92 protein-coding genes, 2 tRNA genes, 1 other RNA gene and 2 pseudogenes are annotated in these 106,201 nt (G+C 66.5%); 36 read left to right on the forward strand and 61 right to left on the reverse strand.

Annotation, left to right across the window (positions count from 1 at the left end; genetic code table 11):
* Nucleotides 1–73 precede the first annotated feature (73 nt).
* The gene (gene mptB / locus AB4Y80_RS04360; RefSeq protein WP_442212121.1) at nt 74–1,609 is read right to left on the reverse strand and encodes a polyprenol phosphomannose-dependent alpha 1,6 mannosyltransferase MptB; all 1,536 of its coding nucleotides are present in this window, start codon (nt 1,607–1,609) and stop codon (nt 74–76) included.
* Between the two features lie 136 nt (nt 1,610–1,745).
* Between mptB and orn the strand changes: the two genes are divergently transcribed.
* From orn to AB4Y80_RS04385, 5 genes are all read left to right on the forward strand, one after another.
* Complete coding sequence (gene orn, locus AB4Y80_RS04365) at nt 1,746–2,348, forward strand: oligoribonuclease (RefSeq protein WP_442212122.1); 603 nt, start codon at nt 1,746–1,748, stop codon at nt 2,346–2,348.
* A gap of 161 nt (nt 2,349–2,509) precedes the next feature.
* Nucleotides 2,510–2,585 (forward strand) — tRNA-His (locus tag AB4Y80_RS04370).
* A gap of 88 nt (nt 2,586–2,673) precedes the next feature.
* Entirely contained in the window at nt 2,674–3,246 is a 573-nt protein-coding gene (def, locus tag AB4Y80_RS04375; protein ID WP_442212124.1) for a peptide deformylase, read from the forward strand.
* 39 nt (nt 3,247–3,285) lie between these two features.
* Complete coding sequence (locus tag AB4Y80_RS04380; protein WP_442212125.1) at nt 3,286–4,146, forward strand: acyltransferase domain-containing protein; 861 nt, start codon at nt 3,286–3,288, stop codon at nt 4,144–4,146.
* A gap of 96 nt (nt 4,147–4,242) precedes the next feature.
* Nucleotides 4,243–5,850, forward strand: coding sequence for a peptide chain release factor 3 (locus AB4Y80_RS04385; protein WP_442212126.1), 1,608 nt, complete (start codon nt 4,243–4,245; stop codon nt 5,848–5,850).
* Here the strand turns inward: AB4Y80_RS04385 and AB4Y80_RS04390 are convergent.
* The 5 genes from AB4Y80_RS04390 to AB4Y80_RS04410 form a co-directional block, all read right to left on the reverse strand.
* Complete coding sequence (locus tag AB4Y80_RS04390) at nt 5,847–6,035, reverse strand: hypothetical protein (RefSeq protein ID WP_442212127.1); 189 nt, start codon at nt 6,033–6,035, stop codon at nt 5,847–5,849. The two genes, AB4Y80_RS04385 and AB4Y80_RS04390, sit on opposite strands and share 4 nt — an antisense overlap.
* Nucleotides 6,036–6,106: 71 nt before the next feature.
* Nucleotides 6,107–6,952 (reverse strand): HNH endonuclease family protein, encoded by an 846-nt coding sequence (locus tag AB4Y80_RS04395; RefSeq protein WP_442212128.1) that lies wholly within the window; start codon nt 6,950–6,952, stop codon nt 6,107–6,109.
* Nucleotides 6,953–7,104: 152 nt separating this feature from the next.
* The gene (locus AB4Y80_RS04400; protein WP_442212129.1) at nt 7,105–7,677 is read right to left on the reverse strand and encodes a GNAT family N-acetyltransferase; all 573 of its coding nucleotides are present in this window, start codon (nt 7,675–7,677) and stop codon (nt 7,105–7,107) included.
* Nucleotides 7,678–7,736: 59 nt separating this feature from the next.
* Nucleotides 7,737–8,107, reverse strand: an RNA gene (gene rnpB / locus AB4Y80_RS04405) — RNase P RNA component class A.
* 14 nt (nt 8,108–8,121) lie between these two features.
* Nucleotides 8,122–9,633: a glyceraldehyde-3-phosphate dehydrogenase gene (locus AB4Y80_RS04410; protein ID WP_442212130.1), complete on the reverse strand. Its 1,512-nt coding sequence runs from the start codon at nt 9,631–9,633 to the stop codon at nt 8,122–8,124.
* Between the two features lie 174 nt (nt 9,634–9,807).
* On the opposite strand from AB4Y80_RS04410, the gene AB4Y80_RS04415 reads away from it, so the two are divergent.
* Nucleotides 9,808–10,572: a YaaA family protein gene (locus AB4Y80_RS04415; protein ID WP_442212131.1), complete on the forward strand. Its 765-nt coding sequence runs from the start codon at nt 9,808–9,810 to the stop codon at nt 10,570–10,572.
* Between the two features lie 57 nt (nt 10,573–10,629).
* Here the strand turns inward: AB4Y80_RS04415 and AB4Y80_RS04420 are convergent, their stop codons facing one another.
* Entirely contained in the window at nt 10,630–11,367 is a 738-nt protein-coding gene (locus AB4Y80_RS04420; protein WP_442212133.1) for a zinc ribbon domain-containing protein, read from the reverse strand.
* 48 nt (nt 11,368–11,415) lie between these two features.
* On the reverse strand, nt 11,416–12,258 hold the full coding sequence (locus tag AB4Y80_RS04425; protein ID WP_442212208.1) for a Nif3-like dinuclear metal center hexameric protein: 843 nt from the start codon (nt 12,256–12,258) through the stop codon (nt 11,416–11,418).
* A gap of 277 nt (nt 12,259–12,535) precedes the next feature.
* Here AB4Y80_RS04425 and msrA point away from each other — a divergent pair, with 277 nt between their 5' ends.
* The 3 genes from msrA to epsC all read left to right on the forward strand — a co-directional run bounded on the left by msrA (nt 12,536) and on the right by epsC (nt 14,769).
* The gene (msrA, locus tag AB4Y80_RS04430) at nt 12,536–13,060 is read left to right on the forward strand and encodes a peptide-methionine (S)-S-oxide reductase MsrA (RefSeq protein ID WP_442212134.1); all 525 of its coding nucleotides are present in this window, start codon (nt 12,536–12,538) and stop codon (nt 13,058–13,060) included.
* Between the two features lie 96 nt (nt 13,061–13,156).
* Nucleotides 13,157–14,092: a cysteine synthase A gene (cysK, locus tag AB4Y80_RS04435; protein ID WP_442212135.1), complete on the forward strand. Its 936-nt coding sequence runs from the start codon at nt 13,157–13,159 to the stop codon at nt 14,090–14,092.
* Nucleotides 14,093–14,181: 89 nt separating this feature from the next.
* A complete protein-coding gene (gene epsC / locus AB4Y80_RS04440) occupies nt 14,182–14,769 on the forward strand; it encodes a serine O-acetyltransferase EpsC (RefSeq protein ID WP_442212136.1) in 588 nt (195 codons plus the stop codon).
* Between the two features lie 98 nt (nt 14,770–14,867).
* Here epsC and gndA read toward each other — a convergent pair whose 3' ends face one another.
* A complete protein-coding gene (gene gndA, locus AB4Y80_RS04445) occupies nt 14,868–16,304 on the reverse strand; it encodes an NADP-dependent phosphogluconate dehydrogenase (RefSeq protein WP_442212137.1) in 1,437 nt (478 codons plus the stop codon).
* Between the two features lie 282 nt (nt 16,305–16,586).
* On the opposite strand from gndA, the gene AB4Y80_RS04450 reads away from it, so the two are divergent.
* On the forward strand, nt 16,587–17,651 hold the full coding sequence (locus AB4Y80_RS04450) for a D-2-hydroxyacid dehydrogenase (RefSeq protein ID WP_442212138.1): 1,065 nt from the start codon (nt 16,587–16,589) through the stop codon (nt 17,649–17,651).
* A 165-nt stretch (nt 17,652–17,816) separates the two neighbouring features.
* Here AB4Y80_RS04450 and AB4Y80_RS04455 read toward each other — a convergent pair whose 3' ends face one another.
* The 6 genes from AB4Y80_RS04455 to AB4Y80_RS04480 form a co-directional block, all read right to left on the reverse strand.
* Nucleotides 17,817–18,620, reverse strand: a complete 804-nt coding sequence (locus AB4Y80_RS04455) for an IclR family transcriptional regulator (RefSeq protein ID WP_442212139.1) — start codon at nt 18,618–18,620, stop codon at nt 17,817–17,819.
* Nucleotides 18,621–19,268: 648 nt separating this feature from the next.
* Nucleotides 19,269–20,474: a hypothetical protein gene (locus AB4Y80_RS04460; RefSeq protein WP_442212140.1), complete on the reverse strand. Its 1,206-nt coding sequence runs from the start codon at nt 20,472–20,474 to the stop codon at nt 19,269–19,271.
* A 223-nt stretch (nt 20,475–20,697) separates the two neighbouring features.
* Nucleotides 20,698–20,770 (reverse strand) — tRNA-Val (locus tag AB4Y80_RS04465).
* Between the two features lie 76 nt (nt 20,771–20,846).
* The gene (locus AB4Y80_RS04470) at nt 20,847–21,794 is read right to left on the reverse strand and encodes an NAD-dependent protein deacetylase (RefSeq protein WP_442212141.1); all 948 of its coding nucleotides are present in this window, start codon (nt 21,792–21,794) and stop codon (nt 20,847–20,849) included.
* A 13-nt stretch (nt 21,795–21,807) separates the two neighbouring features.
* The gene (locus AB4Y80_RS04475) at nt 21,808–22,284 is read right to left on the reverse strand and encodes a peroxiredoxin (RefSeq protein ID WP_442212142.1); all 477 of its coding nucleotides are present in this window, start codon (nt 22,282–22,284) and stop codon (nt 21,808–21,810) included.
* Nucleotide 22,285: 1 nt separating this feature from the next.
* Complete coding sequence (locus AB4Y80_RS04480) at nt 22,286–22,705, reverse strand: DUF3052 domain-containing protein (RefSeq protein ID WP_442212143.1); 420 nt, start codon at nt 22,703–22,705, stop codon at nt 22,286–22,288.
* 441 nt (nt 22,706–23,146) lie between these two features.
* Between AB4Y80_RS04480 and aceE the strand changes: the two genes are divergently transcribed.
* The 6 genes from aceE (at nt 23,147) to AB4Y80_RS04510 (ending at nt 31,118) form a co-directional block, all read left to right on the forward strand.
* Nucleotides 23,147–25,888, forward strand: coding sequence for a pyruvate dehydrogenase (acetyl-transferring), homodimeric type (gene aceE / locus AB4Y80_RS04485; protein WP_442212144.1), 2,742 nt, complete (start codon nt 23,147–23,149; stop codon nt 25,886–25,888).
* A gap of 118 nt (nt 25,889–26,006) precedes the next feature.
* Nucleotides 26,007–27,257: a PucR family transcriptional regulator gene (locus AB4Y80_RS04490; protein ID WP_442212145.1), complete on the forward strand. Its 1,251-nt coding sequence runs from the start codon at nt 26,007–26,009 to the stop codon at nt 27,255–27,257.
* A 133-nt stretch (nt 27,258–27,390) separates the two neighbouring features.
* Nucleotides 27,391–28,332 carry an ACP S-malonyltransferase gene (locus AB4Y80_RS04495; protein WP_442212146.1) on the forward strand — a complete coding sequence of 314 codons (942 nt, stop codon included), beginning with the start codon at nt 27,391–27,393 and terminating at the stop codon, nt 28,330–28,332.
* 47 nt (nt 28,333–28,379) lie between these two features.
* A complete protein-coding gene (locus AB4Y80_RS04500) occupies nt 28,380–29,390 on the forward strand; it encodes a beta-ketoacyl-ACP synthase III (RefSeq protein ID WP_442212209.1) in 1,011 nt (336 codons plus the stop codon).
* A gap of 101 nt (nt 29,391–29,491) precedes the next feature.
* Complete coding sequence (locus AB4Y80_RS04505) at nt 29,492–29,737, forward strand: acyl carrier protein (RefSeq protein ID WP_442212147.1); 246 nt, start codon at nt 29,492–29,494, stop codon at nt 29,735–29,737.
* 127 nt (nt 29,738–29,864) lie between these two features.
* Nucleotides 29,865–31,118, forward strand: coding sequence for a beta-ketoacyl-[acyl-carrier-protein] synthase family protein (locus AB4Y80_RS04510; protein ID WP_442212148.1), 1,254 nt, complete (start codon nt 29,865–29,867; stop codon nt 31,116–31,118).
* Nucleotides 31,119–31,283: 165 nt separating this feature from the next.
* Here AB4Y80_RS04510 and AB4Y80_RS04515 read toward each other — a convergent pair whose 3' ends face one another.
* The 21 genes and pseudogenes from AB4Y80_RS04515 to ffh all read right to left on the reverse strand — a co-directional run bounded on the left by AB4Y80_RS04515 (nt 31,284) and on the right by ffh (nt 48,055).
* Entirely contained in the window at nt 31,284–31,787 is a 504-nt protein-coding gene (locus AB4Y80_RS04515; RefSeq protein WP_442212149.1) for a DUF3145 domain-containing protein, read from the reverse strand.
* A gap of 255 nt (nt 31,788–32,042) precedes the next feature.
* A complete protein-coding gene (locus AB4Y80_RS04520) occupies nt 32,043–32,978 on the reverse strand; it encodes a tyrosine recombinase XerC (RefSeq protein ID WP_442212151.1) in 936 nt (311 codons plus the stop codon).
* Nucleotides 32,979–33,078: 100 nt separating this feature from the next.
* On the reverse strand, nt 33,079–33,654 hold the full coding sequence (locus AB4Y80_RS04525; RefSeq protein WP_442212152.1) for a macro domain-containing protein: 576 nt from the start codon (nt 33,652–33,654) through the stop codon (nt 33,079–33,081).
* Nucleotides 33,655–33,758: 104 nt separating this feature from the next.
* The gene (gene dprA, locus AB4Y80_RS04530; RefSeq protein ID WP_442212153.1) at nt 33,759–34,982 is read right to left on the reverse strand and encodes a DNA-processing protein DprA; all 1,224 of its coding nucleotides are present in this window, start codon (nt 34,980–34,982) and stop codon (nt 33,759–33,761) included.
* Nucleotides 34,979–36,553: a YifB family Mg chelatase-like AAA ATPase gene (locus AB4Y80_RS04535; RefSeq protein WP_442212154.1), complete on the reverse strand. Its 1,575-nt coding sequence runs from the start codon at nt 36,551–36,553 to the stop codon at nt 34,979–34,981. Before AB4Y80_RS04535 ends, dprA begins: the two co-directional genes overlap by 4 nt.
* Nucleotides 36,554–36,910: a YraN family protein gene (locus tag AB4Y80_RS04540; protein ID WP_442212155.1), complete on the reverse strand. Its 357-nt coding sequence runs from the start codon at nt 36,908–36,910 to the stop codon at nt 36,554–36,556.
* A gap of 207 nt (nt 36,911–37,117) precedes the next feature.
* Complete coding sequence (locus AB4Y80_RS04545) at nt 37,118–37,450, reverse strand: DUF2469 domain-containing protein (protein ID WP_442212156.1); 333 nt, start codon at nt 37,448–37,450, stop codon at nt 37,118–37,120.
* Nucleotides 37,451–37,495: 45 nt separating this feature from the next.
* Nucleotides 37,496–38,182, reverse strand: coding sequence for a ribonuclease HII (locus AB4Y80_RS04550; protein ID WP_442212157.1), 687 nt, complete (start codon nt 38,180–38,182; stop codon nt 37,496–37,498).
* The gene (gene lepB, locus AB4Y80_RS04555) at nt 38,182–39,039 is read right to left on the reverse strand and encodes a signal peptidase I (RefSeq protein ID WP_442212158.1); all 858 of its coding nucleotides are present in this window, start codon (nt 39,037–39,039) and stop codon (nt 38,182–38,184) included. The genes AB4Y80_RS04550 and lepB (AB4Y80_RS04555) overlap by 1 nt, the downstream gene beginning before the upstream one ends.
* 43 nt (nt 39,040–39,082) lie before the next feature.
* A complete protein-coding gene (gene lepB, locus AB4Y80_RS04560; RefSeq protein ID WP_442212159.1) occupies nt 39,083–39,742 on the reverse strand; it encodes a signal peptidase I in 660 nt (219 codons plus the stop codon).
* Nucleotides 39,743–39,754: 12 nt separating this feature from the next.
* Nucleotides 39,755–40,114: a 50S ribosomal protein L19 gene (gene rplS / locus AB4Y80_RS04565; RefSeq protein WP_442212160.1), complete on the reverse strand. Its 360-nt coding sequence runs from the start codon at nt 40,112–40,114 to the stop codon at nt 39,755–39,757.
* Between the two features lie 207 nt (nt 40,115–40,321).
* A complete protein-coding gene (gene trmD, locus AB4Y80_RS04570) occupies nt 40,322–41,137 on the reverse strand; it encodes a tRNA (guanosine(37)-N1)-methyltransferase TrmD (protein WP_442212161.1) in 816 nt (271 codons plus the stop codon).
* Complete coding sequence (gene rimM, locus AB4Y80_RS04575) at nt 41,137–41,685, reverse strand: ribosome maturation factor RimM (RefSeq protein ID WP_442212162.1); 549 nt, start codon at nt 41,683–41,685, stop codon at nt 41,137–41,139. The genes trmD and rimM overlap by 1 nt, the downstream gene beginning before the upstream one ends.
* Before the next feature lie 132 nt (nt 41,686–41,817).
* A complete protein-coding gene (locus AB4Y80_RS04580) occupies nt 41,818–42,060 on the reverse strand; it encodes an RNA-binding protein (protein ID WP_442212163.1) in 243 nt (80 codons plus the stop codon).
* 1 nt (nt 42,061) lies between these two features.
* Entirely contained in the window at nt 42,062–42,469 is a 408-nt protein-coding gene (gene rpsP, locus AB4Y80_RS04585) for a 30S ribosomal protein S16 (RefSeq protein WP_442212164.1), read from the reverse strand.
* Nucleotides 42,470–42,778: 309 nt separating this feature from the next.
* Nucleotides 42,779–43,231 carry a hypothetical protein gene (locus AB4Y80_RS04590; RefSeq protein WP_442212165.1) on the reverse strand — a complete coding sequence of 151 codons (453 nt, stop codon included), beginning with the start codon at nt 43,229–43,231 and terminating at the stop codon, nt 42,779–42,781.
* A 63-nt stretch (nt 43,232–43,294) separates the two neighbouring features.
* On the reverse strand, nt 43,295–44,179 hold the full coding sequence (locus AB4Y80_RS04595; RefSeq protein ID WP_442212166.1) for a VOC family protein: 885 nt from the start codon (nt 44,177–44,179) through the stop codon (nt 43,295–43,297).
* A 103-nt stretch (nt 44,180–44,282) separates the two neighbouring features.
* Nucleotides 44,283–44,864: a dihydrofolate reductase family protein gene (locus AB4Y80_RS04600; RefSeq protein WP_442212167.1), complete on the reverse strand. Its 582-nt coding sequence runs from the start codon at nt 44,862–44,864 to the stop codon at nt 44,283–44,285.
* A gap of 119 nt (nt 44,865–44,983) precedes the next feature.
* Complete coding sequence (locus tag AB4Y80_RS04605; RefSeq protein ID WP_442212168.1) at nt 44,984–45,493, reverse strand: GNAT family N-acetyltransferase; 510 nt, start codon at nt 45,491–45,493, stop codon at nt 44,984–44,986.
* 186 nt (nt 45,494–45,679) lie between these two features.
* Nucleotides 45,680–46,405: pseudogene (locus tag AB4Y80_RS04610) on the reverse strand (alpha/beta fold hydrolase); the annotation flags it as partial.
* A gap of 75 nt (nt 46,406–46,480) precedes the next feature.
* Nucleotides 46,481–48,055: a signal recognition particle protein gene (ffh, locus tag AB4Y80_RS04615; RefSeq protein ID WP_442212169.1), complete on the reverse strand. Its 1,575-nt coding sequence runs from the start codon at nt 48,053–48,055 to the stop codon at nt 46,481–46,483.
* Between the two features lie 450 nt (nt 48,056–48,505).
* Between ffh and AB4Y80_RS04620 the strand changes: the two genes are divergently transcribed.
* On the forward strand, nt 48,506–49,906 hold the full coding sequence (locus tag AB4Y80_RS04620; RefSeq protein WP_442212210.1) for a glucose-6-phosphate dehydrogenase: 1,401 nt from the start codon (nt 48,506–48,508) through the stop codon (nt 49,904–49,906).
* 304 nt (nt 49,907–50,210) lie between these two features.
* On the opposite strand, the gene AB4Y80_RS04625 is transcribed toward AB4Y80_RS04620, so the two are convergent.
* From AB4Y80_RS04625 to ftsY, 3 genes are all read right to left on the reverse strand, one after another.
* On the reverse strand, nt 50,211–50,549 hold the full coding sequence (locus AB4Y80_RS04625) for a P-II family nitrogen regulator (protein WP_442212170.1): 339 nt from the start codon (nt 50,547–50,549) through the stop codon (nt 50,211–50,213).
* On the reverse strand, nt 50,546–51,901 hold the full coding sequence (locus tag AB4Y80_RS04630) for an ammonium transporter (protein WP_442212171.1): 1,356 nt from the start codon (nt 51,899–51,901) through the stop codon (nt 50,546–50,548). The genes AB4Y80_RS04625 and AB4Y80_RS04630 overlap by 4 nt, the downstream gene beginning before the upstream one ends.
* 252 nt (nt 51,902–52,153) lie before the next feature.
* Nucleotides 52,154–53,350: a signal recognition particle-docking protein FtsY gene (gene ftsY, locus AB4Y80_RS04635; protein ID WP_442212172.1), complete on the reverse strand. Its 1,197-nt coding sequence runs from the start codon at nt 53,348–53,350 to the stop codon at nt 52,154–52,156.
* A 59-nt stretch (nt 53,351–53,409) separates the two neighbouring features.
* Here ftsY and AB4Y80_RS04640 point away from each other — a divergent pair, with 59 nt between their 5' ends.
* Entirely contained in the window at nt 53,410–54,732 is a 1,323-nt protein-coding gene (locus AB4Y80_RS04640; protein ID WP_442212211.1) for an MFS transporter, read from the forward strand.
* A 39-nt stretch (nt 54,733–54,771) separates the two neighbouring features.
* On the opposite strand, the gene AB4Y80_RS04645 is transcribed toward AB4Y80_RS04640, so the two are convergent.
* Complete coding sequence (locus tag AB4Y80_RS04645) at nt 54,772–58,455, reverse strand: chromosome segregation SMC family protein (RefSeq protein ID WP_442212173.1); 3,684 nt, start codon at nt 58,453–58,455, stop codon at nt 54,772–54,774.
* A gap of 206 nt (nt 58,456–58,661) precedes the next feature.
* Here AB4Y80_RS04645 and AB4Y80_RS04650 point away from each other — a divergent pair, with 206 nt between their 5' ends.
* The 3 genes from AB4Y80_RS04650 to AB4Y80_RS04660 are packed head-to-tail and all read left to right on the forward strand — an operon-like array spanning nt 58,662 to nt 63,588.
* Nucleotides 58,662–59,687 (forward strand): 3-oxoacyl-ACP synthase III, encoded by a 1,026-nt coding sequence (locus AB4Y80_RS04650; RefSeq protein ID WP_442212174.1) that lies wholly within the window; start codon nt 58,662–58,664, stop codon nt 59,685–59,687.
* An 11-nt stretch (nt 59,688–59,698) separates the two neighbouring features.
* Nucleotides 59,699–62,536: an alpha/beta fold hydrolase gene (locus tag AB4Y80_RS04655; protein ID WP_442212175.1), complete on the forward strand. Its 2,838-nt coding sequence runs from the start codon at nt 59,699–59,701 to the stop codon at nt 62,534–62,536.
* A 44-nt stretch (nt 62,537–62,580) separates the two neighbouring features.
* The gene (locus AB4Y80_RS04660; protein ID WP_442212212.1) at nt 62,581–63,588 is read left to right on the forward strand and encodes an NAD-dependent epimerase/dehydratase family protein; all 1,008 of its coding nucleotides are present in this window, start codon (nt 62,581–62,583) and stop codon (nt 63,586–63,588) included.
* Nucleotides 63,589–63,719: 131 nt separating this feature from the next.
* Here AB4Y80_RS04660 and AB4Y80_RS04665 read toward each other — a convergent pair whose 3' ends face one another.
* The 6 genes from AB4Y80_RS04665 to coaD form a co-directional block, all read right to left on the reverse strand.
* A complete protein-coding gene (locus tag AB4Y80_RS04665) occupies nt 63,720–64,715 on the reverse strand; it encodes a type IV toxin-antitoxin system AbiEi family antitoxin domain-containing protein (RefSeq protein WP_442212176.1) in 996 nt (331 codons plus the stop codon).
* A 262-nt stretch (nt 64,716–64,977) separates the two neighbouring features.
* Nucleotides 64,978–65,928 carry a bifunctional DNA-formamidopyrimidine glycosylase/DNA-(apurinic or apyrimidinic site) lyase gene (gene mutM / locus AB4Y80_RS04670; protein WP_442212177.1) on the reverse strand — a complete coding sequence of 317 codons (951 nt, stop codon included), beginning with the start codon at nt 65,926–65,928 and terminating at the stop codon, nt 64,978–64,980.
* A complete protein-coding gene (rnc, locus tag AB4Y80_RS04675; protein WP_442212213.1) occupies nt 65,921–66,721 on the reverse strand; it encodes a ribonuclease III in 801 nt (266 codons plus the stop codon). The genes mutM and rnc overlap by 8 nt, the downstream gene beginning before the upstream one ends.
* A gap of 103 nt (nt 66,722–66,824) precedes the next feature.
* A complete protein-coding gene (gene rpmF / locus AB4Y80_RS04680; protein ID WP_113718495.1) occupies nt 66,825–67,028 on the reverse strand; it encodes a 50S ribosomal protein L32 in 204 nt (67 codons plus the stop codon).
* 56 nt (nt 67,029–67,084) lie between these two features.
* Nucleotides 67,085–67,564, reverse strand: a complete 480-nt coding sequence (locus tag AB4Y80_RS04685) for a YceD family protein (RefSeq protein ID WP_442212214.1) — start codon at nt 67,562–67,564, stop codon at nt 67,085–67,087.
* Nucleotides 67,565–67,813: 249 nt separating this feature from the next.
* Entirely contained in the window at nt 67,814–68,329 is a 516-nt protein-coding gene (gene coaD / locus AB4Y80_RS04690; RefSeq protein WP_442212178.1) for a pantetheine-phosphate adenylyltransferase, read from the reverse strand.
* A 123-nt stretch (nt 68,330–68,452) separates the two neighbouring features.
* On the opposite strand from coaD, the gene AB4Y80_RS04695 reads away from it, so the two are divergent.
* Together AB4Y80_RS04695 and AB4Y80_RS04700 are read left to right on the forward strand one after the other, a co-directional pair.
* Entirely contained in the window at nt 68,453–69,649 is a 1,197-nt protein-coding gene (locus AB4Y80_RS04695; protein WP_442212179.1) for an aminotransferase class I/II-fold pyridoxal phosphate-dependent enzyme, read from the forward strand.
* On the forward strand, nt 69,649–70,422 hold the full coding sequence (locus AB4Y80_RS04700; protein ID WP_442212180.1) for a spermidine synthase: 774 nt from the start codon (nt 69,649–69,651) through the stop codon (nt 70,420–70,422). Before AB4Y80_RS04695 ends, AB4Y80_RS04700 begins: the two co-directional genes overlap by 1 nt.
* Here the strand turns inward: AB4Y80_RS04700 and AB4Y80_RS04705 are convergent.
* Entirely contained in the window at nt 70,419–71,657 is a 1,239-nt protein-coding gene (locus AB4Y80_RS04705; RefSeq protein WP_442212181.1) for an NAD(P)/FAD-dependent oxidoreductase, read from the reverse strand. The two genes, AB4Y80_RS04700 and AB4Y80_RS04705, sit on opposite strands and share 4 nt — an antisense overlap.
* Before the next feature lie 125 nt (nt 71,658–71,782).
* On the opposite strand from AB4Y80_RS04705, the gene AB4Y80_RS04710 reads away from it, so the two are divergent.
* Entirely contained in the window at nt 71,783–72,235 is a 453-nt protein-coding gene (locus AB4Y80_RS04710; protein ID WP_442212182.1) for a nucleoside deaminase, read from the forward strand.
* Nucleotides 72,236–72,320: 85 nt separating this feature from the next.
* On the opposite strand, the gene AB4Y80_RS04715 is transcribed toward AB4Y80_RS04710, so the two are convergent.
* Nucleotides 72,321–73,802: a cell wall-binding repeat-containing protein gene (locus AB4Y80_RS04715; protein WP_442212183.1), complete on the reverse strand. Its 1,482-nt coding sequence runs from the start codon at nt 73,800–73,802 to the stop codon at nt 72,321–72,323.
* A 399-nt stretch (nt 73,803–74,201) separates the two neighbouring features.
* Between AB4Y80_RS04715 and AB4Y80_RS04720 the strand changes: the two genes are divergently transcribed.
* Nucleotides 74,202–75,953, forward strand: a complete 1,752-nt coding sequence (locus tag AB4Y80_RS04720; RefSeq protein ID WP_442212184.1) for a hypothetical protein — start codon at nt 74,202–74,204, stop codon at nt 75,951–75,953.
* Between the two features lie 312 nt (nt 75,954–76,265).
* Here the strand turns inward: AB4Y80_RS04720 and AB4Y80_RS04725 are convergent, their stop codons facing one another.
* From AB4Y80_RS04725 to AB4Y80_RS04760, 8 genes are all read right to left on the reverse strand, one after another.
* Nucleotides 76,266–76,508 (reverse strand): hypothetical protein, encoded by a 243-nt coding sequence (locus AB4Y80_RS04725; protein WP_442212185.1) that lies wholly within the window; start codon nt 76,506–76,508, stop codon nt 76,266–76,268.
* A complete protein-coding gene (locus AB4Y80_RS04730; RefSeq protein ID WP_442212186.1) occupies nt 76,501–77,901 on the reverse strand; it encodes a flotillin family protein in 1,401 nt (466 codons plus the stop codon). The genes AB4Y80_RS04725 and AB4Y80_RS04730 overlap by 8 nt, the downstream gene beginning before the upstream one ends.
* A gap of 92 nt (nt 77,902–77,993) precedes the next feature.
* Entirely contained in the window at nt 77,994–78,572 is a 579-nt protein-coding gene (gene rsmD, locus AB4Y80_RS04735; protein ID WP_442212187.1) for a 16S rRNA (guanine(966)-N(2))-methyltransferase RsmD, read from the reverse strand.
* Between the two features lie 24 nt (nt 78,573–78,596).
* Nucleotides 78,597–80,801 (reverse strand): ATP-dependent DNA helicase RecG, encoded by a 2,205-nt coding sequence (locus tag AB4Y80_RS04740; protein WP_442212188.1) that lies wholly within the window; start codon nt 80,799–80,801, stop codon nt 78,597–78,599.
* The gene (locus tag AB4Y80_RS04745; protein WP_442212215.1) at nt 80,788–81,744 is read right to left on the reverse strand and encodes a DAK2 domain-containing protein; all 957 of its coding nucleotides are present in this window, start codon (nt 81,742–81,744) and stop codon (nt 80,788–80,790) included. Before AB4Y80_RS04745 ends, AB4Y80_RS04740 begins: the two co-directional genes overlap by 14 nt.
* A 22-nt stretch (nt 81,745–81,766) precedes the next feature.
* Entirely contained in the window at nt 81,767–82,783 is a 1,017-nt protein-coding gene (locus tag AB4Y80_RS04750) for a thiamine-phosphate kinase (protein ID WP_442212189.1), read from the reverse strand.
* A gap of 111 nt (nt 82,784–82,894) precedes the next feature.
* Nucleotides 82,895–84,574 (reverse strand): urocanate hydratase, encoded by a 1,680-nt coding sequence (gene hutU / locus AB4Y80_RS04755; RefSeq protein WP_442212190.1) that lies wholly within the window; start codon nt 84,572–84,574, stop codon nt 82,895–82,897.
* Nucleotides 84,575–84,731: 157 nt separating this feature from the next.
* Nucleotides 84,732–85,922: an acyl-CoA dehydrogenase family protein gene (locus tag AB4Y80_RS04760; protein ID WP_442212191.1), complete on the reverse strand. Its 1,191-nt coding sequence runs from the start codon at nt 85,920–85,922 to the stop codon at nt 84,732–84,734.
* Nucleotides 85,923–86,199: 277 nt separating this feature from the next.
* Between AB4Y80_RS04760 and AB4Y80_RS04765 the strand changes: the two genes are divergently transcribed.
* Nucleotides 86,200–87,663, forward strand: a complete 1,464-nt coding sequence (locus AB4Y80_RS04765) for a purine-cytosine permease family protein (RefSeq protein WP_442212192.1) — start codon at nt 86,200–86,202, stop codon at nt 87,661–87,663.
* Nucleotides 87,664–87,755: 92 nt separating this feature from the next.
* Here the strand turns inward: AB4Y80_RS04765 and AB4Y80_RS04770 are convergent, their stop codons facing one another.
* Complete coding sequence (locus tag AB4Y80_RS04770; RefSeq protein WP_442212193.1) at nt 87,756–88,598, reverse strand: IclR family transcriptional regulator; 843 nt, start codon at nt 88,596–88,598, stop codon at nt 87,756–87,758.
* 145 nt (nt 88,599–88,743) lie between these two features.
* Here AB4Y80_RS04770 and AB4Y80_RS04775 point away from each other — a divergent pair, with 145 nt between their 5' ends.
* The 7 genes from AB4Y80_RS04775 (at nt 88,744) to AB4Y80_RS04805 (ending at nt 99,216) form a co-directional block, all read left to right on the forward strand.
* A complete protein-coding gene (locus AB4Y80_RS04775) occupies nt 88,744–89,931 on the forward strand; it encodes a CaiB/BaiF CoA transferase family protein (protein ID WP_442212194.1) in 1,188 nt (395 codons plus the stop codon).
* Nucleotides 89,932–90,035: 104 nt separating this feature from the next.
* Nucleotides 90,036–90,545: a YdcF family protein gene (locus AB4Y80_RS04780; protein ID WP_442212195.1), complete on the forward strand. Its 510-nt coding sequence runs from the start codon at nt 90,036–90,038 to the stop codon at nt 90,543–90,545.
* A 59-nt stretch (nt 90,546–90,604) separates the two neighbouring features.
* Nucleotides 90,605–91,744: a non-hydrolyzing UDP-N-acetylglucosamine 2-epimerase gene (wecB, locus tag AB4Y80_RS04785; RefSeq protein ID WP_442212197.1), complete on the forward strand. Its 1,140-nt coding sequence runs from the start codon at nt 90,605–90,607 to the stop codon at nt 91,742–91,744.
* 171 nt (nt 91,745–91,915) lie between these two features.
* Nucleotides 91,916–92,614, forward strand: coding sequence for an NTP transferase domain-containing protein (locus tag AB4Y80_RS04790; RefSeq protein ID WP_442212198.1), 699 nt, complete (start codon nt 91,916–91,918; stop codon nt 92,612–92,614).
* 146 nt (nt 92,615–92,760) lie between these two features.
* On the forward strand, nt 92,761–96,606 hold the full coding sequence (locus tag AB4Y80_RS04795) for a CDP-glycerol glycerophosphotransferase family protein (RefSeq protein WP_442212199.1): 3,846 nt from the start codon (nt 92,761–92,763) through the stop codon (nt 96,604–96,606).
* Nucleotides 96,603–97,691 carry an XcbB/CpsF family capsular polysaccharide biosynthesis protein gene (locus tag AB4Y80_RS04800; protein WP_442212200.1) on the forward strand — a complete coding sequence of 363 codons (1,089 nt, stop codon included), beginning with the start codon at nt 96,603–96,605 and terminating at the stop codon, nt 97,689–97,691. The genes AB4Y80_RS04795 and AB4Y80_RS04800 overlap by 4 nt, the downstream gene beginning before the upstream one ends.
* 793 nt (nt 97,692–98,484) lie before the next feature.
* Nucleotides 98,485–99,216 carry an acyltransferase gene (locus AB4Y80_RS04805; protein ID WP_442212201.1) on the forward strand — a complete coding sequence of 244 codons (732 nt, stop codon included), beginning with the start codon at nt 98,485–98,487 and terminating at the stop codon, nt 99,214–99,216.
* A gap of 374 nt (nt 99,217–99,590) precedes the next feature.
* On the opposite strand, the gene AB4Y80_RS04810 is transcribed toward AB4Y80_RS04805, so the two are convergent.
* On the reverse strand, nt 99,591–100,703 hold the full coding sequence (locus tag AB4Y80_RS04810) for an IS30 family transposase (protein ID WP_442212216.1): 1,113 nt from the start codon (nt 100,701–100,703) through the stop codon (nt 99,591–99,593).
* Between AB4Y80_RS04810 and istA the strand changes: the two genes are divergently transcribed.
* Both istA and istB read left to right on the forward strand, forming a co-directional pair.
* Nucleotides 100,675–101,916 (forward strand): IS21 family transposase, encoded by a 1,242-nt coding sequence (istA, locus tag AB4Y80_RS04815; RefSeq protein ID WP_442212202.1) that lies wholly within the window; start codon nt 100,675–100,677, stop codon nt 101,914–101,916. The two genes, AB4Y80_RS04810 and istA, sit on opposite strands and share 29 nt — an antisense overlap.
* On the forward strand, nt 101,913–102,683 hold the full coding sequence (gene istB / locus AB4Y80_RS04820; protein ID WP_442212203.1) for an IS21-like element helper ATPase IstB: 771 nt from the start codon (nt 101,913–101,915) through the stop codon (nt 102,681–102,683). The genes istA and istB overlap by 4 nt, the downstream gene beginning before the upstream one ends.
* Before the next feature lie 48 nt (nt 102,684–102,731).
* Here istB and AB4Y80_RS04825 read toward each other — a convergent pair whose 3' ends face one another.
* A complete protein-coding gene (locus AB4Y80_RS04825) occupies nt 102,732–103,187 on the reverse strand; it encodes a hypothetical protein (RefSeq protein ID WP_442212217.1) in 456 nt (151 codons plus the stop codon).
* A 144-nt stretch (nt 103,188–103,331) separates the two neighbouring features.
* On the opposite strand from AB4Y80_RS04825, the pseudogene AB4Y80_RS04830 reads away from it, so the two are divergent.
* Nucleotides 103,332–104,647: pseudogene (locus tag AB4Y80_RS04830) on the forward strand (ISL3 family transposase).
* Between the two features lie 15 nt (nt 104,648–104,662).
* Here AB4Y80_RS04830 and AB4Y80_RS04835 read toward each other — a convergent pair.
* Together AB4Y80_RS04835 and AB4Y80_RS04840 are read right to left on the reverse strand one after the other, a co-directional pair.
* On the reverse strand, nt 104,663–104,872 hold the full coding sequence (locus AB4Y80_RS04835; protein WP_442212204.1) for a hypothetical protein: 210 nt from the start codon (nt 104,870–104,872) through the stop codon (nt 104,663–104,665).
* Between the two features lie 110 nt (nt 104,873–104,982).
* Nucleotides 104,983–106,059, reverse strand: a complete 1,077-nt coding sequence (locus tag AB4Y80_RS04840) for an IS110 family transposase (RefSeq protein WP_442212206.1) — start codon at nt 106,057–106,059, stop codon at nt 104,983–104,985.
* Nucleotides 106,060–106,201 lie beyond the last annotated feature (142 nt).

Consider the following 106,201-nt stretch of genomic DNA (forward strand, 5'->3'; position numbering starts at 1 on the left):
GATCAGGGCGAGTTTCGGCGCGGACCCGCTACCTCGGCGAAGAGGAGGCCACCAGGGCGCGCGCTCTCGGGGCTCAGCGGCTACCTGGGCGCGGACCGGCTACCTCGGCGTGCGGGGGAAGCGGCCGACCCCGGGTGACCAGCAGCTTGCGCGTGTGCACGTCCACCAGCAGCAGATACGCCACCGCCGCCAGGGCCACCCAGTAGGCCAGGGCCGCCGCGGTCACGGGCAGCGAGACAAAGTTCCACACAAACACCTGGTCCTGGGCGCCGAACACCACAAAAAAGCCCACCACCACGTAGATGCCCTTCACCTGCCAGTTGTTGCGGATCCCGGTGGCGGCCAGGAAGGGCAGGAACCACAGGATGTACCAGGGCTGGATGATGGGGGCCAGCAGCACGACGGCGGCCATCGCCACCCCCATGCGGCGCACCACCTTCCCGGGGTCGCCAAAGAACACCAGGGCGGCAGCGACGCAGACGCCGGCCACCCTGAGCACCGTGCGGAAGACGTCGGCCAGGATGGCCCCGTCCAGGCCGACGGCGTCACCGGCCAGTTCCACCATCTGCCCCCCAAAGCCGGACGGCGAATAGCCCGTGTATCCGGGGGTTCCGTCGAGGATCGCCCACATCCAGCCGAGGCCCAGGCCGTTGGGCAGCCCCGCCAGGAACAGCAGCCCCCCGGCCAGGGCGGCGGTGCCGGCCCAGCAGGCGATGCGCCGGCCCCAGCCCGCGGCGGCCCCGGCCCACAGCAGCCCAATGAACGGCAGCAGGACAATGGTGACGGGCTTGACGGCGATGGACGCGGTCACCAGCGCGATCGCCAAGAACGGTTTCTTCATCACGGCGTAGTAGGTGCCGGCCACCGCCAGCCCGACCATGAGGGAGTCGTTGTGGGCGCTGGCGATGAAGGAGATCAGGAACAGCGGGTTGGCGGCGGTGATCCACAGGGCGCGGGCCCCGTTGAAGCCGTGGGCCGCAGCCAGCTTTGGCACATAGACGACGCACAAGGCCACGCCCGCGCCGGCCAGCACCCGGAAAAGCAGCACCGAGAAGTCCGGCTGCGCCCCGGTGACGGCGACGACGCCCCGGGCCAGCCACAAAAAGAGCGGGCCGTACGGCGTCCGGTTTTCCGCCCAGGACGGATCCGTGCCGAGCATGAACCAGTTGTTCAGGGCGGAGATGCCGGTGGTGTAGGGGTTCATCCCCTCCGCCACCAGCCGCCCCTGCCCCGTGTAGGCATAGACGTCCCGGGAATAGATGGGCACCGCGAGCAGCAGCGGCGCGCCCCAGCATGCCACGGCCAGCACCACCTGGCGCAGCGCCCCGGGTCCCCAGCCGGCCAGGCGCTGCCCGAGCCGCAGCCAGGACCGCAGCAGCACCATGGCCCCGACCACCAGCAGGATGGTGGAGACCAGCACCCCGGTCCCCTCGGTGCGCAACGCGATCACCACGGGGTTGCGGATCATGGGCGAGCCGTTGGCGATCCACCCCACCCCCATCGAGCCGGCCAACATCAGGGCGGAGCCCAGGAAGCCCTCGAGCAGGGCAATCCAGGGGCGGGGGCCGGCGTCGGCAAGGGGCGCGCCGTCCCGCGGCGAGGCGCTCATCTCAAGGCTCCGGCCGTCGTCGTGCTAATTGGGTGCTCCTGACACATGTCCGCCCGCGGCGCGGTGGTAAGGCGATTTTAGCAGCGGGGGCGGGGCCGCCGCAGGGTGCGCGCCCCGTTCACGGTACATTGGACGGGTGCCTATTACTAATGAACGCATTGTGTGGATCGACTGTGAGATGACGGGATTGGACCTCGCCAATGACGCCCTGATCGAGGTGGCGGCCCTGGTCACGGACTCGGAGCTGAACATTCTCGGTGACGGCGTGGACGTGGTCATCAAGCCCTCGGCCGAGGCGCTGGCGCAGATGGGCGACTTTGTCCGGGAGATGCACACCTCCTCGAAGCTCCTGGAGGAACTCGACGGCGGCACCACCATGGCGGACGCCCAGGCGCAGGTGCTGGCGTACATCACCGAGCATGTGCCGCAGCCGAACAAGGCCCCGCTGGCGGGCAATTCGATCGGCACGGACAAGACCTTTTTGGCCCGGGACATGCCGGAGCTGGTGGAGCACCTGCACTACCGCGTGATCGACGTCTCCACCATCAAGGAGCTCTCCCGCCGCTGGTACGCCCGCGCCTACTTCCAGTCCCCGCCCAAGACCGGCGGGCACCGGGCCCTGGGCGACATCAAGGACAGCATCAACGAGCTCAAGTACTACCGGGAGGCCGTCTTCGTCCCGTCCCCGGGCCCCGATTCGGCCGCCGCCAAGGCGATTGCGGCCAAGTACCACAACTGACGGCCGCCGGGCTCCGTACGGTCCAATGCGATTTGGCTCACATTTTTCGCCGATTTGCGGGCATTTGGTCATGGGCATGATTTTGACCGGGTAGACTAGTCGTCGTTGCCCAAAGCGCAGGCAGCACCGGCCCGGTGTTCCTGCACAGTCGGCGGCGCATGGTGGGATTAGCTCAGTTGGCAGAGCGCCTGGTTGTGGTCCAGGAGGTCGCGGGTTCAACCCCCGTATCTCACCCCATGGTGTTTCCTGTGGAAGCACAAAGCACCCCGGTCATTTGATCGGGGTGTTTTTCATTCCCGAACCGCTGCCGAGATAAGGACGCCTCATGACCATCCACCCCGTGACCATTCTGGGCGAGCCCGTGCTGCATCGCCGAGCGGAGGAGGTCGGGTCCTTCGACGCGGCCCTGAAAACGCTCGTGGCGGACATGTTTGAGACCATGGATGCCGCCCACGGCGTGGGCCTGGCGGCCCCCCAGATCGGTGTGGGCCTGCGCATCTTCACCTACCAGATGGAGAACGACGACGGCGTCCCCGACCGGGGCGTGCTGGTGAACCCCTCCCTCACCGTCGGGAAGATCTCCGGCAAGAGCCCGGATCCGGATGAGGAGGTGGAGGGCTGCCTGTCCGTGCCGGGCATCGACTTTCCGCTCAAGCGCGCGGAGTGGGTGCGGGTGCGCGGCTTTGACGCCGACGGCAACCCGGTGGATTTTGAGGCCACCGGCTGGTTCGCCCGGTGCATGCAGCACGAATACGACCACCTGGACGGCAAGCTGTACGTGGACCGGCTCAACGACCGGTACGCGCGCAAGGCCAAGCGGGTACGCAAGGACAACGGGTGGGGCGTGCCCGGGCTGACCTGGATGCCCGGCGTCGACCCCGACCCGTTCGGCCACTAGGGCGCCGACGGGGCGAACCCGGTTCGATAAACTGGTTCAATGCTGCCCCACACCGTCCTGAGCACCGACCTGACATTCGACTACCTCGACATCGCCGGGGAGGACCGCCAGGAGTGCGCGGCGCTGCTGGACGGGGAGATCAGCCCCGCGGCCGCCGTCGTCCGGGCCCTCCTGGCCGCCCGGCTGGGTGGTGGCGAGGACTCGGTGCCGGCCCTGGGCACCGCGGCGGTGCCGGTCACCGAACGCGACTGGCTGGAGGGGATGCTGCGCTTTGTGCCCAGCATCCTGCAATGGCATGGGGCCCGGGACATTCCCGACGCCGTCAGCCGGGACACGCTGGCGGACTTCGGCCGGAACCTGGCCATCAACCGCCGCGTGCACGGCCGCTTCGGCATGGACACCCACAAGTGGCTCACGTACCACTTTGCCGGGCGTCTCTTCGCGCTGGGCCGCCTGCAATTCCTCCTCCACCGGCCCGTCGGGGCGATTCCCGGCGTCGCCCCCGACGAGTGGATCGTGGGCGTGCACATTCCCGAGGCCGGCGCGCTGGGCGTGACGGCGGTGACCGAGAGCCTGGCCCTGGCCGCCCCGTTCTTCGCCGGCCACTTCCCGGAGCATCCGGTCGCGACGGCCAATTGCGAGTCCTGGCTGCTCGATCCCTACCTGGCCGCCCACATCGACCCGTGGTCGAACATCGCCCGGTTCGCGGCCCGCTTCACCCCGTACGGGGAACCCCGCGACGCCCCCACCGACGCCGTCTACTTCACCTTCCGCACCCGCACCATGGACCACCTGGCCGAGCTGCCCCGCACGACGGCGCTGGAAAAGTTGGTCCTGGACCGCATCGCCGCCGGGGGTACCTGGCAGCTCGGCCGCGGGTACCTGCGGCTGCCCCGCTAGCCTGCGGTAAACTGGGACGTTGGCGCCGCCGCCCGAAGTCAGTGCCCGCCGGCGGCCACGTCGTCACGACCCCTCCACCGCATCGAAAGTAGTCTTGTGTCCTCTCCGGCCCACTCCCCCTCCCTTGCCACGGAAATCATTGGCCAAGCGGCCCGCCGGCGCACCTTCGCCGTCATTTCGCACCCCGATGCCGGCAAGTCGACGCTGACCGAGGCCCTGGCGCTGCATGCGAAGGTCATTGGCACGGCCGGTGCCACGAACGGGAAGTCCAACCGCAAGGACACCGTCTCGGACTGGCAGCAGATGGAAAAGGACCGCGGCATCTCCATCAGCTCCGCGGCCCTGCAGTTCTCCTACCGGGACACCGTCATCAACCTGCTGGACACCCCGGGCCACGCCGACTTCTCCGAGGACACCTACCGGGTCCTGGCCGCGGTGGACTGCGCCGTCATGCTGATCGACGCGGGCAAGGGCCTGGAAACGCAAACCATGAAGCTCTTTGAGGTGTGCCGCCAGCGCGGGCTGCCCATCATCACCGTCATCAACAAGTGGGACCGGCCGGGCCTGGACCCCCTTGAATTGATGGACGAGATCACCGAGCGCACCGGGCTGACCCCGATGCCGCTGACGTGGGCGATCGGCATCGCCGGGGACTTCCGCGGCGTATGGGACATCCAGCGCAACGAATTCGCCAAGTTTGCCCGCAACAGCGCCGGCGCCCACATCGCCTTGACCGAGTACCTGACCCCGGACGCCGCCGCCATATCCGAGGGTGACGCCTGGAGGGACTCCCGCGACGAGGCCAGCCTGGTGGTTGACGCGGATGCGCCGCTGGACCTGGCGGCGTTTTACGCCGGCAAGGCCACGCCGCTGCTGTTTTCCTCCGCGGCGCTGAACTTCGGCGTCAAGCAGATCCTGGACGCGCTGGTGGACTACGCGCCGCCGGCGAAGCCCCGCCCCGACGTCACCGGCGGCACGCGCCCCGTGGACGCCCCGTTCTCCGGGTTCGTGTTCAAGGTCCAGGCCGGCATGAACCAGGCCCACCGGGACCATGTGGCCTTCATCCGCGTCTGCTCGGGCATGTTCGAGCGCGGCATGGTGGTCACCCAGGGGCGCACCGGCAAGTCGTTCGCCACCAAGTACGCCCAGCAGGTGTTCGGCCGGGAGCGCGAGGTGATCGACACGGCGTTCCCGGGCGACGTCGTCGGGCTCGTCAACGCCTCGGTGCTGCGCGTCGGGGACAGCCTCTTCGTGGAGGAGTCCGTGGAGTACCCGGCCATCCCGCTGTTCGCCCCCGAGCACTTCCAGGTGGCCCGCTCCAAGGACCCCAGCAAGTACAAGCAGTTCCGGCGCGGGATCGAGCAGCTCGAACACGAGGGCGTCATCCAGGTGCTGCGCTCGGACCTGCGCGGGGACCAGGCCCCGGTGCTGGCCGCCGTCGGGCCGATGCAGTTCGAGGTGGTGGAGGACCGCATGCACCACGACTTCAACGCCCCCATGCGCCTGGAGCGGCTGCCCTATTCGCTGGCGCGGCTGACGACGGCGGACGCGGCGGCCACGCTGGGCACCGTCCACGGCGCCGAGGTGCTCGAGCGCAGCGACGGCGAGCACCTGGCCTTGTTCAATGACGTGTGGGCCATGCGCCGGGTGGAAAAGAACCACCCGGACCTGCCGTTGGCCGAGATCGGCACCCAGCGCGACTAACGTTCCTTGACCACCCGGGCCAGATCCTCGACCGCGATGTCCCGCAGCTCGTGCAGTTGGTCCAGCCGGTGCCGGGAGATTCGACCGTTGTTGTAGTCGTCCGTGGCGCGCTCCAGTTGCCGATTGGCCTCCTGGAGGTTGTCGCCGGCAAGTTTCAACGGGTTGCTGAACTCTGACTCACTCATAGGGGCATCATGCCACCGTTGGCTCCCGCCCGCCATCACCGCCGGCCAGACGCCCAACATGGCCGGCACGGTCACGGCCCGTAGCCGGAGGGCAGGCTCGGTTCCCCGGGGCAGCGGCCCAGGACGGTGGTCATGGCGTCCCTCTCCGCCGGCGTCACCCACAGGCCGTAGGCGGCCTTGACGGAGATCTGGCGCGCCACGTACTGGCAGCGGAACTTTTTCGACGGCGGCAGCCACGTGGCGGCGTCGGAATCACTCTTGTCCTGGTTGGCCGCTCCGTCCACGGCCAGCAGGTTCAGCGGATCGTTGGCCAGGCTTTGGCGCTGCACGGCGCTTAGCTGCTGGGCGCCGGTCGCCCAGGCGTTGCCCAGGGCCACCACGTGGTCGATCTGTACGCCGGCACTGGTCGTGGCGCCGCGCGTGAACGCCAGGGGGCGGTCGGTGTAGGGCTCCTGGAACGTCCCGGCGGCCACGAGGCACGGGGAGCCCGGTGCCAGCGTGACATTGCCCAGATCCCGGCGCAGGACGTCGTTGCGGGTGTCGCAGCCGTTGGCGTCGGCGTCCAGCCACGCCTCGCCAAAGGCGCTCCGATCGTAGTTGGTCCGCGGCGCCTTCCCCTTGACGGCCAGCGTTGCCAGCACGGCGACGGCCGTGGCCCGCCCGACCCGGTAAACCGGCCGGCCCAGCCCCGGGGCCGCCGTCTCCACCACGGGCGCCGGGCCCGCAGCCACGCCAAACGGCCACCGGCCGCTGCTGTGCAGCCACCCGGTGAGCAGGATCAGCACCACCACCGCCAGTCCCGCGACGGCCCGCAGCAGCCCGGATCCAGTGTTCCGGGCACGGGGGTCCGGGGCGCGGGAGTCCCGCCCGGGGGCGGGGCGCCGTGATCCGCTGGGCGGTAGGAGATGCCGGGCCATGAGACGTCCTCACGCCGCACCCGGTGCACGGGCACAGCCGTGGATTAATTCCTGATGGTTCAACTCTAGGCAGGTCCGCCGCGCCGTGCGCCGGGTTGTCCACACCCCCCTTGCCCGGCACCCCCTTCCCGGCCGGGAGGGTTGCCGCGGGCTCAGGTAGTGGCCGCCAGGGCCTTGTACATCACGTGCAGTCCGACCGGTCCCAGGCGGGGGTGGCGGAAGGCGGCCGGAATTGTGGCCAGGATTTCAAAGCCGAGCGACTGCCACAGGTGCACGGCGCCGGTGTTGGATTCGACCACGGCGTTGAACACCATGGCCTCGTAGCCGTCGGCAAAGGCCGTGTTGAGCACGTGGTGGGCCAGCAGGCGGCCGTAGCCCTTGCCCTCGTGGTCCGGGTGGACCATGAAGCTGGCGTTGGCGATGTGGCTGCCGGGACCATCGTAGTTGGGGTGCAGCGTGGCGGTGGCCACAATCATCGGCGGCGAGTCCCCGCCCGTCTCCTCCGTAACCGCAAAGGTGCGGCTCAGGCGCGGGGAGGCTCCGGCGTCGTCCATCCCGGCAGGGTGCACGGCACCGGCATCCGGCGCCTCGGGCAGCCATAGGGCCCGGACCGCCGCCTCGGTGGCGTCGGTGGGGATGGTGTACGTCTCCCCCGCACGGATGGTTGGCTCGATCACGGCCCACAGGCCCGGCCAGTCGGCGGCGCCCGCCTCACGTATCAACATGGCGCCAGTCTACGCACCCGCGCCGACACAGTCGCGCGGACGTTACCTTGTGTGTAAGGCGGATAGGGCAGCCTGTACGCCGGGTTTTGTCGTCCGCCGCGGTTGCCCGCGACGGAGAGGCAACCATCCATCTACGAACGCCGTTGCCGACGCCCTCTAGCAGCCTACCCAGGCACTCGGGCGAACAGCCCTCAATCATGCCCTGTCTGGCCTTGCTCCGGGTGGGGTTTACCGAGCTTCCCCAGTCGCCTGGGGAACTGGTGGTCTCTTACACCACCGTTTCACCCTTACCCGCTCGGAAGCGGGCGGTCTGTTTTCTGTGGCACTTTCCTGCGGGTTACCCCGAGTGGGCGTTACCCACCACCCTGTTCTGCGGAGCCCGGACGTTCCTCGAGCCGCTTGCGCGGCGCGCGGTTGCCCAGCTGCCCTATCCAGTCACCCAGTCTACCGGGCCGCGGGCAGCGCGTCCGCCAGGCGGGGCGACGCCGGCGCGAGCGCGGTTGCCTCCGCCTCTGTGAGCGCGGGGAAGGTCTTGGGCTGGACGCCCGCGATCTCCTCCATGACCCGCACCACCTGGCAGCTGTAGCCAAACTCGTTGTCGTACCAGACGTACAGCACCAGGTTCTTGTCGGTGCTGATGGTGGCCAGCCCGTCCACGATGCCGGCCCGGCGGGAGCCCACGAAGTCGGTGGAGACCACCTCGGGGGAATCGATGTAGTCGATCTGCTTGCGCAGCTCGGAGTTCAGCGACATGTCCCGCAGGAAGGTGTTGACCTCATCCTTGGTGGTCCCGTTTTCCAGCGTCAGGTTCAAGATCGCCATGGACACGTTGGGGGTGGGGACGCGGATTGAGTTGCCGGTCAGCTTGCCCTCGAGCTCCGGGAGCGCCTTGGCCACGGCCTTGGCGGCTCCGGTTTCGGTCAGCACCATGTTCAGCGCGGCGGAGCGGCCGCGCCGGTTGCCCTTGTGGAAATTGTCGGTCAGGTTTTGGTCGTTGGTGAAGGAGTGCACCGTCTCGACGTGGCCGTGCACGATCCCGAACTTGTCGTTGAGCACCTTCAACACGGGAGTGATGGCGTTGGTGGTGCAGGAGGCGGCGCTGACAATCAAGTCATCCGCCAGGATGGTGGCGTGGTTGATGCCATGCACGATGTTCTTCACGGTGCCCTTGCCCGGGGCGGTCAGCAGGACACGCGCCACGCCCTTGCTCTGCAGGTGCTGGGAGAGGCCTTCCTCGTCGCGCCAACGGCCGGTGTTGTCCACCACCAGGGCGTCGTGGATGCCGTACGCCGTGTAGTCGATCGTGGCGGGGTTGTCCGAGTAGATGACCTGGATGTTGGTGCCGTTGGCCAGGATGGTGTTGGTGTCGTGGTCGACCGTGATGGTGCCGATGAACGGGCCGTGCACGGAGTCGCGGCGCAGCAGGCTGGCGCGCTTGTCCAGGTCGGTGTCGCCGCCCTTGCGCACCACGATGGCCCGCAGCCGCAGGCCCTGTCCGCCGCCGGCGTGTTCAATCAGGATCCGGGCCAGCAGGCGGCCGATCCGGCCAAAGCCGTAGAGGACAACATCGGTGCTGGTGCGCTCGTCGGCACCGTACCGGTCCACGATGTCGGCCAGTTCCGTGCGCAGGAAAGCCTCCAGGTCGCTGCCGCCGGAGGCCTTGAAATGGGCGTTGAGCCGGGCCAGGTCAAGCGAGGCGGCACCGAGCTGCAACGTCACCAGTGACTCGAGCAGGGGCAGGGTTTCCTGCACGGGGAGTTCAACATCGTCAATCTGCCGCGCAAAGCGGTGCGCCTTGAGCAAGCTGATGACGGACTGGTTGATGAGTGAGCGGCCGTGGATGCTCGTCACCACGTTGTTTTCGCGGTAAAGCCGGCCAATGAGCGGAATCATTTTCTCCGCCATGGTTTCGCGCTGGATCCATGTGTCCAGGGCGATATCGCTATTCAGTGTCACCGAAGTACCTTTCCAAGCTCAAAACTCCCTTGGTTTGAGTCCCCCTCAGTCTAAGGTGAAGCAACCCAACACCAACGATTCGGGTGAGACACTTCACTGGACCGGTCTAGTCATCCGTCGGGGTCTCGCCACGGGCCGATCTTCGGCCTGCCGGGAAGCCGCTAAGCTCGCAGGGTGTTGATCTTGCTGCCGCCCTCCGAAGGAAAGACCCCCGCGGGCAGGGGCTCCCCCGTGGATTTGGACGAACTGCACTTTCCGGAGTTGACGGCGGCACGGCGGGACGTCATCGCCGCCCTGGCCGGGGTCTCCGCCGCCCCGAACGCGCTGGATCACCTCGGCGTGGGGGCATCGCTGGCCCACGAGGTGGCGCGGAACACCCGGCTGGGCGTTGAACCGTCCGGGCCGGCCCACAGCATCTACACCGGGGTGCTGTATGACGCGCTGGGCTACCACGGCATGACCGCCACCCAAAAGCGCAAGGCCGACGCCGGCGTCGTGGTGGTCTCGGGACTCTGGGGCGCGGTGGGGTTCGCCGACCACATCCCGGCCTATCGGCTGTCCATGTCGGTCGGGCTGCCCGGGCTGGGCCGGTTGGCCAGCTACTGGAGACCCCGGCTGGGCGATGCGCTGGCCGGGCACGTGGAGGGGCACCTGCTGGTCGATTGCCGCTCCAGCACCTATGCGGCCGCCTGGGTCCCGGCGCCGGAGCGAACCGTGGCCGTGAACGTGTTCACCGAACGGGACGGCACGCGGAAAGTGGTCTCGCACTTTGCCAAGCACACCCGCGGCGAGCTGGCCCGGCACCTGCTCACGCGCCGGGGCAAGGCGCCCGAGTCACCCGCCCAGCTAGCCCGGGCCGCCGGGGAGAAATGGGCCGTGGAGCTGCTGCCCGGCACGGCCCGCAAGGCCCACGCCCTGAACATCATCCTCGACGCCTGAACCGTCTCCGGCCTGCGCAGGACCCGGCCTGAACCCTGCGCAGACGGGAAGTCCCGATCAGCTCCACTCGGGCGAGCGGACCAGGATGGCACCGGAGTCGGGGCAGTAGACGATGTCGTCGTCGGCGGCCTTGCGGATGTCGGCCAGGTCCCCCGCGCTCAGCTGCATCCCGGAGCCCTCGGAGGTGCCGTGGAACAGGCGGGCCGCCCCGACGCCGTACTTGGTCAGGGTGCGTTCGTAGAGGGCCAGGAGGGCCGGGTCGAAGGTGGCGGCCAGTTCGGCGCGCTCGGCCGCGGTGGCGTCACGCTCCATGACCACGCCGGCCAGCCGCTCGCGGATCTCCGCGTTGACCTCATCGAGCACGCTTTGCATTTGCCCCAGGAGGCCCTGTTGGGCCGTCTGGCGTGCGGTGGCGTCATCCAGGCTCTCCATGACTTCCAGCTCCGCGTCCTCCAGCTCGGAGCGGCGCTTGTTCATCGAGGCAACGTCCGCCTGCAGGGCCACCAGGTCCTTGGACAGTCCCGTGCCGCTGTTGAGCTTGGTTTCATTGCGGATGATGCGTGCGGTGATCTGCGCGACGTCGTCCTCGGACTTGGCGAGCCGGCGCCCGATGTCGCCCACCTCGGTGTCCAGCACCACCAGGTCGCTCTGGGCCACGGCCACGCCTGCGACGAGGTCCGGCAGCCGCGGATCCTCGCGCAGGGCCTTCGCCTGGACATCAAGGGACCGAATCTTCCCGTCCAGGACCTGGATGTCCAATAAACGCAATTGTTCCGCCGGCGCTGCCTTTGCCATGTATTTCCTCCTGCTGCTGTGGAAACGCTTAAGTTCTCGTACGCAAGCCTAGTTCCCGGGCGTGAGGATAAAGTCCCACGGGTCCGTGTTTGTTTGGCTGACGGCCAGTTCGACGTCGAAACCCTGGTCCGCCAGCACGGTCGCCATGGCCTGCGCCCCCACGGGCAGCCACAGCCATTCACTGGCGAAGTGGGAGAGGTCGATCAGGTAGGGGCGGCCGTCGCGGCTTGCCTCGCGCGCCTCGGAGGCAGGATGGTGGCGCAGATCCGCGGTCACGTAGACGTCGGCGTCGGCGGCCCGAACGGCGTCGAACAGGCCGTCCCCGGCCCCGCCGCAAACGGCCACCTTGCGCACCAGCGCGTCCCGGTCCCCGGCCACGCGCACCCCACCGGCCACCGTCGGCAGCGTCAGGAAGATCCGCGCCGCCAGGTCGCCGAGCTTCTCGACGCCGGGCAGCACGCCCACGCGGCCGATCCCCTCCTCCGGCAGGCCGTGCATGGCGGGCATCAGCGGCACCACGTCCTCCAGCCCGAGCGCGTCGGCGAGGACGTCGGACACGCCGCCCACGGCGCTGTCGCCGTTCGTGTGGATGGTCAGCAGGGCGCAGCCACCCTCGATCAGGCGGTGCACGGAGCGGCCCTTGCCGGAGGTCGCCGCGACGGAATTGACGCCCTTGAGCAGCAGCGGATGGTGGGTGACGAGCAACTTGGCGCCCCAGTCCAGGGCCTCGTCAATCACCTCAAGGGTGGGGTCGACGGCGAACATGATGCGGTCGATCTCGGCGTCCGGATGCCCCGCCACCAGCCCCACCCGGTCCCAGTCCTCGGCCAGCGATTCCGGCCACAGCTCCTCCACGGCGAGCAGCACCTCGGCCAGCGTCGGCGCCCTCATCTCCCGCGCCTCGTCGCCGGGCACGTCCTCGCGCGGCCCGGGAGTGTCCGGCGCTTCCGCTGGGGGTACCGGGGCCTGCCGCGTTTCGGTAGCGTCAGCCGTCGGGACGGCGCCGGCCGTCTGGGTGGCGTCGGCCGTTTCGGTGGCGTCGGCCGCGGGGCGAGTGGCGTCGTCGTCCGTGGGCTGTGCGGGTTCCGTGCTCATGTTTCTACCCTAGTCGCGAGTGTGCCGGGTAAGGGAGGGAATCTTTTGGCCGATCCCGGACTTATAAATGGATGTGAAGACTTTTGTATTGGGCGGCGGCTGTTTTTGGTGCCTGGACGCGGTGTACCAGATGACCAGGGGGGTGACGTCGGTGGTGTCCGGGTACACGGGCGGCTCCGTGCCCCACCCCACCTACGACGACGTTTGTTCGGGCATGACCGGGCATGCGGAGGTCGTCTCGGTGACTTTTGACGAGGACGTGATCCCGGCGGATGTCATCCTGGACATGTTTTTCACCCAGCACGATCCCACGACGCTCAACCGGCAGGGGCATGACGTGGGGACCCAGTACCGGTCCAGCATGTTTTACACCACCGCGGAGGAGGAAGCCGCGTTCCGGGCGGCGATCGAACGCAACCAGCCGAACTGGCGGGACCCGATCGTGACCGAGGTGACGCGCCTGGGCCAGGTTTACGAGGCCGAGCACTTCCATCAGGACTTTTACGCCCGGCGCCCGGAGGTTGGCTACTGCCAGGTCATTATCAACCCAAAGATTGCCAAGGTGAGAAAACATTACGCCGAGTGGCTCACCGCGTAGCCCCGGCTGGCGGCGCCCGTTACGCTGGCGCATAACCCCACCTGTGCCGCAGGCTCAACTTGTTCCCGGCACCCTTTCGTGAGAGTAGGACCCTTCATGGCACGTATTTACGACAATGTCACTCAGCTGGTTGGCGGCACCCCCTTGGTGCGCCTGAACCGGCTGACCGAGGGCCTGAAGGCCACGGTTGCCGTAAAACTGGAGTTCTACAACCCGGCCAACAGCGTCAAGGACCGGATCGGCGTGGCCATCGTCGACGCCGCCGAAAAGGCCGGGGAACTGCGTCCCGGCGGCACGATCGTCGAAGGCACCTCCGGCAACACCGGCATTGCCCTGGCCATGGTGGGCGCGGCCCGCGGCTACAAGGTCATCCTGACCATGCCGGAGACCATGTCCACCGAACGGCGCGTCATGCTGCGCGCCTTTGGCGCCGAGATTGTGCTCACCCCGGGCTCCGAGGGCATGCGCGGCGCCGTGGAAAAGGCCAAGGAAATCGTGGCCAACACGGAAAACTCCATCTGGGCCCAACAATTTGCGAACCCCGCCAACAGCGACATCCACCGCACCACCACGGGCGAGGAGATCTGGGCCGACACCGACGGCGCGGTCGACATCCTCGTGGCGGGCATCGGCACCGGCGGCACCATCACCGGCGCCGGCCAGCTGCTGCGCAGCCGCAAGCCCGGGATCCAGATTGTCGCCGTCGAGCCCAAGGACTCCGCCATTCTCAACGGCGGCAACCCCGGTCCGCACAAGATCCAAGGACTGGGCGCCAACTTCATCCCGGAGATCCTGGACCAGGACATTTATGACGAGGTGCTCGACGCCACGCTGGAGGATTCCGTCGCCGTGGCACGGGCCCTGGGCACCCAGGAAGGCATCCTCGGCGGCATCTCCGCCGGAGCGGCCGTCTGGGGCGCCCTGGAACTGGCCAAGCGCGAGGAGAACGCCGGTAAGCTTATTGTTGCCATGGTCCCGGACTTCGGCGAACGCTACATTTCGACGGTACTTTACGACGACATCCGCGGCTGATCCCCACTTGCTCCCGATGACCTGACGCTGGCGCGTCCGGGGAAATCGGATCCCCAGGCGCGTGGGCCCAAACATCAAAGGAAGTCCTTTTGGGATTTTTTGCCAGAATACGCGAGGACCTCGAGGCCGCCCGGTCACATGACCCGGCGGCCCGTGGTTCCGTGGAGAATTTTTTCATCTACTCAGGCCTGCACGCCATCTGGGTGCACCGGTTGACGCACAAGATGTGGGCCAGGCCCTCCCTGCGTTTCCCTGCCCGGGCCCTGTCCCAGCTGGCCCGCTTTGCCACCGGGATCGAGATCCACCCGGGCGCCACGGTTGGCCGCAGGTTTTTCATCGACCACGGCATGGGTGTGGTCATCGGTGAAACCGCCGAAATAGGCGATGACGTCATGATCTACCACGGCGTCACGCTCGGCGGCCGCTCCCTGGCGAAGGTCAAGCGGCACCCCACGATCGGCAACCGCGTCACCATCGGCTCCGGCGCCAAGGTCCTGGGCCCCATCCACATCGGCGACGACTCCGCGATCGGGGCCAACGCCGTCGTGGTCAAGGACGCACCGGCCAACTCCATCCTCACCGGCATCCCCGCCACGTGGCGGCACCGCGACGTGAAGAAGGAAATGGCGCCGGCGGTGGACCCGGCCGAATACATCGACCCGGCGATGTGGATCTAAGTCCGGCCCCAACCCCGTTGACCTGACAGCTCCTGTGGGTGTACACCCACAGGAGCTGTCAGGTCAACGGGGTTTTGTCCCCCTGTAAGACGCGTGGGTCAGTGCGTGTCGACCGCGCTGACCTCGCTCTTGTCCCCGCTCCACTGGGTATGAAACGTGCCCTCGACGTCAACGCGGTTGTAGGTGTGGGCGCCGAAGAGGTCGCGCAGGCCCTGGGTGAGGGCGGCGGGCAGGCGCTTGCGGCGCAGGCCGTCGTAATAGGCCAGCGATGAGGAGAACACCGGCACCGGGATGCCCAGCTGGACGGCGGTGGAGACCACGCGGCGCCACGCCGGGAGGACCTCGGCGATTGCGGCCGCGAACGCCGGGGCGAAGAGCAGGTTGGCCGGCTTGTCCGCGGCGGCGTAGGCCTTCGTAATGTCCTTGAGCAGTTCGGCGCGGATAATGCAGCCGCCGCGCCACAGGGAGGCGATCTCATCGAGCTTGAGGTCCCAGTTGTACTCGGCCGCGGCCGAGGTGAGCATGTCGATGCCCTGCGCGTAGCTGATCAGCTTGGAGGCGTAGAGCGCCTGGCGGACGTCCTCCACGAAGTTTTCGCCCAGCTCAACGGCCACCTCATGGCCGGCCAGGACGTCCTGGGCGATGGCGCGCTGGTCCCACTGGGAGGACAGTCCGCGGGCAAACACGGACTCGGCGATGGCCGACGTCGGGGAGCCCAGGTCCAGGGCGGACTGGACCGTCCAGCGGCCCGTGCCCTTCTGGCCGGCGGAATCCACGATCACGTCGACCAGCGGCTTGCCGGTCGTCGCGTCGACGTGGCCAAGCACCTCGGCGGTGATTTCGATGAGGAAGGAGGCCAGCTGGCCTTCGTTCCACTTGGCGAAGATCTCAGCCTGCTCGGCCGGCTCGATGCCGGCGGCGCTGCGCAGGAGGTCGTAGGCCTCGCCGATAACCTGCATGTCCGCGTACTCGATGCCGTTGTGGACCATCTTCACAAAGTGGCCGGCGCCGTCGGTGCCGATCCAGGCGCAGCAGGGCTGGCCGTCGACCTTGGCGGAGATCTTCTCCAGCAGCGGGCCGAGGGCGTCGTAGGATTCCTTGGAGCCACCGGGCATGATGGACGGGCCGAGCAGCGCGCCCTCCTCGCCGCCGGAAACGCCGACGCCCACAAAGTGCAGCTCCGCCTTCGCCAGGGCCGCTTCGCGGCGGCGGGTGTCCTGGAAGTTGGAGTTGCCGCCGTCGATGATGATGTCCCCTGCCTCCAGGAGCGGGACGAGCTGGTCGATCACGGAGTCCACCGGGGCGCCGGCCTTGACCATGATGAGCACCCGGCGCGGCTTCTCCAGCGACTCCACGAGTTCGGCCAGCGTCTCGGCGCGGACAAAGTCACCCTCGTCGCCGTGCTCGGCCAGCAGCGCGTCGGTTTTGGCGACGGAGCGGTTGTGCAACGCCACGGTGTATCCGGTGCGGGCCAGGTTGCGGGCGAGATTTGCGCCCATGACGGCCAGTCCTGTGACGCCAATTTGTGCGGACATACTTTCCTCCAGAAGTGGGAACACGGTTTCATTCAGCTTATCGGTGACGGCCGGGCTTCCCCATGCCGGCGGCCGGTTTGGGCACGAATGTTGCACGGGTGGAGCATCTGTTCAACTTCCGCCCAACTTGGGCCCGAGCCGGCGCCTCTACGACCCGACGTGCGGCTCCTGCCGGGCTGCTGCCGGGACGTTTCGCGCGCCGGCGGGGCAGCCGGGACGTCCGGGGTGGTCACTAGGGCGACACGTTTCCGCGCGTGTTCAGCATTCTATCCACGATTCAATATGATGAACATCATGACTTCCTCGAATCTGACCGTCGCCATCGCCGTCCCGCTCGAAGCGGAGCTTGTGGAGAGCATCCGGGCCGCCGACCCGGCCGTGACGGTCTTGTACGAGCCCGAGCTACTTCCGCCGGAGCGGTTCCCGGCCGACCACGCCGGGGATCCAGCCTTTCGCCGCAGTGAGGCGCAGGAGGACCGGTACTGGGAGATGCTGCGCAGCGCGGACGTGCTCTACGGATTCCCCAACGAAAACGCCGCGGGGCTGGCCGCGATTGCCGCCAGCGGCAAGGTGCAATGGATCCAGGCCATGGCGGCCGGGGCCGGCGGAGCCGTCAAGGCGGCTAATCTGTCGGCGGCCGAACTGCAGCGGCTGACCGTCACCAGCTCGGCCGGCGTCCATGCCCTGCCGCTCGCCGAGTTCGCCCTGATGGGGGTTTTGAACGGTTTCAAGCGGACCGCCGAACTGGCCGCCAACCAGTCCGCCCGGCACTGGCCGGAAGTACGCACGCCCGTGCGCCTGGTGAGCGGCTCCAACCTGGTCGTCACGGGCCTGGGTGAAATTGGCGTGGAGACGGCCCGACTGGCCCGCACCATGGGCATGAACGTCAGCGGCACCAAGCGCAGGGTCACGCCAATCGACGGCGTGGACCGGGTCACCGACACAGCCGGCCTGCCGGGACTGCTGGCCGCGGCCGACGCCGTCGTCAACACCCTGCCCGGCACGCCGTACACGGAGAAGCTTTTCAACGCCGACGTCTTCGCGGCCATGAAGCCCGGAACAGTATTCGTCAACGTTGGGCGCGGCAGCGTGGTGGACGAGGACGCCCTGCTGGAGGCCCTGGACAACGGCCAGGTGTCCTACGCCTGCCTGGACGTTTTTGCCGTCGAACCCCTGCCGGTCACGAGCCCGCTCTGGGCGCACCCGAATGTCTTGGTCTCCCCGCATTCCTCGGCGCTCAGCAGTGCCGAGAACCGGCTGATCGCGGGGCGGTTCATCGAGAATCTGGGGCGCTTGCGGGCCGGGGCGCCGCTGCTGCACGTCGTGGACCCGGTCCACTTCTACTGACCGGGCCCCGCCCCGCCTTCCCTCGCCAGGTCCCGGCGGCGTCGCGGACCACAAACGCGGCTAGGCCCCATGAACGCTGTCAAGCCCCACGAACGCTGGCGGGCAACCGCGCCCAAGCGGGGCGGCAGCGCCCGTGCGGGGCGGCAGCGCCCGTGCGGGAAACTACTAACCCATCGGATTGCCGAGCCTGCGCGTCAACTCGGTCAGTTCGCGGACCATCGCATCGCGATGCTTGTCCGAAAAGGTGGCCTTCAGGGCCGTGACGGACACGCCGAGGCTGGGACCGCGTGATCCGCGGGTGGGCACCGCCACGGCGAGGGAGACCACCCCCAGCGTCGATTCCTCATCCTCGAAGGCGTAGCCCTGGGAGCGGATCTGGAGAATCTCGTCCCTGAGCTCCCGGCCGAACGTCAGCGACTTTGGCGTCAAGCGCGGCAGGGCCAGGTCGCCGGGAAAGAGCCGCTGAAGATCGCGGTCGTCCAGCCCGGATACCAGCGCCTTGCCGACGGCGCAGAGGGACACCGGCATCTTCTCGCCAATGTTGGAGGTCAGCCGGACCGCCGGATGCCCTTCGTAGCGGGCCAGGTAGATGACGCTGTCACCGTCCAGCATGGCAATGCGCACCGTCTCGCCCTTCAGGGTGGGAGCCTGTTCGCAGAACCGGTAAAACTCGCGCACCTCGTCGCGGCGACTGAGGTACGCCGCGCCCAGCTCCACCAGTTTGACCCCCAAGGCGTAATGGGAACCCAACTTGCTGATCAGTTGGGCATCCTCCAGGGCCTGGAGCAGGTTGGAGGTGGAGGACTTGGGGATGCCCAGGGCCCGGGCAAGGTCACTGAGCGTGAGACGCCCGGACCCCGACTCCGCCAAGGCATCCAGCACCGCCGCGGCGCGCGTCACCGCGGGGGCGGGCGTCGAATGCGCCCGGGCGGCGTCGCCTTGCACCGGCGCGGGCTGGACTTCGGTCATTGGATTCCTCATGACTGGAGAGCGACGGACCGGAGTACCCCCACAGTCCGCAACGCCACCGCAAAATCGAAGTTCATCGCAGTGAACACCCTCCATCATACTGGCCGTCTTGGGGCGTGAAATTTTGGGTTTGTCAAGCGCACCGAAAGGGGGTATATTTTGTTCAGACCTTCCACTGTGGCGTCCCCCAATAGCCACAGTGGAAGGTCATCCACGTTAATGTCGCCCGCCGGCGCCCCGCCGGCGCCCCGCAGGCCTCGCGCGCCCATGGTGCGTACTCCGACAACCGGCCGTCATGTTACGCCGAGTGTTTGCACCCGGCGTAAGCAGCCGCTATATTGTTCTCACTGGCTCCTCTCCGCAGCGTCCCCCAATAGCTGCGGCGAGGAGCCTTTTACTTTAAGCAAGCCCTTGCATGCTTCCGACACGCGGGGTCGACACGGCACCCCATTGCCAGCGGGCCGGTTGCATTGTAAGGTCAAAAATGTTGGTCTCTTGGGCTGGGGCAAGACTCGAGCGGGTCCCGTTGGGGGCGCTTCGGAGAATAAGGGCCAACAAAACCAAGGCCCCCGGTATCACGGTGACGTGATACCGGGGCGCTTCTCCCCCCGAAGTCGATGCCCGTGAGAGTGGATGCCCGCGCGGGCGCTATCTGGCCTCGGCGGCAATCACGGCCCAACAGGCCAGGGCGCTGTTCACGCTCGTGAAGTAGCCGTACTGGTCATAGTAAAAGACCGCCCAGTGAGCCTGCATATCGGGCACGAACGGCGAGGTGGGCAAGGCGCCGTTGATGGGCGGGTCGGAGGCATTCCGAACCACCATCCACCGCGGTGCGGCGGCCCCGAGTTCGGCAGCCACGAACCCCAGGACGGCATCGCCCATTTCCACGCCGCAGCCCTCGGCCCCCAGGTTGTTGGTGCTGGTGCCAAACTCAAAATAGTCGGTCGTGAGAATCGGCAGGTACTCGGAGAAATCCACGCGGTCGCACAGCAGCCTCGGCGCATTCGCGAATCCGGGCAGGAGCGCCCCAAATGGGTACCTGGTGGTGGGCGGGCCAAAATCCGGTTCCCTCAAGCGCCCCGTCACCACGTCCAACAACTCCGTGGCCGCCCCCAACTGGTCCCGTGGAATCTCGCCGGAACTCTTGTAGAGGGCTCCGTTGAACGGTTCGTTGCGGAACTCGTCCGCCAGCCGGAACTGGGCGGCCCGGGTGATGACGACATCGCCGAGTTGTGCATCCCCGAAGGTGCCGCCCGCGGTTCCCGTGGTGATGATGAGCTTGGGCCGGACTTCCCTGATGATCTGGCGAAATAGTTCGGCCACCGGCAAGGTGGCGGTCCCGTCACCGGCGGAGATGGAGTCCTGATTCAAGTGAAGTTCGGACTTCATCACGAGAACCGTCTTCCCGCCAATGGCGCTTCGATACCAGCTTGCGAGCCGCTTGGACGCCCGGGCCGGTGCGCCCGTCCTGATGGTCGGCAGGAGAGCGTCGTAGTTGTGCGTGTAGTGGTGCCATTTTGTCGCCGGGTTCACCCCCGGCGTCAGCACGTTGGCCAGCGCCCTGGCTTCCGCCACCGTCCAGGCAATGACCACATAGTCGGCCGGCGGCAATGCGGCCACCGGATCAATGACCGGGTCGTTCGCCGGCGTGGGCGCCATGCCGCCGGGCCATCGATGGGACAGCGATTCTGCCACGCCGCGCAGGGAGGCTTGGCGGACTGCCCCGTCGCCGAGGCCGCCCTCGGGCGCCGGCGCGGCGCCCTCCACCGGCGGTTCGGGAACATCGGGGGAAAAATCGATCAGGTGGCGAGACAGGCCGCGACGGCCCCGGACATAGTCTGAAACCCCAACCATGTCATGCTCCCTTCACAGATCCCGCCGGCACCCCCATGGCACTGAGGGGACGGTGAATCGGAACGTGCGTCACCCTTAATTCCACGCCCCAACCCGACGCCCGTCAATACGGTGGAAGCTGCTCTTTGAGTCAACGTTGCCCCGACGCAAGGCCGGGCCCGGGCACGCAAAAACCCCGCCGTTCCAAGCTTCGCAAGCGCGGAATGGCGGGGTTTTCCTTGGGTGGGCCCTACCGGGATCGAACCGATGACATCCACGGTGTAAACGTGGCGCTCTACCAGCTGAGCTAAAGGCCCCTGCGCTCATTCACCGCCCGCAAGGTGCACCGGGCGTTGAACCAACGAGGAATTACACTACCCGAATACGTCTGCGTTAATCCAATCGCGAACCCGACTGGCCGTGCGTCCGCAGCGCGTCGGCGAGATACGTCAGCGACCGGCCGACGCCGGCCTCCAGTTTCACCGTGGCGTCGCCGTCGCCCCGCGTGATGCCGCGGTTGATGATCACCACGGGCTTGCCGTCCCTGGCCGCCCTTTTCACAAAGCGCAAACCGCTCATCACCGTCAGCGATGACCCCGCCACCACCAGGGCCTGCGCCGAGTCCACCATCTGAAAGGATCGCTCCACGCGGTCCTTGGGCACATTTTCGCCAAAGAACACAAAGTCCGGTTTCAGCATGCCGCCGCAGAGGGGGCAGGAGGCAATGCGAAACGCCCCGATCAGCACCTCGTGCTCCAGATCTGCGTCGGCGTCCGGGGCGGTCCCCGCTCCCCCGATGGCCTCCACGGCCTCCAGGAACCCCGGGTTGAGTTCGGTGAGGACGGTGGCGATGAACCGGCGCTCGTAGACCTCCCCGCACCGCAGGCATGCCACCTTGTCGAACCTCCCGTGCAGGTCCACGACGTCCAGGGCCCCGGCGTCCTCGTGCAGTCGGTCGACGTTTTGCGTGATGATGCCGGTCGTCAGCCCGGCCCGTTCCAGGGCCGCGGCCGCAAAATGCCCGGCATTGGGGTCGGCATGGCGCAGCTGCCGCCAGCCAAGGTGGTTGCGGGCCCAATACCGGCGGCGCAGGGACTCATCCCCCACAAATTCCTGATAGGTCAGCGGTTTTCGCGCTGCGGCCCCGGGACCCCGATAGTCCGGAATGCCAGAGTCGGTGCTGATCCCGGCCCCGGTCAGCAGCGCAAAGCCGCGCCCGCGCAGCAGCCCGGCGATGCGGCCAAGCACGACGGCGGTGTCGGGGGCGTCCGCCGGCCCCGGGTCCGGCGTGTCCTGGACCAGTCCGGTCAGCCCGATGCCCGGCCGTTCCTTGTCGGTCACCGGGGTTCCATCGCTACAGGGCTGCCAGGGCCTGGCGGTACCGCTCCAACGGACGGGCCTGGCCCGTGGGCGTGCTGAAGGCGTCCCGGATCACGCCGTCGGCGTCGATGACGAAGGTGCCGCGCCCGGCCATGCCGCGCTCCTCGTTAAAGACCCCGTACTGCCGGGCGACCGCCCCGTGCGGCCAAAAATCGGCCAGCAGGTCAAACTCGTAGTCCTGTGCCTGCGCGTACGCGCGCAGCGTGTACTTACTGTCCACGGACACGGCCAGCAGGCGCACATTGTCCCGGGAAAAGTCGGCAAAGTTGTCCCGCAGCTCGCACAGCTCTCCCGTGCAGATGCCGGAGAAGGCAAACGGATAAAAGACGACGACGGCGATCCCGCCCCTGAGCGCGGACAGGCTCACGGGTTCGCCAAATTGGTTGGGGAGGGAGAAGTCGGGGGCACGCTCGCCCACCTGCGGGCCCAGGCGCGCTCCGGCGTCGACCATATTATTGCCGCTTGCGCGGAACCAGGCGGGTGGCGGCCCAATCGGTGGACACCCCGGCCGTGGTGGTCACGTGCAGGCCGGCGGTGGGGGCCGCCTCCTGGATCTCCGCCGGCGGAACATACCCGTCCCGGCCGGACTTGGGCGTCAGGATCCAGACAACCCCGCCCTCGTCAAGGGACGTGAGCGAATCCACCAGCGCGTCCACGAGGTCCCCGTCATCCTGGCGCCACCACATGAGAATGGCGTCAACGACGTCGTGGTCTTCCTCGTCGAACATCGCCGAACCAATCAGTTCCTCGATGCTGTCCCGGAGGTCCAGATCAACGTCGTCGTCGTATCCGAGTTCCTGGATGAGATCGCCATCCTTGAACCCCAAATTGCCTGCCACCTTGGCAACGGTGCCGGCGTCGGCCTCGCTCACGTGATTCCTCCTGCGTTCAATGCTTGTGCGCTGGTTTACATTCTTATCTCCCCCCAGTCTAGGGGTTGTGCCCATATTGCCTCTACACCGCGCCGCAGATCAACCGTCCCGTCGCATTGGTACCATTTCCGCCGCAGGGCGGGGCCGGCGGAGGTGATTTGTGTTACTCCCCGGCGCGGCGGCGGGCCACCGCCAGGGCGGCGGGATGGCGGCCGGAAACGTGCCGGGCGTCGCTTGCGCCGCGAGTTTCCGCCCACCGCCTTATTTACGTCTCAGCGGCGCGGACCGCATCCCATCCACGGCGCCGCCACCCCCGCGGCACCCCGTCCCGTCACCGAATGGCCCCGGCTACGCACAAGTGAGGCCCTCGGTCTAGAGTGTTTGTACACGCCCATGGCCACAGCACTGGGCGCCCCACACTGCTTTTAAGAGAGGTTGGACGTGGCTGCAGGAGACGATAATTCACATATCCTGAGCGGGTTGACAAACCAGCTGCCCGATCGTGATCCGGACGAGACCGCTGAATGGCTGGAGTCCCTGGACGCGTTGATTCAGGAACGCGGCACCGAGCGTGCCCAGTTCATCATGCGTAGTTTGCTGCAACGAGCCGGTGCGCAAAGTGTTGGCGTGCCGATGGTCACGACCACCGATTACGTCAACACGATTCCGGCCGACCAGGAACCGGAATTCCCGGGGAATGAAGAGATTGAGCGCAAGTACCGTGCCTGGCTGCGGTGGAACGCCGCCGTCCTGGTGCACCGGGCCCAGCGCCCCGACATCGGCGTCGGCGGACACATCTCCACCTATGCCGGTGCGGCAACCCTGTACGAGGTCGGCTTTAACCACTTCTTCCGGGGCAAGGACCACCCAGGCGGCGGCGACCAGGTCTTTTTCCAGGGTCACGCCTCCCCCGGCATGTATGCCCGCGCATTCCTGGAAGGCCGCCTGAGCGAAGCGGACCTGGACGGGTTCCGGCAGGAGAAGTCCCATGCCGGCCACGCGTTGTCGTCGTACCCGCACCCGCGCCTGATGCCGGAGTTCTGGGAATTCCCGACCGTGTCCATGGGCATCGGCCCGATGAATGCGATCTACCAGGCCCAGTCCAACCGCTACCTGCACAACCGCGGCATCAAGGACACCTCCGACCAGCAGGTCTGGGCGTTCTTGGGCGACGGCGAAATGGACGAGCCCGAATCGCGCGGCCTGCTCCAGCTGGCCGCGAACGACAAGCTCGACAACCTCAACTTTGTCATCAACTGCAACCTCCAGCGCCTGGATGGGCCGGTGCGCGGCAACGGCAAGATCGTCCAGGAACTGGAGGCCTTCTTCCGTGGTGCCGGCTGGAACGTCATCAAGGTTCTCTGGGGCCGGGAATGGGATGACCTGCTGGCCCGGGACACCGACGGATCCCTCGTGGACGTCATGAACACCACCGTCGACGGCGATTACCAGACCTACAAGGCCGAGTCCGGCGGGTTTGTGCGCGAGCACTTCTTCGGCCAGACCCCGCAGACGAAGGAACTGGCCGCCCACCTGGACGACGAGCAGGTCTGGAACCTCAAGCGCGGCGGGCACGATTACCACAAGGTCTACGCCGCCTACAAGGCGTCCGTGGAGTTCAAGGGCAAGCCGACCGTGATCCTGGCGCACACCGTGAAGGGTTACGGCCTGGGCACCCACTTCGAGGCCCGCAACTCCACGCACCAGATGAAGAAGCTGACGCTGCAGGACCTCAAGGACTTCCGCACCCACCTGCGCCTGCCCATCAGCGATGAGGTCCTGGAAGCGGATCCGTACCGTCCCCCGTACTACCACCCGGGCATGGATGCCCCGGAAATCCAGTACCTGATGAACCGGCGCCGGGAACTTGGCGGCTTCCTGCCCGAGCGGCGCAACAAGCACACCAAGGTCGTCCTGCCCGGGGACAAGACCTATGAGGTGGCCAACCGAGGTTCGGGCAAGCAGCACGCCGCCACCACCATGGCGTTCGTGCGCCTGCTCAAGGACCTGATGCGGGACAAGGAGTTCGGGGCGCGGATCGTGCCGATCATCCCCGATGAGGCACGCACCTTCGGCATCGACGCGTTCTTCCCGACCGCGAAGATCTACAACCCGAACGGGCAGAACTACCTGTCCGTGGACCGCGACCTGGTCCTGGCGTACAAGGAGTCCGTCAGCGGGCAGATCGTGCACGCCGGCATCAACGAGGCCGGCTCCGTCGCGGCCTTCACCGCCGCGGGCACGTCCTACGCCACGCACGGCGAGCCGTTGATCCCGATCTACGTCTTCTATTCCATGTTCGGCTTCCAGCGCACCGGTGACGGCTTCTGGGCGGCCGGTGACCAGATGACCCGCGGGTTCATCATCGGCGCCACCGCCGGGCGCACCACCTTGACCGGTGAGGGCCTCCAGCACGCGGACGGGCACTCCCCCATCCTGGCCTCCACGAACCCGGCCGTGATCAGCTACGACCCGGCCTACGGGTACGAGATCGGGGCCATCGTCCACGCGGGGCTGGAGCGCATGTACGGCGAGACCCACCCGGATCCCAACGTCATGTACTACATCACCGTGTACAACGAACCGATCATCCAGCCCAAGGCGCCGGAGAACATGGACGTCGAGGGCATCACCCGCGGCATCTACCTCCTGAACAAGGGGCAGGACGACGGGCCTCGGACGCAGCTGCTCGCGTCGGGCGTGGCCGTGCCGTGGGCCCTGGAGGCCCAGCAAATCCTCGCCGATGAATGGGGCGTTGCGGCCGACGTTTGGTCGGTCACGTCCTGGACGGAACTGCGCCGCGACGGGCTGGCCGCCGAGGAAGACGCGTTCCTCCACCCGGATGCCGAGCACCGCATCCCGTACATCACCGAAAAGATGGCCGGCGCCGCCGGTCCCGTGGTGGCGGTGACCGACTTCATGAAGGCCGTTCCGGACCAGGTGCGCCAGTTCCTGCCCAACGACTTCGCCACGCTCGGCGCCGACGGCTTCGGCTTCTCCGACACCCGGGCCGCGGCCCGGCGGTTCTTCAAGATCGACGCCCACTCCGTGGTGGTCCGTGCCCTGGAGATGCTGGCCAAGAACGGGCACGTCGACGCCAACGCACCCCGCCAGGCCATTGAGAAGTACGACCTGCTCAATGTCAACGCGGGAACCACCGGCAACGCCGGCGGCGAAAGCTAACAGCGAAAGCAGCAACAACCGGCAGGGGCCGGTGCGACCGATGGGTCGCACCGGCCCCTGCCAGTTGTAGTATTCACACAAATACCCATGGTGGGTGCAAAGGACATATCCTCAAGGAATGGCACCTAAGAATTCCAGCACGGCGGTTCCCGCCGGCACGGCCGCCGCTCCCCGGCGGACGGCGGCCAGAAGCACCCCCGGGACCCTGGAGCGGCTGCGCGCGAACATTGGGCCGTTGTCCACCACCATGCTGCGGGAACTGGAAAACACGCTGCCCTGGTACCGCCGCCTGAGCTCCGACGAGCGGTCCTCGCTGGGCCTGGTGGCCCAGAACGGCATTTCCGCTTTCGTCTCCTGGTACGAGCACCCCTCCTCCCCCAGTTGGGTGCTCTCCGACGTCTTCGGCACGGCGCCCACCGAATTGACGCGCTCCATCAGCCTGCAGCGGGCCCTGCAGCTGATCCGCACGGTGGTCCAGGTCGTGGAGGACCGGGTGCCGGAACTGGCCGCCGCCGATGAACAGGTCGCCCTGCGCGAGGCCGTGCTGCGGTATTCGCGCGAGGTGGCCTTCGCGGCGGCCGACGTCTACGCCCGCGCCGCGGAAAACCGCGGCGCCTGGGACACCCGCCTGGAGGCACTGGCCGTTGACGGCATACTGCGCGGTGAACAGTCCGACGCCCTTCAGTCGCGGATCTCGGCCCTGGGCTGGACATCGCACGGACACTTCACGATCATGGTGGGCCCGGCGCCGGCCGAGGCCAACGCCACCTACCTTTCCACCCTGCGCCGCGCCGCCGGCCGCTTTGCCGCCGACGTCATGGTGGGGATCCAGGGCGACCGGCTCATCCTGGTGCTCGGCAACGTGGCGGATCCGGAAACCGCCTACTTGCGCCTGAGCGAGCTGTTCGCTCCGGGCCCGGTGGTCTACGGCCCGCTGGCACCGACCCTGACCGACGCCACCATCTCGGCCAAGGCGGCCTTTGCCGGGATGGCCGTGGTCAAGGGCTGGGACGGTGCCCCGCGGCCGGTCTCGGCCGAGGACCTGTGGCCCGAACGGGTGATCGGCGGCGACGACACCGCCCGCCGGGCCCTGCTTGTGAACATCTACCGGCCACTGGTGGCCGCCTCCAACGGCCTCCTGGAAACCCTGGGCAGCTATCTGCAGCTGGGCCATTCCCTGGAAGCCACCGCCCGCGACCTGTTTGTCCATTCCAACACCGTCAGGTACCGGCTGCGGCGCGTCTGCGACGTCACCGGCTGGGACCCGCTGGTCCCCCGGGAGGCGTTCGTCCTCCAAACCGCGCTGGTCGTGGGGCGCCTGGCCATGCCGGCCAAGGCGGTCCCGGAGCGGCCGGCCGCGCGCGCCTGAGCCGATCGGCGCCCGGGGCCGGTCCGGCTCCGTCAAAAACCGCCCATATTGTAGGATTCCTACAAATCAACGAGATGAGCTTGGTGTACCGAAACACCGTGCAAAGGCCCCCAAGTTTGGAAAGCTGGAGAATGTGCTTGCAATAGTCTGCCCTGGTCAGGGGTCACAAACGCCCGGATTCCTCTCGCCCTGGCTTGAGCTGCCCGGCGTGCGGGAAAAATTGGCTGCCCTGAGCGAGGCCGCCGGCATCGATTTGATCGCGCACGGCACCACCTCGGACGCCGAAACCATCAAGGACACCGCGGTCGCCCAGCCGCTGATCGTGGCCGCCGGGCTGGTGGCCGCACAGGCCCTGCTGGAGACGTCCCTGGACACCCTGCCGGTGGTCGTGGCCGGCCACTCGGTTGGTGAAATCACCGCCGCCGCCCTGACCGGCACGCTGTCCAACGACGACGCCATGGCGTTCGTGCGCGAACGCGCCAACACGATGGCCGCCGCGGCCGCCGTGACGCCCACCGGCATGGCCGCCGTCGTCGGTGGCGACGCCGAGGACGTCCTGGCCGCCATCACCGCCGCGGGACTGACTCCGGCCAACATGAATTCCAAGGGCCAGACCGTGGCCGCCGGCACCATGGAGCAGATTGCCGCACTCGTGGCCGCCCCGCCGGCCAAGGCCCGCGTCATCCCGCTGCAGGTCGCCGGCGCCTTCCACACCCACCACATGGCGCCCGCCGTGGCCGCCCTGGAGGCGCTCGCCCCGTCACTTGCCCCGCACACGCCCAAGGTGCCGCTGCTGTCCAACTACGACGGCGCCGTCGTCGTCTCCGGGGCGGCGGCGCTCGAGTCGCTGATCGCCCAGGTGTCGCGGCCGGTGCGCTGGGACCTGTGCATGGAGACAATGACCGCGATGGGCGTGACCGGGCTGATCGAGCTCACCCCGGCCGGCACCCTGACCGGGCTGGCCAAGCGCGGCATGAGCGGTGTTGCTACCGTTGCAGTGAAAACACCAGCCGATTTGGAATCCGCCAAGGAACTGCTGGCCGGCCTCGCCCAGCGGGAGAAGGAACATAAGTGAGCACAGCCCAACTGCAACAACACACCCTGCGTGAGGGATCGCGCATCATGGGCATTGGCGCCTACCGCCCGTCCGTGATCGTCACCAACGACGACGTGTGCCAGTGGATCGATTCCTCCGACGAGTGGATCCGCCAGCGCACCGGCATCATCACCCGCCACCGGGCCCCCCGCGACGTGTCCGTCGTGGACATGGCCGTGGGCGCCGGCGCCGAGGCGATCAAGAACGCCGGCATTGAGCCCTCGCAGCTGGGCGCCGTGCTGGTCTCCACCGTGTCGCACCCGTATGCGACGCCGTCGGCCGCGGCGCTGATCGCCGACCGGCTCGGCGCCACCCCGGCTCCCGCGTTCGATATTTCTGCCGCCTGTGCCGGCTACTGCTACGGCGTGGCCCAGGCCGACGCCCTGGTCCGGGCCGGCACCGCCGACTACGTGTTGGTCATCGGCGCCGAAAAGCTCTCCGATGTCATCGACAACCACGAGCGCACCATCTCCTTCCTGCTCGGCGACGGCGCCGGCGCGGTGGTGGTGGGCCCGTCCGAGGAGCCCGGCATCGGCCCGTCCGTGTGGGGCTCCGACGGCGGCAAGTGGGACGCAATCGGCATGACCCACTCGCTGCTGGACATCCGCGACTTCAGTGAGCAGGCCATGAAGGGCGACGACGTCGCCATGGCCGCCGCCGACGAGGCGCACTCCACCCTGTGGCCCACGCTGCGCCAGGACGGGCAGACCGTCTTCCGCTGGGCCGTGTGGGAGATGGCCAAGATGGCCAAGAAGGCCCTCGACGTCGCCGGCATCACGGCCGATGACCTGGGCGCGTTCGTGCCGCACCAGGCCAATATGCGTATCATCGACGAGCTCGCCAAGCAGCTGAAACTGCCCGAACACGTCATCATCGGCCGGGACATCGCCGACGCCGGCAACACGTCCGCGGCGTCAATTCCGCTGGCAACACACCGCCTGCTGATCGAGAATCCCGAGCTGTCCGGTAAGTTGTCACTGCAGATCGGTTTTGGCGCCGGTTTGGTGTTTGGTGCCCAAGTGGTTCGCCTCCCCTAAGAACAGACAGCGGGCCGGGCCACTCTTGTGGCGTGGTCGCCACTGCCTGAAGAGATCAAGTCCTTGATCGTGAAGTAAAAATACAAGAAAAGGAGCCGTCAATGGCTAGCAACGAAGAAATCCTGGCCGGTTTGGCCGAAATCGTCAACGAAGAGACCGGTCTGGCCCCCGAGGCCGTTGAAATGGACAAGTCGTTCACCGACGATCTGGACATTGACTCGATCTCCATGATGACGATCGTCGTCAACGCCGAGGAAAAGTTCGACGTGAAGATCCCGGACGAAGAGGTCAAGAACCTCAAGACCGTCGGCGACGCCGTCACCTTCATCGCCGGCGCCAAGGCTTAATAGCCCCGCGCAAGCCCTTTCCGCGTGTGCGACACAGGGCATGGTGGGTGGCTGGCGCCACGGCGCGCCGGCCACCCACAGCATTAATGAAATGTCCTGTCCTTTATTCTTTCTAGAGAGTTGAACCATGGCCCGCAAAGTAGTCATCACTGGATTGGGAGCAACCACGCCAATCGGCGGCGACGTCCCGACCATGTGGAAGAACGCCCTCAAGGGTGTCGCCGGCGCGCACACCCTCACGGATGACTGGGTTGAAAAGTACGACCTCCCGGTACACTTCGCCGCCCGCGTGACGAACCCCGCGTCCGAGGTCCTCAGCCGCGTCGAGGCCAAGCGCATGGACCCCTCCACGCAGTTCGCCGTCGTGGCCGCCCGCGAGGCCTGGAAGGACTCCGGACTGGGCGAGGTCGACCACGACCGCCTGGCGGTCGCCTTCGCCACCGGCATCGGCGGCGTCTGGACCCTCCTGGACGCCTGGGACACGCTGCGCGAAAAGGGCCCGCGCCGAGTGTTGCCGATGACCGTTCCCATGCTGATGCCCAACGGGCCGGCCGCCGCTGTCAGCCTGGACCTCGGCGCCCGCGCCGGGGCCCACACCCCCGTCTCCGCCTGCGCCTCCGGCACCGAGGCCCTGCACATGGGCCTGGAGCTCATTCGCTCCGGGAAGGCCGACATCGTGATGGCCGGCGGCGCCGAGGCGGCGATCCACCCGCTGCCCATGGCCGCGTTCGCCTCCATGCAGGCGCTGTCCAAGCGCAACGACGACCCCGAAGGCGCCTCCCGCCCCTACGACATCAGCCGCGACGGCTTCGTCATGGGTGAAGGTGCCGGCGCCCTGGTCCTGGAGGCCGAGGAGCATGCCCTGGCCCGCGGTGCCCGGATCTACGGCGAGCTGGCCGGCACCTCCGTCACCGCGGATGCGTACCACATCACGGCCCCGGACCCCGAGGGCCTGGGTGCCACCCGTGCCCTGAAAGCCGCCTTGTTTGACGCCCGCGCGCAGGCCGAAGACGTCGTCCACGTCAACGCCCACGCCACGTCCACGCCTGTGGGCGACCGGCCCGAGTACACGGCACTGCGTGCCGCCCTGGGCGGCCACCTGGACAGTGTGTGCGTCTCCGCCACGAAGTCCCAGACCGGGCACCTGCTGGGGGCCTCCGGCGCCGTGGAGTCGGTCCTTGCCGTCCTGGCCATCTACCACCGTCTGGCCCCCGTCACCATCAACCTGCACAACCAGGACCCGGAAATCCCGTTGGACATTGTCACCGGTACCCCCCGGGTGCTGCCGTCCGGGCAGGTCATGGCCCTGAACAACTCGTTTGGCTTCGGCGGTCACAACGCCGTGGTGGCGATCCGCAGCACCGGGCCCAAGGCGGAGTAGGCCTCTTATTTTGGTTCGCACGGACGAACATCGGCGCCCGCCTTGTGGCGGGCGCCGATTTTCGTCAAGGGCGGATAACTACGATGTGGTCCAAGGCCGGATCCGCCGGTCGGCGCATGCGCTAGCTCCGCGCGCCGGCTGATCTCTAGGAAGGTCTGGCTGTACCTAGCCGACGTGGTGCAGCCAGCGCACGGGCGCGCCGGCGGCAGCGTGGCGGAACGGTTCCAATTCCTCGTCCCACGCCTCGCCCAGCGCGAGGGACAGTTCCTGGTAGACGGCCGCGGGCTCGCCCCGGCCCGCCTCGTACGCATAGCGGATGCGGTCCTCGGAGACCATGATGTTGCCGTGAACGTCGGTGACGGCGTGGAAGATCCCGAGCTCGGGCGTGTGGGACCAGCGGGCGCCGTCGACGCCGGGGCTCGGCTCCTCGGTGACCTCATACCGGACGTTGGCCCAGCCGCGAAGCGCCGACGCCAGACGCGCGCCCGTGCCGGCCGGCCCCTGCCACACAAATTCCGTGCGCAGCACATTGGGCGCCGCGGGCTGTGGTGTCCACTGCAGGCCCGTGCGCCGGTCCATCACCGCTGCGATGGATGATTCAATATGTGGGCACATGACAGCCGGGGCTGAGTGCACAAACAAGACACCGCGCGTCGAAACAACGTTCATTCCATCCTCCATTGCAGTAGGTGCGTCTTCCCCAACGACCTTCAACTCGGATGGAACTTGTAGTGCGCGGAGCCGGTGTGACCCGTCCCAACTGCCTGACCTTTATCGTCTGGCCTTTATCCTCTGACAAATATCCTCTGACAGACTAGTTTACGGCCGCCGCCCACTGGCAACGACCGGCAACTCCCTCTCATTGTGTCCTAGGATTCCCCGTTAGGCCACCGTCGGGGGAAAATACTTCACAGTCGTGTCACATCATGCCCGCGGATGGGCCTGCTTGTAGCTCGCGCGCAGCCGCTCGACGGAGACGTGGGTGTACAGCTGCGTGGTGGCCAGGGAACTGTGCCCCAGGATTTCCTGCACCGCCCGCAGATCGGCACCCCCATCCAGCAGGTGTGTCGCCGCGGTGTGGCGAAGTGTGTGCGGGCCGGTCGCGGATGTGTCCCCCAGCGCCCTGAGGGCTTGAGCGACGACGGAGCGCACCTGCCGCTGGTCGATCCGGGCCCCTCGCTTGCCCAGGAACAGGGCGTGGCCGCCGGCGGGCTGATGAACCGCCGGCCGCCCGGCCAGGAGCCAGCGCCGGACCGCGTCGGCCGCGGGGACGCCGAACGGGACGGTGCGCTCCTTATTGCCCTTGCCCAGCACCTTCAGGGTGCGTCGTTCCAGGTCCACCTCATCGACGTCCATGCCGGCGAGTTCGCCGACCCGGATTCCGGTGGCGTACAGCAATTCCACCATGGCGTGATTTCTGAGGTCGATGGGACCGCCGGAGTCTGCGCGCAACTTCAGCGAGTCCATGATCCGTTGCACCTGTTGCTGCTGCAGGACGGCCGGCAGCGACTGGTTGCGCTTGGGCGCCTTCAGGCGCAGGGCCGGATCAACGGCGATCAATTCCTCCCGGACGGCCCAGGCCATGAAGCTGCGGACCGTTGCCGTGCGCCGGGCAAGGGTCGAGCGGGACAGTCCGGCGGCATTCTGCTCGCCCAGCCAGCGGCGCAGTACCCCCAGGTCAACGCCGGCCAAGGCGCGGATGCCCTCGGCCAGGGCATGGATCAGGAGAGCGTCGATGTCGCCCCGGTAGGCGCGAACCGTGTGTTCTGAGCGGCCGCGTTCGGCGGCCAGGTATCGTTCGAAGGCGGCGGCGGCAGCATCCAGCTCCGCCGGCAGCCGGGCGCGTTCGTCGTAGTCCACGCTCCCACTGTGCTCGGTCCACCGGCCCGGGGCAAGCTGCCCCGCCGCCAATCCCGGAATTGGGATGGCGCCAACCTAAGTGGGCGGTCCCGCCGGGTGCTCAGTCAAAGGCGGTGTGGAATGCTCGCGCCATGTCCATCGAAAAGGCAACCAGGATGATCGACCCCGGCATCCCCGGTGCGGCTGCCGTGATCGCCGTCTCCCCGGAGCCGGGGCGCCCAATGGGAGCATCCTCGAGGCCCCGCCGGGCCTCCGCGAAGCCCGCGGCCGCCGCACGAGCGACGTCGTCGGGCGACCAGCCGTAGACTCCCCCGCCAATGGCGGGGAACGCCACGGAGTACGCGCCAAGCCGGCCCGCCAATTCGCAGGAGCGCGCAAAGCAGCTTTGCAGCAGGGCGTGGTCCGTCTCGCCGGAATGCCTGTTGGGGCCCACGGTGTGGATGACCCACCGCGCCTTCAGGTTCCCGGCGCCGGTGGCCACCGCGCCCCCGACCGGCAGGCCGTCCGGCAGCCGGATGCGGCGCAGTTCCCGGCACTCCGCCAGGAGCCCGGGGCCGGCCGCCCGGTGGATGGCACCGTCGACGCCGCCGCCCCCGAGCAGGCTCGAGTTGGCGGCATTGACGATCGCGTCCACGCTCAACGTCGTTATGTCCCCGCGCAGGATGGTCACGTCCATGCTGCCGAGGGTAGCAAGGATTCGCCGGATCGGCAGTGGCGAGGGCCGGGACCGGCGGGGGCCGACGGGAGCCACAGGACGCAGGGGGCCGGCGGGGGCTGACGCTACGGGCTGCAGCGCTGCCAGCCGTTGTTGACGCGTCGGGCCAGGCGCAACAGCTCCAGCCGCCCGAGGCCGGCCAGCACGGTTGCCGTTCCCAGCCCCGCCACCACGCTGAGCTTGTCGATGGTGGTGGCCGAATGCAGCGGCAGGGCATCCATGAGCAGCAGGTCCTCCACGCCGAGTCCGTCGTGCGGTGCGGGGGCCGCGGCCCGTTCGGCTGCCAGGTTCACACCGGGGGCTCCGGCCAGTTCGGCCACGTCCGCGGCATCGGTGACGCAGACGGCGGATCCTTCGCGCAGCAGCCGGTGGCAGCCGGCCGAGTTGGCGGAGTAGACGGAGCCGGGCACGGCCCCGACGGGGCGGCTCAACCCGTCGGCGTGGTGGGCCGTGTTGAGGGCACCGGAGCGCCAGCGTGCCTCGACCACCACGGTGACCGCGCTCAGGGCGGCGATGAGGCGGTTGCGCTGCAAGAAGCGGTAGCGAGTGGGGTTGGTGCCCGGGGGCACTTCCGCCACCATGGCCCCCTGCTCCGTGATGGTGCGCAGCAGGTCCTCGTTGCCGGAGGGGTAGAAGCGGTCCACTCCCCCGGCCATGATGGCCAGCGTGGCGGGGCCGTCGGCGGGACGGCCCGGCGAGGCGGCGGCGAGCGCGCCGCGGTGGGCGTGGGCGTCGATGCCGTAGGCGCCGCCGCTGATCACGGTGTAGTCGCGCTGCACCAGTGCCGCGGCCAGCTCCCCGGTGACGGTGGCGCCGTAGCTGGTGCTGTCGCGCGAGCCCACCACCGCGATGCACCTGTGGAGTTCCGGGATCAGCGGTCCACGGCCGCGAATCCACAACGCGATGGGTTCGGCCAGCTGGAGGTCGGCCAGGGCGGCCGGCCACAGGCTGTCTTCGGGGATGAGCAGGCCGCCACCCAGGCGTGCCACGACGTTCAGGTCCCGGTCCGGGGCCAGATCGGCCAGCCGGGGCCGCCAGCGCGTCAGGGCGTCGGCGAGGCCGGGCCACCGGGGCATGCCCGCCTCGGCGAGCACCGAGCTCATGTCCCGTTCCAGAGAAGCACTGGAGGCGAACGTCCCCTGGATCAGGCGCAGCGCCTCCACCGCGCCGGCGACCCGGATCAGGGCCATTCCGGCCAGGTCCGACGGTTCCATCAGGCGGGTCAGCGCGGCCCGGGCCACGCGTATGCCCTGGCGCTCGGGTTCGGCCCCGCCGGTGTAATCTCTCATGCTCCCACTCCTCGTTGTCTCAATGTCAGGGCCAGCCCCACCTCGTCGGGACCGGGCCGGCTTTGTCCCCGCAGGTCGGCCACCGTCCAGGACAGGCGCAGGACGCGGTCGTAGCCGCGGGCCGTCAGCGTCCCGGCCCCCATGGCCCGGTCCAGCAACTGCGTGTTGCGGGGGTCCAGGCGCAGGGGCCCCCGCAGCAGCCGGCCGGAGAGGTCGGCGTTGTGAACCAGGCCAAACGGCCGCAGCCGCTCCAGCTGGCTGCTCCGGGCCAGCCGCACCCGGGCGGCGACCTGGGCCGTTGATTCCCGCGGCCCGGTGTCGGAGAGTTGCGCCAGGGAGACCCGGTTGACCTGCAGCTGGATGTCCACCCGGTCCAGCAGCGGCCCGGACAATTTTCCAAAGTAGCGCCGCCGGGCCATCGGCGTGCACTCACAGCCCATGCCCTTGCCGGTCGCCTTGCCACAGGGGCAGGGGTTGGCCGCCATGACCAACTGGAACCGGGCGGGATACGCGGCCGTTCCCGCCGAGCGGTGCAAGACGAGTTCGCCGCTCTCCAGCGGCTGCCGCAGGGCATCAAGGACCCGGCGGTCATACTCCGGCGCCTCGTCCAGGAACAGGACACCCCGGTGCGCCCGCGATGCGGCCCCGGGACGGGGAATGCCGCTGCCGCCGCCGATGATGGAGGCCGTGCTGGCCGAATGGTGCGGCCGCTCATACGGGGGACGGCGCACCAGCGCGGTGATGCCCTCCCCTCCGTTATCCAGCGAGTGGATGGCGGTGACCTCCATGGCTTCGGCGTCGTTGAGGTCCGGCAAGAGGCCGGACAGGCGCTCGGCGAGCATCGTCTTGCCGGAGCCCGGCGGTCCCACCATCATCAGGTGGTGTCCGCCGGCGGCCGCGATTTCCAGGGCCAGCCGCGCCTCGGCCTGACCGGCAACCTCCGCCAGGTCCGGGGCTCCGGACGGCTCGGCCCGTGCCGGCCCGCCCGCGGACGGCCCGCCCACCGCCGGCACCCGCGCATCGCCGGCGGCGGGGCCGGGGTCGGCGACGACGAGCTTCTCGGGGTTGGCGTCGAAGTCCTGCGCCACTTCGGCCAGGGATTCGTAGCCGCGCACCCTGGCCCCGGCGACCAGCTCGGCCTCGGCAAGGTTGGCGGCCGCCACCACAAACTCCCGGCACCCGGCGGTCATGGCGGCCAGGACGGCCGGGAGCACTCCCCGCACGGGCCGGAGCCGCCCGTCCAGGCCCAGCTCGGCAATGAAGACCGTGCCGCCCGTTCGGCGAACGTCCCCGGCGGCGTTGAGAGCCGCCATCACGATCGCCAGGTCAAAGCCGGACCCCTTCTTCGGCAACGACGCCGGCACCAGGTTCACCGTGATCTTGCGGCGGCTTAGCGGGATGCCGGAATTTTGCGCGGCGGAGCGGATCCGCTCCCTGGCCTCGGAGAGGGCCGCATCGGGCAAACCCAGCAGCACGAACGCGGGCAGTGTTTGGCCGATGTCGGCCTCGACCTCGATCACGTGGCCGTTCAGGCCCACCAGCGCCACGGCCAGCGCCCGCCCCATGCCCACCTACCCCACCCCCTTGAGGTGGTCCACGACGGGCTCGCCGCGGCCGTCCATGACGATGCCGACGGCGTCGATGCGCAGCGCACCCATGACGTGGCTGTGCGCCCGGGCCCAGACCACGGCGAGGGTGCGCAGCCTGGCCACCTTGGCCGCCGTGACGGCCTCCAAAGGGTCGCCATAGCGCAGGGACCGCCGGGTCTTCACCTCGACGATGACCAATTCGGCCCCGTCGAGTGCGACCAGGTCGATCTCCCCCGACGGGCACCGCCAATTGCTGTCAATGACCCGGATGCCCAGATCCTCCAGGTAGTCGGCGGCCACCCGCTCCCCGGCCCGGCCCAGCACGTCCTTTGCTTTCATCGCTTCCTCCACCACCAGCGTGGCGAGGAACGGCCGCCGGCGACAGGGCCGGCGGCCAAAGTGTGGACAGCGGCACCGCATCACCCCGGTGTGGAGGGCCCACCGCCGCCGTCACGGCGGATGAGGCGTGGGCGGGCCAGGGGCAAAAGGGAGGACGACGGCGGAACCTGCGTTCCGCCGTCGTCCTCTCCATGCGTGGCCCAGGTCTTAGCCGAGGGAACCGAGCTGGCCGTCCTTGGGGATCTGGAGGTCGTCGGACTTGATCAGTTCCTCGACGTTGACGTCCTTGAACGTGATGACGCGCACGTTCTTGACGAAGCGGGCGGTGCGGTAGACGTCCCACACCCACGCGTCCTGGAGCGTCAGGTCAAAGTACACCTCGCCGTCGGCCGATCTGGCCTGCAGGTCCACGTGGTTGGCCAGGTAGAAGCGCCGCTCCGTCTCCACCACATAGCTGAACAGGTTCACCACGTCCCGGTATTCACGGTAGAGCTGCAGCTCCATGTCGGTTTCGTAGTTCTCTAAGTCCTCTGCGCTCATGCTTCCATCATCCATCACCCGGGCACGAGTTGCCGAACGCCCGCGTTAGAGGAGCCGCCAGGACTTGCGGTGAAAGTCCGTGGGACCGTGCGCGGCGATGGCGGCGCGGTGAGGAGCGGTGCCGTAGCCCTTGTTGGAGTCCCACCCGAACTGCGGGAATTCCTCGCTCAGGGCCACCAGCATGGCGTCGCGCTCGACCTTCGCCAGGACGCTGGCGGCGGCGACCGACAGGCACGTCATGTCCGCCTTGATGCGGGTCCGCACCTCCATGGCCGCACCGGTCGCGGAATCCCCCGGCAGGGGCGCATCGGCCGGGCCGAAACTGAATTCCGGCTGCAGCGGCACCGAGAGCCAGTCCTGGTTCCCGTCCAAAATCACGAAACTGGGCAGCAGGGAGGCGGCGACGGCGGCCAGGGCGCGCGTGCCTGCCAGGCGCAGGGCCGCCACCAGGCCCAGGGCGTCAATCTCCGCGGCCGACGCGTGCCCGACGGCGCTGGCGGCGGCCCAGTCCTTGATGGCCGGCACCAGCTCCCGGCGCACGGATTCGCGCAGCAGTTTGCTGTCCCGGACGCCGGGCAGGTCCGTCGCCGTGCCGGCCTCAATCACCACCATGCCGACGCTGACCGGCCCGGCCAGGGCGCCGCGACCCACCTCGTCGCAGCCGGCCACGAGCGTGTACCCGGCCGCGGCGAGTTCGCGTTCCCACAGCAGGGTGGGCGGGACGGAGACCACTACCGGCTCGCCGTCACGGGCGGCGCGCCGTGGCCGGCGGCCCTGGGCGCCGGGACGCCCTTGAAAACATCCGGGTAGTTCCCCAGCACGCCGATGTGGGAGACGGGCCAGGCGATGACGACGGCGCGTCCCTCGACGTCCTCGAGCGGCACAAAGCCGGTCCCGCTGGTTTCCTCGTGCTCGCGCGAATCATCGGAGTTGTTCCGGTGGTCGCCCATGACCCACAGGTGTCCGGCCGGGACGGTGACGTCAAAGGTGGTGTCCGACGGCGACGCCCCCGGGAACAGGTAGGGCTCGGTGATGGCCACGCCGTTGACGGTGATCTTTCCGTCCACGGTGCAGCACTTCACGTGGTCCCCGGGCAGGCCGATGACCCGCTTGACCAGGTGCTGGGCGGAGGCGTCGGGGGCCACGCCGACAAAGGTGGCCGCGTCGTTGAGCCAGCCCAGCGGGCCGGGGCTCGCGGGCGGCTGGGGCGGCAGCCACCCCTGGGTGTCCTTGAAGACCACCACGTCCCCGCGCTTGAGCGCGAAGGGTTCGGGCACCAGCAGGTTCACGAAGATCCGGTCGTCGATGCGCAGCGTGTTTTCCATGGATCCGGAGGGGATGTAAAACGCCCGGAACAGGAAGGTCTTGATCAGGAAGGACAGCACGACCGCGATGGCCAGGATCGTGAGGATCTCCTTGCCCCACGCCCAGGCGCCGCTGCGCAGCCGATCCCCGGCCGTGCCCGCCCCAGACGACCCGGACGCACCGGACGACCCGGACGCACCGGACGCCGGCCGGGCGGCCTCACCCGGGGTGCCGGCGTCGTGCGGTTCGTCTTCGCCGGGGTCCCGGGGCACATTGTGCTGCATGAACGAATCTTTTCCTTACGAAGTCACGAGGTGGTGGACGGGACTAGGGTGCGCGGACGGGGTCCCGTTCCAGCGCATGCATGCGCCCCAGYGGCCACACGGTGGCCACCGGCCGGCCGATGACCCTCTCGGTGTCGATCAGGCCGCCGCCGGGCGCGCCCAGCAGGGACCGTGAATCCAGTGAGACATTGCGGTGGTCGCCCATAAGCCACAATTTACCCTGCGGAACCGTGACCTCAAACGAAATCTCGCTGGGCACGTCCTTCGGGTACAGGTAGCTCTCCGTGACGGGCACCCCGTTGACCTCCAGCAGCCCGCCCGCGGAACAGCACTTGACGGTGTCCCCGGCCACGCCCAGCACCCGCTTGACGTAGATGTTGTTGTTGGGCACCAGCCCCAGCCACTGGCCGGTGCCGACCGCGGCGTCCATGAGGGGTCCGAAGCCGGAATCCAGCGAGGTGAAGGAGCCGCGCCCGTCAAAGACCACCACGTCGCCGCGCCGGATGGGGGCGGCGGCAAAATCCGTGCGGGAGACCAGGACGCGGTCGCCGGTGACCAGCAGCGGCTCCATGGAAACGGAAGGGATGTAGTACACGTCGACCCACACGTTGCGCACCAGCGCCGCAGCCAGAAAGAGCAGCACAACGCCCAATACAACAAAACGCCAGCCCAGTTTCCTGGACCGGCGTTTCGCTTGAGTCAAAGTGCGGATCCCTTACTTGGCGGGGATGGCGTCGCGCTTTTCCTTGATCTTGGCAGCCTTGCCGCGCAGGTTGCGCATGTAGTACAGCTTGGCGCGGCGCACGTCACCCTTGGTGACAACCTCGATCTTCTCGATGACCGGGGAGTGTACCGGGAAGGTACGCTCCACGCCGACACCGAAGGAGACCTTGCGGACCGTGAACGTCTCGCGGACGCCGTCGCCCTGGCGGCCAAGGACGAAGCCCTTGAACACCTGGACACGGGAGCGGCTGCCTTCAATGATGTTCACGTGAACGTTGAGGGTGTCCCCGGCACGGAAGGCGGGGATGTCGCTGCGCAGGCTGGCTGCGTCAACAGAATCGAGAAGATGCATGTTCTTACTCCAGATAAACGCCACGGGTCATTTATGTTGTGTCGCGTCCCACGGACGGCGCGAGGCCAGTCGTGGAATCGAAAATTGTGTGACCGGATTCCAAGGCTGGAAGGCCGGTGCGCCGTTCTGTTGGCGGACGTTCCCCCCGTGGCAGGAACGCGCCCAGTAGGCACGTTCACCCATTTTGCCATAGTTGGCGGGCGGAGACTAATCGTTCTCCGCGCGGTCGTCCCCGCGCAGCACGGCCCTGCCGTCGACGACGGCGTACCCGAGGTCCCACAGGACGTTGCGGTCGGTCTTGCTGAAGTTGGCCACGTCCAATCGTTCCAGCAGGTCCGGGCGGCGGGCCGCCGTGCGGCGCAGCTGGTGCTCCTTGCGAAACTTGGCGATCTTGCCGTGGTTGCCGCTGAGCAGCACCTCCGGCACCGCCCTGTCCCGCCACGTGGAGGGCTTGGTGTAGACCGGGTATTCGAGCAGGCCGTCCGCGTGCGATTCCTCGATCAGGGACTCCGGATTGCCGACGACGCCGGGAACCAGCCGGGCGATCGCCTCCACCATGGCCAGCACGGCCACCTCGCCGCCGTTGAGGACGTAGTCGCCCAGGCTGATGGGGCGGACCGTGTACTGCTCCGCCGCCCAGTCCAGGACGCGTTCGTCGATGCCCTCATAGCGTCCGGCGGCAAACACCAGGTGCTCCTCCTCGGCCAGCTCGTAGGCGAGCTTCTGGGTGAATACCTCACCGGCCGGGGACGGGACGATCAGGGTGGGCCTGCGGCCGCCCGGTCCGGCGGGCGTTGCCGCGGCAATCTCCGTAAGGGCCTGCGCCCACGGTTCGGGTTTCATCACCATGCCGGCGCCGCCGCCGTACGGGGTGTCGTCCACGGTGCGGTGGCGGTCGGTGGTGTAGGCGCGCAAGTCGTGCACGGCCAGCTCCAGCAGGCCGTCGGTGCGGGCCTTGCCGATCAGGCTCAGTTCCAGCGGGGCCAGGTACTCCGGGAAGATGCTGACAACGTCAAAGCGCATTACTCGCCCGACCCCACCGGGCCGGTTTCGTCGCTTCCGCCGCCCTCCTTGTTGAGCGTAAACAGGCCCTCGGGCGGGGTGAGCAGCACGTAGCCCGCCTCGATGTTCACCTCGGGGACGATCTCATCCACAAACGGGACCAGGACCTCGTCGCCGTCGTTGTCCTCCACGATGAGCAGGTCCTGGGCGGCCTGGGTGCRCAGTCCCGTGACCTTGCCCACCGTCTCGGTGCCGACCCGCACCGCAAGGTTCACCAGCTCGTGTTCGTACCAGGCGTCGTCGTCCTGGTCATCGTCGGACTCGAAGAACAAGGTGGCCCCGCGCAGCAGTTCGGCCTCGTTGCGGGTCGTGGTGCCCTCGAAGCCGAGCAGCAGGATGTCCTTGTTCCAGCGGGAGCTACGCACGGTCAGGGTGCCCAGCTTGGCCGGCTCCGCGGCGAACTGGGTGCCGACGGCGAAGCGGGAGTCGGGGGCGTCGGTGAGGACAAGGGCCGTCACCTCGCCGCGAATGCCGTGGGGTTTGCCAATCCGGGCAACCTGGACCTGCATGGGTTCTCCTAATACGTGGGTCTCGTGCGAAAAAATTTGGCCCCGACACCATTATGGTGCCGGGGCCAAACGGTTGGCTTCACTGCGGAACACTGCTGCGCCCGCCCGCTGGCGGAAGGCCTGCCGGGCAGCCTAGCGGCGGTGGTCCGTGTCGACAACGTCCACGCGGACCGGCTCGCCCTTGGCCAGTGCCGCCACCACGGTGCGCAGTGCGCGGGCGGTGCGGCCCTGGCGGCCAATGACGCGGCCCAGATCGTCCTGGTGAACGCGCACCTCGAGGGATTCCCCGCGGCGGTTGTTCTTAACGCTCACCTTGACGTCCTCGGGGGAATCAACGATCCCGCGGACCAAGTGCTCCAGCGCTTCAGCCAGCAACTTACTCAGCCTCGGTGCTCTCGGCGGCCTCATCGGCGTCGGCCTTCTTGGCCTTCTTGGTGATGGCTTCCTTGACGATGACGTTCTTGGCTTCGGGAGCCACGAACGCGGCCTTCGGGGCCTTGGTCTTCAAGGTGCCCTCCTGGCCCGGGAGGCCCTTGAACTTCTGCCAGTCACCGGTGATCTTCAAGATCTTGGCAACGGGCTCGGACGGCTGGGCGCCAACGCCGAGCCAGTACTGGGCCCGGTCGGACTTGACCTCGATGAAGGAAGGCTCTTCGGTCGGGTGGTACTTGCCGATCTCCTCGATGGCCCGGCCGTCGCGCTTGGCGTGCGAGTCCATGACGACGATGCGGTAGTACGGGGCGCGCATTTTACCAAAGCGCTTAAGGCGAATCTTTACGGCCACTTTTGTGGTTACTCCTGGTTCGAAAAAGGGGCGAAATCCGTCTCACGCTCCCGTGGGGCGGGCCGATCTACGGAATTCTAAGGACAGGATCGTCACACGGAGAGAGGGGCCGCGCGGATCGAGTACCCGTCCATTATGCCAGATGATCCGGCATCGGCGCGACGCCGCGCGCGCCGGGGCGGGCGTGGTGTCCCTCCCGTGCCGCCCTCCGCCGCGACTGACCCCCGACTGACCCGCAATAGATGTCGAAAAATGGGCGATTTCGCTCGTTTTTGGACATCTATTGCGGGCCAGTTGACGGGGCGGGGGTTATTCGGCGGAGAAGAAGAACAGCCCCAGCCGGGAGTCGTTTTCGGCTTCCTTGAGCACCGTGGCGGACATGGCCGCAAGCTGGCGCAGCAGCGGCCCGGTGATCTCCGTGGTGGACTCCATTTCCTCCGCCGCGGCCCATTCGGCGGCCAGCTCGGTGACGTCCTCGGGGTCTTCCGGGGCATTGAGCTCGGCGAAGACCTCCAGGAGCGCATCCGGGACGGCGTACAGGGTGTCCAGCTCGATGTCCACGAGGCTCAGTTCGGCGCCGACGCCGGTGGCGTGCACCTTCTTCACGGCCAGCGCACCGAGCACCTCGATTTCAAAATCGCCCAGGCCCGGGGTGGGCAGCACGGGCACGTCGATGCGCGGCGGGGTGCCGGCCTCGCGGGCCTTGGCCCTTGCCACCGCCTGATGGTGGTCGGCGATGAAGAACTCGGAGTACGTTGCCAAGCGGGTGCCTTTCTCAGGTGGGAGCCGGCGCCCGTTGCGAGGGCGCCGGCCGCCCGCTCAGCTTTACGCTGTGGCGGGTGCAGACTCCACACTAACGCGGATCCGGTTGTTCCACGGATCGCCAAAGAGAATCTCCGCGCCCGTATTGGCGACGGCGACGCCATGGTGGGCCAACCGCTCGGCCAGCGCGGCGACGTCGTCCGTCTTGGGCAGCCGGATCAGCACCTCGCCCAGGCCCAGCGTGTCCTTGCGGGGGCCGGCGCCGCGGCTGTTCCACACGTTCATGGCCATGTGGTGGTGGTAGCCGCCGGCGGCGACGAACAGGGCCTGCCCATGCCAGCCGGCCGTGCGCTCAAAGCCGAGCGTGTCCACGTAGAATTTCTCGGCCGTCGCCACGTCGCCCACCTGCAGGTGGATGTGCCCGACGCCGGCATTTGCCTCGCGCTGGCCCGTCACCGACGCCTCGGTCAGGTGCTCGGTGAGGTACTGCTGCGGGGGCAGGGCCAGGGAGTCCATGGCGACGGTGCCGTTGGACCAGTTCCATTCGGTGCGCGGGCGGTCCCAGTACAGTTCGATCCCGTTGCCCTCGGGGTCGGTGAAGTAGAAGGCCTCCGAGACCAGGTGGTCGGCACTGCCGGCGAAGGCCTGCGGGTTGTATTGGGCGGCGCTGGCCACCGTGGCGGCCAGGGCGGCCTGGTCGGTGAAGAGCAGCGCGGTGTGGAACAGGCCGGCCTCGCCGCGGGCGGGCAGGTTCAGGCCCTTGGCCGGTTGCAGGTGGACCAGCGGGGTGGTGCCGCGGCCCAGGTACTGGCCGCCGTCGGCCTCGGCGACGACGTCAAGGCCCAGCGCCTTTTGGTAGTAGTTGCTCATCAGCTTCATGTCGCCGACCTTGAGCATCACGGTGCCCATGGCCAGGTCCGAGGAGAGGAGGTCGTGCGTTGCGGTCATTGTTGCTCCCAAGTTTGTCGGTGGTTATATCCTAGCAAACTACTTGAAGCTTCAAGTTATTCCCGGGTGCAGCTGTCCCGCGACGATTGGCCGCCGGCCGTCCTCAGGCGGGCCGGTAGGTGGCGATGACGACGCCGGTCGTCGTCGTCACACTGTTGGCGAGCCGGAAGTCCGCGGCGGCGCCGCCGTCGGGGAATAGGCGTCGGCCCAATCCGAGCACCAGCGGATGAATCAGCAGCACGTATTCATCGATCAGCCCGCGCCCTCGCAGCGACTGGATCAGCTCCCCGCTGCCCAGGATCACGATGTCCGGGCCCGCCTGCTCCTTGAGCTCCGCCACGGCGTCGGCGGCGTCGCCCGTGAGCAGGGTCGAGTTTTCCCAGGGCAGTGGTTCGGCGAGCGTCCTTGAGGCCACGTATTTTTGGAGGTTCGCCAACACCTGCGTGAACGGGCTGTCCTGCTGCCGGGGCCAGTAGTCGGCAAAGTCCTGGTAGGTCCGGCGTCCGAGCAGCAGGGCGCCGGTCTGGGCCATCCCCTCCCCCAACACGCGGCCCATGACCGGGTCGTTGTAGGGGAGGGCCCAACCGCCGCGCTCGAAGCCGCCGCGGACGTCCTCGTCGGGCCGGCCCGGCGCCTGCATCACCCCGTCGAGGGAGATGTTGTTGGTCACGATAACTTTTCTCACGGCCGTTTCCCTTCCGGCATGGGCCGGCACTTTCCGGCCGCCTGCCTCAAGCCTAGTCACGGGGGAGATGTTCGGCACCGGGCAATATGGGGGAGCGTCAAGACTAGAGAGAGTCAAGATCAGAGAGAGTCAAGGCGCGCCATCATGGCGACGCGGCGGCCCAGGGCGTCCAGGCCGAGCCGGATCTCCTCCCGGCGCAGGGCGCGCAACCCCGGCGGCAGGTCCGCGTCCGGGAGTTCATGAAATCCGCAGGTGGCGTAGAACGGGGCGTTGAACGGCACATCGGCAAAGGTGCACAGCGTCATGAGGTGGAAGCCGGCCTCCTGCGCCCACGCCTTGGCGGCCAGCACCAGCGCCCGGCCAATCCCCCGCCCGCCGTAATCCGGCAGCACGGCCAGTTGGCCCAGGTGGGCCCGGCCGTCCACGACCTCCAGCCGCACAAAACCGACCGGCGGGCGGCCCGCCACCATGATGTGAAAGGCCTCGGCGAAGTCGGCCGCCGTGCCCGGGGGCGGAAAATCGCCGGACGGCAGGGGCGGGTCCAGCGTGGCAAAGACCTCATCCGCCTCGGCCTCCAGCCCCGGCAGCAGGGAGAACTCGCTGAGCGCGGCCGGGCGGATCTCGAACATGGTGTGAGTTTAGCCGCGGTTCCCGCCGCCGGGGCCGTCCGGGGCGGGGATTTCGGAGACGGGGCCTGCTGCGGGGATTTCGGAGACGGGGCCTGCGGCGGGTAATTCGCCATCAGCCCCTCCGTCATCAGCCTCTCCGTCATCAGTGCCACCGTCGTCAGGCCCACTGGCTCCGCCGTGGCTCGCGGCCGCGATGAAACCCTCGATCTCCTCGGCGCCGGCGGCGGTGTCCTGCGGCCGGTGCCCGCCGCGCATGATCACGTGCCGGGCGCCGGTGGTGACGAGGTAGTCGGCAATTTCCTCATAGAGCGGCTCCCATCCCCCCGTGATCACCAGGGTCGGAACGCCGGGAACAATGTGCAGCGGCGCCTCCCACGACGGCGCCTGCAGGCGAATGCGGGCCTCCACCCGCTCCTGGGACTCGACGGGTGCGCTGCGCGGCACCGAGAGCGCCGCGGTCCCGCCGCCGGCCTCGGCCGCGCCCGCCATCGTCGCCGTCAGCCGGTGGAATTCCTCGGCAAATTCGGCGTCGCCGAGCTCGTGGCGGCGCGCATACAGCGGCTCCAAATGTTCTCGATAAGCCAGCGTTGCGGGTTGTTCGGCGGTCAGCGAGAACGTGGCCGGTTCCACGAGCACCAGGGACTTCACCAGTTCGGGCCGCTCGAGCGCGGCCATCATGGCCGCGATGGCGCCCTGTGCGTGCGCCACCACGTGCCCGCCCGCCCCCAGCGCGTCAATGACAATTTGCCTGTCCGCGGCAAAGTCCGTTGCGGCGGGAGGCTCGACGGCGTCAAAACCGGTCCGCTTGAGAAAGAGACAATCGTAGCGCCGGGCCAGGCTGTGTTGCATGGGCCAGGCCGCGGCCCCGTAGCCGTCGATCCCGTGCACAAACACAATCCGGGTTTTCGTCATTCCAGCAGGGTACCGGATCAGCCTGTAAGCCGGGCCCGCCGGGGCAGCCCCCGGCCCGCCCGAAAGGACGGCAATCTACTTGCCGAGGAACTTCTCAAACCCCTTGGGCAGGTTCAGGTTCGACGGGTCAAAATCCTGGTTGCCGGCGCCAAAGGCGGCACCGGTGGGCAGGGCCCGGGGGGCATTCGCCCGCTCCTGGGCCTCCCGCAATTCCTGGGCCGCCTTGGCCGGGTTGCCCGAGCGCGCCTTCTTCTTGACAACCTTCTTGCCCTTGCGGGCACCGCCAAAGCCGCCGGGCCCGGGCATCCCGGGCATGCCCGGGATGCCGCCGCCCTGCGCCATCTTCTTCATCATCTTCTGGGCCTGGCTAAACCGTTCCAGCAAGCCGTTGACCTCCGAGACGTGCACGCCGGAACCGCGGGCGATGCGGGCGCGGCGGGAGCCGTTCATGATCTTGGGGGCCATGCGCTCATGCGGGGTCATGGAGCGCACGATCGCCTCCACCCTGTCGATCTCGCGCTCGTCAAAGTTTTCCAGTTGCTGGCGGATGTTCGCCGCACCGGGCATCATCATGAGCATCTTCTTCATGGAGCCCATTTTGCGGATCTGCTGCATCTGGGCCAGGAAGTCATCGAGCGTGAAGTCCTCCTGGTCGGCGAACTTGCGCGCCATCCGTTCGGCTTCGCCCTTGTCCCAGTTCTTTTCCGCCTGCTCGATGAGCGTCAGGACGTCGCCCATGTCCAGGATGCGGCTGGCCATGCGGTCCGGGTGGAACAGTTCGAAGTCGTCCAGGCTCTCGCCGGTGGAGGCAAACATGACGGGCTTGCCGGTCACGGAGGCGACGGACAGGGCCGCGCCGCCGCGGGCGTCGCCGTCGAGCTTGGAGAGCACGACGCCGGTGAAGTTGACGCCGTCGTCGAACGCCTTCGCCGTGGTGACGGCGTCCTGGCCGATCATGGCGTCAATGACGAAGAGGACTTCGTCCGGGTTGATGGCGGCGCGGATGTCCGCGGCCTGCTTCATGAGTTCGGCGTCGATGCCGAGGCGTCCGGCGGTGTCGACGATCACGACGTCGTACAGCTTGGTCCGCGCCTCCTGCACGCCGGCCCGGGCGACGGCCACGGGATCGCCGGTGGCCGCCTCAAATTCGCTGCTGACGCCCGGATGCGGGGCAAAGACGGGCACGCCGGCGCGTTCGCCGTTGACCTGGAGCTGCTTGACGGCGTTGGGGCGCTGCAGGTCCGCGGCCACCAGCAGCGGGCTGTGGCCCTGGCCCTTGAGCCATTTGGAGAGCTTGCCGGCGAGCGTGGTCTTGCCGGCACCCTGGAGGCCGGCCAGCATGATCACGGTGGGCGGGTTCTTCGCCAGGTTGATGCGCCGGGTCTCCCCGCCCAGGATCGCGACGAGCTCCTCGTTGACGATCTTCACGATCTGCTGCGCCGGGTTCAGCGCCTCATTGACCTCGGCGCCCATCGCCCGATCGCGCACCTTGGCGGTGAACTCACGCACCACGGGCACGGCGACGTCGGCGTCCAACAGGGCACGACGAATCTCCCGCACGGTGGCATCGACGTCGGCCTCGCTGAGCCTGCCCTTGCCGCGCAGGTTCTTGAAAGTTGCTGTCAACCGGTCAGATAGGGAGTTGAACACGCGCCGTGTACTTCTTTCGTCTGGGGGTTCACCGGCACTCCGCGGTCCGACCGGGACGGCCGAGCCGCGGGGTGTGCGGCACTTCGAATGGCAGGATGAGAACGGCGGGCAGACGCTGTGGCCAGCCCGCTCCCTTTCCTGTGGGACTCAACTATCAAGGGTATCAACTGCCGGGGCGTATTCGCTGCAGGAAATATCCATTGTGTGCACCGGGCCCGCGCCAGGCCCGGTGGAGGACGAGTTCCAGCCCGGCTCCGGTCGTCCCGGACATTCACGGGCCGAAGTGGCATGCTTGGTGACGTGACGAAAACCACCAGAGTCCCCAGCCGCGCAACTGCCCAGCACGACGCCGGATCCCCGGGCCCCGCGGGCGGGTCACCAGCGGGCGGGTCACCGGCGCGGCCGGCCCCGGCGGGCGGGGTCTCGGCCAACTCGGCCGCCGGCGAGCGCATCAAGACCTTGGTCATCCTGGGCGCGTCGGGCGACTTGACCGGCCGGCTGTTGCTGCCCGGCGTCGCACGGCTGATCGCGTCCGGCCGGGCCCCCGGCATCACGCTGGTGGGCGCCGGCAACGACGACTGGAGTGCCGCGAAGTGGCAGAAGCGGCTCAAGGACGGCTTTGCCGACGCCCTGGCGCCCGGCGGGGACTCCACCGCCGGCGGCATCAAGGAGCTCCGGGCGGTCAAGAAGAACAGCAGCTACCACCACCTGGATGTGACCGCCGCGGGCGTGCTCGGCAAGTTTCTGGCCACCGTCGAGGGCCCCGTGGCCCTGTATTTCGCCCTGCCCCCGGCCGTCAGCCAAAAAGCCTGCGAGGTTTTGAAGAAGTCGGACCTGCCCGCCGGCACCCGCCTGGTCATGGAAAAACCGTTCGGCTCCAGCGAAGAGTCCGCCCGTGCCCTCAACAAGACGCTGGCCCGGCTGGTGGCCGAGGACCGCATCCACCGGGTGGACCACTTCCTGGGCAAGTCCACGGTGCTGAACATCATGGGCCTGCGCTTTGCCAACCGGCTGCTGGAGCCGTTGTGGAACGCGGAGCACATTAAGAAGGTGGAGATCATCTTTGATGAGGACCTGACCCTGGAGAACCGCGCCCGGTACTACGACCATGCCGGCGCCGGCCGCGACATGATCCAAAGCCACCTGCTCCAGATCATGGCCATCATGGCCATGGAGCCGCCCGCCACGCTCAACGAAAACGATGTCCGCTCCAGCATCGCCGCCGTGCTGCGGGCCAGCACCATCGGCAACGCGGCGGCCCCGGACTACGCCGCCTCCACCCGCCGCGCCCGCTACACGGCCGGCACCATCGGGCGGCGCGCGGTGCCCGACTACGTGGCCGAGGACGGCGTGGACCCCGCCAACAACACCGAGACCCTGGCCGAGGTGGAGGTGTTCGTGAACAACTGGCGCTGGGCCAAGGTCCCGTTCATTCTGCGCTCGGGCAAGGCGCTGCGTGGCAACCGCAAGGAGGCCGTGGTCACGTACAAGCCCGTCCCGCACCTGCCCGGCGGCTTCACCGGCGTCGACTCCCCCACCCGCCTGCACATTGGCTTCGGCCCGGAAACCCTCACACTGGATATTGACGTCAACGGCCCCGGCGACCTCTTCACCCTCGACCGGGTCCAGCTTGAAACGGACCTCTCGAGCGACCCCCTCCTGCCCTACGGCGAGGTGCTCGAGGGCGTCCTGAGCGGCGATCCGCTGCTGTCCGTGCGCGGCGACACGGCCGAGGAATGCTGGCGGATCGTCGAGCCGGCGTTTGCCGCCTGGAAGGACGGCTCCGTTCCCCTGGAGTCCTACCCCGCCGGCTCCGCGGGCCCGGCCGGCTGGACCACCAGCAACGACTGACGCCGCGCGGTCGAGCCGCAGCGCGCGCTGATTCCCCCTGCGCAGGATTCACGCCGGGTTCCGCGCCTGGCGGTGAGATCACTTTTCTCATGCGCGGAACTCGCGCCAGGTTTTACGCCCCGTGCCCACCGGCGCACGACTGGCGGGCAGTTGCGCGCATGGCGGTGGACCATTTTTCCTGTGACAGGCCGCGACGTGGGTGCGCCCCCAATGCGCACCCACGTCCCACCGTTGCTCACGCCGCGCGGACGACGCCGGCACCCGGGCGGGCCGGACGGCTCACCCGGGTGCCGGCGTCGTGCGCTCAGATGGCGGCGGTGCCGCGCTCCCCGGTGCGGACCCGGACGGCCTCATGCACCTCGACCGTCCACACCTTGCCGTCGCCGGCGTTCCCGGTGTTGGAGCTGGCGACAATGATGTCCATGAGGTCGTAGGCCTGATCGTCGGTGGCGAGGACCTCGATGCGGATCTTGGGGTGGAGGTCCACCGTGTACTCGGCGCCCCGGTAGATCTCGGTGTGCCCGCGCTGGCGGCCGTAGCCGTGCGCGCTGCTGACGGTCAGGCCCTGGACGCCGTAGCTCTCCAGTCCACTGCGGACGTCGTCGAGCTGTTCGGGGCGGATGATGGCGGTGATCAGTTTCATGCGTCTACCTTTGCCTCGTGGGGGGCCGCGGTCCCCTGGTGGTGCCCGTCGATCTCCGCCAGGGGCGAGAAGCTGCCCGAGACGCGGCCGCCAAAGTCGTAGGCGGACTCGGCGTGGACGGAGATGTCGATGCCGGCGGCCTCATGGGCGGAGGAGATTCGGAAGCCGATGGTCTTGTTGATGATCCAGCCGACCACGTAGGCGATCACGAACGAGTAGGTCATCACGGCGAAGGCCGCGAGGGACTGCTTGCCCAGCAGTGCCAGGCCGCCGCCGTAGAACAGGCCCTGGCCGGCGGCCGGCGAGTTCGGGTCCGCGGCCAGGCCGATGAACAGCGTCCCCAGGATGCCGCCCACTAGGTGCACGCCCACCACGTCGAGCGAGTCGTCAAAGCCCAGCCGGTACTTCAGGCCGACGGCCACGGCGCAGACGGCGCCGGCCAGCAGGCCCAGGACCAGGGACCAGAGGGGGGTCAGCGCGGAGCAGGCCGGGGTGATGGCGACCAGGCCGGCGACGGCCCCGGAGGCGGCACCGAGGGAGGTGGCATGGCCGTCCCGCAGCTTCTCCACCAGGAGCCAGCCGAGGATGGCGGCGCACGGTGCGGCCAGCGTGTTGATCCACGCGTAGCCGGCCACGGCATTGGCGCCCAGGGCCGAGCCGGCGTTGAAGCCGAACCAGCCAAACCAGAGCAGGCCGGCGCCGAGCATGACGAACGGCATGTTGTGCGGGCGGTGGCTGGGGTCCTTGCCGAATCCCTTGCGCTTGCCCAGGATCAGCGCCAGCGCCAGGGCGGCCGCTCCGGCGTTGATGTGGACCGCGGTCCCGCCGGCAAAGTCAATCGCGCCCATCCCCTGGCCGATCCAGCCGCCGGTAGGGTTGCCGGCCGCGTCCTTGGTGAACGCGAACACCCAGTGGGCGACCGGGAAGTAGACCAGCGTCACCCAGATGGCGGCAAAGACCATCCAGGCGCCGAACTTGGCCCGGTCCGCAATGGCCCCGGTGATCAGGGCAACGGTGATGATGGCGAACACCGCCTGGAAGCCCACGAACGCGACCTCCGGGATGGTGCCCACCAGGGGCGCGCCGTCGCCGGTGTCAAGGACGCCCCGCAGGCCGAGCTTGGCGAGCGGGTTGCCGAGCAGGCCGCCGCCGATGTCGTTGCCGAACGCCGCCGAGTAGCCAAAGAGCACCCAGAGGACCCCGACCACGGCGATGGTGCCAAAGCTCATCATCATCATGTTCAGCACGCCCTTGGCCCGGGTCATGCCGCCGTAAAAAAATGCCAGGCCCGGAGTCATCAGCAGCACCAGGGCTGCGGAGACGAGGACCCACGCGGTATCGCCAGTATTCATGGTGTCTGGCCTTTCGTTGCGAGAAAAGTTGCGTGCCGCTTTTTCGCCGGCTGGTGCAATCTGGACGCTTACAACGATGCCGCGGGCGTGTTTCCGCCGGCCGCGACGATAATTTCCGGGATGTTACAAATGGCGGCGACAGGTTAATTCCTGTCGCCGCCATTGTTTCGGGCACGTTACGCGCCGGGCCGTTCAGAGTTGTCTAGGGCCGTCTAGGGCCGTCCAGAGCCGGCTAGGGCCGTTCCGAGTTGTCTAGGACAGCAGGGCATCCACGAAGCCCTCGGCGTCAAAGGGTGCCAGGTCGTCGGCGCCCTCGCCCAGGCCCACCAGCTTCACCGGCACGCCCAGAGTCTTTTGGATGGCGACCACAATGCCGCCCTTGGCGGTGCCGTCCAGCTTGGTCAGCACGATCCCGGTGATGTTCACGACCTCGGCGAACACCTTCGCCTGGGTCAGTCCGTTCTGCCCGGTGGTGGCGTCGAGCACCAGCAGCACCTCATCGACGGTGGCCTGCTTTTCAATGACGCGCTTGACCTTGCCGAGCTCGTCCATCAGGCCCACCTTGTTCTGCAGGCGCCCGGCCGTGTCCACCATGACCACGTCCACCTCCTGCTCGATCCCGGCCTTGACCGCCTCAAAGGCGACGGAGGCGGGGTCCGCGCCATCGACGTGGGACCTCACCGTGGGCACGCCGACCCGGGCGCCCCACGTGGCCAGCTGCTCGGCCGCGGCGGCGCGGAACGTGTCCGCGGCGCCCAGCAGCACGTCCTTGTCCTCCGCGACCAGCACCCGCGCCAGCTTGCCGACGGTGGTGGTCTTGCCGACGCCGTTGACGCCCACCACCATGAGCACGGCGGGGCGGCCGTCGTGGCGCTCAATATTCAAGGTCCGGTCCATGGTGGGATCCACCAGCTTGATGAGCTCCTCGCGCAGCATGGCCTGGACATGGTCGGGGCTGCGCGTGCCCAACACCTTCACGCGTTCGCGCAGCGTGTCCACCAGCGCCATGGTGGATTCGGTGCCGATGTCCGCCAGCAGCAGCGTCTCCTCGACTTCCTCCCACACGCCCTCGTCGATCGAATCGCGCGCGAGCAGCGCCAGCAGCCCCTTGCCCAGCGCGTTGTTGGACTTCGCCAGCCGCGCCCGCAGCCGCACCAGCCGCCCCTCCACCGGCAGCGGCGTCTCCACCGCGGTTTCTTGGTCAAGGCCCGGCGCCGGGGCCTGGGTTTCGGGCTCGGCGAGCGACGGCGGAACCTGGGTTCCCGGGCGATCCGCCAGCAACGTGCCGGCGGCCGAGCCGCCGTCGTGCGTGGGCGCGGGGTCGTTGGCGTCCCGCGGGCCGGTGTAGTCCCGGTTGCTTCTGTAGGCCTTCACGAAGACAGGGATAAGGCCGCCGATGACGGCGAGCCCAACAACGATGTACAAGATGATGGCAAGGGTTTCGTTCACCTCCCCAGTCTCTCACGGGGGGCCTCTCGCACCGGTTGGCGCAGGCTGTGGCAAACTCAATGCTGATGTCCCTCACTACTGCGCTCCCCGATCCGTCCGTCAAACTTCCCCGCGAAATCAAGGTCCTGGTTGCCGCGGCCTTCCTGATTGCCGTCGGGTTCGGCATCGTGGCCCCCGTTTTGCCGCAATTTGCGCAGAGTTTCAATGTCAGCGTCAGCGCCGCGGCGATCGTCGTCAGCGCGTTCGCCTTCACCCGGCTGCTGTTCGCCCCGCTGAGCGGGGTGCTGGTGGAGCGGCTCGCCGAGCGGCGGACGTACATTGTGGGCATCGTGATTGTGGCGGCGTCCTCGGCGGCCTGCGCGTTCGCCCAGAACTATTGGCAGCTGCTGCTTTACCGGGGGCTCGGCGGCATCGGCTCCACGATGTTCACGGTGGCCTCCATGGGGCTGCTGATCCGGCTCGCCCCGCCGCAGGCGCGCGGGCGGGTCTCGAGCCTGTATTCGGGGTCGTTCCTGCTCGGCGGGATCGCCGGGCCGGCCATCGGCGGGCTGCTGGCCGGGTTCGGCCTGCAGCTGCCGTTCCTGGTCTACGCCGGGGCGCTGGTGCTGGTGGCCCTGCTGGTGGCAACGCAGCTGCCGGCCCTGGTGGCCGCCACACCCAGGCTGGCCGTGGTGCCCCGCCCGGCGACGGGCCCCGACGGCGCCACGCCGCGGCCCGTAGCGGCGGACGTACGGGCGGCCGCGCCGGTGCGGGTGCCCGTGCCCGCGGTGCCGGTGCCCGTGCCGGCGGCAAAGGCGCGGCCGCTGCCGCTGCGCGCCGCGCTGGGCCTGCCCGCATACCGGGCGGTGCTGGTCTCCGGGTTCGCGAACGGCTGGTCCGCGTTTGGGATCAGGATGGCCCTGGTGCCGCTGTTCGCCACGGCCGCCCTGGGTGCCGGCCCGCAGGTGGCCGGCATCTCTCTTGCCGTCTTTGCCGTGGGCACCGGCGTCGCCCTGATGTTCTCCGGCCGGCTCGCGGACACGTGGGGGCGCAAGCCCATGATCTTGCTGGGCCTGGCCGTGAACGGGATCGGCATGGGCGTCCTGGGCTTCACCGGCAATGAATTCTGGTTCTTCGTGGTCTCGGCGATTGCCGGCCTGGGCAGCGGCCTGATGGGCCCGGCGCAGCAGGCCACGGTGGCCGACGTCATCGGCAACGACCGCTCCGGCGGCAAGGTCCTGGCCACGTTCCAGATGAGCCAGGACTTCGGCACCATCATCGGCCCGATCGCCGCCGGCGCCGTCGTCGACGCGTTTTCCTACGGCCCGGCGTTTGCCATGGCCACCGCCGTGGCCTTGCTGGCGGCCTTGTTCTGGCTCCCGGCCCGCGAAACGCAGCGGTAGCCGGTCCCGCGGACCCCGGGGGCTCCCGCGGCCGCCGGGTCAGGCGTGGTTCATGCGCTGGCTGATGACGGCGGAGACTCCGTCGCCGCGCATGGAAACCCCGTACAGGGCGTCGGCCACGTCCATGGTGCGCTTTTGGTGCGTGATGATGATCAGCTGGCTGGATTCGCGCAGCTCCTCAAAAATGGTGATCAGCCGGCCCAGGTTCGTGTCGTCCAGGGCGGCCTCCACCTCGTCCATCACGTAGAACGGCGACGGGCGAGCCTTGAAGATGGCCACCAGCAGCGCCACGGCGGTCAGCGAGCGCTCCCCGCCGGAGAGCAGGGACAGCCGCTTGATCTTCTTCCCGGCGGGCCGGGCCTCGACCTCGATGCCGGTGGTCAGCATGTCGCTCGGGTCGGTCAGCACCAGCCGGCCCTCCCCGCCCGGGAACAGCCGGGCAAACACCCGCTCAAACTGGGCGGCCGTGTCGGCGTAGGCGGACGTGAACACTTCCTCCACGCGCCGGTCGACCTCCTTGATGATGTCCATCAGGTCCTTGCGGCTGGATTTGAGGTCCTCCAGCTGCGTGGCCAGGAACTGGTGCCGTTCCTCCAGCGCCGCGAATTCCTCCAGCGCCAGCGGGTTGACCTTGCCCAGGGCCGCCAAGTCGCGCTCCGCACGCTTGAGCCGCTTTTCCTGCTCCTCGCGCACAAACGGCGTGCCTTCGCGGATCTCTTCGCCGGCCTCGTCAACGCTCACCCGCAGCGCTGCCCACTTGTCCGTGACCTCCCCGGGTCCCAGCGGCACCAGCGTGTCGGGTCCGTATTCGGTGACCAGGTGCTCCACGGTCAGCCCGAGCTCCTCGATGGCCTTGTTTTCCAGGTCTTCGATGCGCAGGCGTTGGGCGGCCCGGGCCAGCTCGTCCTTGTGCACGGAATCGGTCAGCGTGGCCAGCTCCCGCTCCAGCTCCAGCGTGGCGGAGCGGACGGCCATCAACTCGACCTCCCGCGCGGCCCGCAGGGCCTCGGCCGCGTCGCGTTCCCGCTCGGACAGCGTGATGGAGGCCTCCACAAACGGCAGGACATGCTCGACGCCGGCCGCCACGGCCGCCGCCTTCCGCCCCTGGTACATGCGTCGGGCGGCCCGTTGGGCGGCCTGTTCGCGCGCCAGCCGCTCGGCGGCGGCGGCCCGCTCCAGTGCCGCCGCCCGGTTGCGGGTGGCCGTGAGCTGTTCCTCGGTGCTGCGCAGCCCCAGCCGGGACTCCATCTCCGCGGCCCGGGCCGCCACGGCCTGCGCTGCCAGCTCGTCACGGTCATCCAGCGAYGGGTCGGCGTCGGCCGGGGCCTCCCGGGTGGCGGCCAGCCGGGCGGCCACCTCGGCGAGCGCCTGCTCCTCCCGCCCAAGGTTCGCCGTGGCCACGGCCAGGGCCGCCGCCTGCCGCTCCGTCTCCCCCGCCGCGGACCGCAGCGTAGACCCGAGCACGCCCAGCCGCTCCGCCACCGCCGCCAACCGCGCGTCCGAATCGTGCAGCCCGGCCAGGGCCGCGGCCTCGGCCGCCGCGGCGCTCTCGCGCAGGGGCGTGGCGGCGGCCAGGGCAAAACGGGCCCGTTCCGCGTCCGCCGTCACGGCGGCGAGCCTGGCGTCGGTCTCATCGACGGCCGCCTGCAGTTCCAGCAGCGACGGCGCCGTCGCCGAGCCCCCGCGCATTGAGTGTGCGCTCAGCACGTCGCCGTCGGCCGTCACGGCGGTCAGCCCGGGGTGCCCGGCAACAAGGTCGGCGGCGCGGGTCAGGTCCGGCACCAGCACCACGCGCTCGAGCAGGGCGTCGACGGCGCCGCTGAGCCCGGGCGGGCAGTCCACCAGGGAACGGGCGGCGACGGCCCCCGGCACGGTGCCCGCGGCCAGTGCGGCCGCGACCAGTGCGGCCGCCGGCGATGGGGCGGCGGTTGCGGCCGCCGGCCCGGCCGGGCCGGGGTCCGCCGAATCAGCGTTGCCGGCGGCGCTGCCGGCACCGCCCAAGTGTGTGGAGGCGCCGGCGAGGACCAGGGTGACGCGACCGCCGTCGTCCGTCTTGATCCGCTCGAGGGCGGCCAGCCCGGTGGCGCCGTCCACCACGGCGACGCCTTCGGCGGCCGCGCCCAGGGCGGCGGCGATGGCGGTTTCGTGGCCGGGGGCCACGGTGAGGAGGTCCGCGACGGCGCTGATCACCCCGGCCTGGCCTGTCGCGAGCAGGTGTGCGGAGGCGTCCTTGCGCAGCAGGCCCACGGCCAGGGCGTCGCGGCGGGCCGCCAGGGCCTCGCGTTCACGCTCGGCGGCGCGCTGGGCGTCGGTGAGCCCGGCGATCTGTGTGTCGAGGGCGGCCAGGGCCGCGGCGGCGTCCTCGTAGTCGGCGTCGAGGCGCTCCTCGCCGGCCTCCACACCGGCGACCTGGGCCTCCAGGGCGGCGAATTCCTCGGCCGCGGACTGGTGCCGCTCGGTGCCTGAGGCCATGCCGTGGCGCAGCCGGCCGATCTCCGCCTCGGCCGATTCCACCCGCGACCGGGCGGAAGCCACCTGGCCGGCCAGCCGGGCCAGGCCCTCGCGGCGGTCGGCCGTGGCGCGCAGGAGATTGCGGATGCGCTCGTCCTCGGCCCGGACAGCGGCCTCCGCATCCTCCTTGATTTCCATGGCCGTCTCCAGGCCGTAGCGCCGCTCCTCCAACGCCAGGTCCAGCTCGGCCTCCTCGGCGCGGACCCGCTGGGCCTGCTCGGCGAGCCGGTCCGGGTCGCGGCTGGGATCCGCGGCGGCCTCGGCCGAGCCCAGGTGGCGGCGGCGTTCGGCGGCGAGCGCGCCCAGCGACTTGAGCCGGTCCCGGGTGGCGGAGAGCTGATACCAGGTGTCCCGGGCGGCATTGAGCACCGGGGTGGCGGCGGCGGAGAGCTGCTCCAGCCGGGCCTGCTGCTCCCGGGCGCCTTGGAGCTCGTGTTCCACGTGCTCGCGGCGGACTTTCAGCGCCTGCTCCTGGGCCACGTCCCGGTCGACGGCGGTGGAGAGCGTCACGATGTCGTCGGCCAGCAGGCGGGCCCGGGCGTCGCGCACGTCAAATTGGACGGCTTGGGCGCGGCGGGCCACGGCGGCCTGCTTGCCCAGGGGCGTGAGCTGGCGCCGGATTTCCCCGGTCAGATCGCTGAGGCGGGCCAGGTTGGCGGACATGGCGTCCAGCTTGCGCAGCGTCTTTTCCTTGCGCCGGCGGTGCTTGAGGATCCCGGCGGCCTCCTCAATGAAACCGCGGCGGTCCTCGGCCGTGGCGTGCAGGACCTTATCCAGCTGGCCCTGGCCCACGATCACGTGCATTTCCCGGCCCAGGCCCGAGTCCGAGAGCAGTTCCTGGATGTCCAGCAGCCGGCAGCTGCTGCCGTTGATGGCGTATTCCGAGCCGCCCGTGCGGAACAGGGTCCGGGAGATGGTGACCTCGGAGTATTCGATCGGCAGGGCGCCGTCGGCGTTGTCAATGGTCAGCGAGACGTGGGCCCGGCCCAGCGGCGGACGGCCGGAGGTGCCGGCGAAGATGACGTCCTCCATCTTGCCCCCGCGCAGCGTCTTGGCGCCTTGTTCACCCATCACCCAGGCCAGGGCGTCCACCACATTGGACTTGCCGGAGCCGTTGGGACCCACCACGGCCGTCACCCCGGGCTCGAAGTCGAAGGTGGTGGCCGAGGCGAACGACTTGAATCCGCGCACGGTCAGAGTTTTTAGATGCAAACTGGTTTATTCTCCTGCAACGGGCCATTTCCTGATGCCAATCTACCGTGTCGGCCGCATTCCCCACGGCTCCGGCGGCCAAGTATGCGCCGCGGCGCATGTGCGGTTGGCTCACGGCAAGGTGCATAGTTAAGGTTGACTGATTATGTGGGGAGCCGAGTCCGCGGTTGCCAGGCACAAGCAACGACACAGAAAAAGGCTGGAATTTGATCGGCAACGCTACATTTCGACACCACAACACTGCATTACTGGCCGTCACCAGCGTGGAGGCTCCTGTAGTCGTTAGCTCCAGCGACTTTGACACCCGGCTGGCGCCCAGCCTCAAGCGCCTGCGCCTGTCCAAGCGGCTGTTGGAGCGCGTGGCCGGCGTGAAGGAACGCCGCTGGTGGGGTCCGGGGATGGAATTTGACGACGCCGCCACCGAAGCCGGCGCGAAGGCCCTGGCCGAGGCCGGCATCGAGCCCGGTCAGGTGGGCCTGTTGATCAACACCTCCGTGACCCGCCGCAACCTGGAACCGTCGGTGGCGGTGAAGATCCACAACGGCCTGGGCCTGCCGTCGTCGGCCATGAACTTTGACCTGGCCAACGCCTGCCTGGGATTCGTCAACGGCATCACCCTCGCCGCCAACATGATTGACTCCGGACAGATCAAGTACGCGCTCATCGTGGCCGGCGAGGACGCCCAGGCCACCCAGGAAACCACCTTCCGCCGGCTGAACGCGGACACGTCCACGCGCGAGGACTACCTGCGCGAATTTGCCACCCTGACCCTGGGCTCCGGCGCCGCGGCCGCCGTCATCGGCCCGGCCGACGCCCATCCGGGCGCCCACCGGATCCTTGGCGGGGTGTCCCGCGCCGGCACCGAACACCACGAACTGTGCGTCGGCGGCCCGGACGGCATGTTCACCGATACCAAGGGCCTGCTGGACAACGGCCTGGAACTGGTCACCACCGCCTGGGACGAGGCCCACGCCAACGGGTGGGACTGGCGGACGATGGACCGCTATGTCACCCACCAGGTCTCCAGCTCCTACACCAACGCCATCATCAAGGCCGTGAACCTGGTGCGCGAACGCGTGCCCATCACGTTCCCCAAGTGGGGCAATGTGGGCCCGGCCTCGCTGCCGATGACGCTGGCGCAGGAGGCCCAGACCCTGAACCGGGGCGACCGGGTGCTGTGCATGGGGGTCGGCTCGGGCCTGAACACGACCATGATGGAAATTGCGTGGTAGCAGGCCCCGCCGTGACACCCGTTCCCCCCGTTACCGAGTATTTCGGCACCCGGCCCGCCCTCGAGCCCGCCGAGCCGTGGCCGGGCGTGCGCGCCGCCTGGCGCCGCACCGTGTCCGTTCCCTCCACCGCCGGCGTCGACTCCCCCGGCACCCGCCACCGGTGGCACGTGCTGGACAACGCCGACGACGTCGCCGCCACCGGCCGGGAGCCCGTTGGCACGCTGCTGTGCGTCCACGGCAATCCCACCTGGTCCTACCTGTGGCGCACCCTGCTGGCGGGCGCCACCGCGGCCCCCACCCTGGCCGCCGGCGGACCGTGGCGCGTCATCGCCGTCGACCAGCTGGACATGGGCTTCTCCGAACGCACCGGCACGTTCCGCCGGCTCGAGGACCGCATCACCGACCTGGGCGATCTCACCGACGCCCTCGGGCTGGCCGGGCCGGTCGTCACGGTCGGGCACGACTGGGGCGGCCTCATCTCCCTGGGCTGGGCCACCCGGCACCGGGAGATGCTGGCCGGCGTCGTGCTCACCAACACCGCCGTCCACCCGGCCGGGTTTTCCCTGCCCCCGTCGCTGCGACTGGCGCTGCACCCGGCCGTCCACCCGTGGGGCACGAAGACCTCGGCCGCCTTCTTGCGCGTCACGCACGCCCTGGCGCGGCCCGCCCTGGCGCCGGAGGTACGGGCCGCATTCATGGCCCCGTACCTGACGCCGCGGCGCCGCGCGGGGGTCGGCAACTTCGTGGCCGACATCCCCGCCACGGACTCCCATCCCAGCCGGCCCGCGCTGGAGCAGGTAGCCGCCGCAATCCGCACCCTGGACGTGCCCGCGTTCATGATGTGGGGGCCCCGGGACCCGGTGTTTTCCGACCGCTACCTGCGCGACCTGCTGGGCCGGTTGCCGCACGCGGACGTCCACCGCTTCGAGGGCGCCGGCCACCTGGTCCAGGAGGACCGCGACATCGCCGCCCCGACGTTTGCCTGGCTGGCGAAAAACGTCCCCCCCGTCGAACTGACAGCACCCGCGGGTGCCACCCCCGTCGAACTGACAGCTCCTGCGGGTGCCACCCCCGTCGAAGTGACAGCTCCTGCGGGTGCCAACCCGCATCTGCTGTCAGTTCAACGAGACCCGCACGCCGAAGTGACAGTACCCGCGGGTGCCGACCCGCATCTGCTGTCAGTTCAACGGTTTCGGCCGATGCTGGCCGAACTGGATGCCCGCCGCGGCGAGGACACCACGGCTATCGTGGACATGCTGCCGCGGGGCGCCACGCGGAGCCTGTCCTGGGCCGGGCTGGCCCGCGACGTCGACGACCTCGCCGCCGGGCTGGCGAACCTGGGCGTCCGTGCGGGCGACCGCGTGAGCCTGCTCGTGCCGCCCGGAATTAACTTGACCACGCTAATTTACGCGTGCCTGCGCCTGGGCGCGGTGATCGTCGTGGCCGACGCCGGGCTGGGCACCCGGGGCATGAGCCGGGCCATCAAGGGCGCCGGCCCCGCCTACCTGGTGGGTATCGAGCGCGCCCTGGCCGGGGGCCGGATCCACGACTGGCCCGGCGTCAAGATCGCCGCCGAGGATTTCACCGGCGGTGCCGCCGCCGTCAGAAAGAAGTTGCTCAACGTCGCGGCGACCGTGCCGGAGCTCCTGGCCACCGGGCGGGCCCTGCGTGCCGCCGGGACCGGCCACGCCTTTGAGACCCCCGCCCCCGACGACGACGCCGCCGTCCTGTTCACCTCCGGTTCCACGGGCCCGGCCAAGGGCGTGGTGTACACGCACCGCCGCCTGGCCGCCATGCGCGAGACCATGAAGGCCACCTACGACCTGAAGGCGGGCACGGCCCTGGTCGCCGGATTCGCCCCGTTTGCCCTCCTGGGACCCGCCCTCGGCGCCACCTCTGTGACGCCGGAGATGGACGTGACGGCCCCGGCCACCCTGACGGCGGCGGCCCTGGCGGATGCGGCCGCGGCCATCCGTGCCACGGTGGTGTTCGCCTCCCCCGCCGCGCTGGTCAACATGGTGGCCACCGCCGCCGGGCTCACGGACGCGCACAAGTCCGCCCTAGCCGGCGTCGGCCTACTGCTCTCCGCCGGCGCCCCAATGGCCGAACCACTGCTGGCGCAGGTCCAGGAGCTCACGCCCAATGCCGTCCTGCATACTCCGTACGGCATGACCGAGGCCCTGCCGGTGACCGACATCAGCCTGCCCGAGATCCGGGCCGCCGGTCCCGGCAACGGCGTGTGCGTAGGCCGGCCGGTCAGCGGCGCCACCGTGGCGATCGCACCCCTGGCGGCGGACGGCACCGCGGGCGGCACGCCCACCCAGGATCCCCAGGTCACCGGCGAAATCCTGGTCAAGGCCCCGCACGTGAAGGAACGCTACGACCGCCTCTGGATCACCCAGGAGCACAGCGCGTCCATCCCGGGCTGGCACCGCAGCGGCGACGTCGGCCACCTCGATCCAGCTGGCCGCCTCTGGGTGGAGGGCCGCCTGGCCCACATCCTGGCCACGCCCGCCGGCATCCGCACCCCGGTTGCCGCCGAACACGCGGCCGAGCGCGTGAGCGCGGTGGTGCGGGCCGCCGTCGTCGGCGTGGGTCCGGCCGGTACGCAGGCGGCCGTGGCCATCGTTGAGACCGCCCCACCGGCCAGGCATGCCGGACTCGCGGATCCCCAACTGGCCGCCGAGGTGCGCGCAGCGGCGACCCGGGACGCGGGCCTGGACCTGGCCGCCGTGCTGGTGATCGACCGCATGCCAACGGACATCCGGCACAACTCCAAGGTGGACCGCACCGCGCTGGCGGTGTGGGCGGCGCGCATGCTGTCCGGGGGGAAGGCGGGCCGGCCGTGAGGACGACGCCGGCCGCAGGCTCCGTGCGCCCCGCACCCCGGGCCGTGGCCGGCTCGGACGCGGCGGCGCCGGGGCGCCGGGTACTGGTGACCGGCACAAGCGGCTTCCTGGGCCATGCCGTGGCGCAATTGTTGTTTGATACCGGCTACCAAGTGCGCACCCTGCAACGGCGGGCCATGGCGGAGCCGTGGGCATCCGTCCAGGGTTCGGTGGCCGACCCCGACGTTGCCGCGGCGGCCGTGGCCGGCGTCGACGCCGTGATCCACCTGGCCGCGAAGGTGTCCTTCACCGGCGTGTGGGATGACTTTGTCGCAACCAACATCGTGGGCACGCGACAACTCCTTTCCGCCGCCGCGCGTGCCGGGGTGAGGGACTTTGTGTTTGTGTCCTCGCCGTCCGTGGCGCACTTTGGCACCTCGATCGCGGGAGCCGGGGCCGGGGCCGCCAATCCGGAATTGGCCCGCGGCCACTATGCCCGGTCCAAGGCGTCGGCCGAGCTGCTGGCCCTGGCGCAGGACTCCCCCGCATTTCGCGTCACGGCCATCCGCCCGCACATCGTGTGGGGGCCGGGCGACACCCAGTTGGTCGAACGCGTGGTGGAGCGGGCCCGGGCCGGGCTGCTGCCGCTGCTGGACGGCGGCCGGGCACTCATAGACACCACGTACATCGACAACGCCGCGGCGGCGATCGTGCGCGGGTTGGAGCGCATGGACCACGCCCACGGCCAGGCGCTGGTGGTCACCAACGGCGAGCCGCGTCCCGTCGGAGAGCTGATCGCCGGGATCTGCACCGCCGCCGGCGTGCCCGTGCCGGCTTTTTCCGTGCCGGGCTGGCTGGCCCGCGGGGCCGGCACCGTGATCGAAAAGGCGTGGACCGCCGCCGGGGCCCGCGGCTGGGTGAACGACGAGCCGCCCATGACCCGGTTCCTGGCCGAACAGCTCTCGACCGCCCACTGGTTTGACCAGCGGCACACCCAGGCCGTCCTGGACTGGGCCCCGGCGGTGTCCCTCGACGAGGGGCTGGCCCGGCTCGCCGCCTATTACCGGCGCTAGGGCAGGACCCCGTCCATAGGCCAGCCCCGGATGCGGTGACTGCTGGTGTTGGCCACGCCAGATGCCGTGCCGGAGCCGCGAGGGCTGGGGTTGGCAGCACATGGCCTGAGGGAACTACCGGTTTCGCAACCTCAACCAGCCGTCGCGGCCGCGGCGCGGATGGCTGAGTGAAGGAGCACCGCGTTTTGGTAGGCGGCCAGGATGCGCACCTTGACCACTTCCGGTTGTTCCAGGTGCTTCCACTTGATGCGAATGATGCGCCAGCCATCCTCAATGAGCGCGTTCTCCCGTTCTCGTTCCCGCACGAGCGCCTCGTCCGCGGAGGCAGACCCGAAGTACTTGACATCGCCGTCGAACTCGAGGATCAACTTGATCACCCGCCAGGCAAAATCCGGCCGATATTCGCGCCCGTCAATGAGCAGCCTGATCTGTAGTTCGGGCTGTTCAATGGGGAGATCGAGGACGATTAGCCGGGTGCGGGTCTCGCCGGCGGACTCCGCCAGGGCGTTGAGCACGGCCAGGACTTTCTGCGCCCTTTTCATGCCCCGTCGGCCGGCCAGCTCCGCCGCCATCGCCTGCAGCGCCCCGGGCGCCAAGCCCTTGTGCAGTGCGGAGTCTCCAATGACGGCCGCCAAATCAAAGCGCGCCGTTCTGGCACAGTCGAGAACAGTGCGCGCAAGGCTGGTCACCAGCACGGTGCCAACCCCCTGGATATGCATTTGCATCACGTCCCGGGGATCCAGGTCCATGTGGTGGACGGTGACGTCCGGGGCACCTTTTTGCAGTGAGGAATTGTAGGGGGCATTCACATGGATCTGATCCGGGGCATTCCACACATCCAGTCCATGAAGGCGCGCGGCGCTGAAATGCGTATAGACAAGGTTGCCGCCCGTTCCCGCGATATGAGCCGACAGCCTGATCTTTGCCTGGTCCCACGGTGTACTGGCGCGCCATTGATGCATCGGAAAATAGACGCCCCGGCGGAGCCGGAGAAGCAATCCATGCCGTAGGGCGTCGGCAACGCACCTTGCACTCAGCCCGGCTGCAGCGAGCTGGGCCGCGGTGGCCACATAGCGATCGGCCGGCCACAGCTGGCCGAAGATGCGCCGTACAGCGGGCTCGTTCATGCCTTCGAGTCTGGGAGGAGGGCCGGCTTGATTCAAGGCCTAGTCGATCATCTGTGGATAACGTGACCGATCCCGGGAAACCCCCCATTCGCGAGTACTGGTCTTGACCGCGAGACCGGGGCGTGCACGCCCACTTGGGGTGCTACCTCCAGCAGTCGCGGAATCCGCGGCCGACTTTGGCCCCGCGGAGGACCCACGGAGGGCCCCGCGGAGGACGGAGTGCGGAATCCGCGGAAGGCCCCGCGGGAACCCGGGCGGCGCGCTACAGCCGGGCGTTGCGGGGCCTCGGCTGGCACACCGGGCAGCTGTAGGAGGACCGGTTCATGAAGGTGTCGCGGCGGATTCTGGTGGACAGTCCCGCGGCGGCGCAGCGCGGGCACGGTTCACCCTCGCGGCCGTAGGCATTGAGGGAACGGGCGAAATAGCCGGAGGCACCGTTGACGTTCACGTAGAGCGAGTCGAAGCTGGTGCCGCCCGCGTCCAGGGCCCGGGACATGACATCATGAGCCGCGTGGATTATCCGCTCCGTGTCCGGACGGCGCATGGTGTCCGTGGGCCGGGCGAAGTGCATCCTGGCCGCCCAGAGGGCTTCGTCGGCATAGATGTTGCCGATCCCGGACACCAGGGCCTGGTCCAGCAGGGCCCGCTTCAATCCCGTCTTCCGGGAGCGCAGGCGCCGGTGGAAGAGCTCGAGGGAAAAGTTGGGGTCCAGCGGGTCCCGGCCAATGTGCGCCGCCTCCCGCGGGATCAGCGGAAGACCGCCGGTGGCCGGGCACCCGCCGGGAAGCCCGTCCGGGGTGGGCACAAGCGAGGTGACAAAGAGGCCGCCGAAGATGCGCTGGTCCACAAACCGCAGCTCCTCGGGTGCGTCGGGTCGTGGCGCAAAGGTCAGCCGGACCTTGAGGTGCTTTTCATGGGGTTGGTCGGGGGCTTCCACCAGCAACTGCCCGCTCATGCCCAGGTGGGCCACGAGCGCGGTGTGCGGGGGCTCGGAAACCGACGGGGAATCGGCCAGGGGCATCCAGAGGAACTTGCCGCGCCGCACCACGTCCAGCACGGTGGCGCCCACCAGGTTGCCGCGGAAGTCCTCGGTGCCGAGCAGGTGGCGGCGGATGGAGCGTGGATCCGGCACGGAAACGCCGGTGATGGTGCGCCCGGCGATCCACCGTTCCAGGCCCCGCCGGACCACCTCAACTTCGGGAAGTTCAGGCATCTTTCACGGCATGCGGCGCCGCGCCGTCCGGCACACCGGCGTCAACCGCGTCAACCGCGGAGACCGCGGAGACGTCGGCGGCGTTCGCGTCCCCTACGGCCGCGGAATTGAAGGGGCGCTTGGCGGCGTACTTTTCCGCCAGCACGGTCCAGCCGGCGGCGGCGGCGGAGCGTTCGGCTTCCTTCTTGGACGGGCCGGCGCCGGTGCCGAAGTGGTGGCCGCCGATCAGCAGGCGGGCCACATAGGACCGGTCGTGGTCCGGACCGGTGCCGGTGATGTCATAGACGATGGCGCCCAGGCGGCGGGCGGCGGCGATCTCCTGGATGTTGGTTTTCCAGTCGGTGCCGGCCCCGAGGACCTCGGCGTCGGCCAGCAGCGGCCCCACCAGGCGCATGACCAGGTCGCGGGCCACCTCTATCCCGTTGCACAGGTAGGTGGCGCCGATCAGCGATTCCATGGTGTCGGCGAGGATGGAGGACTTGTTGCGGCCCTTGGTGAGCCGTTCGCCCTGGCCCAGGTAGATGAATTCACCGATGCCCAGCCCGCGGGCAATGCCGGCCAGGGCCCGGGTGGAGACCACCGCGGAGCGACGCTTGGCCAGATCGCCTTCCGGCAGCGTGGGGTTGTCCCGGTACAGGGCATCCGTGACCGAGAAGCCCAGGATGGAGTCCCCCAGGAACTCGAGGCGCTCGTTGGTGGGGATGCCGCCGTTTTCATAGGCGTAGGAGCGGTGCGTCAGGGCAAGACGAAGCGTCCCGGCATCAATAGTGACACCGAGACGCTTCAAAAGCAGCCTGTGCCCGTCCTCTAGCTTCGGGGGTTCCGTAACTGAGGACACAAGCAACTCCTGCAAAAATTATGAAAGCAATGACCTACGCCCGGTTGGGCCGGGAGTCTTAGACGTCGGCCACCTTGCGGCCCTTGTACTCCAGGAACAGGGCGGTGCCTGCGGAGTCGGTGACGACCTTGGCCTGGTGCGGCAGGCTGTAGACGACCTGGCCGTTTTCGATGGTCTTGACCAGGTTCGGCGCGGTGGCCTTCCACTGGGAACGGCGTGCGCGCGTATTGGCACGGGACATCTTCCGCTTGGGAACAGCCACGGCAAACTCTTTTCTCTCGATAACTGAAGGGCTGGTGCCCCAGGTTGAAACTCTGGCTAGTTTTCTTCGCCGGTCAAGCCCTGTAGGGCAGCCCATCGAGGATCCAAGACCTCGTGATGGTGCCCCGGCTCATCCGCAAGGTGTATTCCACATTCGGAACACAGACCCTCGCAGTCTTCCCGGCACACCGGCTGGAACGGCAGGGCGGTTACCACTGCGTCCCGCAACACCGGTTCAAGATCGATAGAATCGTGCTCGACCCAACGTTGCTCATCTTCGTCTTCGCCGAGGTCGTCCGCGGACGGTTCCTCGTAGAAGAAAAGTTCCTGCACATTGACTTCCAGATCGCTCACCAGGGGATCCAGGCACCGGGAGCATTCGCCCGTCACTTCGACAAACGCGCTGCCCGACACCAAAATACCTTCGTGGACGGCCTCAAAACGCAGCTCCAGATCCATATCGGATCCGGGCTTCACGCCAATGAGCGGGGTACCAAAATCCTCTGGTACCGGTACATGTTCGGTAAAGGTTCGCATGCTGCCCGGGCTGCGCCCAAGCTCCCTCACACCAATGGTGAGGGGCGTGCCATGGCTGGACTTGTTGCCCAACGTGCTTGCGCTAATGAGAACTCCTGTAGAACATATGACCGACGCACCATCTTAGCCCGAAAGGACACCGGCTTCAAAACCACCGGCACCGGACCAAAACGGCCTTAGCCAGTCTACGTCAGGTGGACGGCGGGAGTCGACCCGGCCGGGGCGTGCCGCGGGTGATGTAACTCTCAGCTAGATTCGCGGCGAGACGATCGGGACGGGACGGGTGTCCGGCCCCGTTTCCCCGTTGAGTCGGCGCAGGACGGCGCGCGGGACGAAGCCGGAGACGTCCCCGCCCAGGGAGGAGACTTCCTTGATGAGGGTGGAGGAGAGGTGCAGGTACCGGCTGTCGCCGGGCAGGAACAACGTTTCGACTCCGCTGAGGTGCCGGTTCATGGTGGCCATGGGCAGTTCGTAGTCAAAGTCCGAGGACGTGCGCAGGCCCTTGACGATGGCGGAGACCCCGCGGTCGTGGCAAAAGTCGGACAGCAGCCCCTCGCCTACGGGTTCGACCACAATGCCGGACAGTGCGGAAAACGTGGTTCGCGCCATGGTCAGCCGCTCGGTCAGCGTGAACCGGTACTTCTTGGCATAGTTCGTCGAGACGGCCACGATGACCTCGTCAAAAAGCCCCGCGGCTCGGGCGATCACCTCAATGTGACCATTGTGGATGGGGTCGAATGACCCGGGGCATACGGCGCGTCGCATACCCTCGAATCTATCCGATGAACCACCCCGCGGCCGATCTATTTATGCCATGTGTCGGCCGTTTCGTGGTGTACTGGCGAGTATCGGGTTGGGGACGACGACCCACAGCATGAAGGAGCAGGCATGAGAACGCCCTGGCAGCGCACCGCGGACGGCGCCAACTTGTTAAGTCCGGACGGCTCCCTGGCGGTGACCATCTTTGAGGAAATCACCGCCCTGGCGAACCGGCACGACGCCATCAACCTGGGCCAGGGCTTCCCGGACGAGGACGGCCCGGCGGAGCTGGGCCGGATCGCCCGCGACGCCATCGCCAACGGCAACAACCAGTACGCGCCCGGCAAGGGCATCCCGGAGCTGCGCCAGGCCGTGGCCGAGCACCAGAAGCGCTTTTACGGGCTGACCCCGGACCCGGAGACGGAAATCGTGGTCACCACCGGCGCCACGGAGGCCATCGCCTCGGCCATCCTGTCCCTGGCCGGCCCGGGCGACGAGGTCCTGACTTTTGAGCCGTTCTACGATTCCTACGGCGCCATGATCGGGCTCAGCGGCGCCACCCACACCACCGCCGCCCTGCTGGCCCCGGACTTCATGCCGGACCTGGCCACGCTGGAAAGCAGCTTCAGCGAGCGCACCCGGATGGTCATCGTCAACAACCCGCACAACCCCACCGGCGCGGTCTTCCCCGAAAACATCCTGGCCGAGGTGGTGCGCCTGGCCGTCAAGTACGACGCCGTCATCCTCACCGACGAGGTCTACGAACACCTCACCTTCGGCGCCCGCCACATCCCGGTCGCCACCTTGCCCGGTGCGGCCGAGCGCACCCTGACCGTCTCCTCCGCCGGCAAGACGTTCTCCTTCACCGGCTGGAAGATCGGCTGGCTCTCCGGCCCGGCGGACTTGGTGGCCGCAGCCCGCACCGTCAAACAGTTTCTGACGTACTCCTCCGGCACGCCGTTCCAAACGGCCATCGCCGCCGGCCTGCGCATGGACCAGTCGTTCTTCGATAACGCCGCCGCCACGCTGCGGCACAAGCGGGACATCCTCAGCGACGGACTGCGCGCCGCGGGCCTGGACGTGCTCACCTCGCAGGGGACATATTTCATCAACGCCGACACCGCCGGACTGGGCATCACCGACGCCACGGCCCTGGCCCGCCGGCTCCCGGCGTTGATCGGCGTGGCCGCCATCCCCGTCCCCGTCTTCTGCCACCCCGACGGCGCCCAACGGACCCGCTCCCTGCTGCGGTTTGCGTTCTGCAAGAAGGTGCCGCTGCTGGAGCAGGCCGCCGAGCGCCTGGCCACGCTCCGGGACAGGCTCTAATGCCCGTCGCCAGCCGATTCCTGCGCACCAGCGGCGTCCACGCCGTGATCGACCGGGACCCCTGGCACGACGACGCCTTCGTCCTGAGCATCAACAACGCCGAGCAGTCGCAGGTGAATCTGGCCCACCCGGAGGACGTGTTCTACGAATACCTGCGCCGGATCGCCAATGCCGTGGACCTGGTCAAGCCCGCCGGCGAGCCGGTCACGGCCCTGCACCTGGGCGCCGGCGCCCTCACCCTGGCCCGGTACATCCAGGCCACCCGCCCGGGCTCCGTGCAGCACGCCGTCGAACTGGAGCGCGAGCTGCTGGACTTTGTGCTCGAGCACCTGCCGCTGCCCCGCGGCACCCGGCTGGCCGGCCATGTGGGCGACGCCCGCGCCGCGCTCGGTGAGCTGCCCGCGGGGCTGACGTTCGACGTCGTGATTGTGGACATTTTCAGCGGACCGGACGCGCCCGCCCACCTGGCATGCGCGGATTTCTACCGCGAGGCGGCGGCCCTGCTGGCGCCGGGCGGCGTGCTGCTGGTCAACGTCGGCGACGAGCCCGGGTTCACGCTGGTGGGCAGCCAGACGCGGGCGCTGCGCGAGGCCATGCCGGGCGTGGCGGCGTTTGGCACCAGCAACCTGTTCACCCGGCGGTATCCGGGCAATGTGATCCTGATGGGGATGGCGCAGGACTGGCCCGCGGAGTGGTCGGCGGCGCTGCTGGCCCGCGGCCCGCATCCGGCCACGGTCCTCTCCGGTGTGGAGCTGGACGAGCTCGCCGGCTAGTCGGTGCTCCCCAGCACGACGTGCGAGCGGCTGTGCGTGAGGTAGTCGTCGACCCAGGACAGGACGGCGCTGACGCGCTGCCGATTGCCCGAGAGCAGCACCGCGTGCACGCCCAGCCAGGCGAGAAAGGCCAGCGGGCCCTGCATTTGGAGGCGTTTGCGACCCAGCTCGGCCACCGCGGCGCCGCGGCCGATCATGGCCATGTACCCCTTGTCCGCGTAGGCAAACGGTGCCCGCGCGCCCCCGGTCAGGTCGGCGTGAATGTTGCGGGCGGCCCATTTGCCCGCCTGCTGGGCGCAGGAGCCGAGCTGGGGAAGCTTCTCGCCGCGGTCGTCGGTCATGTTCGCCGCATCCCCGAGCACGTAGACGCCCGGGACCCCCGGCGCGGTCAGGTCCGGGTTGACGTCGATCCGGCCCCCGCGGCCCTGCGTGAGGCCGGACTGGGCGACGACGGCGCCGGCCTTGAGCCCGCCGGCCCAGACCACGATGTGGCCGGGCAGTTCCGTGCCGTCGGCGAACACCACCTTGTCCGGGCGAACGTCCGCGACGGCGGAGCCCATCTTCAGCTCGACGCCGGCCTTGCGCAGGTGCGAGGCCGCGTAGGACTTGGACTTTTCGGAGAAGGCGGTCAGGACCGTCGGGACCATGTCGACGAGGTGGACGCTGGAGCGCGCGGCCAGGGCCGCGGAGAAGTATTTGGGCACGATGTACTTGAAGTTCTCCGCGATGGCGCCGGCGGTCTCCACTCCGGTCGGTCCCCCGCCGACCACCACAATGTGCAGGCCCCCGCCGTCCCGGTAGGCCGCGTCCAGGGCCTTGACCATGGCGTTGCCCAGCCGCACCGCGTCCGTCACCGAATACAGCGGATACGCGTACTCCTCGGCCCCCGGGGTGTTGAAGTAGTTGGCTTCGGCGCCGGAGGCCAGGACCAGGAATTGTCCGTGGATGGTGTCCCCGTCCGAGGTGGTGACGGTGTGGGCGGCAACGTCCACGGCGGTGACTTTGGCGGTGAGCACCTTCGCGGACCGGTACCGCTGCAGCATGCCCCGAAAGGTGCGCGTGACCTCGGAGACGCCGATTTGGGCGGTCGCGACCTGGTACAGCAGCGGCTGGAACTGGTGGTAGTTGTTTTGGTCGATCAGCAGCACCTTCACGCCCTTGCGGGCCAGGGCCTTCACGGCGGCCACGCCGGCAAAACCGCCGCCGACCACGATGACCTGGAATTCATTCTCCATTGCCCGCCCCCTCCACTCATGCCGGGCTGCAGGGGCGGAATGTCCGCTCTCCTTGTGGGTGCATCCTACTCGGGGGCCGGCGGATGCGGCAGGGGTTGGACGGGATAGCCTACACTCAGGCAAAAATGGAAAGGGACATACCGGTGACCGACCCCGCATTTGAAGCCGCCTACCAGGCCGCGCAGGACAGCCTCGCCCAGGGCGGCATTCCCATCGGCGCCGCGTTGGCGCGCGGCGGTGAGATCATCGCCGTCGGCCATAACGAACGGGTCCAGCACGGGGACCCCATTGCGCACGGGGAAATGTCCGCCCTGCGCGCGGCGGGCCGCCAGCGCAGCTACCGCGACACCGTCCTGTACACCACCCTGGCACCTTGTGCGATGTGCACCGGGACCATCATCCAGTTCAAGATTCCGCGGGTGGTGGTCGGGGAGGCCCGCACGTTCACGGGTGAGTTTGAGCTGCTGCGCTCCCGCGGTGTCATCGTGGAGGTCCTCGACGATCAACGCTGCGTGGACATGATGCGGGCGTTCCAGCGGGACCATCCCCAGCTGTGGGCGGAGGACATTGCCGAATAGGCAACCCGCCGGGCAACCCGCCGGGTACATGGGCGGGATGCCGGGCCCTGGCGACAGACCCAGGGAATCGGCCATTCCTGCCCAGTCAGCAGGCTTTGAGCCCGGCCACGTTGTCACCGAGTGCACCGAACCCGCCCAGCAGGGTGACCCTGGTGGCCGGTGAGGCCGTGATGTCGCCCAAGATTCCGGCAGGGATGCAGTTTGGCTTGACGACGTAGAGCGGAGCCTTCTGGGCACCGGCAATGGCGGAGCCCGCCAACGCGTCGGGAAAGCCGTATCCGGTGGCGAGATAGACCTGTCCCGCATTCTTGGCCAGTTCCGCATTGAGCCGCTGACTGGTGCCAAAGCGGTCACTTCCCGAGCGTCGCTGTGAGCCGAAGGCCTTCAGGGATTGTTCGAGTCCGGGTGAGAAAACGCCCGTACCACCGGCGATGATGGTCTTGCCGACCTTCAAGGTCACCAAGGCGGCGCGCGTTGCGGCATCGAGGTCCTTGGCCTTGCCATTGACAAGCAGCACGGGCGCCCCGGCTGCGCCCGCGGATGCCGATGCCGACAGGGCATCGGGATAGTCCATCCCCGTGGCGAGGTACGCGGTCGAAGACTGTGAGAACGCGCCCGCCAGAATGGCCCTTGAGGTTTCAAAGCGGTTGGCTCCCGACCTGCGGACAGCGTTGGGGACAATCTTCTTGACGGCGTCGAACACTGCGGCCGAAACTGCGCCGGTTCCCCCGACCACGACAACCTTTGATGGCTTCAGGCGCTTGATTTCGGAGGCTGTCGCCGCTGGCAAGGACGTGGGCATGGTCAGCAGCAGCGGCCCGCCTTCCCTGGCGGCGGCGGGGGCCGCGGAAAGAGCGTCCGGGTAATCGGACCCGGTCGCGACGTAAACCACTTTCGCGGTGGCGGGATACCCCGACCGTGCCACCGCCGCGGCGGTGGCATAGCGGTCGGCGCCGGAAAGCCTGTAGGAGAGGGTGGGACCCTTTCCAACCCGGGCAGTCTGCAGGCTGGTGCGCGTCGTGGTGAGGTAGCCCGAACGCTTCCCGGTTGCACTGACGGAGAGCTTCTTGCCGAAGTCCGCCGTTGCCACTAAATACGAACTGTCGGTGGCGCCGGTGATGACATTCCCGTCGCGAAACCACTGGTACTCAAAGGAGTCCACTCCCGGAAGCCAGCCGGATGCCTGGGCATTGAGGACTTTTCCGATTATCGCGGTTCCGTATATCTTGGGAATTGACGTCAAAAAGGGCTTATCGGCACCGGCGGTAACAGTGATATTGGCAAGGTCGCGAAACGAATCCGACAAATTGCCCAGCGTATCGCTGAGGGGATACAGGCGAACGGTCCAGGAACCAATTGCGGATCCCGGCGGGACGGTGACGCTCCGTTCCCATATTCCGTCCCGTGCGTCGCCCGATTGCAGAGCCATTGGGCCGAAGCCCAGGCTGTGACCGGAGGCGTGGCTCATGGCAATCGTGGGATCGGAGGCTCCGGTGTCGTCGATGAGGTGGACGCTGACCGTGACGGTAGCCGCCCCGTTCTCGATTGACACCGCCAGGGGCGTCACGGTGCTGCTTCGATACTCGGGGCCGGTCAGGTCCGGCGCCGCGTTTGCGGCAACGGGATGGAGCAGCTCGGACAAGAGAGCGATTGGTAGCAGGGCGGCCAAGAGAAAAAGCGGGCGCAACCGACCTATCAAACGTTTCAACAGGATTCCCCATATTCGTCAAGATGAATTGGCAACAAAAGTTAAAGATAGGGCAATTTATCCGTTAGAAACAACTGTGTCTGAGGCGGGAATTAGATCCCGCATGGAAAAGCCGGCAGTCGGTTTGGTTCGGGCGCGGACGCGGGCCGGGCAACCCGCCGGGTGCATGGGCGGGATGCCCGGCCCTGCCCCGGTAGACTTTGGCGGGGCCTGCTTTTGATGCCCCGCGATTCTTGACCGCGTATCACTGGAGAACAAATGACACCGGCGCCCAACGCCCCCATCCAACCCGACGACTCCGAACCCACCAACCAGGCGCGGCGGATGCAGAGGGCACCAGCGCAGACCCGGCGCCGCAAGCGCGTCCTGGTCGGCGTTACCACGATCGGGGTTGCGGCCGCAGCTGTCGCGTCAATCGTGTTCGTCGGGCTGCCGCTGCTCAACAACTCCAGCAACGCCGGCCCCGGCGAGACTTCTCAGGCGCCAATCGTCATCACTACCCCGGCCACCACCAAGGCGTTTCCTGCATTCAACCGCCCGGACTACAAGCAACCGGCCGTGCCCGCTTCCGCAACCCAGGCCGTCAAGCCGACCACCATCACCGTTGGTTCGGACAAGACCGGGAAGATCATGCCGGAGGGGCTGGCCGGGCTGTCGATGGACACCGACCACCTGGTGGACATGCACATCGACCCGGCCCAGTCGAACTTTGCCGAAATTCTGAAGATGTCTGGTGATCCGGTGATCCGCTTCGGCGCGCAAGCCGTGGATCGCCGTTTCTTCTGGACGTCCACGGATGAGCCCATCCCGAACTGGAAGGTTGTCCCGGCCTACTCCGCCGACAAGCGAAAGGTCGTCAAGATCACGCCGGCCGTGCTGGAAAACCTCAAGCACCTCCTGGACCAGGGCAACGCGCGCGTACTCATGGCCGTGGACATGGGCCACTATGATCCCGCCCGTGCCGCCGACTTCGCCAAGTGGGCCCACAAAATCCTCGGCAACCGCCTGGTGGGCATCAGCCTCGGCAATGAGCCCAACGGCTACAACCGCGTGGAATATGCCTACCTGGCCTTGCGCCCGGCCAACTACACGTTCGATGACTGGGCCAAGGAGGCCCGCGCCTATTCGGCGGCCATCGCCAAGGCCGCCCCCGGTGTGAAGGTGGTTGGGCCCCAGGCATACAGCGAGGTGTGGTGGAAGGGGTTCGCCGGGCTGGACCTGCCCAACGCCGGCGCCTTGACGTATCACAACTATCCGCTCTCCAGTTGTTCCGCACCGCAGAACGGTCCCGAAGGCCGGAGCATCGCCAATGCACTTTCGCGTCACCTCAGCGACTACAGCGCCAATTACGCGGCCTCGGCCGTCAAGGCCGCCGCCGGCCACAACATCCCGGTTTGGAACAGTGAAACGAACATTTCCACGTGCTTTGGCTCCAACCCGGTTTTGAAGACTCATGCCCTGGCCATGTGGACCGTGAACTTTGCCATGCGCTCCGCCACTGAGGGTGTCACCCAGTTGAATTTCCATGGCGGTCTGGAAGCCTGCAAGGGCGGCGCCCCCGGATCTCCCCTGTGTGACAGCGGACCCTACCGCCAGCCGAACGGCACCCTGACCATGCGCAGCCAGTACTACGGCATCATGATGGTGAACAAGCTGGGCGCGGGCGACTTCCTGCGGTCCCAGGTCGCCGGCGACGCCAACATTTACGCCTACCCCGTCCGCCACAAGGACGGCTCCCTGAGCGTGATGGTGGTCAACCAGAACGATCCCTCCAAGCAGGCGCCGGTCAAGATCACGCTGAAACTGCCGGCACAGACCGCCACAGGCACCATGACCCAGCTGGCTGGGCCGCAACTGGCCGCCCAGGATCAAACCCGGATCGACGGTATGGCTTCCTCCGGTGTACCAGCGGCCAAACAGGCCAAGGTGCCCGGTTTCAAGGCCGGCGAGCAGACCCTCACCGTGGCCCTGAACTCCGGGACGGCGACCATCCTAAATTTCACGTTCTAGGCGGATCCGCGGTGACATAACCCACAGAATCGCGGGTGTGGGATTGGACCACGAACGGTAGACTCGAAGCCGGCCGGTATCCATCGGCGCAACTATTTCCTGGAGGGTTATGTCCCGCGCGATCAAGCGTCCGCCCCGGCGTCGCAGTGGATCAGCGCCGCAGGCATTCCGTCGACTCAACCGTGCCGTGGACCATTCCGAACGCAACAAACGTTTCATCATCGGCACTGTGGCACTCTTGACCGTCGCCGCCGCGATTGTATCCCTGGCCTTGTCCCTGTCCCCGCTGTTCACCCACTAGCAGCGGATGCGTCAGTCGGCATGCTGGAGGAAGTCCGGCAACGGTTCGACGAAGACGGAGTTGGGCGGCTCAAGGTACATGACCAGGACCCGCTCCCCCGGGGAAAACGTGCTGGTCTTGTCATAGGGATAGGCGTGGAAGGCGGTGGTGCCGCCGTGGATGGCGATCATGACCTCCCCGACGGTGCCCGGCCCGATGCGCCCGGTCACCCGGGCGATCTTGCCGGTCAGGCTCCGATCGAAGTCCCTACGCATGGGGCGGTTCCGGAGCTTTCCGCGAATTCCTGCCCCTCCTGAGCGAGTCGGTCAGGGCCGGCAGGTAGTTGCCCACCTGGGCCAGTATCCCGCCCACCATCGAGTTGACGCCGTCGCCGCCGTTAAGCACAGTCAACTGGCCCACATGGGCAAAGGGTTCGGCGGCCGCGCCCACGATGGCCGGCATGTTTTCCGCCAATTGCTGGGAGATCACGGCTTCCTGGTTGGTCCCCAGCGCCTCCGCCCGGGCCTTGATGCCGTCCGCCTCGGCCAGCGCCTTGGCCTTAATGGCCGACGCCGACGCGTTGCCGCGCGCCGTTGTGGCCGCGGCCTCCGCCTCACCGGTGACCCGGGTGGCGCCGGCCGTGGCGGCCGCCGCCGTGGCATTGGCCTGCGCCTCCAGCTCGGTCTTCCGGGCCCGGGCCTCCGCGGCGCTGATGTCGGCCGCCTTTTGGGCCTCGGCCTCGGTGCGTTGGGCGTAGGCCCTGGCGTCGGCGGGCTTGCGGACCGTTGTTTGGAGCTTTTGTTCCTCCCGGTCGGCCTCGAGCTTGGCCACCTGGGTTTCCTGGACCACCACCTGCTGGCGTGCGGTGGCATCCGCCAACGGACCGGCCTGGGCGGCGTTGGCCCGGGCCCGTTCGGCGTTGGCCTGGGCGGCGGATTGCTTGATGGCCGAGAGGCTTTGGGCATCGGCAATCAGGGCGGCCGCCTCGGCCTCCTTTTCCGAGGCCTCGCGGTTTCGGGTGGCCTCGGCCACCCGGGCCTCCATCTTCACCTGGGCAATGTGCGGCTTGGCCAGGTTTTGGATGTAGCCGGTGGGATCCTGCAGGTCCTTGATTTGCAGGGAATCCACCACCAGTCCCAGCTTTTCCATTTCAATGCCGCTGGCACTGCGCACCTGGGAGGCGAGCTTGTCGCGTTCACGGATGATTTCCTCCACTGTCATGCTGCCGATGATGGAGCGCAGGTGCCCCTCGAAAACGTTGTAGACCTGGCTTTCCATCTTGGGCTGCTGGCCGAGGAAGCGCCGGGCGGCGTTGGCGATGAACGGGGTGGAGTCGCCGATCTTGAAGATGACCACCCCTTCGACCACCACCTGGATGCCCTGGGAGGTGACGCAGTTGACGTGCAGCTCGGTCTCGTTCAGGGTCAGGGACAGGGTGCGCACGGTCTGCAGCCCGGGGATCACAAAGGCGCCCTTGCCGGTGACGATCTTGAAGTCCATGCCGTCCGTGGCGGCGGGGCTGCCACGGGTGAAGCCCGAGATGATCAGGGCCTCGTTCGGTTCGGCGACCCGCCACATCATTTTCACCGCCACCCGCACCACCACAATGGCGAGGACCACCGCCACGATCGCCACGAGGAGCGGAATAAATGAGAGTAAATATTGCATGACCCAAGTCCCATTCGGTAAAGGCTAGTTCCTAGCGTAGACCGTCCGGAAGCCGTTGGCTCCTGCAAAGATTGCACCGCAAAAGTGCCGCTTCATGCCCCCGCCGGCTCGGCAAACCACAGCCGGGTCTCGCCGTACTTCTTCTCCGCAAACCGTTCCAGCGACGCCGGCCAGGGCGGCTCGGGCGATCGGGAGGACCGCTCCACCACCACCACGGCGTATGAGCCCAGCTGGGGTCCCAATACCCGCAACACGTCCCCGAGTGCGGCGTCGGTCAGGGGGTACGGCGGGTCCAGGAACACCAGGTCCCAATGGTCCACCCCGGCGGCGGCCGTCCGGTCCAGGAACGACTCCACCTTGGAGCGTTGCACGGACACCACCTTGGACCCCAGCACCTTGTTGGCCAGTTCCGCATTGCGCTGGCACACGCCGGCGGCCTTCTCATTGAATTCCACCAGCTCCACGGACTTGGCACCCCGGCTGGCGCTCTCCACGCCCAGCGACCCGGAGCCGGCGTACAGGTCCAGCACGCGCGCATCCACCAGCATGTTCATGGATTCGAGCCGGGAAAACAATGCTTCCTTGACCCGGTCGGTGGTGGGGCGGGTGCCGTCGCCGGGGACCGAGGCCAGCACCGTGCCCCCGGCCGCGCCGGCCACGATGCGGGTCATCGGCGGACCGCCGCGCGGGCGCGGTTAGCCTCGTTCAAGGAATGCCTCTTTTCCATCGCTGAGATAGGTGCTGATTTCCAGCTTCAACGCCGGGTGCCGGTCCAGCGCAGGGTCCTCGCGGACGATCTCGGTGGCGTCCCGCCGGGCCCGCATGATCAGGGCTTCGTCGCGCAGCACGCTCAATACTCGCAGGCCGCTGCTGCCGCCGGACTGTTTGGCGCCCAGGATGTCGCCCTCGCGCCGCAGCTCCAGGTCCTCGCGCGCCAGCACAAAACCGTCGGTGGTGGCGGCCACCGCCTCCAGCCGCTTCCGGCTCGGGTGACCCGGGGGCAGGTTCGTCACCAGCAGGGCGGTGCCCGCGTGTCCGCCGCGGCCCACCCGTCCGCGCAGCTGGTGCAATTGGGACATGCCGAACCGGTCCGCGTCCAGGATGATCATCAGCGACGCGTTGTGCACGTCGACGCCCACCTCGATGACGGTGGTGGCGACCAGGACGTCGATGTCCCCGGCGGCAAATTCGGCCATGGTGCCCTGTTTGTCGGCCGAGTCCAGCCGTCCGTGCAGTTCCTCAATCCGCTTTCCGGCCAGGGCCGGGACGTTGCGCAGATACTGCACGACGTCGAGTACCCCGGCCATGGCATGCTCGTCGCCCGCCGGGCCGGCCGGACCCTCCGAGTCGTCGTCGCCGATCTTCGGGCACACCACGTAGACCTGGTGGCCGGCGTCGATTTCCTCCCGCGCCCGGGCCCAGACGCGGGCCTCCCAGCCCGGGTGCTCGGCCAGGGGCGCAATGTGGGTGGAGATGGCGGCGCGCCCGGCCGGCAGCTCGGTGAGTTCGGAGACCTCCAGGTCCCCGAACACGGTCATGGCCACGGTGCGCGGAATGGGGGTGGCGGTCATGACCAGCAGGTGCGGGGGTTTGAGCGCCTTGGTGCGCAGCGCGTCGCGCTGCTCCACGCCGAAGCGGTGCTGTTCGTCCACCACCACCAGGCCCAGGTCGGCAAACTGCACCGTCTCCGACAGCAGGGCGTGCGTGCCGATCACGATGCCGGCCTCGCCGGAGGCGGCCGCCAGCAAGGTCGTTTTCCGGGCCGCGGCCGGCATGGACCCCGTCAGCAGCGTCACCGTGGTGGCATGCGGGCCGCCCAGCAGCGGCCCCTGGCCCAGCGTGCCCAGGAGCGCCGTGACGGAGTGGTAGTGCTGGGCGGCCAGGACCTCCGTGGGCGCCAGGAAGGCGGCCTGCCCGCCGGCATCGATCACCTGGAGCATGGCGCGCAGCGCCACGACCGTTTTCCCGGAGCCCACCTCGCCCTGCAGCAGCCGCTGCATGGGGTGTCCGCCGGCGATTTCGACGGCCAGCAGCTCGCCGATGTCCCGCTGCCCGCCGGTCAGCGTGTAGGGCAGCTGCGCGTCGAAGGCGTCCAGGAGCGCCCCGGCAACACGCGGGCGCCCGGTGGCGTCCTGCGACGCGGCCGCATGCCGGGACATGGCCAGGGAGGTTTGCAGGGCAAGGGCCTCCTGGTAGCGGAAGCGCCTCCGGGCCGCGGGGATGTCCTCCACCGTGACGGGCATGTGAATTTGGGTGTAGGCCTCGGCCAGCGGCATGATCTTCTCCCGCGCGGCAAGGTGGGCCGGCACCGGATCGGGGATGTCCGTCAGGTCCAGCACCGGCAGCACGGTCTCCACGACCTTCTGGGTGCGCCAGCTTTCCATTTTGGCCGTGGCCGCGTACACCGGGATGGGCCGGGCGACGGCCAGTTCCGCTTCATGGTGGGCCAGGTCGTCGTCGGGCAGGAGCAGGTAGCCCGGGTTGGTGAGGGTCTTGGCGCCCTTGAACATGCTCACGCGGCCGGAGAACATGGCCAGCACGCCGGGCTGCAGCTCCCGTTGGGCTTTCCAGCCGCTGAAGAAGCTGATCCTTAGCGGCGAGCGGATGCCGGAGTTGTCCGTGATCACGACGTCGGTGATGGTGCCCTTGCGTCGTTGCATTTGCCGGGTGCTCTGCTCCACCACCCGGGCAAGGATGGTGACCTCTTCGTCAAAGGGCAGCCGGTTCAGGTCGGTCAGCTCGCCGCGGTTCAGGTACCGGCGCGGGAAGAAGTGGATCAGTTCCCCGGTGGTGGAGATGCCCAGGTGTTCCTTGACGCGGTCCGCGGTGGCCTTGCCGACCAACCGGGAGAGGTCCATTCGCAGGTCGGGCGGCCCGGCCCAGGAACTAGAGGAGGTCATGGGCGTCTTCGGTGGCGTTGGGGCTCAATTGCGAGATGCTCACGTTGCTGGGATCACCCACGGCTCGGATGGCGTCCAGGGCGATGGCGGGGGACGGCACGTGGATGTGCAGCCGCCACGGATAGGCGCCGGTGTCGTCGGCCTGCTCGGACACGGCGCTCATGATGACCGAGTCGCCCAGCTCGTCCAGCTGCATGCGCAGCCCGGCGGCGGCCAGGGGTGAGAGGGTCACGGTGCACATGACCTCCACGCCGGTTTGCTCCGGCATGGTCAGCGCGATGTTGGGGTCCTGCACCTTGTACCCGGCGAGCCCGTCCAAGAGGTCTTCCTGGAGCGGCTCGCCCACCACCACCGAGCGCAGGCAGTCCAGGATCAGCAGCAGCCCCACTCCCCCGGCATCCACCACGTGGGCGTCCGCCAGCACGCCCAGCTGGGACTCGGTGAGCACCACCGCCTCCCGGGCGGCCCGCACGGCACCGTCCAGGGTCAGGGCCAGGGCGTGGTTGGAGTCGTCGCCGTTGAGCGAGGCCTCAACGTTGGAGGCACCGCGGGCGGCCGCCTCCAGGACGGACAGGATGGTCCCGGGGGTCGGTTCGCTCAGCGCGCTCCAGGAACGCAGCTGCGCCCGGTGCAGCGCGGCCGCCAGCAGCGGGCCGTTCAGGCGCTGCTGGCCGGCCATCGGCTCGGCCATGGCCGCCAGGAAGACCGAAAACAAGGTGCCGGAATTGCCGCGCGCCTGCTCCATGGCGGCCCGGCCCGCGGCGGCCAGCGTGGCGCCCACATCGCACGGTTCCATGTCCCGCAGCGCCTGGGATGCCGAGCGGACCGTCAGGTACAGGTTGGTCCCGGTGTCGGCGTCGGCGACGGGGAAGATGTTGATGGCGTTGAGCCGGTCGCTGTGGTTTGCCAGTGTTTGCTCCGCCTTGGCCAACCAACGGCGAATCACGGGGGCGGTGGCCGCAATCTTAGACTGCAAAGTGATCCCATCCCACAGCGTCGCTCACGGCGCCTGTCGAGTTCCGTCCGCCTATGGTCACTGCCGGTTTATCGGCGTCTGCGGACACTACCGAGCCTATCCTAGCGAACCCGTCCGGGAGCGGGGAACCTGCCGGAAAAGTGGATAACAGGCCGTGGTCCTCCCCACCGGCGAGAACCCACTGCAGTGGATCCCGGCCCAGCGCCGTGCCGATGTCGGCGAGCCCCGCGGCCCGTTGCGCCAGGACGACGGCGTCCAGGTCCAGGCGGGTGCCGCTGGCCGCGGCCAGGCGGCCGGCGTCGCGCAGCAGGCCGTCGGAAATGTCCATCAGGGCGGTGGCGCCGGCCCGGGCGGCGGCGGGCCCGGCGGCCAGCGGCGGGGCGGGCCGGGTGAACAGTGTCACGGCGTCGCGCATGGCCGGCGTGAAGTCGCCGGCGGCCGTGGTGCTTTCCAGCAGCGCCCAGCCGGCGGCGGCCATGCCCAGGTTGCCGCAGAGCGCCACGACGTCCCCGGGCCGGGCGCCGCTGCGCAGCACCGCCTCCCGGCCCTCCAGGGTGCCGGTGACCGCTGCGGTGACGACGATTTCGGAGCCGCCGGACAGATCGCCGCCGGCCACGGAGCAGGAGGCGGCACCGAGCGCCACGATCGCGGCACTCAGGCCGGCGGCCAGGTCCTCAACCCAGGCGACCGGTGTGGTGCCCGGGAGGGTGAGGCTGACCACCAGGGCCGTGGCGACGGCGCCCATGGCGTTGATGTCGCTGAGGTTTTGGGCGGCGGCCTTCCAGCCGACGTCGTAGCCGGTGCTGTGGTAGCCGTTGGGCCAGGTGAGGCGGAAGTCGCGGTCCTGGACCTGGGTGTCGATGGAGAGGACCGTCCGGGCGTCCGGGGCGGCGATGACGGCGGCGTCGTCGCCGGGGCCCAGCAGCGTGGACGGGCCCGGGGGCAGGAGCGGGAAGATGCGGGCCAGCAGGCCGGATTCGGAGAGTTGGTCCACCGTCAAAGTCATGGTTCCACCGTAGCGCCAGGGTGGGACAATCGTGGATTTACCCAGCCCCACGCACACCGGGCCCGCCCAACGCGTGGTGGGGCGGGCCCGGGATCGGGTTGGTGCCGGTGGCTACTGTTCCTGCATGGGGATGCGGACGCCGCGCTCGGCGGCGACCTCAAGGGCCCGGTCGTAGCCGGCGTCGGCGTGGCGGATGACGCCCATGCCGGGGTCGTTGGTGAGCAGGCGGGCGAGCTTCTCCCCGGCCAGGGCGCTGCCGTCGGCAACCGAGACCTGGCCGGCGTGGATGGAGCGGCCGATCCCGACGCCGCCGCCGTGGTGGATGGAGACCCACGTGGCGCCGGAGGCGGTGTTCAGCAGGGCGTTGAGCAGCGGCCAGTCCGCGATCGCGTCCGAGCCGTCCGCCATGGCCTCGGTCTCCCGGTACGGGGAGGCGACGGAGCCGGAGTCCAGGTGGTCGCGGCCGATCACGATCGGGGCCTTGACCTTGCCGTCGGCGACGAGCTGGTTAAAGAGCACCCCGGCCTTGGCGCGCTCCCCGTAGCCGAGCCAGCAGATGCGTGCCGGCAGGCCCTCGAATTCCACATGCTCGGCGGCGGCGTCCAGCCAGCGGTGCAGGTGCGTGTTTTCGGGGAACAGTTCCTTCAGTGCCGCGTCGGTGACGGCGATGTCCGCCGGGTCCCCGGAGAGCGCGACCCAGCGGAACGGGCCCATGCCCTCGCAAAACAGGGGGCGGATATAGGCCGGGACAAAGCCGGGGAACTCGAAGGCGCGGTCGTAGCCGCCCTTGCGGGCCTCGTCACGGATGGAGTTGCCATAGTCAAAAACCTCCGCGCCGGCGTCCTGGAACTCCACCATGGCCGCCACGTGGCGGGCCATCGCGTGCTGGGCCTTCTTCGTGAAGCCCTCCGGGTCGTTCTCCGCTTCCGTGTGCCATTGCTCCACCGTGTATTCGGTGGGCAGGTAGGAGAGGGGATCGTGCGCGCTGGTCTGGTCCGTGACGATGTCCACCGTGAACTCCCCCGCCCGGTGCCGGGCCAGGATGGCCGGGAAGACCTCCGCGGCGTTGCCCACCACGCCCACCGACAACGGCTTCTTCGCGGCCTTGGCCGCGAGCACCTTCGCCAGGGCCGTGTCCAGGTCCGGGGCCACCTCGTCCAGGTAGCGCTTGCCGACCCGGCGGGCCAGCCGCTCGGCGGAGACGTCCACGATCAGGCAGGCGCCGCCGTTGAGGGTGACGGCCAGGGGCTGGGCCCCGCCCATGCCCCCGCAGCCGCCGGTCAGCGTCAGCGTCCCGGCCAGGGTGCCGCCAAAGCGCTTCTCGCCAATGGCCGCGAACGTCTCAAAGGTGCCTTGGAGAATGCCCTGGGTGCCGATGTAGATCCAGGATCCGGCCGTCATCTGCCCGTACATCATCAGGCCCTCGGCCTCGAGCTTGCGGAACTCGGGCCACGTGGCCCAGTCCCCCACCAGGTTCGAGTTGGCCAGCAGCACCCGCGGCGCCCACACGTTCGTGCGGAACACCCCCACCGGCTTGCCCGACTGCACCAGCAGCGTCTCGTCGTCGTCGAGGGTCTTGAGGGTCGCGACGATCGCGTCGTACGCCTCCCAGGACCGGGCCGCGCGGCCGGTGCCCCCGTACACCACCAGGTCCTCGGGCCGCTCGGCCACTTCCGGATCCAGGTTGTTCATCAGCATGCGCAGGGGCGCCTCCGTCTGCCACGATTTCGCGGAGAGTTCGGTACCGCGCGCCGCACGAATGGAGCGGGAGGGGTCATGCATGGTTGCCATGGTGGTTTCCTTAGCTGTGTCATCTAGAGCTGTGTCATCCAGGCCGGAAGTGCTCCGGCCGAAAGTTCCTATGGTTCCATCCAACCCCGGCGGGCCGGTTGTTCCTAGGGGTTTCACCCGTAGGCCGTCTGTGATTCGAGACTGTGGGCGGACCGGCTCAGACGAAGGCGGCGACCCCGGTGATGGCCCGGCCGGCCACCAGCGTGTTGATCTCGTACGTGCCCTCATAGGTGTAGATGGCCTCCGCGTCGCAGAAGATCTTCGCCATCTCATAGTCCACGGAGATGCCGTTGCCGCCGAGGATGCTCCGGCCCAGCGCCACGGATTCGCGCATGCACTTCGTCACGAAGGCCTTGGCCAGGGCGGAGTGCTCGTTGCGCGTGGTGCCGGCGTCCTGCATCTGCGCCAGCCGGACCATCATGCCCATGGAGGCCTGGGCATTGGAGAGCATCGTGACCAGCTGCTCCTGGATGAGCTGGAAGCCGGCGATCGGCTTGCCGAACTGTTCCCGCTCCACCGCATACTTGCGGGCGACGTCGAACGCGGCCAGCTGCAGGCCCACCGCCTGCCAGCCCACCGTGGCACGGGTGGACTTGAGGACCTTGTTGGTGTCGCGGAAGCTGTTGGCGTGGGCCAGTTTGAAGAAGTCGGGCACGACGACGTCCGTCAGGACGATGTCGGCGTTCTGGACCGCGCGCAGGGCGATGCGGTTTTCAATCAGGGTTGCGGTGAATCCGGCCGTCTTGGTGTCCACCAGGAAGCCCTTGACCTGGTCGTCGGCGACGTCCTTGGCCCAGACAATCACATAGTCGGAAAAGGTGGAGTTGCCGATCCAGCGCTTCTCCCCGTTGAGGATCCAGTTCTCGCCGTGGCGCACCGCGGTGGTTTGGGTGCCGCCGGCGACGTCGGAGCCGGCCAGTGGTTCGGTGATGGCAAAGACGCCGGTCTTCTTCAGCGCGTAGATCTCCGGCAGCCAGGCGGCCTGCTGCTCCGCCGAGGCCAGCAGCTCGATGGAGCCGGTGAACAGCCCGTCGTGCCCGCTGAAGAAGGTGCCGAAGGAGGCGTCGACGCGGTGGATGGCGGCGGTGAGCATGCCGGCGAACAGGTGGGAGTGGCCCTGCCGGCGCACCGGGCTGATCAGGTCAAGCTCGGCCACCTTGGGGATAAGGTGCACCGGAAATTCGCTGCGGTTCCAGAAGTCCCGGGCAATCGGGCGCACCTCGGCCTCCAGCCATTCGCGGATGCTGTTGAGCCGGGCCAGCTCGTGCTCCGCCAGCAGGCTTTCAAAGGCGAAGAAGTCGCCGTCCGGGTAGGGCAGGGAATCGTTCCGGGAATTGTGGGCGCTCATGGAAATACCTCCAAATAGATGACTGGGACGGCCCGTCGCGTGGGGGAGGCCATCGGTCGACGGCGGGTTCGCCGGAATGGTGTGGCCGCCGAATGTGGGCGTATCTCGAACATAGCCCGAGTTCCCGGCGGCCGGGAACCGAAAGGCCCAATATGCCTCGGCGTCTGTGATCACAGACGAGTTCGGTGAAGCAAGTCACCCTCCGCGGCGCATCCATGCTCAGATGGATGAACTGAAGGGGGCCGTGGGCCTGAGATAAACCAAACGAAGGAAAGCCATGTCAAGAATTCAATCCGTGCGAAAGAGCGGGCCGGTCATCGAGCGCCGGTCCATCGACTTCGTGCCGCATCACGAACGCCATGGCAAGGCTTTTGGCCAGTTCACCCTCTGGTTCGGCGCCAACATGCAGATCACGGCCATCGTCACCGGCGCCCTGGCCGTCCTCTTCGGGGCGGACGCGTTCTGGGGCATCATCGGCTTGTTCATCGGCAACCTGCTCGGCGGCACGGTCATGGCGCTGCACGCCGCCCAGGGCCCCAAGCTGGGCCTGCCCCAGATGATCTCCAGCCGCGCCCAGTTTGGCGTGTTTGGCGCCGTCGTCCCGCTGGTGCTCGTCATCATCATGTACCTGGGCTTCGCGGCCACCGGGGCCGTGCTGGCCGGCCAGGCCGTCGAGGAGATCATTCCCACCGGCAACCCGGCCGTGGGCGTGATCATCTTCGGCGCCCTGACCGTGCTGGTGGCGACCCTGGGCTACAAGTACATCCACATGCTCGGGCGCATCTCCACGATCGTGGGCATCCTGGGCTTCAGCTACCTGGGCATCCAGCTGTTCCTCAAGCACGACGTCGGCGCCGTCCTGGGCACGGGCGGCTTCGCCATCCCCACGTTCCTGCTCGCCATTTCCCTCAGCGCCGGCTGGCAGCTAACCTACGGCCCGTACGTGGCCGACTACTCCCGCTACCTGCCGGCCAACACCCCGGCCCGCAAGACGTTCTTCGCCTGCATGTCCGGCTCCGTCCTCGGCGCCCAGTGGTCCATGACCCTGGGAGCCCTGTTCGCGGCCGTGGCCACGCCGGCGGGCAAGAGCTTCCTCGACGGCCAGGTGGCGTTCGTGGGCGACCTCGCCGGCGTCGGCGCCATTGCGGTGCTGATGTACATCGTGATCGTGGTCGGCAAGCTGACCGTGAACACCTTGAATGCGTACGGCGGCTACATGACCATCCTGACCTCGGTCAGCGCGTTCACCCGCCAGCTGCGCTTCGCCCCCTGGGTGCGTTTCGCCTACGTCATCGGCTTCATCACCGTCTCCGTCATCATCGCCATTGCCGCCTCCGATGACTTCATCTCCAACTTCAAGAACTTTGTGCTGCTCTTGCTGATGGTCTTCATCCCGTGGAGCTCCATCAACCTGGTGGACTACTACCTGACCTCCAAGGAAAAGGTGGACGTCCCGGCCCTGTACGACCCCAAGGGCCGCTACGGCGCCTGGAACATCCCGGCCCTGCTCACCTACGTGGTGGGCGTCGTGGTCCAGATCCCGTTCCTGGCCCAGCACATGTACACCGGGCCGATGACGACGCTGCTCGGCGGCGCGGACATCTCCTGGCTTGTGGGCCTGGTGGTCACGGCCGTGGTCTATTACCCGGTGGCCAAGAAGTTCCAGCGCCCGCCCACCGAGATGATCTACCCGGAGGACGTGGACGCGCCGGCCCCCGCGGCCGCCGTTTCGGCCGGCTAGTTCGGGCGGCTTCCGCAAGTGGCGCAACCGCCCTATGTTCGACGCCGGATGGACCGTCCCAGCGCAGCCCGGCTGTGCTGGGACGGCCCCTTTTAAGCGCTCGGCCGCAGCCGCCGGGAGATTTCCGCCGCGCAGCGTTTGACGTCCGGCAGCCACTGGGCGGCCAGGTCTTCCAGGTGCACCGTGCGCTCCGGGGCCGTTCCGGCCGCGGCATGCCGGGCCGCCGCCGCCGGGCTCAGCACCGGGCGGTTGGCCACGGTGAGCGTCACGCTGGCCACGGGGTGGCCGCTGCGGTCCAGCACCGGGACGGCCAGGCTGGAAAAGCCGTCCGTCACCTCGTCCTGCTCCCAGGAGAATCCCCGGTCCCGGATCTTCTCCAGCAGCTCGTTGAGCGCCGGCACGGAGTGGACGCCGGTCTCGTACCGGGTGGGGAACGCTTCCGGGCCCGGGTACAGGGCCGCCACCTGGGCGTCGGACATGGAGGCGAGCATGGCCCGGCCGCTGGCCGTCAGGTGGGCCGGCAGCCGCACACCGGCGTCCGTGACGAGGGTGCTTTGGCGCTTGGCGCGTTCCTCGATGACGTAGATGACTTCCCGTCCGTGCATGACGGCCAGGTGCGCGGTGCGCCGGGTGCGGGCCACCAACTGCACCAGCGGGTACCTGGCGATCCGCTGCAGCGGCGCCTGGCGCGAATAGCCCGTGCCCAGCTCGTGGGCCGTGGCGCCCAGGGCGTACTTGCGTTCCTCGGGCAAGTGCACCACAAATCCGTCGTCGATCAGGGCCGCCAGCAGGTGGTAGGTGGTGGAACGGGGCAGGGCCACGTCGCGGGCGATCGCCGTGGCCCCCACCGGCCCGGCTTGGGAGGCGACATAGCGCAGGATAGAGAGCACGTTCCTGGCCGCCGGCACCTGCGGCGGCACGCTGGGGGAATTCATGCCCCCACCCTATCCTCATCTCGTCTGTGATCACAGACGACTTGACTGGGCTGTTTCCGCCGGCGGCGGCTTTCAATGATGGGATGGGAGAAACCCCTCCCCCGGCCAGCCGGCAGTTCCCGCTAGACGAAGGATTCGTGTACCCATGCCAACCACACCCACCCCCGAGACCGCCCGTCCCGCCGCAGCCCTGGGCCGTCCCGGCTCCCTGGAGGGGCTGCGGGTCCTGGACCTTTCCCGGGTGCTGGCCGGCCCGTTCTGCGCCATGATCCTGGCCGACCTTGGCGCCGAGGTGATCAAGGTGGAAAGCCCCGACGGCGACGACTCCCGGCACTTTGGCCCCTGGTACAACGGAGAGTCCGCGTACTACCGGCTGTTTAACCGCAGCAAGTACGGCGTCACCATGGACCTGAAGGCCGACGAGGAACGCGAGCGGCTGCTGGCCCTGATCCGGCGCTCCGACGTGCTCATCGAAAATTTCCGCCCCGGCGTGATGGACCGGCTGGGACTGTCGGCCGGGCACCTCATGGCCGAGAACCCACGGCTGATCATCGTCAGCATTTCCGGATTCGGCCAGGAAGGGCCGCTGCAAAAGGCGCCCGCCTACGACCTGATCGCCCAGGCGATGAGCGGGCTGATGTCCATCACCGGCTGGCCGGGCGGGCAGCCCACCCGGGTGGGCATCAGCATCGGCGACGTCATCCCCGGCCTCTACGGCGCCATCGCGGCCCTCGCCGCAGTCAACGAACGGCACAACACGGGTCAGGGCCAGCACATCGACGTGGCCATGCTCGACAGCCTGGTCTCCGTGCTGGAATCCGTGGGCATGCGAGCCTTGCACGGCGAGGAGCCGGTGGCCTGCGGGAACGACCACGCCATGTCCACGCCGTTTAGCACCTACCAAACCGGACGCGGCTCGATCGCCATTGCCATCGCCGGGGACCGCCTCTTCCCGCGCCTGACGGAGGCCCTGGGCCGGCCGGACTGGCTGGCGGATGAGCGCTTCCGGGAACAGACCCGCCGCAACGAATTTCCGGCGGAGTTCAGGGCCGCATTGGAAGGCGCCCTCGCCTCCCTCACCGATGATGAGGCCATCGAGCTGCTGTCGGCACACCACGTCCCGGTCTCCAAGGTCTATTCGGTCAACGAGGCCCTGACCAGCGACCATGCACGGCACCGCGGCGCCGTTGCCACGGAGTCCGACGGATTCCAGACCCTCGCCTCCCCGCTTCGGTTGACGGGCTCGGCGGCACCCTCCCCCGCCCCCACCCTGGGCCAGCACAACGATCACCTTCAGGACTGGATCGCCGGGCCGGAACGGACGGGGCGCTAATATTTGCCGGTTAGAATGAGGCAATGTCTGCCATGAGGAAACCACCGCGTAGTACCGCTTTCCGCGTTATGGTGGCCCTTTTGAGCGGTCTGGTTATTTGGTTTATGGCGGCATTTCAGCTCTTCTACAACGTGCACACGGAGGCACCCCAACAGGCCGATGCCGTGGTCATGTTGGGCGGCGCCAGCAAGGAGCGGCTCCTGGACGCCCTGATGCTTCAATTCGAGCTCAAGGCGCCGTATATGGTGATTTCCAATACCAACACAAACGGCAATGCCTCGGCGGATAAGTACTGCGCCACGCACAGTCCGCTGGCGGTGGACCCGCAGGTGGTTTGCTTCCATCCCAAGACCATGGACACGCGCGGGGAGGCCCACGAGCTCGGGCTGCTGGCCACCAAGTACGGCTGGAAGAACATTGCCGTGGTGACGTCCAAGTACCACATCGCGCGGGCGGAGCGGCTGCTCAACCAGTGCACGCCGTCGAACATCCACATGGTGGCGACCACGCCGGACCTCACGCCCTGGCAATGGGTGCGGCGATTCGTGGTGGAATCGGGCGGGCTGATCTCCGCCTTTCTCGATCCGGAATGTGACTCCCCCATCCGGAAATAGTCCCCGAATTCTTCCGATAAACTCGAGAACAACACCACTCATATTGCGTTGGGGGAACTTTGCCTGTCGTCATGCCTATATATGGGACTCGTCCCGAAGCCATCAAGATGGCGCCCATCGTTGCCGCGTTAAGCGCCTCGAGCGATTTTGATTGCATCGTGACCGTCACGGGGCAACATCGCGAGATGCTCGACCAGGTCAACGAGCTCTTCGGCATCGTCCCGGATCATGACCTGGACATCCTGCAGCCCGGCCAGTCGCTCGCTGACATCCTCACCCGCACCATCAATGGCTTGGACAAACTGTTTGCCGCCGCCAAGCCGGACGCCGTGGTGGTCCAGGGCGACACCACCACCTCAACCGCCGGGGCCATCGCCGCGTTCTATCGCGGCATTCCGGTGATTCACGCGGAGGCCGGCCTGCGAAGCCACAACCTGTTCTCCCCGTTCCCGGAGGAGGCCAACCGGAAGATCACCACCCAGGTGGCGAGCCTGCATCTGGCGCCCACGAGCACCAGCAAGGCCAACCTGCTGGCGGAGGGCGTCAACCCGCGGGACATCGTGGTCACGGGCAACACCGTCATCGACGCCCTGCTGACCACGGTGGGCAAGGAGGTCCCGTTCACGGATCCCCAGTTGGAGGAGCTGGCCGGCAGCGGGCGGAGAATTTTGCTGGTGACCACGCACCGCCGGGAAAACCAGGGCAACGCGATGCGCGGCGTGGGCCGGGCCTTGGCCAGGATCGCCGACGCCGAACCAGAATTGATGATCGTGATGCCGGTCCACAAGAACCCGGTGGTGCGCGAGGCCGTCCTGCCCGCCATTGAGGGCAAGGCCAACGTGCTTGTCACGGAGCCGCTGGCGTACGGCGAGTTCACCCGGCTGATCGCCAGGGCCCATATTGTCCTCACCGATTCCGGCGGCGTGCAGGAAGAGGCGCCGAGCCTGGGCAAGCCAGTGCTGGTGATGCGCGAGAACACGGAGCGTCCCGAGGCCCTGGCGGCCGGCACCGTGAAACTCATTGGCACGGACGAGGAGCGCATCGTCACCGAAGTGGACAGCCTGCTCAACGATCCGGTGGCCTATGACGCCATGGCCCTGGCCGTCAACCCCTACGGGGACGGCAAGGCGGCCGCGCGGACGGTGGCCGCCATCGCCCAACTGCTCGGAGTTGGAACGCGGATCAGCGACTTCGACTAATAACTCAAACGAATCATCGACGCCGTAGATATCCGGGTCGGTGCCAAGTTTCTCCAACGTTCAGCTAAAATCGGCTTGGGGACTCAACTCAGGACATGAAGGCGGCTCGCGCCGCTTTGCCCGCAGGTTGTGTTGCCGCGCAACTCACACCTAAGGGAAGACGAACTCACGATGACAATTCAGGCTGTAATTCTGGCGGCAGGCATGGGCACGCGACTGGCCCGTCCCAACCCCAAGCCCCTGACGGAGCTAAGTGATGGCCGCTCGATCATGCACCAGCAGCTTCACAACCTGCAGGAGGCCTTTGGCAAGAAGCTGCGTTTAAACGTTGTGGTCGGGTTCAAAATGGAACAGATCATGGAGCATGTGCCCAATGCGTCCTTTATCTATAACGAAAATTACGATCAGACCAACACGTCCAAGAGTCTCCTCAAGGCCCTGAAGAACTCCCCCAAGGGCGGCGTCCTGTGGATGAACGGCGACGTCGTCTTTGATCCGGAGATCCTCAAGACCCTGCGCCCAATGATGAAGCAGGACCAGTCCTTCGTCACCGTCGACGTATCATCCGTTTCTGACGAAGAGGTCAAGTACACGGTCGATGACCACGGCTTCGTCGATCTGCTCTCGAAAAAGGTACCCCATGATGCCGCACTGGGCGAGGCCGTGGGCATCAACTACGTCTCGAAGAAGGACAAGAAGAGCCTGATCAAGCGCCTCGAAGAGGTTGACGAGCAGGACTACTTTGAAGGCGCCATCGAGCTGACCATCAAGGAAGATGGCATCAAGTGGCTGCCAATTGATATCAGCCAATTCTACGCCGTGGAAATTGACTTCCCGGAGGACCTGGTTCGGGCAAACGCCAGCATCTAATTCCAACCAAAATTGGTTCGTATTAATGCAACGGGACGCAATATTCAGAAGTGACCCCACAATTATCGTCACAAACTATCGAATTATTCACAATTAAACAAGAGACTTTGCCCCAAACTCCCGGGTAGAGCTAAGGGATAACACACATGATTGGTTGGCAAGCGCTGTACTTGGCCGCGCAAAAGTGCGAACAAAAGAAAGACTGGACTCGCGCAATCTCAATCTACAAATCTATTATTCAATCATCTCGCAACCCAGACCCTCGAGTCCTATACCACTTGGGCAATGCACAATTCTCTGTTGGCGACGACTTAGCCGCCGAAAAAAATATCAAGCTAGCAATAAATAAAGCTCCCAATAATGCATCGTGGCACTATCGACTTGGCTTTATACAAGAACGAAACAAAGAATTCGCGACTGCCCTAATCTCCTACGATCGAGCCATCGAACTCGATCCTTCGAAGCTGTCCTGGCAACGAAGAAAAAGCGTCTGTCACGATCAATTGGGCCAGGAACATGCATCTCTCCGAATATTGAGAACCGCCCTCACCAAAGATCCTCGAAATCTACTCATTGCCGATACCTTGGCCCAAAAACTTCGGACCAAAGGGAAAATATGGGAAGAAATAGAAATACTGCAGAAAGTCCTGCCGTTCCAGGAGAGTAACGCAGAATGGCTTTTTCGACTTGCTGAGGCCTGTGACTCAATGGGTCAATACGCTAAGGCCGGAAAGTATTACCATCAATCAAATAATCTTGGTGCGAATAGCGCATTGAATTATTTCAAAGAGGGGCGTGCGTGGCGAAAAGCCAGCGAAAAGCATAATTCCAAAATTGCTTTTAACTTGGCTATATCACACGATACAAAATACCGGTCTTCGGAATTCGGCATTGGTGCATTTTATCAGGCGATGGGCGACTGGGAAACCGCCGCTCACGAATATCAAGACTTTGCCACAATATATCCCGAAAGTGCCGAACTACAATATAAACTAGCTCTAGCACTTGAAAGGTGCTATTTCTGGGAGGAGGCTTCCAAGAGTTACGCAAGCGCCATTAGGCTAAATCCACTGAGGTGGGATTGGCATTTTCGTCGCGGGTTCAGTCTGGAGCGAATGGAACGTTGGCACGAAGCCGCAGAATGTTACCGATTCGCAGCCGAACATGCCGAAAAACCGAAACATGAATGGTTTTATAGATTGGGATTCGTCCTCACCAAAGTCAATAACCATCAGACAGCATGCGAAGCGTTCCTAAAAATGCGGCCGGGAATGGCCGTGGCTTTTGTCGAAGAATCAACTCGCATAGGTTCAGTAACACCTGAAACCTACGAGTACAAGATCATTTCCGACGCAGAGTCCTCTGCTCGCTCAACTGTTCCCTGCGTGAAAATTTCCGAATTAGCCGAAAAGCATGGCTACTGGCGTTCCAGCATCAGGCTACTGACTCAGGAAATTCAACGGGTGTCGACGCATGAGGCCGACCTCTATTACAGACTCGGCCGCGCGAACTATGCTGTAGGAAACTATTGCGAGGGAACTGCAGCGTTCCTTCAGATGCACATATTCTCCGAACCGCATGGCATAGACATGAAAAATTATCGGAAAGATAGAGGTCTTTTCGAAATAATGCAATACACAGCGTGGACCGAAAATCTACCGCTGGACGAAAATGTCGTGTTCTACGAAAGTTTTCATTCGGATTCCATCAGCTGTAATCCGTTAGCGATATACAGGGAACTTCGAGACGACCCTAAGTATGGGCATCTCCGTCATGTTTGGTCAGTCAATGACAGCACGATTGTTCCTCAGGATGTGGCTGAAGACGCGAGAACAGTGACGATCCTGCGTAATAGCGATGCCTATCGCCGCTCCCTGGCCACAGCGGCCTATCTTGTGAGCAACGTTACCTTTCATGCGTGGTTCGTTCGTCGAGACGGGCAGAAATATCTCAACACATGGCATGGTACGCCGATCAAGACCTTGGGTAAGGATATTCGCTCCGGATATCTGGAACATAAAAATGTTGCGAGAAATTTCCTCCAGGCAACACACGTGCTAACAGGCAACCAACATACAACCTCAATTCTTACCAAGAAGTACGATGTTGAACATATTTGGTCCGCCAAAGTAGCTGAAATTGGCTATCCCCGCGTAGACCAAACTCTGAACCTCAGCAAGATGCGAAGAGATGAAATTCGAGATCTTCTCTCGATTCCAAAAACCGAGCCAAGACGCCCGACCATCCTCTATGCACCCACGTGGCGAGGAGGGCTGGACACACGTCACTTTGACATTGACCGCCTTGTGCATGACCTAGGGACACTTAACGAACTCGACGCAGATATTCTATTCCAAGCCCACCACTACACCGAGGCATTGCTGGCGGAATTGGACATTCCAGTTACCACCATTCCGAAGGAAATTGAGACAAACGAACTGCTGGCCGTCGTTGACATCCTCATAACGGACTATTCAAGCATCGCGTTCGATTTCTTGGCTACGAAGAAACCACTATTTTTCTATACCTACGATGCAGCAGATTTTGACACAGAACGTGGATTGTACTTCCGCGGGGAAGATCTTCCCGGTTATGAGGCGCAGACAGTTGAGGGTCTCGTAGAAGGAATTCGGAAGACACTTGACGGCACAAACCATTTCGACGCAACAATGTACATTGAAAAATTCTGTCCCATGGACGACGGAATGGCGTCAAGAAGGGCAGTAAAGTTCTTTTTTGAAGACGACGAGGCGGACGCTGTCGAAATCGCGGACGTAAAGCGTCCATCTCTTCTTTTTCATCACAGTTTTATTCCTAATGGTATTACCACATCGATACAGAATCTGATTTCAACTCTACGACCCGATGAGTACATGACTACGGTGGTGGTATCCGCCGAAACGACGGCTTCAGATCCGCTCCGGATAGCGAAACTGTCAGAGCTCCCAGCACATGTCAGTGTCATCGGGAGAACCGGTCGTCAACTCTTCACACCAGAAGAGAAGTGGATTGTAGACAAGTTAAACCGAAATAGGACTCTTACTTCTGCCGAACAATGGAACGTATACGGAAAGTCGTTTGCTAGGGAATATAGGAGAATTTTCGGGGCTGCAAATTTTGATGCCATAATTGAATTTGAGGGCTACTCAACTTTCTGGTCTTCCATACTTGGCTTTGCCGATAGTACCGCAAGCAAGTCGATCTACCTTCACAACGACATGATGAGCGAATGGAAACAACGATTTCAATATCTGGAATCGCTATTTAGAATTTATCCGTATTTTGACAACCTTATTTCTGTTTCATCCTCGATTTCGGATGAAAACTCGAGTAATTTGAGTGATCGTTTTAACGTACCGCGGAGTAGATTTATAGATTGCGTGAATCAGATAGATCCGTCAAGGATCAAAAAACTTGCGCTTAGCAATATCGATGCCGACATTGAAGCGTTCATCAAACCGAATGTCATTCAACTAGTGTCAATTGGTCGATTGTCTCCAGAAAAGGATCACGCCAAGTTGATACACGCCGTCAAGGCAATCAATACGGATGAAAGTACAAATATTAGGGTACAGCTCGTCATTCTGGGTGACGGACCCTTGCGGGCGGCCCTAACTCAACTTATTGAGAGCCTAGGAATGGAACAGTCTGTTTACCTCGGTGGTTTGCGGGAAAACCCATTCCCCGTGCTAAAGCGGGCCGACGCATTTATATTATCCTCGAATCACGAAGGCCAGCCGATGGTGCTGTTGGAAGCAATGGTGTTGGGCAAGAAAATTATTTCTACGGATATCGTTGGAACACGGCATGTATTGCAGAGCGGCATGGGCAAACTCGTCGAGAACTCCATGGAAGGACTCGTTCAAGGAATTAGAGCTCTATTGGCCGATTCTATACCTGATCCATCGTTCGATGAGGATGCTTACATATCCCGCGCTTCGCTCAGTTTTGCACGGGCGACGATTAGCAGAGAAGTTGGTGCGTTGAAATGAGTGTTCTGACAAACGATAAAACTGTAGTCAATCCAGATGTGCGGTACCTCAATCTTCAGGATTCTACAGAAGACCTTATTAGTGCGATAGATTCCTGGTCACCACAACCGAAATTCATACACGTTGCGCATGCCACTTTTTCAAAGTTGAACGCCAACCTGATTCGTATCGCAGTTATAGATGAATCCGTTCGCCAGGTGCTCACTCGATTGTCCGTGGCTGGGTACTACGTCTATAAGTCCTCCGATGACGAAAGTAGATTAGTTCGTCACGACTATATACCTAAATTGTGGAATAACGTGCGAGATGGCGAATTCAGGGTCTCAAATGAAGGTATTATATATAAGCTTGAGGCCCCAAACTCCGGTTTGAAACCGAAGCGGCTGTTGATAGTCATGTCGGCAATGCACGAAAATATATACACTGCCAGTTTGATGCGTCATTTCATGCAGAATTTTCAAAGCGTACATAAATATCTGCCCAAGGACACTCTTATCTTGAGAATCGCCGATATCGGCGGCGTAGTCGGCGCCTTCTATTTGAATACACAATTTTTGCCAAATAATATTCAAAACATACAGAGGCTTATAGAAAGTATTGGCCATCAATACAGTATTGGCCGCGATTCACGCGTCATATACGGCGTATCCAAGGGTGGCACGGGCGCACTATACCACTCGATAATTGGTGGATATCGCTGCGTGGCTGTCGACCCAATCGTCTCGGATGAACACTATGTAGTCAAATATCATGACTCGCACTTTACGGCGACCGGCATATTTCCCGAAACAAAGCAATCGATATTTATTGATTTAGTCGATAAGGTGAAGGCGGCAAGGCCTGCAGGTGAAAGCTCACGCCCTATGTGGTCCGTCATCTATTCAGAGCGGTCGCCTCAATTCAAATACATTAACTCCATACTTGTTGAGCAATTGGCAGACTCAATGGTATTTTTGAATTCTAGAAGTCCCGAGATTATGGACCATCCGGATGTCGGCGGAGCGACTGTTAATTCGGCCACAATGCTAATGAACAGTCATCTATATGGGTTACATATGCGCGTGGGGGTTCATCATATTGACTAACCCTAATCGCTCTTCGGCGCCTGACTATGCTGCTTGTTTGAGACCTTGCGCGAGCCGTAGCTAGGAAGATCGGGGTGGTCACGCACGATTTTCCGGCTACAAAAGCACCCTCCCAAGCTGAATGACACTACCGTGCTATTTGGGTCATCCAGATAGTTTGGCCGGCGAAGGGACTGTGTCGCAGGCGGCTATGTGATGCCCGCACTGATGGTGCGGGCCTCCTGTCTGTCGGTTAGTCCATCCGAGGCGGTGGACCGTGGCACGATTAGGCCGCCCGTGATAGCCGGGGGCTATATCCTCCCTCATACGCTTTGCTCGAGTGCTTGCCAGTGGGCCGGCTGATGTGTATCCGCTTCACACCCGACAGACGCCTACGGCAGGGGGCCCTGGCCGAACGCCAATCTAGATCCTCGATGCGTTTGCGAACCGAACCATCAGGTCATACTCGTTTCAGCGGCCGGGTCCTGGAAGTCGCTCGACTCGGTCGGGCATTTACCGTTTGACGAACGAGTTCTGGGGTAATTCCTCAGCAAGGGTAACTCGAACTTGCCCACCGAATCCGTCAACGTCCTCACTGATGCGGTCTGTCTCGTGGCCTTCTCGGTGCAGGGGTCGCCGGCCATAACGATGGTCCAGTGGCCTTCCTGCACTGTGGTGAGCTCGGCGGCGCTGGTATTCTCCGCTGCCGGCGAATTGATGACATAGCCGGCATAACGGCCCACTCATGTTGGGGTAAAATTATCAAATGAGGAATCTAAGGGCACTCGAAAGCTATCAAGATGATCGTGGAAACATGATTACATATTCTGGAAAACTCGACAAAAACATCATCATAAATTTCCTCGGATCAAATAATAGATTGACCGTGCATGACAATGCCTCAATTGATCGACTAACCCTTCAGTTTGATTGCAGCAACGCCACGATTGAGATAGGTGGCCATGGAAGCGTCAATCCACTCAAGGCATACATTCGGATTGGTCAGGACGCCACTGTCCGGTTAGGATATAATGTCTCAACAACGAACACGCTCACCATCACCGCGGCTGAAGGGACGAGCGTGACCATCGGTGACGATGTAATGATCGCCACGGACGTCGAAATCAGGGCCGACGATGGACACCCTATATTCGATGTTCTTTCAGGCAAACGTGTTAATCCGTCTCAATCCATCCAAATTGGAAATCACGTCTGGCTCGCCAAGGGCTCTACAGTCCTGGCGGGAGCGAAGATAGGGGACGGCTCAGTTCTTGGGCATGGGAGCCTACTTGCCGGCAAAATACCCAACAACTGCGTTGCCGTGGGCTCACCCGCCCGAGTTGTGCGACGGAATACAGTATGGGAACGCCCTCATTTATCCGGTCATGCGCCCTATTACAAGCCAGACGCAAGTACTGTTCGAAAGTCTGCCTATTGGAATATGACGGAAGATTCTGAGGTGCCGCTAACTTCACGCAACCATCTCCTAATGAACCTGCGCCGACGTGCGTGGCGCATACGACGCAGGCTACTGAATAGAACGTGATGAATGGCTCTCTCCATGTGGAAGGTAATGGCTTATGCCCAAGTTGGGGTCTAATGACTTTGCACTGGTAGCCCGCCGGACTAGGCTAACCCGGGGATTTCATGGTGGCGGCCACACTGACGTATTCCCACGCCGCCGGCGATCATCCCTGCCAAGGAACCGAGATCATACCAGGGCGGTGCCCTGCCCCGGCGAGGAGGAATTGGCCCAAACGATCCTCACGCAACTCCCGAATCCGAGCGCGTCCACGAAGGACAGCACCACGCTTAACCCCTGTCAAGGGCCATGAGTTTCTGCCCACCAGCGGCCAGGTTTTCTGCCCACTGCTTGAATTCCAGGAGTCGTTGCAACTCCCGTGCTTAGCTGRCTATCAGTTAATCACGAAGACGCTCGGCTGGGGTGTCCCAGTCGAGCGTTTTGCGTGGTCGGGCGTTGAGTTCTTGGGCGACGTGTTCGAGGTCCTCGGGGCCGTAGGCGTTCAGGTGGGTGCCTTTGGGGAAGTACTGGCGCAGCAGCCCGTTCGTGTTCTCGTTGGATCCACGTTGCCAAGGGCTGGCGGGATCGCAGAAGTAGACGTCCATGTCGGTGGCGATGCTGAATGCGTTGTGCTTGGCCATTTCGGCGCCTTGGTCCAAGGTGAGGGATCCCCGCAGGTGTGCCGGTAGGGCGGACATGGTCTTGATCAGCCCGTCTCGGACTGATTCTGCTGTGTGATCCACCGGCAGGTGCACCAACATCACGTAGCGGGTGGTGCGTTCAACCAAGGTGGCGATCGCCGACTGGTTATAGGCCCCGGTTATTAAATCCCCCTCCCAATGGCCCGGGGCCGCGCGGTCTTCGATCTCGGCGGGGCGTTCGGAAATGTTGATCATCGGGTCCCGGAAACGGCTGGTGCGTTCTTCGGGATTCCTGTGCTTCTTGCGGCGGGTTCGGCCGGTGCGCAGGGCGTCCTTGACCTCGCGTTTGAGTCCGCCGCGGGCCTGGACGTAGAGGGCCTGGTAGATCGTCTCGTGGCTCACGCGCATCTGCTCGTCATCGGGGAATTCCTTGATCGGGAGCTTCGAAATCTGTTGTGGGGACCAGTGTGTGAGGAGCTTGGTTTTCACGTAGTCGCGCAGTTTCCCGGGTACTGCCAGCTTACTGTCCTTGGGCCGTGCCCGGGCAGCGGTGGCCGCTCGGTGGGCACCGTAAGGCCGGTAGCCCAGCACCGGGTGGCTGTTGCGTTTGATTTCCCCGCTGATGGTGCCCACGGACCGGCCCAGTTCCCTGCCGATGGCCTGCATTGAGGTCCCATGGGAGCGCAGGTCCGCGATCCTCTCCCGCTCCTGCAGGGACAGGTAGCGGGCGCTGATGGGTTGTTCCAGAGCTTCCAACGCTACCGTGGGGGATATGTCGACGCCAACCGAAAATAGGGCCACTATCGCCAATTGAAAATGAGGCCACCTGACWTCATTGAAGGTGATCAATTTGGATGATTGGGTAACTATCCGCCACCGCTATGCGAACGAGAAGATCTCGAAGCGGGGGTTGGCGAAGCAGCTGGGTGTCTCTCGGGGGACGGTTGATCGGGCGTTGGCCGCTCAGACCGCACCGAAGTATGAACGCAGGCCCGCGGGGTCTTCGTTCGACGCGTTCGAGAAGGACGTGCGGCGCTTGCTGGTGGTGACGCCGCGGATGCCGGCGACGGTGTTGGCCGAGCGGGTGGGCTGGACCGGGTCCGCGTCATTGTTCCGTGCCAAGGTCGCTAAGATCAGGCCGGAGTACGCGCCGGCGGATCCGGCGGACCGGCTCGTGCATGATCCGGGCAAAACGGTGCAGTGTGATCTGTGGTTCCCGCACCAGGGGCTGCCGTTGGGGTATGGGCAGGAGGGCAAGCCGCCGGTGCTGGTGATGACCAGCACCTATTCGGGCTTCGTGCAAGCCCGGATGATTCCTTCCCGGACCACCGAGGACCTGCTCGGTGGCATGTGGGAACTGATCCAGGAAGCCGATGCCGTCCCGGCCCGCCTGCTGTGGGACAACGAGACCGGGATCGGGCGCGGGAAACTCACCGAGGCTGCCAGCGCGTTCGCCGGGGTGTTGGGCACCGAGATCAAGCTCCTGCCGCCGAGGGATCCTGAGTCCAAGGGCATGGTGGAGCGGATGAACGGGTTCTTCCGGCGCGGGTTCATGCCCGGGCGGGACTTCATTGACCCGCATGACTTCAACGACCAGCTCTACGCCTGGCTGCCACGCGCCAACGCGCGCTACACCCGCTCCCGTCACGGCACCCCTGCGGAGCTTGTGATTGCGGACCGGGCGGCGATGCGCCCGCTGGGTCCGATTGCCCCGGATGCCGCGTTCCGCAAGGAGGTCCGCCTGCCGAGGGACTATTACGTGCGGGTGCATTCGAATGACTACTCCGTGGACCCGTCAGCGATCGGGCGGCTGGTGCAGGTTACCGCGGATTTGGATACCGTCACCGTCACCGCCGGCGCCATGGTGCTGGCACGGCATGAACGCAGGTGGGCCCGGCACCAGATCTTCRCGGACCCGGCCCACGTTAGCCGCGCCGCCGAGCTGCGGCGGGACTACCGGAGTTCCATGGCCAGGAAACCGCCCGGGCAGGCAGTCGTGCAGGAGCGTGATCTTTCCGTTTACGACCAGGCCTTTGGCATCACCACCGGTGGAGCACCGGAATTGATCGGATCAACACTGTGACCGCGGTGGCAGCCAATGCCGGCAAGGACATTGAGTACTACGCCCGGGCGCTGCGGGCGCCACGGATCGGGGACGGCTACCGGCACCTGGCCGACACCGCCCGCACCGCCGGGTGGTCCCACGAGGAATACCTCGCCGCCGTCCTCTCCCGGGAAGTCGCCGAGCGAGAAGCCTCCGGCGCCGCGTTGCGGGTCAAGGCCGCGAAGTTCCCCGGGCACAAAACCCTGGAGGAGTTCAACTTCGAGCACCAGCCCGCCGCGGACCGGTCCCTGATCGCCCATCTGGGCACCGGGGTGTTCCTGGAAGAAGCCAAGAACGTGGTCCTGCTCGGCCCGCCCGGCACCGGCAAAACCCATCTGGCCATCGGCATCGCCACCCGGGCCGCCCATGCCGGGCACCGGGTCTTGTTCGACTCCGCCACGGGCTGGGTCGCCCGTCTCGCCGAGGCCCACAACCGTGGGCAACTCGCGGCGGAACTAGCTAAACTCCGCCGCTACAAGCTCCTTGTCATCGACGAAGTAGGCTACATCCCGTTCGACCAGGACTCGGCGAACCTGTTCTTCCAGCTCGTCTCCTCCCGCWATGAGCGGGCCTCGCTGATCCTTACCAGCAACCTGTCCTTCAGCCGCTGGGCCGACGTCTTCGGTGACGCCACGATCGCGTCGGCCATGATCGACAGGATCGTTCATCACGCCGAGGTCATCAACCTCTCCGGCAACAGCTACAGGCTCCAAGGCCGGCTCAAGCCACAAACTCTGGCACAATAAAACAACACACCGTGGCCCTGTTTTCAAATGGCAAAAATGGCCCTATTTTCAGTTGGCGTTGACAGGGCATGTGGAGGACATGCCGGCATCGATCGCCCAGTTCGAGCAGGTGGAGCGGTTCAGGCCCAGCTGCTTCGCTGCCGCACTGACGCTGCCGATTTCGCGGAGCACGCTGAGGAACTCCTCAATCACCGCTGGTGAGTAGCGTTGCGCGGGACTGGTCTTCACCGACGTGGTGTTCCGTGGCTTCCTGGCTGCCGGATTGATTCGGCCAGCCCAGCTGTGCGCGGTGCCGATATTCAACCCCAGCTCCCAGGCAGTGGTCACGATGCTGCCGGTTCGATCCAGGGCGGTATGGAACTGTTCCTTCTCCGCCTGGGTGTACTGACGCTGGCGCCTGATCCCGGCAGCGTTGCCCCATTCCTGGCTCTTCGTAATTAGGCATGATTGGGGGGGTTTGATCCGGTACGGGCGGAGGCCGCCGGCACTGAGTAGATTGCGCAACCTGTAGTTCGAGAAGTTCCTAAACCCACGAGCAATCCGCCGGGTTGTTTCATTCGCTTTGGTGCGGCGTGGCGGCATGTAAGAGACGTCAGGGTCGCTTTGAATGGTTATCGACTAAGAAACACCTTCACAAGAAACCCTGACATGAATAATGCTACTTGTTGCCGCCGGTGGTGTGTGCGTGCCGACGCGCTCCTGGATGTCCCAGGCATCCACGTCATTGCCGCGGAGAACACTGCCCGCGGGCAAATCATCACTGTTGAAACCGACCAGTTCCTTGCTGGTGCCCTGTCTGTGGGGTGGTAGCGATCGGCCACGGCCGGCGCGTGGTGCGTCTGCATGACACGCCAGCTCATGGTCGCCCGGTCCGGTTGGATTGGGCCAAACGGATCTGGCGCTGCGCTTATCCTGATTGTCCTGCCGGGCCTTTTACCGAGACCCATGCGCTGGCGCCGGTGAAGGCGAAACTAACCACTCGCGCCATCACTTGGGCCACGGACGCGCTCTCTCCCTTTGACACCTCGGTTTCGGCCCTGGCCTATCAGCTTGGCGTCTCTTGGCACACACTCTGGAAGGCGGTGAAAGCTGAAGCGGAACGCCGTACCAGCACTGAGGACCGGCTGGCCGGGGTGGATGCGCTGGGTGTTGATGAGCATGTCTGGGTGCATACCGGGTTCCCCGGGTCGGGCATGGTCACCGGCATCATTGACCACACCCGCGATGCCAACGGTGTCGTGCATGCCCGGCTGCTTGACCTGGTCGAGGGCCGTTCAGGGAAAACGTACGCTGACTGGCTCAAAGCCCAAGCACCCGAATTCAGGGCTGGAATCAAGGTTGCCACCCTGGATCCGTTCCGTGGCTACGCCAACACGATCCGTGATGAACCACATGACGCGATCCAGGTCCTTGATGCATTCCACGTGGTGAAACTGGCCTGCGCAATGGTCGATGACGTTCGCCGCCGGGTTCAGCAAGACACACTCGGACACCGCGGACGCAAGGGTGAACCGCTGTTTCAGATCCGTCGTTCCTTACAGATCGGTGTCGAGCACTTGAGTGAGAAACAGATCGCCCGGCTGAACGCCAAGCTTGAGGCCGGGGACCCGAACCACGAAGTCAGCCTCGCATGGCAGTGCTACCAACAAGTCCGGGCGATCTATCACGCACCACCGGAGAAAGGACGGGAACTCGTGGCCAAAGCCCTGTCATCTTTTCCATCGTGCCCGATCCCGGAAGTTGCCCGGCTCCGACGGACTTTGAAGTCCTGGCGGGACGAAATACTTGCCTACTTCAAAACCCAAGGTGCCTCGAATGGCCCTACCGAGGCTGTCAACGGAGTCATGGAAACAACTCGGCGGATTGCTCGTGGGTTTAGGAACTTCTCGAACTACAGGTTGCGCAATCTACTCAGTGCCGGCGGCCACCGCCCGTACCGGATCAAACCCCCCAACCATGCCTAATTACGAAGAGCCCCATTACTGGCGGGTACTCCTGTTGATGCCGAGTTCCTTGGCTGCATCGGCGACGGTTCCCAGACGCGCCAGGGCGGAAAGGAAATCCTCCCGTTGGGCCCGGCTATGGGACTGCTGCTGACGCTTCACCGCAGCTATAGCCAACGGCGCGGATTTCTCCGTTGAAGGAGATTTTTTCTTTAATGACGAACTATTTCTTGATGATGGTTCCATGGGTGATGCAACTCCGGTTTGTCGGAGGTGTTGCAACGTTCGCTAGAACTCGCCCCAGTGGGCAGTTTCGTGGCCGCCTATGGGCAGAAGCTTCTATGTCTGTCAAGCCGTCATGTCATCGGCAACACTTCCGCTGACTCGAGGATTTTGTAGATTCGGCGAGCCAAGAACCGTTTGATGCAGCGGCGGATCTCCTTCAACGTCTTACCCTCCGCAGTGCGTTTCTCGACATAGACCCTGGTCTCTTCGTCATGGGTCATCCTTACCATCGCAGCGGTATGCAAAGCCTTGTTCAGTTTCCGGTCGCCACGGCGATTCAACCGATGACGCACCGTGTTCCCCGAGGACGCAGGAATCGGATTCACACCCGCTAGGGACGCGAACGCCGCCTCCGAACGCAGCCTGCCGGGGTGCGACCACGCAGTCACGCAGACCGCCGCAACAACCGGTCCAACACCAGCGAGCTCCAGCAGTTCCCTGCCCTCGCTGAGCTGAAGCAGAGCGCTCATCTCAACTGTGTTCTCCCTGATTTGTGCGTCCAGCTCGGTGATACGTTGAGCCAGCCGCACCGCCTCGGCGCGGGCCACCTTCAACTCGAGCGCTTCATTCCGGGTGCGCCATCCAGCGACTTCGAGGATCTGGGCACTGCCCAGCGCCTTGCGCGCGTCTACTCCCAGCAGGGTTATGCGCAGAAGCGCGGTCAGCGCGTTGACATACTTCGTACGTTCCACAGCGAGCATGTCACGGGCGGTCACGAGAACCCGTAGTGCGGCGCGTGCGCCCTCATTCAGCCGTGGGGTACGCAGCTTCCCGGCTTCCACCGGGAGTGCCGCGACGGCCATGCGCTGGGCATCCAGAGGATCGGTTTTGCCGACGCCGCGCCCGATTTTCGCGTACCCGCCCGGCGCTTCAGTGACCTTGTAGCCAGCGTCAGTAACCGCGCCGGTGAGCACGGCTCCGTACGAGGATGTCCCTTCGACGACCCAGAGCGTGTTCGCGTCGCCTCCAGTGCGCCTGCCGGCCCAGGTGATGGCTCGCTTGATGCCAGTACTAGTGGTGGGGAAGTCTCGGGTTTCGAGGTGTTCGCCTGTGTTGGTCATAATGGCGTAGACATGCTTTTTCGCATGGGTGTCGACACCCACTACAAAAGAGTACATTTTGGCGACGGTGTGGGAGACGRTAGTCATGCGGCTTGATGCTCTTTCTCTGATCGGAACAGGTGCATTCGGCCGTATGCGGCCGGTACCAGTCCGGGGAGAAGTCACTGTCGGAGCAGAACTGTGATGGGTCACACCCCAGTTAGGGTGGACAGTCTTCTGATCAAGCTAC

This window comes from Specibacter sp. RAF43 (assembly GCF_052114065.1).
Taxonomy (GTDB): Bacteria; Actinomycetota; Actinomycetes; order Actinomycetales; family Micrococcaceae; genus Specibacter.

What these genes read in the sequence shown, in the direction of transcription:
- mptB (WP_442212121.1), bottom strand. Translation starts at nt 1,609, where the DNA reads ATGAGCGCCTCGCCGCGGGACGGCGCGCCCCTTGCCGACGCCGGCCCC.
- def (WP_442212124.1), top strand. Translation starts at nt 2,674, where the DNA reads ATGACCATCCACCCCGTGACCATTCTGGGCGAGCCCGTGCTGCATCGC.
- AB4Y80_RS04380 (WP_442212125.1), top strand. Translation starts at nt 3,286, where the DNA reads ATGCTGCCCCACACCGTCCTGAGCACCGACCTGACATTCGACTACCTC.
- AB4Y80_RS04390 (WP_442212127.1), bottom strand. Translation starts at nt 6,035, where the DNA reads ATGAGTGAGTCAGAGTTCAGCAACCCGTTGAAACTTGCCGGCGACAAC.
- AB4Y80_RS04395 (WP_442212128.1), bottom strand. Translation starts at nt 6,952, where the DNA reads ATGGCCCGGCATCTCCTACCGCCCAGCGGATCACGGCGCCCCGCCCCC.
- AB4Y80_RS04400 (WP_442212129.1), bottom strand. Translation starts at nt 7,677, where the DNA reads ATGTTGATACGTGAGGCGGGCGCCGCCGACTGGCCGGGCCTGTGGGCC.
- AB4Y80_RS04420 (WP_442212133.1), bottom strand. Translation starts at nt 11,367, where the DNA reads ATGGCAAAGGCAGCGCCGGCGGAACAATTGCGTTTATTGGACATCCAG.
- AB4Y80_RS04425 (WP_442212208.1), bottom strand. Translation starts at nt 12,258, where the DNA reads ATGAGGGCGCCGACGCTGGCCGAGGTGCTGCTCGCCGTGGAGGAGCTG.
- cysK (WP_442212135.1), top strand. Translation starts at nt 13,157, where the DNA reads ATGGCACGTATTTACGACAATGTCACTCAGCTGGTTGGCGGCACCCCC.
- gndA (WP_442212137.1), bottom strand. Translation starts at nt 16,304, where the DNA reads ATGTCCGCACAAATTGGCGTCACAGGACTGGCCGTCATGGGCGCAAAT.
- AB4Y80_RS04450 (WP_442212138.1), top strand. Translation starts at nt 16,587, where the DNA reads ATGATGAACATCATGACTTCCTCGAATCTGACCGTCGCCATCGCCGTC.
- AB4Y80_RS04455 (WP_442212139.1), bottom strand. Translation starts at nt 18,620, where the DNA reads ATGACCGAAGTCCAGCCCGCGCCGGTGCAAGGCGACGCCGCCCGGGCG.
- AB4Y80_RS04460 (WP_442212140.1), bottom strand. Translation starts at nt 20,474, where the DNA reads ATGGTTGGGGTTTCAGACTATGTCCGGGGCCGTCGCGGCCTGTCTCGC.
- AB4Y80_RS04475 (WP_442212142.1), bottom strand. Translation starts at nt 22,284, where the DNA reads ATGGTCGACGCCGGAGCGCGCCTGGGCCCGCAGGTGGGCGAGCGTGCC.
- AB4Y80_RS04490 (WP_442212145.1), top strand. Translation starts at nt 26,007, where the DNA reads ATGGCACCTAAGAATTCCAGCACGGCGGTTCCCGCCGGCACGGCCGCC.
- AB4Y80_RS04500 (WP_442212209.1), top strand. Translation starts at nt 28,380, where the DNA reads ATGGGCATTGGCGCCTACCGCCCGTCCGTGATCGTCACCAACGACGAC.
- AB4Y80_RS04505 (WP_442212147.1), top strand. Translation starts at nt 29,492, where the DNA reads ATGGCTAGCAACGAAGAAATCCTGGCCGGTTTGGCCGAAATCGTCAAC.
- AB4Y80_RS04510 (WP_442212148.1), top strand. Translation starts at nt 29,865, where the DNA reads ATGGCCCGCAAAGTAGTCATCACTGGATTGGGAGCAACCACGCCAATC.
- AB4Y80_RS04515 (WP_442212149.1), bottom strand. Translation starts at nt 31,787, where the DNA reads ATGAACGTTGTTTCGACGCGCGGTGTCTTGTTTGTGCACTCAGCCCCG.
- AB4Y80_RS04525 (WP_442212152.1), bottom strand. Translation starts at nt 33,654, where the DNA reads ATGGACGTGACCATCCTGCGCGGGGACATAACGACGTTGAGCGTGGAC.
- dprA (WP_442212153.1), bottom strand. Translation starts at nt 34,982, where the DNA reads ATGAGAGATTACACCGGCGGGGCCGAACCCGAGCGCCAGGGCATACGC.
- AB4Y80_RS04540 (WP_442212155.1), bottom strand. Translation starts at nt 36,910, where the DNA reads ATGAAAGCAAAGGACGTGCTGGGCCGGGCCGGGGAGCGGGTGGCCGCC.
- AB4Y80_RS04545 (WP_442212156.1), bottom strand. Translation starts at nt 37,450, where the DNA reads ATGAGCGCAGAGGACTTAGAGAACTACGAAACCGACATGGAGCTGCAG.
- lepB (WP_442212158.1), bottom strand. Translation starts at nt 39,039, where the DNA reads ATGCAGCACAATGTGCCCCGGGACCCCGGCGAAGACGAACCGCACGAC.
- rplS (WP_442212160.1), bottom strand. Translation starts at nt 40,114, where the DNA reads ATGCATCTTCTCGATTCTGTTGACGCAGCCAGCCTGCGCAGCGACATC.
- trmD (WP_442212161.1), bottom strand. Translation starts at nt 41,137, where the DNA reads ATGCGCTTTGACGTTGTCAGCATCTTCCCGGAGTACCTGGCCCCGCTG.
- AB4Y80_RS04595 (WP_442212166.1), bottom strand. Translation starts at nt 44,179, where the DNA reads ATGACCGCAACGCACGACCTCCTCTCCTCGGACCTGGCCATGGGCACC.
- AB4Y80_RS04605 (WP_442212168.1), bottom strand. Translation starts at nt 45,493, where the DNA reads ATGTTCGAGATCCGCCCGGCCGCGCTCAGCGAGTTCTCCCTGCTGCCG.
- AB4Y80_RS04625 (WP_442212170.1), bottom strand. Translation starts at nt 50,549, where the DNA reads ATGAAACTGATCACCGCCATCATCCGCCCCGAACAGCTCGACGACGTC.
- AB4Y80_RS04630 (WP_442212171.1), bottom strand. Translation starts at nt 51,901, where the DNA reads ATGAATACTGGCGATACCGCGTGGGTCCTCGTCTCCGCAGCCCTGGTG.
- AB4Y80_RS04640 (WP_442212211.1), top strand. Translation starts at nt 53,410, where the DNA reads ATGCTGATGTCCCTCACTACTGCGCTCCCCGATCCGTCCGTCAAACTT.
- AB4Y80_RS04665 (WP_442212176.1), bottom strand. Translation starts at nt 64,715, where the DNA reads ATGAACGAGCCCGCTGTACGGCGCATCTTCGGCCAGCTGTGGCCGGCC.
- mutM (WP_442212177.1), bottom strand. Translation starts at nt 65,928, where the DNA reads ATGCCTGAACTTCCCGAAGTTGAGGTGGTCCGGCGGGGCCTGGAACGG.
- AB4Y80_RS04685 (WP_442212214.1), bottom strand. Translation starts at nt 67,564, where the DNA reads ATGCGAACCTTTACCGAACATGTACCGGTACCAGAGGATTTTGGTACC.
- coaD (WP_442212178.1), bottom strand. Translation starts at nt 68,329, where the DNA reads ATGCGACGCGCCGTATGCCCCGGGTCATTCGACCCCATCCACAATGGT.
- AB4Y80_RS04695 (WP_442212179.1), top strand. Translation starts at nt 68,453, where the DNA reads ATGAGAACGCCCTGGCAGCGCACCGCGGACGGCGCCAACTTGTTAAGT.
- AB4Y80_RS04700 (WP_442212180.1), top strand. Translation starts at nt 69,649, where the DNA reads ATGCCCGTCGCCAGCCGATTCCTGCGCACCAGCGGCGTCCACGCCGTG.
- AB4Y80_RS04705 (WP_442212181.1), bottom strand. Translation starts at nt 71,657, where the DNA reads ATGGAGAATGAATTCCAGGTCATCGTGGTCGGCGGCGGTTTTGCCGGC.
- AB4Y80_RS04710 (WP_442212182.1), top strand. Translation starts at nt 71,783, where the DNA reads ATGGAAAGGGACATACCGGTGACCGACCCCGCATTTGAAGCCGCCTAC.
- AB4Y80_RS04720 (WP_442212184.1), top strand. Translation starts at nt 74,202, where the DNA reads ATGACACCGGCGCCCAACGCCCCCATCCAACCCGACGACTCCGAACCC.
- AB4Y80_RS04725 (WP_442212185.1), bottom strand. Translation starts at nt 76,508, where the DNA reads ATGCGTAGGGACTTCGATCGGAGCCTGACCGGCAAGATCGCCCGGGTG.
- AB4Y80_RS04730 (WP_442212186.1), bottom strand. Translation starts at nt 77,901, where the DNA reads ATGCAATATTTACTCTCATTTATTCCGCTCCTCGTGGCGATCGTGGCG.
- rsmD (WP_442212187.1), bottom strand. Translation starts at nt 78,572, where the DNA reads ATGACCCGCATCGTGGCCGGCGCGGCCGGGGGCACGGTGCTGGCCTCG.
- AB4Y80_RS04740 (WP_442212188.1), bottom strand. Translation starts at nt 80,801, where the DNA reads ATGACCTCCTCTAGTTCCTGGGCCGGGCCGCCCGACCTGCGAATGGAC.
- AB4Y80_RS04750 (WP_442212189.1), bottom strand. Translation starts at nt 82,783, where the DNA reads ATGACTTTGACGGTGGACCAACTCTCCGAATCCGGCCTGCTGGCCCGC.
- hutU (WP_442212190.1), bottom strand. Translation starts at nt 84,574, where the DNA reads ATGGCAACCATGCATGACCCCTCCCGCTCCATTCGTGCGGCGCGCGGT.
- AB4Y80_RS04760 (WP_442212191.1), bottom strand. Translation starts at nt 85,922, where the DNA reads ATGAGCGCCCACAATTCCCGGAACGATTCCCTGCCCTACCCGGACGGC.
- AB4Y80_RS04765 (WP_442212192.1), top strand. Translation starts at nt 86,200, where the DNA reads ATGTCAAGAATTCAATCCGTGCGAAAGAGCGGGCCGGTCATCGAGCGC.
- AB4Y80_RS04770 (WP_442212193.1), bottom strand. Translation starts at nt 88,598, where the DNA reads ATGAATTCCCCCAGCGTGCCGCCGCAGGTGCCGGCGGCCAGGAACGTG.
- AB4Y80_RS04775 (WP_442212194.1), top strand. Translation starts at nt 88,744, where the DNA reads ATGCCAACCACACCCACCCCCGAGACCGCCCGTCCCGCCGCAGCCCTG.
- AB4Y80_RS04780 (WP_442212195.1), top strand. Translation starts at nt 90,036, where the DNA reads ATGGCGGCATTTCAGCTCTTCTACAACGTGCACACGGAGGCACCCCAA.
- AB4Y80_RS04790 (WP_442212198.1), top strand. Translation starts at nt 91,916, where the DNA reads ATGACAATTCAGGCTGTAATTCTGGCGGCAGGCATGGGCACGCGACTG.
- AB4Y80_RS04795 (WP_442212199.1), top strand. Translation starts at nt 92,761, where the DNA reads ATGATTGGTTGGCAAGCGCTGTACTTGGCCGCGCAAAAGTGCGAACAA.
- AB4Y80_RS04800 (WP_442212200.1), top strand. Translation starts at nt 96,603, where the DNA reads ATGAGTGTTCTGACAAACGATAAAACTGTAGTCAATCCAGATGTGCGG.
- AB4Y80_RS04805 (WP_442212201.1), top strand. Translation starts at nt 98,485, where the DNA reads ATGATTACATATTCTGGAAAACTCGACAAAAACATCATCATAAATTTC.
- AB4Y80_RS04835 (WP_442212204.1), bottom strand. Translation starts at nt 104,872, where the DNA reads ATGGAACCATCATCAAGAAATAGTTCGTCATTAAAGAAAAAATCTCCT.